Below are 115343 nucleotides of genomic sequence, written 5' to 3'. Positions count from 1 at the left end.
ACGGACGGAATCGTGGCGTCAGTCTCTCCAGTGAGCATCCCCGTGAGGTCATCAAGTTGGGACCTGAGCGCCCGAAGCCCTAACTCGCTGGATGCAAACTCGATTCGGTCAAGCAAGCCGATTGCTGAATCGCGATTCAACTGTAGCCAACGCAGCAACTTCCCTGGATAGGAATTCTCAGCGAAATGCCGGCCTTCCATGATCTTCGTAAATGCATTCGTAACAGTAGGGCTGATCGGACGATTCGTTACCACGACGTAGCGGGCTTTCGCTCGCGCAGGAACGCTGAAAGCCTCGGAAGCCCGAGAATCTATCTGCGCAAACTTGCGAAGCGTTGGTCCCAAGTCGCTCAGGCCCAGGTTTCGGGCCGCCCGCGTTGTCGAATACTTCAACTGCCGGACGACGACCTCGTCGAATTCGTCGGGTCCCGGACCGTAATACTCCGCCACGTCGATAATCTCATCGCCAGCAACCGATCCGCCTCCGGCTCCTTCGATCCAGAGAGCTTGGAGCCGCGACCTCGCGTCCAGCAGCCTGAGAGACTGAGCAGCCGCCCAGACGTGATGAAATCGTTCACCAGCGCGGCTGTACTCGACCAGTGCGGAGTAGTTCGCGGAAGCTTCAAGCTCGACAGGCTCATTGTTCTTGTCCTGCATAGGAATCTTAGTCATTGCCCCACTTGTCACTCGTCAGGCCCCGCACCCGACTAAGCGATAATTTACCCTCTTTGGTACGGGCATGTTACGTCGACCGCAACGATTCTTGCTCTTGCCAGCCTTCGAGATCTAGTCAGTGGCCCCTTGTCAGCGGATACCGCCACTCGGCTGCAAGGTCACAACGCTGCGTCACGAAATGACAAACCCCATGCCTTCTTCGTCTTCGACCTGGAAACTCCAGAAAACATACGGAATCCAGGCCGGTGCGGTCGATATACAGCCCAGTCCGCCGCCGAGTCTGTTGAAGTTGTCAACACGCCTTTCCTGGAAAATTCTGAACAAACAGAGCGCCTGCCGCTCCCCATTCCGAGGGGCGCGGCAGTCACTTTATGTTAGGAGTAAGCGGCCTTACGGAGTCCTTAGCAGGGCTCCGTTCGGCGGTGCGCCGGTATGCCTCGGGGATGAAGTCCTCGATGTCGCTGGGCCCATGCGCCGCACACCGCAGCCGTGTTGAGTAGCTGCTAAGCAGTTGGTCCTCCAAGTCGGCCGTCGCCTCTGCCGGCCAGATCGACACCCGTCCAATCCGGCCGCACCCGGCCAGCGGCCGCACCGGTGGTTTCTCCTCGCAGGAGAGCAACAGGTCAGGCCGGACAGTATCCGGCCGCGACCGGAGCACCGGGTTGATTACGCCGTCGATGTCGAGCAGGGTGATCGGCTTCATGGGGGCAACCCTTTCACGACCGCCGGTCATCGCCTACTGCCAGCCGGGTTCCTGCCGCCACGAGCCAGACACTGGGCGTTCGCATGGATTCCCTCGTTGTCGTCCTCGAAAGTTCCGCCGCAGTCACTGCACTGAAACCTGAAGCCGTTGGCGCTGCCGATGTAGCGTGGGTTCTCGCTGATCTCTCGCAGTCGTGCCGCCCTGGCATCTTTGGCCGCCTGGCGTGCGGCGATTTCGGTCGCGTCCCTGACCGCAGACATCCAGAGGGCCCAGGGCCGCGGGGCCAATGAACTCCGGGTGGCCTTCCTCAATGCGCTCCGGCCGATGCACCGTCTGAGGGCTGAAGGTTTGCTCCTTTGGCGGCCCGGGGCGCCCGCCCGGTTCCGGCGGCTTGGAACCTCCACCTCCGCCTGGCTACGTTCTGCAATTGTCGACCACTTCCATTTTGGTATGGACGACACCCACCGCCCCTGGACCAGTTCGTTGCACGTCGGGCATGCAAAGCCCAAAGGCTTACCGGGTCGATTCACTGTAACCAGCTTGCCTCGGACCAGGGAGGCGCCAGCGGCTTGAAGCCACGCCTCGACCGGGACAAGGACACGGTCCAGGCTTTCGGGGCCCGGCCGGTATGGGCGAAGATCAATCCTCGCCGGCGGCTCCAGCAGCCGCCAGATGAGGAAAGGGTGGCCGGAGCCAGAACACTTGACGATGCTCGCCCACACATTCATTCCCGCCTTAACTGCGGGTACAGCCCCGACATCGGGGACCACAGCTTGAACCGCAAACAGCGAGTCCCTTTCCGCCTTACGTTGCACCTCCTCCTGACCCGCAAGCTGTCTCGCTTTGGCTTCCTGAGCAGCCTTCACCCTGGCGGCCTCCACTGCTTCGGCGCGCTCAGCCTCCAGTCGCTGTATAGTGTCCCACTGGTGCCGTGGCGTCCCGTAAGGCCATTTGAACCTCGGGTGTAGGACCGCGTCCACCGCCGCCCCGGACCGGGCCACCTTTCCGATGAGCGGCTGGTGTTCGAGCAGCTCCATCAGTTCAGCAGGATCCCCAGACAGGCCGCTGGTCTTACCGAAGCCCGTTACGATCATCGGCAGCTGCACCCGGAACCAATCGAAGTCTTTGGGGACAACCCACACCGGGCCGATGATCGTCCACGTAGCGCTGGGACCGGCGCACAAACTCTTCCTCGGTCTGCTGCGAGAGCTGGACTTCGAACGTCAGCCGCCGGCCGTCCGTGTTGGTGGCCAAGACATCGGCAGTCCAGGCCCGCTCGGGATGAGCGGCCTCCACCTCCGCGGTCCAACCCGGGACCGCGTTGATCCTGTCCTTCAGCGCCTGCTTCATGGCCAGGTGCTGGGGCGACTCCGACTTGTGCACGACGGGGCACTCAAGGCTCGGGTAATGGGCGAAGTACTGGCGGCCCATGTGGGAGGTTACCCGTTTGGCCCGCAGCCCGCATTCAATCAGCACCAGCTCCGCATAGCGCGGATGTTTCACCAGATCACGCCACGGCCGATGAGCCATCTCAGTCGCATCGACTCGCTCACCATTGACGTACGCCACCAGCTGCAACGAAGATCCCCCCAACACCACGCCCACTCTCGCCTGGCGGTCAATCTACCTGCCGTTCGCCGACGGCGCCATCAAGAACTGTTGAAAAGTCGAGCCCGCTGGACAAAGCAGGGCAGGGCCGGTTGGGGCAAACCCTTTGCAGGATCCTCAGGCGCCCTTGCGCTTTCCGGTATGAATAATTTATGGCCATACGAAATGGTCCAGGCAGACCTCTTACATGTTCTGTCGTCCCTTTCGGATGTCCTTTACGACGGTGGGATTTGAACCCATGTGACCGTGTCCGAAACGGATGGTGAGGTGTTGGAGTTCAGCCAGTCGGGGGAGAAGTCGTAATTCAGGCCGTCCCGGTGACGACGGTCGTGACAAGACTTCCGGGAACTGCCCGGCTCTGAAGGCGACGATGCCTGGCGCCTGAGCGGCATGTTGCCGGCGTCAGTCGTCACACCGTGTCCGCCGGGCCTCTTGCTCGCACCTTCGTCACTGCGGCCGGGCCGGAGAGGCGTTCAGCGAAAAGTCTGGGCCGGCGTTCAGTAAACGTCGAGTCGTCCCCATTCATGCACCTGCTCCACGAGGTATCCGGCCATCTCCTCTTCCGCGAGACGCGGGTGCTCCTCCATCATCGCGTCCACGACCGCTACTGAGTCATCGGCCAGGTACTGGTAGCAGATCACCAAACGGAGTGCCGCCTGCAGCTGGCCGGCCGCCACGCAGATACCTATAGCGCCCGGCAGCTTCTGGCAAAGGTCCGGGTCCACCACCATGATCGACCAGAGGCTCTGACCGACGCCGCCGCGCCTCCACTCAGAGCCGCCGTCGTCCATCGTCTCCACGGCGTTCACGAGCGTCGCCAGCTCGCCAGCCGACCATTGCAGGGTGGCGCGCACCTCGTTCTTGATGAGCGGGGTAATCCAGTTGCGCTCGCTCCAGAAGATGTCGGGGTGATGGGTGACATGGGCGAGCACCGTAATTCCCACGAGAAGGCTCTCTCCGCTCATCGACGGGAGCAGACGTCGCAGGAGGATCAGCGGCCGAGGGTCGCGCCGCCCGAGCGTCCAGCAGTTGAAGACCCCGCGGCGGCGCAGCTTGTCGTCGTCCTCGACAAGCAGCAGGTACGCCGACTCGGCCGTCGCCGCGAGGTAGGCCTCCACCTCATCGAGGAACCGGTCCAGGTGGTCGTCGTCCACAACCTCGGTGACGACCACCTCCGCCAACTCATCGGACTGTGGAGAAGCATCATAGCCGTCGATCTGGACCCTGCTGCGGGCCAGCTGCGACAGGTTGATCCATCTGATGGCCCCGGTCTCGGGATCGTGCACCATGCCGATGATGGGGACGGTGGACGAACGCCAGTAGATCCAGTCCTTCGGCGTTGCGGGGATGAACCATCGGCCCTTCCGGAAGAAGGTCTTTCCGCCTTTGACCTGCACACCAATGATGCCGCCGGTGATCTCGGATCCCCGGGTCACGTCGACATTAAGATCGCGGCCGTAGTCGCTGCGGCCGTCGACCTCGTCGACGACCAGGTCATGGCGCTCCAGAAGTGCGCGCACCGCATTGATGCCGCTCCTCTCGGATCGGTGCCCCACTCGCAGTCGCTTCCGCGCAGGATTCGTCATTTCCACTGGGTCAGGATATGCCGCGGCAGATGCTTCGCTGGCAGCCGAAAGCGTGTCACGCAGCCCTGTGCGACAATCTTGCCCTTCTGCATCGTGCCCGTACCTCCAGGCCTCATGGCTCGGAGTAGGTCACCCGTTCGACACCTTTCAAGATGGCGTGAGCCGGCTCGTGCCTGATCCAGCCGAGTCCGTCCCAGAACTTCCTCGATTCGACGCCATCGTTCAAAGCAGTCAGGCGCGGCAGCGGGTTCTGGTTCCTGATGGCTTGAACGGCCGCGCGGCCAACGCCCTTGCGGCGCATAGGGACCGCGACTTCAAACGCGAGGATGTCGAGCTGCCCGTGCGGGAGGTCGCCGAGGACAAGGTCCACACGCGCGCCTGTCATGACGTACTTGCAGCGCGCAACTTCTCGATCGCCAAGCACGAACGACACCCAATGGTCTTCGATTGGCGGTTCGCTCTCGTACTTGTCCCGCCACCACAGCATCTGGAAGTCGGAAGAGCTCTCGTAGGTGGGGGTCCAGTACCGGCGCTTGCGCACGGGCGTCCTGCTGACCATCTGGAGACTCGCGATACCACTCATTGAGCGACTGTACTCGATCCCGTGCCAGCACCTCGGACTGGCTGCCGCCTCTTCCTCGCGACCCTACGATCATGCGGCCGACGGCTGGGCCTCTTCCTTGTCGTGGAGCTCTATGCTGGTCACGACTGGGTCGCCGCCGCTAACGTCCAGCTCGACAACGGCTCGAACCCTAATCAAGGCATCGGCCTCGAAGTAGTGACGGTTGAGCTCAGGACCGACGTGAAACGGCTCGTCCTCGCTGCCGAGCCAGTCTCCCTTGTAGATGGCCCCACCGAGATAGAGGTCAACGTCTGCCGCAGCGGTGACTTTGGAGCCGTCCTCCTCCAGGTCGAAATCGGTCACGAGCTCGAGCTCGGAGAGCTCAGGGCTCTCGAAGCCGGGCACGGTGAACTTGACGAAGTCGGGGTAGTCGTAGTCTCCCCCGTGCACCAGCTGAATGCCGACTTCTTCGCCGGCCAGAGCGTAGACCGCCTCGGTCGCGACGTTCACCCGTGAAACTTCATCATGGGTCTTGATTACGGCCAGAACATGATTGAGGGCCTTGGCGTTCGCGATGCGCCCGTGGTCGATGCCGCGCGCATCGAGGTCCCTAAGGAGGTCCGGGTGGATCTTGACCGTCTCGCCTCTCTCGACGAAGCCGTTGTCAGCGGTGACGAACAAGACGGTGTCGCCGGAGTCCGCGCCGTCGAGAACCGCGAGCACCGTTTCCCAGATCACCACGTCCCTGAAACCGAAACTCTTCTTCTTCCGCTCCTGTTCGGTTTCGAGGAATGGACGTCGGCGAGCCAGATCGCGTTCCACAAGCTTCTTGACGTCGATGTCGGGCGTGGGTTCCATCGAGACGCCGTCTCGGCCGAAGAGTTCGGCGAATGCCCCGTCGAATTCGCTGTCGATCCTCCCGAAGGTCGCCTTCAAACGGGCCTTGGACTCACTGACGTCCAGGCCGGCCTTCTGCATCTCGTCCAAGGCCTCGACGGCCGTTTTCCACGCCTTCTCGGCTGCTTCACGGCGCTGGCGGAGGATCTCGTCGCGCACTACCTCCGGAACAACGAGTCGAATACGGCCTTCTGAGGCGAGGTCCACGAGTGCTCGGCCATGCTGGCCCGTCAGCCATGCGTCCGAGTGGAGGGCATTAGTATCAAGCACGACGATAAGCATGAGGTCATCTTGCCCGGACATGTACAGTTCATGCGAGTTCCGGTCGCAGACGTTCATACGACGGACTGGAGGACTCCCCGCCCAACGATGCCCGAAAGCTATGGGTCGTCGTGCCGGAACGTTCCGGTCAGATCGTCGAAGGAGCACAGCTAGGCAGGTCCGCGTCCGGTCGCCCGCCGTTTGACTGCCGGACGTGGGTGCCGGCGGGATTATTGAAAGGACTTTCACCACCTCTGAGGTGTGCCGGGCTGCGGAACGCACTCGCTGCATAAGCACACTCCCAGATACCCTTCGAAGATGAGCGAAGAGCCTGACGACACGAATGAGCCGGCCGACGAGGTAGAGCTGATGCGAGACGGGGAGAACCTCCTCGTCGTCGGAAGCAGCAAACGTGCTGTAGAGGGCTTCATGCGCTCGGCTGGGCTGCTGGAACGTGCCAGGGTGATCACCTCCCAGCAGCTCGTGCCGATGCTCCGCACTGCCTCGGAAGTGACCCAAACAATCGCGGACGACGTCGCGAAATCGGGGTTGTGGGTCAAACTCACTGAAGAGTCGGCCCAAGCGATCAAGGAGTTTGGGCTCACTGAGACCGATGTCCCCGGCGTGGCCTACGCAATGGCGGGCCGGCCCGGCGACATCAAGCAGTGGCTGAAGATCAGCACCTCGACAGGTGCGAGGCTCACGAACCCCGGCATGCTCTCCGGCGTCGCCGGCGGGCTTGCGCAGGCCGCTAGCCAAGCCGAGGCCGAGCAGCTGCGGGCTCTGCTGGAGTCCTTGGACGCAAAGATCGATAAAGTGCTCCGCGGCCAGCGCGACGAGGTTCTTGGTTCCCTGAGGGGCGTTGAGCGGCATCTCCGCTCCGCTCAGACGTTCCTGCGGATTCAGGGCGAAGTCGATACACAGGAGTGGGACAAGATCGCCGGCGCTGCGCAGAGGATCCGAGAGATCCAGTCCACGGCGGTCGAGAAGCTGCGCGGCGTCGCTGCAGACATGGAGCAGCACAAGCGCGTCGGAGACCTCGACGCCCACCTGCCGGAGCTGAAAAAGCAGGTCGAGCTGTGGGTTGGAGTGATCGCGCGCTGCTTCACCGCCCTGGACGAGTTCTCTGCGCTCGAATTGGAGCACACGGCGATGATCGCTCCGAGCAAACTCGACGCCAAGCGCCGGGCGATCCAAGAGGATCGGCAAGAGGCGATCATCGAGCTGTCCGACGGTGTCGCCGATCTGATGGACCAGATGACGGCAAGCGCAGAGAGCGCCGTTAAGAATGTGGTAGGGCACCCCAAGAAGTCGCCTAGGGTGCTCGGCACGATCAAAGAATCTCGAGGCTCGGTTAAGAATCTCTATGACGCGCTCGGTCTCGAGATCGACTGGGACGACATCACGGCAAAGCAGTGGCGGGCAGCGTTGCTGGAGGTCGAGCAGGTGAAGAACGCCCTCGCAGAAGGCGGGTCGGCCACCTGGGAGAAGGGCAAGCCGGTGCTCAGGGGGCTCGCCATCGCAGGAGCAACAGCTATTGCAGGCGCTTTGATCACCGGCAAGGGATCGCTAGGCGGCGACAAGACGCCCGAGGCCTGACGCGACTGGGGGCGCTGATCGTGGTCGATCAGCGATGCGGCAACCCCCGAAAAGTCAAGCTTTGTCAACACAAAAGAATGGAAAAGCCCCTGACCTGCGGAAACACTGTGCCCGAGGTGGGACTCGAACCCACACACCTTTCGATACCGCATTTTGAGTGCGGCGCGTCTGCCAATTCCGCCACTCGGGCGCGGAATACATGAAGCAAATGGGTACGCCCACAGCTGATTGTGAGCAACGCGATCGCTTCACGTACGCGGAATTACTCTACATGCAGATAGGCTGAATTCCAGAATCGCGCCGCCGTCGCCGCAACTGACCATGCAGATCAAGTACAGGACCGGGCGCACCTAAGATAGTGATGTTCCCGCCGTACCTTTCCAAGGAGATCCCGTGACTGAACAGACGGAGTCAAAACCCACGTCCCAGCCGGCGCGCCGCGTCATTGTGGCCGAGGATGAAACCCTCATCCGCCTCGACATCATCGAAATCCTGCGCGGCGAAGGCTATGACGTCATCGGCGAAGCGGACAACGGCGAGAAGGCCGTGCAACTGGCTGAAGAACTGAAGCCGGACCTGGTCCTGATGGACGTCAAGATGCCCGTTATGGACGGCATCTCAGCAGCAGAAAAGATCGTCAAAGCCCGCATCGCCCCCGTGGTGTTGCTGACCGCGTTCAGCCAGAAGGAACTCGTGGAGCGCGCCCGCGACGCCGGCGCCATGGCCTACGTGGTGAAGCCCTTCACCCCCGCCGACCTCATCCCGGCACTGGAAATCGCCCTCTCCCGCCACGAGGAGATCAAGGCTCTCGAAAGCGAAGTTTCCGACCTTCAGGAGCAGTTCGCCACCCGCAAGCTCGTCGAGCGTGCCAAGAGCCTCCTCACCACCAAGATGGGCCTCACGGAGCCGGAAGCTTTCCGCTGGATCCAGAAAACCTCCATGGACCGCCGCCTCAGCATGCGCGAAGTCGCGGAAACCATCATCAACCAGGTCAACTAGTGCCTGCCGATTGGGCCGGCTGACTACAAGAAGCTCAATCACCAGTACACAGCGAAAAGGACCCCTGCCAATCGGCAGGGGTCCTTTTCGCTACTCGAAAGCCTAGGCTTTCTTCTTCTTTTCCGGCCAGGGGCCGAGCTTTTCCTTGTTGCTGGTGGCTTCGCCAACACGGGCGGTATCGGCGAGGTCGCCTACCTTGTGCACCTTCAGCGAGTTGGTGGAGCCGGCCTTTCCGGGAGGCGAACCGGCGGCGATAACCACCAGGTCGCCGTCGTTCACGAGCCCCATCTCCAGGAGGCTGCGGTCAACCTGGGCGGTCATCTCGTCGGTGTGGTCCACCATCTGGACCAGCACCGGCTGGATGCCCCAGGTCAGCGCCAGCTGGTTCCAGACCTGCTCCACCGGAGTAAACGCGAAGACCGGCTTGATGGGGCGCAGGCGCGAAAGACGGCGTGCGGAGTCGCCGGACTGGGTGAAAGCACAGATGTACTTGGCGTCCAGCTGGTCGGCGATTTCGACGGCGGCACGGGTGATGGCGCCGCCACGGGTCTTGGGCTTGGTGCCCAGCGGGGGGACGCGCTCGAGGCCGTGGACCTCCGTGGACTCGATGATCCGGCCCATAACCTTGACGGTCTCGATCGGGTACTTACCCACGCTGGTCTCGCCGGAGAGCATCACCGCGTCGGCACCGTCGAGGACCGCGTTGGCGCAGTCCGAAGCCTCGGCGCGGGTGGGGCGCGGGTTGTCGATCATGGATTCCAGGACCTGGGTTGCCACGATGACCGGCTTGGCCCAACGGCGGGCCAGTTCGATGGCACGCTTCTGGACGATCGGCACTTCCTCCAGCGGAAGCTCCACGCCGAGGTCGCCACGGGCCACCATGATGGCATCGAACGCGTCGATGATCTCGGGGAGCTGCTCCACTGCCTGCGGCTTCTCGATCTTGGCGATGACCGGCACACGGCGGCCTTCCTCGTCCATGATCTCGTGCACGCGGACGATGTCGGACGCATCGCGAACGAACGAGAGGGCAACCAGGTCCACGCCGCGGCGCATGGCCCAGCGGAGGTCGTCCTCATCCTTTTCGCTCAGGGCAGGGACGTTGACGGCAACGCCGGGCAGGTTGATGCCCTTGTTGTTGGACACCATGCCGCCCACGGTTACCTCGGTGACAACCTTGACGTCGTCGACCGCCGTGGCACGCAGGGCCACCTTGCCGTCGTCGATCAGCAGGGCGTCGCCCACGTTGACGTCCTCGGTGAGGCTCTTCAGCGTGGTCGAGCAGATGTCCTTCGTGCCGGGAACGTCCTCGGTGGTGATGGTGAAGGTGTCACCAACGGCGAGGGCGTGCGGGCCGTCAACGAAACGGCCCAGGCGGATCTTTGGTCCCTGCAGGTCAGCCATGATGGCAACCGGCTTGCTCAGGTCGGCCGCTGCCTTGCGGACGTTCTCATACGTGTTGTCATGCACGGTGTAGTCACCGTGGCTCATGTTCATGCGGGCGACGTCAACACCGGCCTCCAGCACCGCGAGGGTGTTTTCATAGCTGGCAATTGCCGGACCGAATGTAGCCACAATTTTTGCGCGTCTCATATACCTACCCTATTGGTCTCTTGCATTGGTTAAGTTGTCGTGGAGGTGAACCCTCGATGCTGTCCTAGAGGACTGCGATGGCCCGGTCGGTGGGCGCCACAGGGGCGGGCAGGATGGTGCTGCCCATCAGGTACTTGTCCACTGCGGCTGCCGCGGCGCGCCCTTCGGCGATGGCCCAGACTATAAGGGACTGGCCGCGCCCGGCGTCGCCGGCAACAAAAACGCCCTCGGTGTTGGTCATGTAGTAGCCGTCGCGGGACACGTTGCCGCGGCCGTCGAATTCAGCGTTTACCTGTTCGGTGATGCCCGCCGGCTCGGGGCCGGTGAAGCCGAGGGACAGGAAGACCAGGTCCGCGGGGATGATCCGCTCGGTGCCGGCTTTGGGTAGGCGCTTGCCGTCGACGAATTCCGTCTCGGCAACCTTGACGCCGGTGAGCTGGCCGTTCTCGCCAACAAACTCAACGGTGGAGGCCAGGTAGGTCCGCTCGCCGCCTTCTTCGTGAGCACTGGCCACCTCGAACAGCGTGGGGAACGTCGGCCACGGCTGGTGGCCGGCACGCTCGGCCGGGGGCTGCTTGCCGATGGCAAGGGTGGTGACGGACGCAGCTCCGTGGCGGTGGGCGGTGCCGAGGCAGTCGGCTCCGGTGTCGCCGCCGCCGAGGATCACCACGTGCTTGCCTTGGGCGTGGATCTGGTTCTCCACGGTCTCCCCCGCAACCACCCGGTTTGCCGGCACCAGGTAATCCATGGCGTAGTGCACGCCTTCGAGGTCGCGGCCGGGGATGGGCAGGTCTCGCGGAACGGTGGCGCCAGTGCAGACCACGACGGCGTCGTAGCGCCTGCGCAGCTGCTCCCAGGTCACGTCCGTGCCCACTGCTACACCGGTGCGGAAGCGGGTTCCCTCCGCCTTCATCTGCTCGACGCGGCGGTCAACCTGCTCTTTTTCCATTTTGAAGTCGGGGATGCCGTACCGCAGCAGGCCGCCGATCTTCTCATCCCGCTCGTACACGGCCACGGTGTGGCCCACGCGCGTCAGCTGCTGCGCGACGGCCAGGCCCGCAGGCCCGGAGCCGACGACGGCAACGGTCTTTCCGGTCAGGCGTGCGGGGGGCAGCGGGCTGACCCAGCCGTTGTCCCAGGCTTCGTCGATGATGGAGACTTCCACCTGCTTGATGGTCACTGCAGGCTGGTTGATCCCCAGTACGCAGGACGCCTCGCACGGTGCCGGGCACAGGCGGCCGGTGAATTCCGGGAAGTTGTTGGTGGCGTGGAGGCGCTCGATGGCTTCCTCGCCCTTGTCCCGCCACATGAGGTCGTTCCACTCGGGAATGAGGTTGCCCAGCGGGCAGCCCTGGTGGCAGAACGGCACACCGCAGTCCATGCAGCGGCCAGCCTGGGCCTTCAGCGTGCCCTTTTCCTGCGCCTCGTACACTTCCTTCCAGTCCATGATGCGGACGGGAACGGGACGCCGCGGCTGGGTTTCACGCTGACGTACTTTCAAAAATCCGCGTGGATCAGCCACCGGTTACCTCCAGGATTCGGGACCACACTTCTTCGCCGTCAGGGTCCAGGCCCTCTTCGATGGCGTCGAGACGGGTTTGCAGCACCGCCGCGTAATCGCGCGGCAGCACCTTGGTGATGCGGGCAGCGGTGTCATCGAAGTTCTCGAGGAGCCGCGCGGCCAGCTGGGAGTCAGTTTCTTCAACATGCTTGACCAGGAGGCCGTGCACGATGTCGCGGTCTTCGGCGTCCAGCTCGCGGAGCTGGAGTTCGCCGGACTGCAGCGCGTCCTTGTTGACCTTGGCAGCGTCCAATTCAAGGACATAGGCGGTACCGCCGGACATGCCGGCACCGAAGTTGCGCCCGGTGCGGCCGATGATCAACGTCTGGCCGCCGGTCATGTACTCGCAGCCATGGTCGCCGATGCCTTCGACGACGGCGGTGGCACCTGAGTTGCGGACCAGGAAGCGTTCGCCCACCTGGCCGCGCAGGAACATTTCGCCGCTCGTGGCCCCGTAGCCAATCACGTTGCCGGCGATGACGTTGGTTTCCGCCGTGAACACGTTGGTGCGGTCCGGCCGGACGATGATGCGCCCGCCCGACAGGCCCTTGCCCACGTAGTCGTTGGAGTCGCCGAACAGCCGCAGGGTGATGCCTGCGGGCAGGAAGGCGCCCAAAGACTGGCCGGCGGTGCCGCTGAGGGTGACGTCGATGGTGTCCGTGGCCAGGACGTCCGTGCTGAACGTCTTGGTGACCACGTGGCCCAGCATGGTGCCCACGGAGCGGTCCGTGTTGATCACGTCAACAGAGATCTTCACCGGGCTGCGGTCCGTCAAGGCCTCCGTGGCCATGGTGATCAGCCGCTGGTCGAAGTGCTTGTCCAGCTCGTGGTTCTGGCCAGTCATGTTCCGCAGCGGGGCGTCGTCGTCGAACTCCAGCCCGTGCAGGATCGGATCCAGGTCCAGGCCCTCGGCCTTCCAATGGTTGACGGCTTCGCGGGTGTCCAGGACCTCGGCGTGGCCGATGGCCTCTTCCAGGCTCCGGAAGCCCAGCTCTGCCAGGATTTCGCGGACTTCCTCGGCGAGGAACGCGAAGAAGTTCACCACGAACTCGGGCTTGCCGGTGAAGCGTGCCCGCAGCTCCGGGTTCTGCGTGGCCACGCCCACCGGGCAGGTGTCCAGGTGGCAGACACGCATCATGATGCAGCCTTCCACCACCAGCGGGGCGGTGGCGAAGCCGAACTCCTCGCCGCCCAGCAGTGCAGCGATCACAACGTCGCGGCCGGTCTTGAGCTGGCCGTCCACCTGCACCACCACGCGGTCGCGGAGGCCGTTGAGCATCAGCGTCTGCTGAGTCTCGGCGAGACCGAGCTCCCACGGGACACCGGCGTGCTTGAGCGAGTTCAGCGGCGAGGCGCCGGTTCCGCCGTCGTGGCCGGAAACAAGCACGACGTCGGCCTTCGCCTTGGTCACACCGGAGGCAACAGTGCCGATGCCCACCTCGGAGACAAGCTTGACGTGCACCCGGGCAGAGGGGTTGGCGCGCTTGGCATCGTAGATGAGCTGCGCGAGGTCCTCGATGGAGTAGATGTCGTGGTGCGGGGGCGGGGAGATGAGCCCGACGCCGGGGGTCGAGTGGCGCGTGCGGGCCACCCACGGGTAGACCTTCTGCGCCATGAGCTGGCCGCCCTCGCCGGGCTTTGCGCCCTGCGCCATCTTGATTTGGATGTCGTCCGCGTTCGTCAGGTAGAGGCTGGTGACGCCAAAGCGTCCCGAGGCGATCTGCTTGACGGCGGACCGGCGCTTCGGATCGAGCAGGCGGTCCACGTCCTCGCCGCCTTCACCGGTGTTGGACTTGCCGCCCAGCTGGTTCATGGCGATGGCCAGCGTCTCGTGGGCTTCCTGCGAGATGGAGCCGTAGCTCATGGCCCCGGTGGAGAACCGCTTGACGATGCTGGAGACGGGCTCCACTTCCTCGAGCGGAACCGGGGGGCGCTCGTTCTTGAACTGAAGGAGGCCGCGGAGCGTCATCAGGTTCTGGGACTGGTCGTCCACTCCCCTGGTGTAGGCCTTGAAGATGTCATAGCGGCGCTCACGCGTGGCGTGCTGCAGGCGGAAGACGGTCTCCGGGTTGAACAGGTGGGGCTCGCCGTCGCGGCGCCACTGGTACTCGCCGCCGCCAAGGAGCGGGCGGTGGGGCTGCTCGATGCCGCCCTCGGGGTACGCCATCTGGTGGCGCGCCGAGACCTCGGCAGCGATAACGTCCAGGCCCACGCCGCCAAGCTGTGAGTGGGTGCCGGCAAAGAATTCGTCCACCAGCTCCTGGCCAAGGCCCAGCGCTTCGAACGTCTGGGCGCCGGTGTAGGACGCAACCGTGGAGATGCCCATCTTGGACATGATCTTCAGGACGCCCTTGCCGAGGCCCTTGATCAGGTTGTAGACGCCGTCCTGCGGGGTGACCCCGGTGACGTCGCCGGCAGCAATCAGCTGCTCCACCGATTCCATGGCAAGGTACGGATTCACGGCGGAGGCGCCGTAGCCGATCAGGACCGCCACGTGGTGCGTCTCGCGAACGTCGCCGGCCTCGACTATCAGTGCCGTTTTGGTTCGGTTGGCGCTGCGGAGCAGGTGGTGGTGCACGGCGCTGACCAGCAGCAGGGACGGGATGGGCGCCCACTGTGCGTTGGAGTCGCGGTCGGACAGCACGATGTACTGGACGCCGCGGTTGATGGCGCCGGATACCTGCTCGCAGATTTCCGTCAGCCGGGCGCGGAGCGCGTTCTCGCCGCCTTCAGGGCGGTAGAGCCCGCGGACCTTCATCGCCACGCGGAAGCCTTCGGCGTCCTCGATGTTGGCGATCTTGGCAAGCTGGTCGTTATTGATCACCGGGAACGGCAGCTGGACCTGGGGCTGGCGGACCTGCTTGGTGTCCAGGAGATTGCCGTTGGGGCCGATGGCACACGTCAGCGACGTGACCAACTCTTCACGGATGGCATCCAGCGGCGGGTTGGTGACCTGGGCGAAGGACTGCACGAAGTAGTCGAAGAGCAGGCGGGGGCGCTTGGACAGGACGGCCACCGGGGTGTCCGAGCCCATGGCGCCCAGCGGTTCGGCACCGGTGCGGGCCATCGGGCCCAGGAGGATCTTCAGTTCCTCGGTGGTGTAGCCGAACGTGCGCTGGCGGATGTTCACTGATGCGGCCGTGTGGACCACGTGCTCGCGCTCCGGGAGGTTCTTGAGGTCGATCAGGTTGTCTTTGACCCACTCCGCCCACGGGTTGGCGGCGGCCACTTCAGCCTTGACCTCTTCGTCGTCGATGATGCGGCCGGATTCGGTGTCCACCAGGAACATCTTGCCCGGGGACACGCGGCCCTTTTTGACCACCTTGGAGGGTTCGACGTCGATGACGCCCACCTCGGACGCGAAGACGATCAGGCCGTCTTCGGTGATCCAGTAGCGGCCCGGGCGCAGGCCGTTGCGGTCCAGGGTTGCGCCCACGAGGTTGCCGTCGGTGAAGGAAACAGCTGCGGGTCCGTCCCAGGGCTCCATGAGGAGGGAGTGGTACTCGTAGAACGCGCGCCGGGCCGGGTCCATGGTGGCGTGGTTTTCCCAGGCCTCGGGGATCATCATCATGATCGAGTGCGTGATGGGGCGGCCGGAGAGCCACAGCAGTTCGGCTACCTCATCAAAGGACGCGGAGTCGGAGGCCCCGGGGGTGCAAATGGGGTACAGCTCTTCCGGCGAGTCACCCAGCAGCGGGTTGGCAAGTTGGGACTGGCGGGCACGCATCCAGTTCCGGTTGCCCTTGACGGTGTTGATTTCACCGTTGTGCGCGATGGTCCGGAACGGCTGGGCCAGCGGCCAGGACGGGAAGGTGTTGGTGGAGAAGCGCGAGTGGACGATTGCGAGCTTGGTCTTGAAGCGCTTGTCCGAAAGGTCCGGGTAGAACGGCTCGAGCTGGGCCGTGGTGAGCATGCCCTTGTAGACAATGGTCCGCGAGGACAGCGACGGGAAGTAGACGCCGAACTTGTTCTGGGCGCGCTTGCGGATCCGCCAGGCGCGGGAATCCAGTTCGTTGCGGTCCAGTTCCTCGCCGGTGGCGGAGGCCAGGAAGGGCTGGGAGAAGTAGGGCATGCAGGCGCGTGCCATGGCACCGACGAGGTCGGCAACTATGGGCACCTCACGCCAGCCGAGGACCGTCAGGCCCTCGTCAGCCGCAAGGCCCTCGATACCTGCCTTGGCGGCGTCGGCCTCCCGCTGTTCGGCGGGGAGGAACGCGGTACCGGCCACGTACTGGCCGGGGGCGGGAAGTTCGAACTCGGTGACGGCGCGGAAGAACTCATCCGGGATCTGCATGAGGAGGCCGGCACCGTCACCGGTGCCTTCGTCCGCGCCCACGGCACCGCGGTGCTCGAGGTTGCGCAGGGCGGTGAGGGCGGCGTCCACAATGTCGTAGCCGGGTTCGCCGCGGAGGGTGGCGATGATCGCAAGACCGCAGGCGTCCTTCTCCTGCTCCGGGTTGTACAGCCCGCGTGCCTCCGGAAGAGCTGCGAAGCGCTTGAACGGCGACATGGCAGTCTCAGGCTGATCCGGTTCGGACCAGCTGGGAGAGTGAAGAGTTTGGGTCATGGGAGACGTCCTTCCTCCTGATCGTGCGTATGGAAGGGACACCGTTGGCCCCACTCGTGCGGCGCCGTGGTTATGGGCACAACAAAGTGTTGATTACTGGAAATTGTAGGTCAGCGTGGCCTGCTGAACTAACAGTTACGCAGGCCCCTGCCCCGGGCAACACCGGACAGCAGCTCTATGCTGTCCAGGGTGGCCCCGATTCCACGACACTGTGGTGATTGGGCGCTTTGAGCGGTGGCTCTGCTGCCCTGCCTGGCCCGCGCACTACTTGGTAGCGCCGGCTTCCGGCGCGGTTCCTGTGGCTGTGCTGCCGGAACTTCCGGCAGCGGTTGCGTCCGGTCCGGGCTTGGGGCCCGCCGGCGCAGCCTCGGCTTGTTCCGTGGGGACGGAGGCATGCCGGGAACCGCTTTGGTTATCAGGGAGATTATCACGCGATTCACTATCTGAGACAACGGGGTCCGTATCACGGACTGGATGACCGGCTGCTGCCACCGCGTTTCCATCCGGTTTTGCCTCCTGCTTTTCCGCCGGTTCCCGGCCCGGCAGGTACACAGTGTCCGGCTCCGTCCGCTTCTTTCTTCCCAGCAGGATGAAGGCCACAAGGGCGGCCAGGAAAACGAAGATGCTGGTCCAGACGTTCAGCCGGGTGGTGATGCCGAACAGGGAGATCTGTTCCGCGTCGTCAATGCGCATGGCTTCGATCCAGACCCGGCCCAGGGTGTAGTACATGGCGTAGAGCCAGAACAGCCTGCTGCGGCGGAAGTTGAACTTCCGGTCCAGGGCGAGCAGGATCACGACGCCGGCCAGGTTCCACAGCGATTCATAGAGGAACGTGGGGTGGAACAGGGTGTCCGCTGGTACTCCCGCGGGGAAGTTGGCGTTGTCGGCGTCGATCTGCAGCCCCCACGGCAGGGTAGTGGGGCCGCCGAACAGCTCCTGGTTGAAGTAGTTGCCCCAGCGCCCCACGGCCTGGGCCAGCAACAGCCCGGGTGCGGCTGCGTCCAGGAATGAACTGAGCTTGACGCCGCTTCGTCGGCAGCCGATCCACGCGCCTACGACGCCCAGGACCACGGCGCCCCAAATGCCCAGGCCGCCCCGCTGGATCTGCGGGATTAGGGAGAGGTCCCCGGTGCCGTCAAAGCCGGGACCGAAGTACGCGTCGGGTGAGGAAACCACGTGGTAGAGGCGGCCGCCAATGATGCCGAAGGGAATCGCCCAGACGACGATGTCCCAGACGCTGCCTTCAGGTGCTCCGCGCTTGGCCCAGCGGGCGGAGGTCAGCCACAGGCCCACCACGATGCCGGCCAGGATGCACAGGGCGTAGGCGTGGATGCGCAGCGTTCCCCAAGGCAGGGGAATGTCGAAGCCGGACCAGTCCGGGCTGGGGATGCTGGCCGGCACCATTGCGGCTGCCTGAAGGAGCGTCTGCATTGATTTAGGCTTCTTCCCTGGTCAGACCGGTACTGAGGTCCTTGGTGAGGGCAGCGACGGCGTCCACGCCGCCGTCGCGGATGGCTGCCACCAGGGCGGTGCCCACAATGACGCCTTCGGCGTATGCCGCGATCTCACGGACCTGCCCGGCGTTGGAAACACCCAGGCCGACGCAGACGCGTTCGGCACCCGCCGCGTGGGCCGCGGCAACGACGTCCTTGGCTGCGGTGCTGACGGAGGTCCGGGCGCCAGTGACACCCATGATCGACACGGCGTAGACGAAGCCCCGGCTCGCGTCCACTGTCCGCTGCATGCGCTCGGTGGTGGAGGAGGGAGCCACCAAAAACACCCGGTCCAACCCGTATTTGTCCGAGGCTTCCATCCATTCGGCGGCCTCGTCAGGAATGAGGTCGGGGGTGATGAGCCCGGCTCCCCCGGCCTCGGACAGGCGCCGCGAGAACTCTTCCACGCCCATCCGGACCACCGGGTTCCAGTAGGTCATCACCAGGACGGCAGCGTCGGTTTTGCTGGTAATGCCTGCCACCACGTCAAAGACCTGTCGCACGGAGAAGCCGTTGGCCAAGGCCTCGGTGGTGGCAGCTTGGATGACTTGGCCGTCCATGACGGGGTCCGAGTAAGGGATGCCGACTTCGATGAGGTCGGCGCCGTTTTCCGCCAGGGCGATGCCGGCGGCGATGGTCTGCTCCACGCTGGGGTAACCGGCGGGGAGGTAGCCGATGAGGGCGGCCCGGCCTTCGGCGCGGGCCTTGTCGATGGCCGCCGCCGACTTGCTGATGGTCTGTGCAGTGGTCACAGCTGCTCCCCCTCTTTGCCGATTTCCGCCTCGGCGGAGTCCTTGTCCAACAGATCGAACCATTCGGCTGCGGTGGCCACATCCTTGTCGCCGCGGCCGGAAAGGTTCACGATCACGATCTTGTCCTCCGCCGTCCCGCCACTGGCTGCGGCTTCGGCAGCAAGCCGCTGCCCCACCTTGATGGCGCCGGCCAGTGCATGGGAGGACTCGATGGCGGGGATGATGCCTTCGGTGCGGCACAGGAGCTTGAAGGCGTCCATGGCCTCGCTGTCCGTGATGGGCTCGTAGCTGACCCGTCCGATGTCGGCAAGGTAGGAGTGCTCGGGGCCGACGCCCGGGTAGTCGAGGCCGGCGGAGATCGAGTGGGACTCGATGGTCTGGCCGTCGTCGTCCTGCATGAGGTACGAGCGGGCGCCGTGCAGTACGCCGGGCTTGCCGAGCGTGATGGTGGCTGCGTGGCGGCCCGTGTCCACGCCGTCGCCGCCTGCTTCGAAACCGAAAATTTTGACCGACGGATCGTCAAGGAAGCCGTGGAAGATGCCGATGGCATTGGAACCGCCGCCGATGCAGGCGCAGACGGCGTCCGGGAGCCGGCCAACCTGGTCCAGGATCTGGGCGCGGGCTTCCTCGCCGATCACCTCGTGGAAGTAGCGGACCATGGCCGGGAACGGGTGCGCGCCGGCAGCCGTGCCCAGGAGGTAGTGGGTGTTGTCCACATTGGCCACCCAGTCCCGGAGAGCCTCGTTGATGGCGTCCTTGAGGGTCTGGGAACCGCTGGTTACGGGGATGACGGTGGCGCCGAGGAGCTCCATGCGGGCAACGTTCAGCGCCTGGCGCCGGCAGTCCTCCGCGCCCATGTACACCACGCACTCCAGCCCCATCAGGGCGGCGGCGGTGGCGCTGGCCACACCGTGCTGGCCTGCACCGGTTTCGGCGATGACACGGGTCTTGCCCATGCGCTTGGCAAGCAGGGCCTGGCCCAGGACGTTGTTGATCTTGTGCGAACCGGTGTGGTTCAGGTCCTCGCGCTTGAGGAAGATCCGGACTCCCCCGGCGTGCTCGGAAAAGCGCTTGGCTTCGGTGAGCAGCGAGGGACGCCCTGAATAGTTTTTGTTCAGGTCCGCGATCTGGGCCCGGAATTCGGGATCTTCCTTGGCCTTGTCGAAGGTCTCCTCGAGTTCGTCCAAGGCGGCGATCAGGGACTCCGGCATCCAGCGTCCCCCGTAACTGCCAAAGTAAGGTCCCGGAGCGTGCTTGAGGGAGCCGCCCTGCAGGAATGCTTCTGCGGCGTTGTTGTCAGCGTTCGCTGAGGGTGCGTCGGCCATCAGTCCCGTCCTGTTCCAGTTGATCGTTCAGTAAGTGTGGCGTTCCGGCAGCGGTGCCGGCACAGAATCCGCGGGGCGGCAAACAGCCCCTGTCCACAGCGTGTGCAGGGGCGTTCCGGTCAGCCGCGGGCAGCGATGGCGGCGGCGCCTGCCGCCGTAAATTCGGCAATCCGCTCACGCGGGGTGGAGTGGCTGACCAATGCTTCGCCCACCAGGACTGCGTTGGCACCGCTGGCGGCATAGTGCGTGACGTCCTCCGCGTCGCGGACGCCGGATTCCGCAACCACGAGGGCTTCAGCCGGAATCAGGCCCGCCAGGGACGCGAAAACGGAACGGTCGACGTCGAGCGTCTTCAGGTTCCGCACGTTGACGCCAATGATGCGCGCCCGGGCAGCGACTGCCCGCTCAACTTCCTCTTCGGTGTGCGTTTCCACGAGGACGTTCATGCCGAGTTCCTGGCTGAGCGCCGAGAACTCGGTGAGCTGTGCATCGGACAGCGCCGCCACGATCAGCAGGATCAGGTCGGCCCCATGCGCACGCGCTTCCCAAATCTGGTACTCGTCGAGCGTGAAATCCTTGCGCAGCAGCGGAACGTCCACCGCGGCACGCACAGCGTCCAGGTCCAAGAGCGAACCGTTGAAGCGCCGCTGCTCAGTGAGGACACTGATGACGGAGGCACCGCCGTCGGCATACTGCCGTGCGAGCGAAGCCGGATCGCCAATGGGGGCGAGGTCACCCTTGGAGGGGCTCCGGCGTTTGATCTCCGCGATGACTTTCAGCTGCTCCCGGAACGGGGAGGGGCCGCCGAGCGCAGCCCAGGCGTCGCGGGCAGGTGCCGTGGCCTGGGCCAGGTCCTTCAGTTCAGCGAGGGAAACAAGGCGTTTCCGCGCGTCCATATCCTCCCTGACACCGGCGTTGATGTCATCGAGAACAGTTGCCATCAGTGGCCGGAGTTCTTCAGCTTGCTGCCTTCGACGCCGTAGCCTGCCTTGCGCATGATCCAGCCGAGGATCAGGCCGATCACCATCACGACGCCGCCGGCAATGAAGATGGGAGTGCTGGCAATGACGAAGGCGATTGACGCGATGAGAGCGCCCACCAGCATCACGATGACGCAGGTCCAGGCCGCGGGGCTGTTGCCGTGGCCGAGTTCCTGGCTGTGGTCAATGGTGCCGGGGGCTACCGTGCGGGTGCCTGACTTGGAAACGGACGCAGGTGCTTTGCTCATGGAAAATCTCCTCAGGGTGGATACTGCTTACATTCTGCCATTTATTGGCCGGTGGCTGCGTATCGGCGGCCGGCCCGTGTGGACCGGCGCAGGGCCGGGACGGCTCAGGTGGGGTCGTCCCCGCGGGAAAGCCGGTCCCAGCTGTCGATCTCGTCCACTGGACCAGCCGTTGCGGCGGCGCTTCCGGCTGCCGGCGTGTCATATTTGGTCCTGCTTTTCCAGTGCTGGCCGGCGGGGACGATGAGCAGGGCTGCGAGGGCCAGCAAACAGCCGGCTACGACGGCGAGCACCGGGAAGGCGGTGACGGCCACTTGCGCCTGGCTGCCGGTGATCCCGGTGGCGGCCGCGATGGCACCTTGGGCGGCGCCCAGCGGATTGGCCAGGACGGTGGCAGCGGCGGCGACAATGCCAACCGACGCCAGGACGATGATTGCCGTGATGATCCACCGCGCGATCCTGCCTGCGATCGCGGCAGCCAGTCCGCCGGCGAGAGCCACCAGGGCCAGCGCGGTGACGGCGGTGGCGGCCTTGCTGCCCTGGACCTCGAGTGCCGTCTGCGCGGCACCGGCCTGGCCCACCTGGTTCGGATCCAGGATGACAGTCACCCACGTTTGGGTGGTGGTGCCGAATACCGCCAGCGCCAGGACGGCGACGAGCAGCACCAGCGTGGATTTGCGGGCCCAGGCAGGGGTGCCGGAGGTCTTTGTAGTAACCGCCGCCTGCCCTGCTGCCGGACGTTCTTCCGACCCGTGGCCGGGCATCAGGAACCCGTCCCGCCCGGCAATGTCTCCGCCGAGATGTTCTGCAGCGATCCTGCCGTGTGTACGGCGCGGAGCGGGGCTGCGGCCTTGTTCACGGTTTCGAGCGCTTCTGTCGGGTTGACCGAGTCGGCCACGATGCCGCCGCCCGCCTGGACATACGCCCTGCCTTCGCGCAGCAGCGCCGACCGGATGGCGATCGCCATGTCCATGTCCCCGGCGAAATCGAGGTAACCCACAACGCCGCCGTAGATGCCGCGGCGGTGCGGTTCCAGCTCGTCGAGGAGCCGCAGCGCGCGGGGTTTCGGTGCCCCGGAGAGCGTCCCGGCCGGGAACGTGGCCTTCAGGACGTCGTAGGCCTTGGCCTTCGGCGAGAGCCGGCCCACCACAGTGGACACGAGGTGCATGATGTGGCTGAAACGCTCCACCTCCATAAACTGCGTGACATCCACGGTCCCGGCCACGCACACCTTGGAGAGGTCGTTGCGGGAAAGGTCCACGAGCATCAGGTGTTCGGCGCGTTCCTTCTGGTCCGCGAGCAGTTCCTCGGCCAGAGCCTTGTCCGCCTCGACCGTTTTGCCGCGCGGGCGGGATCCGGCGATGGGGTGCGTGATGACTTCTTCACCGGTGACCGTCACAAGGGCCTCCGGCGAGGACCCCACGATGGAGTACTCCCGGCCTTCTGCGTCCTCCAGGCTGAAGATGTACATGTACGGGCTGGGGTTGGTGTTCCGCAGGACCCGGTAGACGTCCAGGGCCGATGCCTTGCACTCCATTTCAAAGCGGCGGGAAATCACCACCTGGAAGACTTCGCCGTCCACGATGGCTTCCTTGCCGCGGTCCAGGGCAGCCAAGTACTCAGGTTCGTCCCAGCGCTCCTGGACGCTGGAGGCGAAGTCCAGCGCGGCCGGTGCCAGGACCGAGACGGGCTGCGCCACCGGCGTGCTGACCTTGGCCAGGAGCGCCTTGACCCGCGCGACGGCGTCGTGCCAGGCCTCGTCAACGCGCTCGGAGCTGTCGTCGAAGTTAATGGCGTTGGCGATCAGCAGCACTGTGCCGTCAACGTTGTCGTGCACGGCCATGTCGGTGACGAGGTTCAACGCCATCTCCGGCAGCTGCAGGTCATCCTCCGGCGGGCTCACCAGGCGTTCCCAGTGCCGCACTGTTTCCCAGCCGAGGAACCCCACCAGGCCAGACGTGAAGGGCGGCAGGCCATCAAACCTGTCCGTGCGGAGGGCCTCGATGGTGTCGCGGACGGCATCCACGGGGCTGCCGTCCACCGGAACGCCTGCGGGCGGCTCACCCAGCCAGTACGCGCTTCCGTCTTTGGTGGTCAGCGTTGCCCGGGACCTGGCGCCGATAAAGGAGTAGCGGGACCATGCCCCGCCCACCGCAGCGGACTCCATGAGGAACGTTCCGGGCTGCCCCTGCGCGAGCTTCCGGTACAAGCCAATGGGCGTCTCGGCGTCGGCAAGTACCTTGAGCCGGACGGGGATGACGCGGCTGTGGCCGGCCAGTTCCCGGAACTCCTCAAGGCCCGGGCTGATGATTCCAAGGTCCTGCATGGCTATGCTGTTCCGCCTGTTCTAGTAGGGGCCGGCTGTGCCGGCGCCTGTTGGTGTGCTTGCAGGGTTGGGCAGCCCACCCCTGCGTCCCGCAGCAGCCTGCGGATGAAAGTCAGTCTGCCTGGCCGCTGGTGACTTCGAGGTCCCTGCCGTCGAAGCAGGTGCGGGTGCCGGTGTGGCACGCGGCGCCTACCTGGTCCACGCGCACAAGCAAGGCATCGCCGTCGCAATCCATGGCCACGGACTTGACCCACTGGACGTGCCCGGACGTGTCTCCCTTGCGCCAGTACTCCTGGCGGGAGCGGGAGTAGAACGTGACGCGGCCGCTGGTCAGGGTGCGGTGCAGCGCCTCGTCATCCATCCAACCCAGCATCAGCACCTCATTGGTGTCATATTGCTGCACGACGGCGGCCACGAGGCCGGCGCTGTCACGCTTGAGGGCCGCTGCCAGCTCCGATGGAAGCGGGCTCCCCGGCGATGCAGCGGAGGGCGTTCCGGCCGACGGCGCTGCGGGCAGGGCGGAACCAGGGGTCGCGGTGGGGGCGGGCTGCTCAGACATCAGGTCAAGTCTAGTGCCTTGGCCATGCCCCGATTCCTGTGTGAACAACGGCACGCCTGCGCCGGTGGACGCGCTGCCCAACTGCGCGGCTGTCGTGCTAGTTTCACAAGTGATGCATTTCGTCGATCCGTCCCGAGAAGTCCTGGCCGAAACCCTCCTTGCGGCCGGTCCTGATGCGCCCACGCTCTGCAAGGGCTGGCGCACGAGGGACCTTGCCGCGCACCTTTACCTGCGCGAACGCAAAGCTGCCGTGGGACTGGGACTGATCATCAAGCAGCTGGCCAAGGCGTCGGACCAGGCCACCGCAAAGCTGGCAGCGAAGCTGACCACGGCTGATGCCTACGCCCGGCTGGTGAACACTTTCCGCAGTGGACCGCCGGCTCTCTCCCCCATGAAGATCAAGGGGCTTGACGAAAGCGCCAACCTTATTGAGTACTTTGTCCACACCGAAGACGTGCGGCGCGCAGTGGACCGTTGGGCGCCAAGGGCACTGGATGAAGCCTATTCAGACGCCCTCTGGGATGAACTCGTCAAGCGTGCCGCGATCCTGTACCGGGGAGTCGACCTGGGCATCGTGCTGGTGCGGCCTTCCGGACCGCGGCATGTTGCCAAGCGCGCCCCCGTGTCGGTGGCCATCGTGGGCGAGCCGGGCGAGCTGCTGATGCACGCCCACGGCCGCACGCGCCACGCCCTGGTCACGTTCGAAGGCCAGCCGGACGCCGTCGCACTATTGCAGTCAGCCGAAGTCGGGCTCTAGCCTCAGCGGACCTCGAAGCCCGCATCCCTGATGGCGGTCTTGACCTGGGACATCATGTCGTCCGGTCCCCAGTGGAAGATGGAGGCGGCCAGTACAGCGTCTGCGCCGGCCGCGACGGCGGGCGGAAAGTGCGCCGGCTCCCCTGCGCCGCCGGAAGCGATGATGGGCACCTTGACGGCGGCCCGGACCAGGCTGATGAGTTCCAGGTCGAAGCCGTCCTTGGTGCCGTCGGCGTCGATAGAGTTAAGCAGGATCTCCCCCACGCCGCGGTCGGCGGCTTCCTTGGCCCACGCGATGGCATCAATGCCCGTGCCGGTGCGCCCGCCGTGGGTGGTAACTTCAAATCCCGACGACGTGGGCTGGGAGCCCGGGCGGGTCCTGCGGGCGTCGACGGACAGGACAAGGACCTGGGAGCCGAAGTGCCGGGTGATCTCGTCGATCACGTCGGGCCGGGCCACGGCTGCGGTGTTGATGGAGGCCTTGTCCGCGCCGAAGCGGAGCAGCTTGTCCACCTCGGCCACGCCGCGGACGCCGCCGCCGACGCACAACGGGATAAAAACTTCCTCGGCGGTCCGGCGGACCACGTCGAATGTGGTTTCGCGGTTGCCCGAGGACGCGGTGACGTCAAGGAAGGTCAGTTCGTCGGCGCCGGCGTTGTCGTAGCGGTGCGCCAGTTCCACGGGGTCTCCGGCGTCCCGGAGGCCCTCGAAGTTAACGCCCTTGACGACGCGCCCGGCGTCGACGTCGAGGCAGGGAATGACGCGTACGGCTACTGCCATGGGAACTCCTGGAATTCTGTGGTGCGGGGGTAATGCGGTGCGGGCGGAATCAGATGCGGCAGGCGTGGATGCTGCTGACCAGGATGGCGCGGGCGCCGAGGTCGTACAGCTCATCCATGATCCGGTTGGTTTCCCGCTTGGGCACCATGGAGCGGACGGCAACCCAGTCCGAGTCCCGCAGCGGCGAGACCGTGGGTGATTCCAGGCCGGGCGTCAGCGCCGCGGCCTGTTCCACGAGTTCCTTGCGGATGTCGTAGTCCATCAGCACGTACTGGCGCGCCACGAGGACACCCTGCAGCCGGCGGATCAGGACCTCGATTTCCTTGGCCGTGCCGTTCGCGGCGCCGCCATTGCCGCTCCGCCGAATCAGGACGGCCTCGGACTTGAGGATCGGTTCGCCGAAAATCTCCATTCCGGCGGCCTTCAGGGTGTTCCCGGTTTCCACGACGTCAGCAATGGCGTCGGCGACGCCCAGCCGGACCGAGGATTCCACGGCGCCGTCCAGGCGGACCACCTTGGCGTTGATGCCGCGTTCGGCAAGGTAGCCGCGCAGCAGGCCGTCATAGCTGGTAGCCAGCCGCTTGCCCTCCAGCTCTTCAACCTTGGCGTAATCCCCTACCGGCCCGGCAAAGCGGAACGTGGAGGCGGCGAATCCCAATGGAAGCAGCTCCTCCGCTTCCACCTCCGCATCCAGCAGCAGGTCGCGTCCGGTGATGCCGACGTCGAGCGTTCCCTGGCCCACATAAACGGCGATGTCGCGGGGGCGAAGGAAGAAGAATTCGATGTCGTTGTCCGGGTCCACCATCACCAGCTCGCGGGTGTCGCGGCGCTGGCGGTAACCGGCCTCGGACAGCATCGCGGAGGCGGCTTCGGACAGGGAGCCCTTATTGGGGACGGCAACTCGCAGCATGGGAGATCTTTCTGAATTCGAAAATGTCTAGGTGTTCAGGCAATGCAGGCCACAGCGGGCACCGGCGGCAAAGGCGCGCCGGACCGGTGGCTACAGATGCTTGTAGACGTCTTCCAGGGTCAGGCCTTTGGCGAGCATCAGAACCTGCAGGTGGTACAGCAGCTGGGAAATTTCCTCGGCCGCCGCTTCATCGGATTCATATTCGGCGGCCATCCATACTTCGGCTGCTTCCTCAACGACCTTCTTGCCGATGCCATGGACACCGGAGTCCAATTCAGCGACGGTGCGGGAGCCTTCCGGGCGGGTGGCTGCCTTCTCGCTCAGTTCAGCGAACAGCGTCTCGAAATTCTTCACACCCTCCAGCCTACTTGCTGCGGCACAAAGGGCGCCTGTCCGGCCCTTGCATGACGGGCGCGATGTGAGTGAACACACACCACGCCCGCCATCCCGCGATTACTAGCTGTTGTACTGCTTCAGGACGACGGCGGTGGCCAGCGCCGCGGTGACGGCTTCATGGCCCTTGTCTTCCTTTGAGCCGGGGAGGCCGGCGCGGTCCAGGCCCTGCTGTTCGGTGTCGCAGGTCAAAACGCCGAAGCCCACCGGAACGCCGGTGCGAACGCTTACGTCGGTGAGGCCTGACGTCGCCGCCTGGCAGACGTACTCAAAGTGCGGCGTCCCGCCGCGAATCACGACGCCGAGGGCAACGACGGCGTCGAAGTGCGGTGCCAGCCGCGCGGCTGCGACAGGCAGCTCGAAGCTTCCCGGGACGCGCAGGACGGTGGGCTCGGCGATGCCGGCGTCCTTGGCTGCGCGAAGGGCGCCGTCCAGGAGCCCGTCCATAATCTGGGTGTGCCAGCTGGCCGCGACGATGGCCAGGCGCAGCTGGGACGTCTCGGCCGGGTTAAGGGTGGTGAGGTCGATATCGGGGGCGCCGTGTCCGCTCATAAGTCAGTGCTGTTCCGTTCAGTCTTGGGGGTTAGGCAGTCGTTTTGGTTAGTCAGTCTTGCGCGCTGGTCAGTCTTGTTCGTGGCCAAAGGAGGTATCGGGGGTGGTGACGGGCACCGCACCGCCCACGTGGGTGTCCAGCACCAGGCGGTGCTCCATACGGTCTTTTTTGGTCTGCAGGTACCGGATGTTCTGGTCGCGGGACGGAACCTCGGTGGGGACCATCTCCACAACCTTGACGCCGGCGTTGGCCAGCCTGTTCTGCTTGTCCGGGTTGTTGCTCAAGAGCCGCACTTCATGCAGTCCCATCTCAGCCAATACCTGGGCGGCCGCCTTGTAGCAGCGGGCGTCCACCGGCAGGCCCAGCTGTTCGTTGGCCTCCACAGTGTCGAAGCCGGCCTCCTGCAGCGCGTAGGCCTTGATCTTGTTGGCGAGCCCGATGCCCCGGCCTTCCTGGCCGCGCAGGTACAGCAGGGTGCCGCCTTCCTCGCGGATCATTCCCAGCGCATAAGCCAACTGCTCCCCGCAGTCGCAGCGGTAGGAACCGAAGACGTCTCCGGTGAGGCACTCGGAGTGCAGCCGGACCAAGGGGGCTTTGCCGTCCTTGGGCGGGTTGGGCGAACTGACGGCCAAGTGCTCGGCACCGGTGACCAGGTCGATCCAGGCCTGCGCGATGAAGTCACCAAAAGCCGTGGGCAGCTGCACGATCGGACCGCCGCTGACGGGATGGGGCACCCGGCCGTTGCTCGATTCTGGCTGGTGGCGGCCATTTGCAGGCGCTGTTGCATGGTGGCCGTTCCCCGAATCGGGCAGGTGGTGGCCGTTCCCCGAAGCTCCGGAAGCCGTCATCGTATCTCCTCTTGTCCGCCCTGGCGTCCTGCCCGGGCGTTGCCGTCAGCCGATGTGCCCGCTGCCTCGAGGTGGGCCACCAGGTCTGCAATGGAGATTAGGGGGCATCCGTGTTCAGCAGCGAAGGCACGGAGCCCGTCCAGCCGCATCATTTCACCGTCATCGTAGACGACTTCGGCAATGACAGCCGCAGCTTCCAGGCCGGCCAGGCGGCACAGGTCAACAGCGGCCTCAGTGTGGCCAGGACGTTCCCGCACACCACCGTCAACCGCACGAAGCGGAAAAATATGCCCGGGGCGGGTGACGGAGGACGGTCCGGACTGCGGATCCGCGAGGACCCTGGCCGTGAGGGCCCGGTCGGTCGCGGAGATTCCGGTGCTGACGCCGGTGGCGGCGTCGCAGGACACCGTATAGGCCGTGCCCTTGGCATCCTCGTTGACTTCAACCATGGGTGGAAGCGCCAGCGCGTCGGCGCGGTCGCCGGACAGCGGGACGCAGATGACACCCGAGCTGTACCGGATGGTCCAGCCCATCAGCGCCGGGGTGGCGTGCTGGGCGGCGAAGATGATGTCCCCCTCATTCTCCCGGTCCTCGTTGTCCACCACCAGGACCGGCCGGCCGGCTGCCATGGCCCGGACTGCCTCTTCGATGGAGTCCAGTGGCGTGGCGGCGTCCTCCTGGGTACCGGAGACGGCAGCGGAAACCACCTCAGGCTCGAACCGGACTGCCGCGTTCATCGTGTTCCTCCGTCAACAGTTGCGGGCGCCATGGTGTTGAACGCCAGCAGGCGTTCGGTGTACTTGGCCAGGACGTCCACTTCCAGGTTCACCCGGCTGCCGGTGCTTTTGGCGCCAAGGCCCGTTTCGGCCAGGGTGGTGGGGATGAGTCCCACCTCGAACCAGGGGCTTTGTTCAGCGGCGGCGCTGACGGCCGTGACGGTGAGGGAGACACCGTCGATGGCGATGGATCCCTTTTCCGCGATGTAGCGGGCCAGGTTGGCCGGGACGCCAAAGCGGAGCCTTTCCCAGTTGCCCTGGGGCTCGCGTTCAAGCAGTACGCCCACGCCGTCCACGTGGCCCTGGACCACGTGCCCGTCCAGCCTTCCGCCGGCCGGGACGCAACGCTCAAGGTTGACGGCATCTCCGGGAACCAACTCTCCGATGGTGCTGCGGACCAGGGTCTCCCCCATCACGTCCACGCTGAATTCCTTGCCGTTTATTTCGGTGGCGGTGAGGCACACGCCGTTGACGGCGATGGACCCGCCCAGGGCGAGGCCTTCAGTGGTGCCCGGCGCGTGCAGCCGTACGGTGGCGCTGGCATCCCCGTCCCTCTCGACGGACAGAACGTGCCCCTGCTCGGCAATAATTCCGGTAAACATCAGTAGCCTCCCTGGGCTTGCTCCGCGGTGGCGCGGGACGGTTGTGGGTCTGGGGCAACGGTGCGTTGCGGTCGGAGGTGGAGTCGAAGGTCCCGGCCCAATGTCCGGACGGAGCCGCCGTCGGACGGGTCCCATTCCCAGTGCTGCGCATCGGCGAGGGTGGTGATTCCCAGGCCGGTAAGGGCGGGGGTTCCGGAGCCAAGCAGAGTGGGGGCCAGGTAAACGATGAGTTCGTCAACGAGCCCGGCCGCAAGGAACGCGCTGAGAATGCTGGATCCGCCCTCGACCATCAGGTGGCGGACGCCGGAACCGTAAAGGGTGGACAGCGCTTCGTGGGGGTCGCGGGTGGGAAGGTGCGTTGCCAGGCCGTCCCTCCCGTGGACAGCGGCGTCTGCCGGGATGTCCCGCAGCCCCATCACGGCCCGCAGGGGCTGCTTCGGGGCCGGCGCTCCTGCGGCGTCGCGGGCCGTGAGGCGGGGGTTGTCCACCAGCACGGTCTGCGTGCCGACGAGGATGGCGTCGATGCGGCCGCGGATGGCGTGGTTGTCGGCCAGTGATTCGGGGCTGGAGATCCATTGGCTGGTACCGTCTTCCGCGGCGATCCGGCTGTCCAGCGTCTGCGCGATGTGAAGGGTGACGAAGGGGCGCTTTGCAGCCACTGCTTCAAACCACTGGCGGTTCAGGTCCAGCGCTTCACCGGCACCGAGTCCGCTGCGGACGCGCACTCCAGCTTCGCGCAAGGTGGCCGCACCGCCCGCGGCCGGGCCATGGGGATCGTCCACTGCGTAAATCACGTCCGTTATTCCGGCGGCGATGATCGCCTGGGCGCAGGGGCCGGTGCGGCCCACATGGTTGCAGGGCTCCAAAGTCACCAGCATGGTGCATCCGGAGAGATCGAGCCCCGCGGCGGCGGCCTGCGCAATTGCGTCTGCCTCGGCGTGGGCGGTTCCTGCGCCGCGGTGGAAACCAGTAACGAGCTCGCGGCCTTCGGAATCGACGACGACGGCCCCCACCAGGGGATTCGCGCCGCGGGGACCGTTGAGGGCGGCCTCGAGGGCGGTGCCCATCGCGGCGGTCTCGGCGGCGGTAAAGGCCGTGACGACTCCGGCCGTCATGCTGGAGCCTCGATGGTTGTGCTGCCGGACGTGGCGGCAGCAGGACTTATGGCGTTTAAGAGCCATCGCAGCAGGTTCATAGTGCTTGTGTCGTTCCTTCCCTCTAGAACCGCGATGGCTCCGGGGATATACGACAGCAGAAGGCCGCGGCATCCCGTGACGCCGCAGAAACAGCTGTACGTGCTTCTCTCATCCAGACTTTAACTGTCGGTACCGGAATTTCACCGGTTCAACCGTCCGCCGGGATTCTCCCAAAGGAAAACCACCGGCTCGCGGGTCGCGGACTGTCACCGCCGGTTCGGACTTACACCGACCCCGGAGCACGTATGTGTGTTGCTATTGTGCCATAACGGCGTACGGCTCCCGGCTATTCCGCCGAGGAGCGTGACTTTTGACTGCCTGCCTCGCGGAGCCGGTCAATGGCCGAAGCCGGATCCTCTGCACCATACACGGCCGAGCCTGCGACGAAGACGTTGGCGCCCGCCTCCGCAGCACGGGTGATGGTGTCCTCGGTGATGCCGCCGTCAACCTGGATGGCAACGCCGATCCCCGAGCCGTCGATGGCCTTTCTGGCGCGGCGGATTTTTGGCAGGGTCACGTCCAGGAACGCCTGGCCGCCAAATCCTGGCTCCACCGTCATGATGAGCAGCATGTCCAGCTCGGAGAGCATGTCCAGGTACGGCTCCACGGGAGTTCCGGGGCGGAGGGCCATTCCGGCCTTTGCCCCCCTGGCGCGCAGTTCGCGGGCCAGCTTGATGGGCGCAATGGCAGCCTCGGCGTGGAAGGTGACTGATGCCAGGCCCGCGTCTGCAAAACCGGGTGCCCACCGGTCAGCGTCGGCAATCATCAGATGCGCGTCGAGGGGAACCGGGCTCACGGCCTGGATCCGCTGTACCACCGGCAGCCCGAGGGTGAGGTTGGGCACGAAGTGGTTGTCCATCACGTCCACGTGCACTGCGTCCGCATTGCTGATGCGCTGCAGTTCCGCCTCAAGGTTGACGAAATCGGCAGACAGGATGCTCGGGTTGATGCAGCATTGCGTCACAGGGGGAACCTTTCACGGGTCACGTCTTTGCCGGACACGGCCCTATTCGGATCAGGGCTACTTTCGGATCAAGACTATTGGGGATCAGGGCTGTTTACAGGTCAGGGCTTCTTGCGGATCAGAGCAAGGAACATGGCGTCCGTGCCGTGGATGTGGGGCCAGAGTTGGGCGGTTGACTCATGCCCGGCACCAAGGTTGCCGGTAAGGCTCACGCTGTCCAATGCCTGGCCTGCCTCGAGCAGCTCAAGGTCGTCCCGTTTGCGGAGCGCGTCGGTGACTACGGCCGTGGTTTCAGCCGGATGGGGTGAGCAGGTCACGTAGGCAACCACTCCGCCCGGCCGCACTGCTGCCAGAGCCGATTTGAGGAGGTCACGCTGAAGCTGCCCAAGGTCTGCGAGGTCCTTGGGCGTGCGGCGCCATCGGGATTCCGGGCGCCGCCGGAGCGCGCCCAGCCCGCTGCAGGGAACGTCTACAAGAACACGGTCGAAAAATTCAGGTTTCTCCGTGCCCACCTCGCGGCCGTCGCCAGTGCGGACCTGCCAGGTTTCCCGCGGCACAGCCGAAAGAGCCTGGCTCACCAGTTTGGCGCGGTGCGGCGCAGGTTCATTGGCCAGCAGCGTCGCGCCCCTCTGGCTGGCCAACGCACCGAGCAGTGCCGCCTTTCCGCCGGGCCCCGCGCACAGGTCCAGCCAGGCCTCGGCGGGGCTTCCTGCAGCGTCTGCCCTCTCAGCGCCTTCGGCTCCCCTTTCGGCCCGATGTCCGCCAAGGTCGACCTCAGCCATGGCGCGTGCCACCAGCTGCGAGCCGACGTCCTGCACCCTGGTGCTGCCCTCCCGTACCGAGGCAAGCCGGCCCAGGTCCCCGCCGCTGGAGAGCGCCGAGCCTTCCACGAGCTCGCCGGGGGTGGCCCCGTTTTCCAGGGCCTCGTTGAGGCTTCCAATGCCGGGCAGGGCTACCAGGTTGACCACCGGCGCAGCGTTATCCGCTTCCAAAAGATCGTTGATTTCCGACGCTGAGCGACCATGTGCCACGAGGGACTGGCGCATAGCGCGGACGATCCACTCGGGATGGGCATAGCGGACGGAGGCCACCTTGGTCTCGTCCGTTTCTCCGGCGACCAACTGCTCCAGCCACTCCTCGAGGGTGTGCGCCGCGACCTTCCGGAGGACAGCGTTGATGAGGGCAGACGGTCCCGCTCCGATCACTGCACGCGCCAGGCCAACGGTCTGGTCCAGTGCCGCATGCGCCGGGACCCGCATGGCCAGCAGCTGATGCGCTCCGATCCGAAGGGCGTCGAGGAGGGCCGGGTCCAGTTGGTCCAGCGGCCGGTCGACGCAACGGGCCAGGATGGCGTCGTAGGTGCCCTGGCCGCGGAGGGCCCCGTAGCTCAGTTCTGTGGCAAAACCGGCGTCCCGCTTGTCCAGGCCGTGGTGCCGGATCCGTGCCGGCAGCACCAGGTTCGCGTAGGCGTCCTCGGCAGCCACGGCACGAAGGACTTCGAACGCCACCAGCCGGGCGGGATCCGCCCTGCGCGTGCGCTGCGAAGGGGCGTTGTCGGTGAAGCTGCGCTCGGCGCTGCGGTTCCGTTCCCTGCCTTTGGCGTTTCGGATGCTGGAATCGCGGGGTCCGCCGTTGCCGCGGCCCCCGCCGCCTCTTCCGCGCTGCCCGCCTCCTGAGCTTCCGCTCCCGCTCCCGGCGTTGCCGCGACCGCTCTGATTGCCGCCGGAACCGCTCATTCGAACACCACGCTTTCAAGGGAAGCCATGCCGCGTGCCCAATCAGCAGCGGCCATCATTTTTTTGCCCGCTGGCTGCATCCGGGTCAGCTCCACGCCGTGCGAGCCTGTTCCCACGAAAACACTTTTGCCTTGCGCGGAGAGGGACCCGGGCGCCAAACCGGAAACATCGGGCCGCAGTCGGACGGGCTCCAGCTTGATGCGCTGGCCATCCAGTACTGTCCACGCTCCCGGTTCGGGGGTGACGCCCCGTGCCTGCCGGTCAATGGCCAGGGCCGGGTGTTTCCAGTCGAGCCGGCCGTCGTCGAGGGCCAGCTTGGGGGCGAGGGAGATTTCACCAGTTTGCGGAAGAGCGGCCGCTTTGCCGGCGTCAATGGCCGAAAGCGTCTGGGCCAGAAGCACCGCTCCGCTGCGGGACAGCCGATCCAGCAGTTCGCCCGCCGTATCTTCCGGCCCCACCGTTTCCGTCAGGGTTCCGAAGACGGGCCCGGTGTCCAGGCCTTCCTCAAGCTGGAAGGTCACGGCACCGGTGACGTCGTCGCCGGCCATAACGGCACGCTGCACCGGCGCGGCGCCGCGCCAGGAAGGAAGCAGCGAGAAGTGCAGGTTGATCCAGCCGTGCCGCGGGATGCCCAGTGCGGCCGGGGGAACCAGCCCACCGTAGGCGACAATTGCGGCCACATCCGGGCTCACCGCCGAGATCCTGCCGATGGCCTCCGCATCGATCCGGGCCGCATGGATGACGTCGATCCCCAGCTCGGCTGCCCGGGCGGCAACCGGCGAGGGCGTGAGCACACGCTTCCGGCCGATAGGCGCGTCAGGCCTTGTCAGCACCGCAACTACATCGAAGCCTGCCTCCACGAGCGCATTGAGTGACGGGACGGCGACGGCGGGAGTGCCCGCGAACAGGACCCTCACCCGTTGGCACCAGCAGCGCCGGCACCAAAACTCGCGCCTGAAGTGGCGCCGCCAAAACTTGAGCCGACTGTCTTGGCGCGCTTCGCCGCGGTCCGTTCCGTGACGGAGTCATAGTTGGCGTTGCGGATGGAGCGCAGGGCAGCCTTACGGTCCTCCCCCTCCAGCCGGTCCGTGTAGAGGATTCCGTCCAGGTGGTCATTCTCGTGCTGGAAGCAGCGCGCCAGCATCCCCTCGCCTTCGACGGTGACCGGGTTGCCGTGCATGTCTACGCCGGAGACGCGGGTGGCACGGAAACGCCGCACCGGAAAACCGAGACCGGGGATGGACAGGCAGCCTTCCACGTGGTCGGGCTGGAAATCCTCGCTGTTCTCCAGCACGGGGTTGATGATGTGCCCTTCCACTCCGTCAATGCGGTAGGTAAAGACACGCTTGCTCACACCGATCTGGGGCGCGGCGAGGCCGGCACCGTCCACGTCTTCCATGGTCTCGGTCATGTCCGCCACCAGCTTGGCCAGCTCAGGCCCGAATTCCGTCACAGGATCGGCAACTGTGCGGAGCACAGGATCGCCGATGATGCGGATATTCAGAATAGCCATGCGCTGTTTTTCCTTACGGTAGGCGTCAAAGGGAACCAATCCAGTTTAGGCGCAGACGAAACTCCGGGCGGTTTCGTTCCTCCGCACTCAGGCGGGCTGTACCTGCGCGAGCGGCGGCGGGGCTATGGGCAACAGTGCGGTCCCCGCGGAAATGGTGTCCGCTGACAGCTCCCACACGCGCCGCAACGCACAAAACTTCCACCAGTGGTGCTTGAGGACGTCAGGGTTGGCACGGACCGGACGGACCTCGGTTTCCCCAATGGCCACAGCCAGCAGGACAGGGTTTTCGCCGTATTTCCACGGCTCCCAAGTCCCCGCCTCCGGGTCCACCAGGCTCTCTTCCGCCTTCATACCGGCCACCAGCTGCATCACCACTTTGTCGTCCAGCGGCTTGACCAGGCCGTCGCGGGTGGTGCCCTTGGTCTTGTAGTCGATGAGGCAAACCCGCCCGTTGATCCGGGCCACCAGGTCAAGGGTGCCCGCGTAACCCACCGCGTTGTTCCAGACGGTGATCTCAGGGGCAATGGGTTCCACCCGGAAGAGCTCCCACCATTCATCAAAGCGGACGGCAAAGGCTTCCTCGCCGTTGGAAGCGAGGGCCTCGCGCGCTTCCTTCATGGCGTGCGGCCGGCCGAGGGCCCGCAAGGCCACCTGCTCGCAGTAGTAGTGGACGCGGTCCCCCCGCCTGGCGGCCTCGTCCCGGTACGTCTCTGCAGCCTTGGCCGCGCGGTTGACGGCCTGCTTGATTTTGGCAGGGCTGCCCAGGCAGTCTGCGAGCAGCGGATCCTTCGCCAGGCTGCTGGCCCCCATATATCCGAACCAGCCGTCCAGCCCGTGCGGCTGCTGGCCGATCACCGTGGTGATGGACGGCACGGAGAAATGCTCAGAGGTGGACCGGGCGTACATCCGCCCGTATTCCGTGGCGTGGGCAAGAAGTGGAGCAGTCATAACAAAGACTCTTTCACAAGGGGCTGACAGAATGTCCGGGCGCACAAAAAAGGTCCGTTTCCGCTGCAGATGAGCGGAAACGGACCAATATGCGGTGGGCGATACTGGGTTCGAACCAGTGACCTCTTCGGTGTGAACGAAGCGCGCTACCACTGCGCCAATCGCCCTGATGCACTTGAATGCTAGCGGACCTTGCCGCCTTTTCGGAAATCGGCATGAACCGACAGTCAAAGGGGCATCAGCCCATGCATCCGGACAGGGCAAAGGGAGCAGACGCGGGCAGGGTGGCCCCTGGCCGACCCCACGCAAACCGGCCCCATCTGACCAGAACCCAGCTGACGCCGTCAGGAATTACACGCATGTAACTTTGCAAAATCTGCGCCATTGCAGGGAAGCAGCGCCGTTGCACATTCACAATCGATGGCCGATTTGGAGAATCCCGGAACCTCCTATATTGTTTTTACTCGTTGGAAAGCGAGGAAATGCCGGGAACGGCAGCGAATCGGCCCTCCAAAATGCGGACGTAGCTCAGCTGGTAGAGCACCACCTTGCCAAGGTGGATGTCGCGAGTTCGAATCTCGTCGTCCGCTCGCAGGACACTGTCACGGCAAAGGTTCTTTTTGAATCGGCGCTTACACGGTGGGTTGGCCGAGAGGCGAGGCAGCGGCCTGCAAAGCCGTTTACACGGGTTCGAATCCCGTACCCACCTCGGTGAAAACCATGGTTTCCGGTTTGTTCCGGAAAAGCACGGGCGATTGGCGCAGCGGTAGCGCGCTTCCCTGACACGGAAGAGGTCACTGGTTCGATCCCAGTATCGCCCACCAAGCAAGGCAACTTGCTTCATGCAGTTCGTCTGGCCCAGGCCGGAACGTGCTTCATATGCGGACGTAGCTCAGCTGGTAGAGCACCACCTTGCCAAGGTGGATGTCGCGAGTTCGAATCTCGTCGTCCGCTCTCTTACTTCTTACAATCCCATAAGCCGGGCTTCCGGTTCCGGGCGATTGGCGCAGCGGTAGCGCGCTTCCCTGACACGGAAGAGGTCACTGGTTCGATCCCAGTATCGCCCACATACTGCAGCTCCCCGGAGCTGCTTTTTTCTTGCCCCGCCTCAGCTGCCCGGCCCTCGTTGCGCTGTCACTTACAGCTCCCAAAACCGGGGCGGATTCAAGTGGTGGTTGCAACACGTTCTATGCGGCCGATTCTTCCAGTATTTGCTGGAGGGCTTGTGCGGGGGTTCTCCAGCCAAGGGTTTTGCGTAGGCGGCCGTTGAGTCCTGCGGCGGCGTAGTCGAGGTCCTCGGGGGTGACTTTGGTCAGGTCCATGCCTTTGGGGAAGTACTGGCGCAGGAATCCGTTAGTGTTCTCGTTCGTGCCGCGTTGCCAGGGTGAGTGGGGGTCGCAGAAGTAGACGTCCGCTCCGGTGGCGATCTTGACGCGGTCGTGAATGCCGACCATCTCCGCGCCCTGGTCCCAGGTCAGGGTTCTGCGCAGCTGAACCGGGAGCGTGGGCAGGGTTTCCTGGATGGCGGCCAGTACCTGCTCGCCGGTGTGTCCGTTGGGCAGGTGCAGGAGCATCACGAAGCGGCTGCTGCGTTCCACGAGTGTTCCGATCGCCCCGGTGCCGGGGGTACCGATGATCAGATCGCCCTCCCAGTGTCCGGGCACCGCCCGGTCATCGGCCTCCGCGGGGCGTTCGCTGATCAGCAGTTCCTTCGGGACCCGGGGCTTTCGGTTCCCGGCCCGCCGGTTTGGCTGCCGCACGGCCCGGCCGGTGCGCAGGGCAGCGGTGAGCTCGGCCTTCAGCCCGCCGCGGCCCTGGATATAGATGCACTGATAAATCGTCTCGGGGCTGATGCGCATGCTCTCATCATCGGGGAAATCGATCCGCAGCCGGGCACTGATCTGCTCCGGGGACAGCCGCTCCCGGGCCGTCAGCATCCCGGCGACGTAGAGTGCCAGGGCCTCGTTATCGGCCAGTTTCCGGGTCTTGGGGCGGCGTGCCAGCTTCTGCGCCCGGTTCTGCGCCGAGGACGCCAGATAAGGGCGTTGGCCCCTGTTCCGAATGTTCCGGCCCAGTTCCCTGCTGATCGTGGACGGGCTCCGGCCCAAACGCCGGCCGATCTCACGCACCCCGTACCCGGCGGCACGCCAGACCGCAATCAGCTCGCGTTCACGGAAGGACAGGAACCGTCGGCAGTCGGGCCTAATTGCAGGATTCACCCCACCATGCTGACGGACGATCACCCGGGCCGCTGACGGGGACAGCCCGGCAGCTTCCGCCGCCAACTCATCAGATGCTCCAGAAGACCTCGCCTCCCAGAAAACCCGAACCACCTCACGCAAGATCTCAGGCCGACCAAAGCCCATAACAACACCCCAATCACTCAGGTGTTGCAATGACCCCTTGAACCCGCCCGGGTTATAACGACCAAATCTGATAGGACAACCGGTGGGACCAGGCGGTACATCCGCTGCGGGCGAACGCCCAAAGCCCCTAATTTCCTTGGCACGCCTCCCCAGCAGGGCTAGGATCTTATGCGGAGGAGCGACCTGGCTCCGCGATTGAAGGGAGGTGCTCGTGGGACTGATTGGCGACCTAAAGGGCAAGGCTCAGGGTCTTATCCGCGGCAACGAGCAGGCCATCAAGAACGGCATCAGCAAGGCCGGCGATCTAGTCGACACCAAGACCGGAGGCAAGTACTCCGGTCACGTCAACAAGATCCAGCATGGCGCTTCCAAGCTCATTGACAAGAACGGAACTCCGGGCCAGGCGCCTGCCCCCGGGCAGGTTCCCCCGGTCAACCCGGTTCCGCCGGTTGACAAGGCTCCGTAAAAAGGATTTGGCCAGGGCTTTGCCCTAGTACGTCAACGGGGTGCGGGTCCCGCCGGGAGGCGGCGCCCGCACCTTTGGCGTTTAAGACGCCGCTCCCCGCCCCTTCAGGAACGGACGACGGCGGGCGTCGGCTTCGAGGGCGGGCTAAGACGGCTCGTGGTTCTGTCCCTCGCGGGCCAGGGCGGTGAGGCGGGAGACAGCGCGGAAGTACTTTTTCATGTAGCCGCCCGTCATCATTTCCTCGGTGAACAACTTGTCAAAGGGAACTCCGCTGGCAAGGATCGGCACGTCCTTGTCGTAGAGCCGGTCAGCCAGCACCACGAACCGAAGTGCCACCGCCTGTTCGGTGATGGTACCCACATTGCGCCACACCACGCCGTCGATGCCGTCGATGAGTTGGCGGTAGCGGCTCGGGTGTACGCCGGCCAGGTGTGCGATGAGGGTGCTGAACTCGTCCTGCGCGACAGTTTTGCCGTCGAACTCCGCCTTCATGTGGGCCGGCAGTTCGCTGTTCTTCAAGGGCGACGGTGCGGCCGGAAGTCCGCGGTGGCGGAAGTCCTCGCCGTCGATGCGGATAACGTCGAACTGGTCAGCGAGGACCTGAATTTCGCGCTGGAAGTCCACTGCGGCGAACCTGCCGTCACCCAGCGAGCCCGGCAGCGTGTTGGAGGTGGCCGCCAGCTTCACGCCGGCGTCCGCGAGTTCGCGCATCAGGCGCGACATCAGCACGGTGTCGCCGGGATCATCGAGTTCAAATTCGTCAATGCAGACGAGCTTGTAACCGCTCAGTGCGTCCACGGTCTTGCGGAAGGACAGGGCGCCCACCAGGTTGGTGTACTCCACAAAGGTGCCGAAAGCCTTGGGACCGGGAGCCGCGTGCCAAAGAGAAGCCAGCAGGTGTGTCTTACCGACGCCGAACCCGCCGTCCAGGTAGATGCCCGCGCGGGACGTGTCCTTTTTGGCGAACAGCTTCTTGAACAGCCCGCCCCCGTCTCCGGCCCCGACGCCGGCGGCAAATCCCTCAAGTGCCCGGACGGCGTGAGCCTGGCTGGGCTGCTTGGGATCCGGGCGGTAACTCGCAAAAGAGACCTTGCCAAAGCGCGACGAGGGAAAGAAGCCCTTGAGGAGCTCATCCACCGATACTGACGGAGTTCGGGCGGCAAGCTGTTCGATCTGTACCAAGGTGGTCCGTTCTGCTGGTGGTTGGTCCCCAGAAAGGATACCGGCAACTAACCCCCGCCCCGGGTGGCGCAGTTCCCGGGACCCGGGGTGATGAAGGCAACATTTCGTCCTGTTAACGGAAAACGGACATCACCGGAGGCGGTGGCTAGGGTGGAAGGAGGTCCCCATGCCGGTCCCGCGGATCAGCCGTGTTCTCGATGAAAGGCAAAGATATGTCCTACCCAGTTGAACAAAACGAGAAGTTTGCCGCCTACGCCCACCCCGAGCGCCTGGTTTTCACCGGATGGCTTGCTGCCGCCATTGACAACGGCGCAGTGGCCAGCGGCCAGCTGGTGGTGGTGGAGTCTGACGAAGACGTCCTCCTGTACGAAACCGGGCATATCCCCGGCGCCGTAAAAATCGACTGGCACACCGACCTGAATGACGAAGTCACCCGCGACTACGTGGATGGTGCCGCGTTTGCCGAACTGGCGGCGTCGAAGGGTATTTCGCGGGACAGCACGGTGGTCATTTACGGGGATAAGTCCAACTGGTGGGCTGCCTACGCGCTGTGGGTCTTCACCCTCTTCGGCCACCAGGACGTGCGGCTGCTCGACGGCGGCCGGGACAAATGGATTGCCGAGGGCAGGGACCTCACCACGGAAAAGCCGGCACCCGCCAGGGGTGACTACCCCGTTGTCGAGCGCGACGATGCTCCGATCCGAGCTTTCAAGGACGACGTCCTGGCCCACCTGGGCAAGCCGCTCATCGACGTCCGCTCCCCCGAGGAATACACCGGCCAGCGCACCCACATGCCCGCCTACCCCGAGGAAGGTGCGTTGCGCGGCGGACACATCCCCACTGCTGCATCCATCCCCTGGGCACGGGCAGCCGCGCCCGATGGAACCTACCGGAGCCGCGAGGAACTCGAAGCCCTCTACCTCGGCGAGGCGGGCCTGAGCGAAGGCGACGACGTGGTGGCCTACTGCCGCATCGGTGAGCGCTCCAGCCACACCTGGTTCGCCCTGAAGTACCTCCTCGGCTTCGATTCCGTCCGCAACTACGACGGTTCGTGGACCGAATGGGGCAACGCAGTGCGCGTGCCCATCGCGAAGGGTGCTGAACGGGGTTCCTTTCCCGTTGCCCTCGGAGTCTGACGAGGCCTGACCAGCTGTACCTGCGTAGACTTGGAATGATGACTACTCAAGCATTGCCTTCGGCCCTTGCGGCCATCGTGGACGACTTCCAGGCCTTGACAGAGCCCGAGCGGCTGCAGCTGCTGCTCGAGTTCTCTCAGGGGCTGCCTGAACTGCCCGAACGGCTCAAGGACCACCCCGAGTTGCTCGAACAGGTAGTGGAGTGCCAGTCGCCGCTGTTCCTGACCATCGAGACGGAGAAGGCCGGCAGCCCGGCCGGCGCAGTCCGGCTCTTCTTCAAGGCTCCCCCGGAGGCCCCCACCACGCGCGGTTTCGCCGGCGTGCTGCATGAGGGCCTGGACGGGCTGTCCGCTGAAGAGATCCTCTCGGTGCCGGACGACATGCCTGAGCTGCTGGGCCTTACCCGTGCCATCACGCCACTGCGGATGAGGGGAATGACGGCAATGCTGGGGAGGATCAAGCGCAAGGTTGCGGCCTCGTCCGCCGTGCGCTCCTAGCCCCCGCACAGGATCAATGGGACGCAAACACGCATCACAGGGAACTCCGGCCACCGCCGTGCTGGCGGCAGCCGGAGTTCCCTTTATGTTGCACCCCTACGCCCACGATCCCTCGGCGTCCAGTTACGGGACGGAGGCCGCCGAGGTCCTCGGTATCGATCCTTCGAAGGTCTTCAAGACGCTGATCGTCGAGGTGGAGGGCAGGCTGGCGGTGGGCATCGTACCCGTCAGCGGCACGCTGGACCTTAAGTCCTTTGCGGCAGCCTTGGGAAGCAAAAAAGCGACGATGGCGGATCCTGCCGCAGCCCAGCGACGCACCGGGTATGTACTGGGCGGCATCTCCCCGCTGGGCCAGCGGCTCCCCTCCCCCACCGTGCTGGACCGCAGCGCACTGGCGCTGGAGACGCTGTTGGTTTCGGGAGGCAAGCGCGGTTTGGACATCGAGCTTGCCCCCGCCGACCTCATCCGCCTCACCGGCGCCCTCACCGCACCCATCAGCTCGACGTCCGCATCGTAGGACGGCACCAATAGTCACGGACAATCCTCCTGCAGCAGGCCTATGATCGTTGCACCGGCGGTTCACTGGAGAAGCAGCGACGGCACTGGAAGGTCGCGGTCACCGTGGTCAAAAATCCGTTCAGGCACTCCCCGCGTGAACCCGGCGGGGACACCAAAAACAGCCACCACTCTTCGCGGCTCCGGCGCGAAGTTGCCGCCATAGCCAAGCCCTGCATGAGGGCGCTGTCCAGATGGACAACCCCATGCTGAAGACCCTGCTTTGCAAGACAAATCTGGGTCACCATTGGGTGGCCGAAGCGGACAGCGACGGCAACTTCAAGCGCCATTGCGTGAACTGCGGAAAAGTGGACCGGCACGGTGCCCGGTGGTCGGAACGCCTAACCGACCGCGACCGTTCGACCCATTCCAGCTACACGGACCCCTTCACTCCCCCGGACGGTCCTGGGAACTACTGAGCTGATCCTCCGGCGCTGCAGCGTCGGTTCCCTGCCTGATCCCGCCGGGGTTCAGCCTGGGCGCCAGTTGTTGCCGCAACCACGCCTTCACCACGCTCTCCCACCGTTCGGGATCAGCGTTCCATTCCTTGGTGTGCCGGGCGTGGTTGAAGGCCTCAAAGGTGACTATTTCCGGGTTGCGTTCCGCCAGGAGCGCCGAGGGCTTGTATGGCACGTACTCGTCGTCCACGCTGTGGATGATCAGGGTGGGCGTCCGCAGTTCCACTGCACGGGACACCCAGTCCATCGCCTTGAGGTCCACCGGAGCGGACAGGCCCGTGAGCCGCCGGCCCAGCGGGTGCCCCAGCATAAGCTGCCCGTATCGGCCCACCAGAGACGGGATCCTGTTCAGCTGTGCATGGTGGGCGAGGACAGTCACCCAGTCGATGACCGGCGCATCCAGCACCATGGCCCGGATCAGGTTCCGGTAGCGCGACAGGTCGGCAGCCTGCAGGCAAATGGCGCCGCCCATTGACCAGCCGAACAGCACGATCTCCTCGGCTCCGTTGGCCAGGGCGTATTCAATGGCCGCTTCGATGTCGCGCCACTCCGTAGAGCCCAGGCCGTACCGCCCGTCGTCCGCCGACGGCGCAAGTCCGTCGTTGCGGTAGGACACCAGGAGACTGGTCAGTCCAAGCTCAAGGGCGGGTCCGACGGCGCGCAGCGCCTCCTGCCTGCTGGCGCCGCGTCCGTGCACCATCACCGCCCACGTCCGTGCCGTGCCGCCGGCGCGGACCAGCCATGCGGGCGCCTGTCCCCGGTCTACGTCGATCAACACATCCTCTGCAGGGATTCCGACGGCGGCCGGGTCCGGGTAGACGGCGCCGCTCCACCAGCCCCAGCGCGCCTGGCTGAGGTCCCCCGAGTAGACAGCTTCGACCTCCCGTGCCACCGTCCGTTCAGCTGGAGAATACGAGACAATGCGGCCGATCCGCGCGTGCCCCTTTCCGCCGTCGAAAAAGAACCCATACACCCCGTCCACCGTGGTGTCGTCATTGGCCGCAAGGATCACCTGTTGTTGGTGGCCGTCCCGGATCACGGCCAGGACTTCCTGGTCTGCCGTGCGTTGCCGGGCGGGGGTGATAACGCGGCGGGCAAAATAGACAGCCAGCGCCGACGACCCCGTGGCCAGCAGCCCGGTCAGGGCGCCGCCGCCGATGGCCCCGCCGATGGCCCATTTCGCGCGGAGGGACAAACCGGCACCCGAATCTGGAGTGGGCGGGACCGAAGCAGGGCGGGTGCGTTGGAAAAGTGCCATGGAACTATTCTTACCGCCCTGGCACCGCGAGTCCGTATTTCCCGCGGCCCGTTGGGGAATGCCCTCTGACTCAAGGAGTGCAGCGCACCCACCGCCGGACTAGGCTAAGGCCATGAGTGATCCCATCGTCATCCTGACCGAAGAACCTTTGGGGGCGGACGACCGCCTGAACATCGAGCGCCTGGTGGACGGAGCAGATACCCGGCTCGTGGTGCTGGTCCCGGCTAACACCGAGCGGCATCTGCTGGTGGACTTCCTGGAGAACCTTTCCTTGCTGGACATCGCGAAAGCATTCCGGGAGCTGACCGCCCATGCTCCGGATCCGGCTACGGAGCGGGCAGAGGCGGCGGAAACCCTTGCGGTCTCGCTGGCGGCGCTGGCCGGACTCGGTGCGGGCGTCACCGGAGAGGTGGTGGACGGCGGGGCCGTGCAAGGCTTGGTGTCAAAGGTCAAGGAGACTGGCGCTTCGCAGGCCGTGGTGATCACCAGGCCTCACGCAGTGGCAGACACCTTCCACACTGACTGGGCCAACAAGGCCCAGGACCAACTTGGCCTCCCCGTCCTTCACCTGTACGCAGGTTCGGGATTTATCGGCGACTCCTGAGCGTTGACAAGGCTATGAGCATCTTCGGAAACAACATCCTGGGTAACAACAGCATCTTCGGAAACAAGGCTGCGGATCCTGCTCCTGAGGCTCCCGAGGCCGAACCGAGCGTTCACAAGAGCGACGCCGAGTGGCGGCAGGAGCTGACACCGGAGGAATACCATGTGCTCCGGCAGTCCGGGACCGAGCGCCCCTACACGGGCGAATACTGGGACACCCATACAGCCGGCGTCTATCAGTGCCGGGCGTGCGGGGCGGAACTGTTCACCAGCAATGAGAAGTTCGATTCGCACTGCGGCTGGCCCTCTTTCTTTGCCCCACTGGCTGACGGCACAGTGCGGTACATTCACGACCGGACCCTGGGCATGGAGCGGGTGGAGGTCCGGTGCGCCACCTGTGATTCCCACCTGGGACACGTGTTCGACGGCGAGGGGTACGGAACGCCCACTGACCAGCGCTACTGCATCAACTCCGTCTCACTGAAACTCGTTCCGCGCGAGGACCCGCAGGTCAGTGCGCCGGAGACAGAGGCCTGAGGGTCCGGGAACGCTGGAGCTACACCCAGTCCAAAGCGCCCCGAGCACAAGGTCTTCTTATGCTAAGGGACTTTTCACATTAGTCCTACTGATTGCTTGCTACGCTCGCCGTAGATGGCAAGCAACCAGAAAGGCAGCCGACGATGACCGAAACACTGATCACCGCTTCGACCGGAATAACCTCGGAGAACCAGGACTGGCTCCGGCTCAAAGCTGCGGCCTCGTCCCTGCAGTCCTTGCAGGTGAAGGACGGTTCCATTCCCGACCCCGGCGCCCACGAAGAAGCATCCCGGTACGTGGCCGAAATCGTGGAAGCCGTCCGCGCCCTCGTCCCGGCCTTTCCGCATGACGTCCCCTACCTGGACGCCGTCTGCGCAGACTTTTCCGCCTGGGCAACCAACGGCTTCATCGTCCCCGATTTCCTGTCGTCGCTCCTGGCCTTCCAGCCGCAGGAACAGCGCAGGGACGGCCTCCAGCACCTGGTGGTCTTCCCGATGTACACGCAGAACGGCAGCAGCAGCCGGCTGGTTGAGGCAGTCCTGATCGAGGTGATCTGGCCGGAGTTCATCGCCGGACTGGAGGCCGGGGAATACTCAAACAAGCTGTTTGTCCCCATCCGCTTCCTCGACTTCACAGCCGGCTACGACACCAACTCCGCAGTGTTGTTCCCCGAAACGGTCGCCGTCAGGGAGACCCCCACCTTCACATGGGGAGCGATCTTTGCAGACCGCGAGGCTGCCCGCTTCCGCCGCGTGCTGAAGGCAGCCGCCGAGACCACCCGCCTGGAACTTCCCGAAGGCGCAGCAGAACTCCTGGCGGACCAGGACCTGACGGAGGCCACCTTCGTGATGTGGGACCTCATCCACGACCGGACGCACATGCGCGGCGACCTGCCGTTCGATCCGTTTATGATCAAGCAGCGGATGCCCTTTTTCCTGTACTCCCTCGAAGAGCTGCGCTGCGACCTGACGGCCTTCCGCGAGTCCGTCCGGATCGAGAAGGACGAAGACGCCGATCCGGAAACCCGGCGCCACGCCAAGCTGGTGCAGTACGCCATCATCTTCGACCGGATTTTCCGCTTTTCCATCACGGGCAGCCGGGTCCGCAACTACGACGGACTGGGTGGCCAGCTCCTGTTCGCTTGGCTGCACCAGCAGCACGTCCTGCACTGGACCGACACGCGGCTCACCATTGACTGGGACGAAGTAGCCGACGCCGTTATCGCGCTGGGTGCAAGCATCGACGAGTTGTACTGGCGGTCCATCGACCGGCCGAAAACTGCGCACTGGCTGGCCGCTTACCAGCTGATCTCCGCTACCGTTACTCCCAACCCGGCTTCCGCCTGGGCGAAGGGCCCCGATGCGCTGGCGCTGGCTGGTCCGCCGCGCGGCCTGACGGACCAGGTGCTGGATGATGAATTCCCGCTGTCCATGTTCTATGAAGCACTGGAGAAAAAGATGCGCCCTGTTATTGAGTCGACTGCAGGAATCACCGGAGCTTCTGCCCTGTGACCGAAGAACCGGTGGCAGAGGAATCAGCGCCTGGGGCAGCGGGGATTTCGGCGCCGAGGCTAAACATCCTGGTGACCGGCGGCAGCGGAGCATCCGGAATCGCTGTCGCCCGGGCCCTTCGTGGGGTCGGCCATCGGGTGTTCACCGTCGGTTCGGACCAGGCACGGATCGACGCCGCGGCCAAAGAAGCGGGCGACGGCGTGACGGGCCTTGTGTGCGACCTGGCCCAACTGGAGGACGTGCGGCAGTTGCGGGCGGACGTGTCCGCATCCGGCGGGACCGTTGACGGCGTCATCCACCTGGTGGGCGGCTGGCGCGGTGCCAAAGGCATCGCAGACCAGACCGACGAGGACTGGGATTTCCTGGAACGCGGCGCCATCACCACGCTCAGGAACGTGTCGCGCACCTTCTTTGACGATATTGCCGGATCGCCCTGCGGCCGGTTTTCGATGGTGTCCTCCACCGCCGTCGACAAGCCGACCGCGGCCTCGGCCAGCTATGTCGCCGCCAAGGCCGCGGCCGAGGCCTGGACCATGGCAATGGCGGACGGCTTCCGCCGGGCCGCGGCGGCAAACGGGGCAGCCTCAAACGAGGCTGGCGACGCGAGTGACGGCGCCGGGAACAGAAGTGCCGGCAACAACGACGGCGGGACCAAGAGCGCCGGGGAGGCGGCCGCCGTCGTCCTGGTGGTGAAAGCCCTCGTGGACGATGCGATGCGACGGAACCACCCGGACCGAAAATTCCCCGGCGCAACTGACGTCGAAGACCTGGCACGCGCCGTCGTCGGACTTTTTGATACAGAGGCCATCGGGCTGAACGGCAGCCGGCTCCTGCTGGCGCCCTGACTGTCCCGTTCGTGACTGTTCGGTGCCCGGACAGTATCTAGACTGAAAGCGTGAGCAAAGCCATGACAACAACAGCAGAAGCTGCCGCCGGAACCCGGCAACTGCACGATCCGAACATCAGGGGATTCGCCTCGGACAACTACTCGGGGGTACATCCGGAGGTCCTCGCGGCCCTGGCTGCGGCCAACGACGGCCACCAGGTCTCCTACGGCGAGGATGATTACACTGCCAGGCTGCAGGAACTGATGGAGGAACACTTCGGGCCCGGCATAGAGTGCTTTCCCGTCTTCAACGGAACCGGCGCCAACGTTCTGTCGCTGCAGTCGTTGCTCCCCCGCTGGGGCGCCGTGGTGTGTGCCTCCACTGCCCACATCAACATGGACGAGAACGGTGCGCCTGAACGCATTGGCGGCATCAAGCTCCTGCACGTCCCCACTCCGGACGGCAAGCTCACGCCCGAACTGATCGACCGGGAGGCCTGGGGCTGGGGCGACGAGCACCGCGCCCAGCCGCTCGCGGTTTCCATCACCCAGACCACCGAGCTCGGAACCTGCTACACGCCGGAAGAAGTGCGGGCCATCGCGGACCACGCACATTCCAAGGGCATGAAGCTCCACATGGACGGCGCCCGGCTGGCCAACGCGGCAGCCCACCTTCAGGTCCCACTGCGGGCGTTTACCCGCGACGCCGGCGTGGACATCCTTTCCTTCGGCGGCACCAAGAACGGGCTGCTGTTCGGTGAAGTGGTGGTGGCACTGAACCCGGAGGCGGCGCACGGGCTGGTGTACCTGCGGAAGATGAACATGCAGCTCGCGTCGAAGATGCGATTTATGTCGGCGCAGTTCATCGCCCTCCTCGAAGGCGACCTCTGGCTGCGGTCCGCCTCCCACGCCAACGCCATGGCCACCAGGCTCCGCACCGCCGTCGACACCATTGACGGTGTGCAGCCGACGCAGAAAACCGAGTCCAACGGCGTCTTTGCCATCCTGCCCGCAGGCGTGGCGGACAGGCTTCGGAAATCCTTCCGCTTCTACGACTGGAACGAGGCCGCCGGGGAAGTCCGGTGGATGTGTTCCTTCGACACCACCGAGGAGGACATCGATGCCTTTGTGGCAGCAATCCGCCATGAGCTTCGCGCTTACGGCAGCGGGCAGTCCAGCTAGACGGCGCGTGGTGACGGCGAGCCTTCCCGCCGTCCCCGGCCCGGTTGCGTAACCTGCGAAGGTGAACGCACTTGACAAGGTTCCCCCGGAATTTCTCCACGCCTTGGGAACACTCAGGAAAGCCCGGTGCCGCGGGGAACTCCACCTGGCGGAGATCCCCGCGCCGGCACGCCTGGCGCCCTTCGCCGTCGCGCTGGGCGCGGAGGTACTGGCACCGGGGCCCGGCACGGCCGCCACTCCCCTGCACGGCCCGGCAGCGATGGCGCTGGCAGCCGCGTCAGGAACACCGGACGACGACGAAACAGAGTTGGCAACGGGCCGCTTCATCCTGCTCCACGACCCCGAAGGCTCCGCAGTGTGGGACGGGGAGTTCCGCATCGTCACCTACATCCGGGCCCAGCTGGAGCCGGAGATGGGCAACGACGAGATGCTGGGAACCGTGGCATGGACCTGGCTCGTTGAGGCGCTCGAGAACCACAAAGCCCCCTACCGTGCGGCCGGCGGCACGGCCACCAGGGTCCTGTCCGAAAGCTTTGGAACACTTGCGGAACGGCCAGGGTCCATCGACATCGAACTTCGCGCGTCCTGGACTCCGGCCACCTCGGACGTGACAGCCCACCTCGAAGCCTGGTCTGACATGGTGTGCACCTTTGCAGGCCTGCCGCCCCTCCCGGACGGCGTCACCCCGCTCCCGAACCGGCGCCGGAACTAGCGGCGTGGCACGCAGCATGGCTCGTGGCCGTCCCGGCGCGGCCCGGACGGCAGTCCGTTACCGGCCGGCCGGTAAACTAAGGGCATCATGACCCCTAACATTCCGGAAAACACCACGGCCGGCGTTCCGGCTGCTGATACCGCACCCCACATCACGGTGGAAGGCTTTGACAGCCCTATCCCCGAAATCATTGAGCTCGATTCGCCCCGCGACGGCGTTCCATTGGTCATCGAAACGCAAGCCGGGCTGGAGCGGTGCGCAGCTGCGATCGCTGCAGGCACCGGACCTGCGGGCGTGGACGCAGAACGCGCCTCCGGCTTCCGCTACGGACAGCGTGCCTTCCTCGTCCAGATCCGCCGCGAGGGGGCAGGGACGTGGCTGATCGATCCCGAGCCCTTCGACAATCTGGACATCATCAACGACGCCCTGCGCGGCGTTGAGTGGATCCTGCATGCGGCCAGCCAGGACCTGCCTTGCCTGTCCGAACTCGGCATGTGGCCGGACAAGCTCTTTGACACCGAACTGGCAGCCCGCCTGGCGGGCCTCCCGAGGGTTGGCCTCGCCGCCGTTATTGAGCAATTGCTGGGGTTTGGGCTCGCCAAGGAACACTCGGCCGCTGACTGGTCCACGCGGCCCCTTCCCGAGCCGTGGCTGCGGTACGCCGCATTGGACGTTGAAGTCCTGACGGAGCTGCGGGAAGAACTTATTGAACTCCTGGAAGCCGACGGCAAGCTGGAGTACGCCGAGCAGGAATTTGCCGCGATCCTGGGCGCGGGACTCGCTCCGCCGCGGGTTGATCCTTGGCGGAAAACGTCCGGCCTCCACCAGATCCGCGACCGGCGGCAGCTGGCTGCTGTCCGGGAGCTCTGGCTGGAACGCGACTCCCTGGCCCAGAAGCGGGACGTGGCCCCGGGAAGGCTGATCCCGGATTCGGCTTTGGTGGCTGCGGCGAAGGCAATGCCGTCCACCGTGCCCCAACTGCTCGGTACCAAGGGCTTCCATGGGCGGGCGGCGCAGCGGGAGGCCCCCCGGTGGCTGCGCTGCGTCGCGGCGGCCCGGGACCTGGAGGAGCTTCCGCCGCTGCACCTGGCCACCAATGCCCCGCCTCCGCCGCGGGTCTGGGCCGACCGTGACCCGGAGGCTGCCGCCCGGCTGGCCACCGCCCGGCCACTGCTGCAGGAAAGGGCCGATCAGCTGAACCTCCCCCTCGAGAACCTGCTGACTCCCGACTACCTGCGCAGGGTGGCATGGCGGCCCCCTGCCGAGATCAGCGAAGCATCGGTGGGTGCGGAACTTCGTGCGCTCGGCGCACGGCAGTGGCAGGTGGAACTGGCGGCGCCCCTCATCACGGACGCGTTCCTTAACCCGCAGCCGCTGCCGCCCAAGGAACCCAAGGCTGACGTGGCTGTTGCCGGACAGTAGGCACTGAAACAAACAAGTACGTGAGTGCTGACGCCTGCCGGGATCCACGTCTCGGCTCAATAATCCACCTCTTGCAGCTTAAGTTACTCGCGAGTAACATCGGAAGTATTGCCGTTCAGCTGCCTGCCGCCCTGCGGCATGCACTGACGCCTACGTCTCGATGAGGAGTTACACGTGAGCCACAACGGAAGCAGCGCGTCCAACCGCACTGTCCGGGACGTCGTTTTTGTCGACGGCCTCCGCACGCCCTTCGGCCGGGCAGGAGAAAAGGGCATCTATGCCGGCACCCGGGCCGATGACCTGATAGTGAAGTGCCTTCGCGAGCTGCTGCGCCGGAATCCGTCGCTGCCGCCCGCGCGCATTGACGAGGTGGCCATTGCGGCCACCACCCAAAGCGGTGACCAGGGCCTGACGCTCGGCCGGACGGCAGCCCTCCTGGCCGGGCTCCCCAGGACTGTTCCAGGCTTCGCGATTGACCGCATGTGCGCCGGGGCCATGACCGCCGTCACCTCCACCGCCGGGGGCATCGGTTTTGGCGCCTACGACGTGGTGATAGCCGGCGGCGTTGAGCACATGGGCAACCACCCGATGGGCTCGGGAGCGGACCCCAACCCGCGGTTTATGTCTGAACGGCTGGTCGATCCTGCAGCGCTCAACATGGGGAACACCGCCGAGAACCTGCACGACCGTTTTCCCTCCATCACGAAGAAACGGACTGATGCCTACGCGGTGGCGTCGCAGCGGAAATTTGATGAAGCCCGCAGCAAGGGCCGGATCCAGCAGGACCTGGTGCCCGTAGCGACCCTGAAGCCCGGCCAGGGCTGGACCCTCAATACCGTGGACGAGCCGCCCCGGCCGGGCACCACCATGGCGGACCTTGCCACCCTCCGCACACCGTTCCGGTCCCACGGCCGTGTCACAGCAGGAAACGCCGCAGGTTTGAACGACGGCGCCACCGCAGCCATCCTGGCATCGGCCGAAACCGCAATCGAGCTCGGGCTGCCCGTCCGCATGCGCCTGGTCAGCTACGCCTACGCCGGAGTCGAGCCCGAGGTAATGGGCATCGGCCCCGTTCCCGCCACGGAGAAGGCCCTGAAAAACGCAGGGCTCTCCATCGAGGACATCGGCCTGTTCGAAATTAACGAAGCCTTTGCCGTCCAGGTACTGAGCTTCCTGGAACACTTCGGCATCGCCGACGACGATCCCCGGGTCAACCGCTACGGCGGAGCCATTGCCGTGGGCCACCCGCTCGCCTCCTCGGGAGTGCGGCTGATGAACCAGCTCGCCCGGCAGTTCGAGGAGGACCCTTCCGTGCGGTATGGCATCACCACCATGTGCGTGGGACTGGGAATGGGTGCCACCGTCATTTGGGAGAACCCGTACCACGCCGACTACAGCGGGGCCCGGCAAGGGGAATCCGCCGCAACCACCGCAACCGTTTCCGAAGGAGCAGCATGAGCGCCGTAGATTTCACCCAGCTTGCCGTCCTCTTCCCCAACGAAACCGTGACTCATTCCTACGTCCAGGACATAGAACTCCCGGCTCCAGCCGGACAGGGAAGTCCCGGCACGTTCGCCCTCATCACGCTGGACAACGGCCTGGACCACTCCAAACCCACCACTTTGGGGCCCAACACCCTGGTGGAACTTGGCACCGTGCTCGAGGAACTCCGGGAGCGGGCCCAGCGCGGCGAAATCGTAGGAGTGGGCGTCACTGGTAAGCCGTACTACCTGGTGGCCGGCGCTGACCTTTCCACGGTCAAGACCCTGGACAAACGCGAGCATGGATTGTGGATGGCCCAGCTGGGCCACGATGTCTACAGCACTTTGGCCAACCTGGGCGTGCCAAGTTTCGCCTTTATCAACGGTGCAGCGCTCGGCGGCGGCCTGGAGATTGCCCTGCAGTCCACCTATCGAACAGTGTCCACAGGAGCCGGCGCGCTGGCGTTGCCGGAGGCGTTCATCGGCCTGGTGCCGGGCTGGGGCGGAGTGTATATCCTGCCGCGCCTTATCGGTCCGGAAAATGCCGTGAAGGTCATGATCGAAAACCCCTTGAGCAACAACCGGACGCTGACCGGCCCCCAGGCCTTCGAACTCGGCATCGCCGACGCCATGTTCGAGCCGGCGGACTTCCTGGAGCAGTCCCTTGCCTGGGCCGCGAAAGTCATCACGGGCGAAACGACGGCGGAACGTGCCAACGCCGTCGCCCCCGCCGATCCGGACACAGCAACACGGTGGGCCGCCGCCGTATCTGCCGGGCGGGCGCTGGTGGAAGCCAAAACGTCCAACGCGGCACCCGCCCCGGCCAAGGTCCTGGACATCCTCGAGGGCAACCGCACCATGACCCAGGCCGAGTCCGCTGCGCTCGAATGCGAAACCCTCGCAGAACTGATGCAGACCGACGAATTCCGTGCCACCGTGTACGCCTTCCTGGATCTGGTCCAAAAGCGGTCCAAGCGTCCGGCAGGCGCTCCGGACCGCAAGCTGGCGCGTCCGGTCACCAAGGTGGGCGTTGTGGGCGCCGGCCTGATGGCGAGCCAGCTGGCGCTGCTCTTCGCCCGCCAGCTCAAGGTGCCCGTGGTGATGACAGACATCGACCAGGCCCGGGTGGACAAAGGCGTGGGCTACGTCCACGCCGAAGTGGACAAGCTGCTGGGCAAAAAACGGATCAGCCAGGACGCCGCCAACCGCACGAAGGCGCTGGTGACGGGTTCGGTATCCAAGGACGTGTTCGCCGACGCCGACTTCGTGATCGAAGCCGTCTTCGAGGAGCTGAACGTCAAGAAGCAGGTGTTTGCCGAGCTGGAGGCGATCGTTACCCCGGAATGCATCCTGGCCACCAACACGTCCTCGCTGTCCGTGACGGCCATGGCCGAGGACCTGAAGCACCCGGAACGGCTGGTGGGCTTCCACTTCTTCAACCCGGTGGCTGTGATGCCGCTGCTGGAGATTGTCCGCGCCCCAAGGACCGACGACGCGGTGCTGGCCACGGCCTTTGAGCTCGCAAAGGCCCTGAAAAAGACAGGCGTGCTGGTCAAGGATGCCGCTGCGTTCGTGGTCAACCGGATCCTGCTGCGGCTCATGGGCGAAGTCACAGCCGCCTTTGATGAAGGCACCCCCGCTGAAGTGGCGGACGACGCCCTGCGCCCGATGGGCCTGCCGATGACCCCCTTCACCCTCGGCGCCATGGTGGGACTCCCCGTGGCCCAGCATGTCCAGGAGTCGCTGCATGCCGCCTTCGGTGAACGGTTTACGGTATCCGCCAACCTGCAGAAACTGATCGATAACGGCGTGAAGAGCCTGTGGGCTCGCGGCGGGGACGGCCAGCAGGAGATCCCGCAGTCCACGTTGTCGCTGATGTCCTTCGGGACCAATCCCTCCAGCTCGGAGGAAGTTCTGCGGCGCACCCAGGATGCCCTCGCAGAGGAAATTGGCCTGATGCTGGAAGAAGGGGTGGTGGCCGGACCGGAAGACATCGACCTCTGCATGATCCTTGGTGCCGGCTGGCCGATGTTCCTGGGCGGCATCACCCCGTACCTGGATCGGGTTGGCGCCTCGGAGCGGGTCAACGGCAAGCGGTTCCTCCCGCCCGGGGTTGCCTCCCGCCCGGCAGGCCAGCCCGCCGGCGTCTAACTGCGTGCCCTCCACGGGCAAACGCAGAAGGGCTTCGTCCATACTTCCGGACGGAGCCCTTTTGCACGCAGGCGCCGATGTCAGTTGCCCAGCAGCCGCCCGCCGTCGAGCGCTAACAGGCGGTCCGCCACCGAACGCGCGTAGGGCACGTCATGGGTGACCAGGACGACGGCGGCGCCGGCCGCTGCTGCGGAACGGACCGCGGTGTCCAGCACAGCAAGGCCATTTCCGTCCAGGGCAACCGTGGGCTCGTCCAGAGCCAGGACGGCCGGCCGTCGGGCAAGGACCGTGGCCAGCGCCAGTAGCCGCTGGCCGGAGGCGGGCAACTCGGCCGGGTGGCCGTGCGCGGCTTCAGCCAAGCCCACGGCCGCCAAGGCGGCGGCGGTTCTGTCGGCCGCCTCGTCGGCGCCGAACCTCCGGTCCAAACCGAACCGGACCTCCCGGGCAGCAGTCCGTTCGAAGAGCTGGTCGCGCGGGTTCTGGAAAAGCAGTCCCACGGAAGCAGCCACCTCGCCGACGGGCACGCGGGCAATGTCCTTCCCGTTGAGGAGAACGCTGCCCGATGTGGGCCGCAGCAATCCGTTGAGATGGCGCAGGAGCGTGGATTTACCCGCGCCGTTGGCTCCGGTGACGGCGACGATCTCCCCCGGCAAGAGCACCAGGTCAATCCCCAACAGCACCGTGTTGAGCTCATGCCCGCTGGCACCGCGGGTGGCCGCCTTGGCCTTCCTGCCGCGGCCCGGGTTGCCGTGGTATCCGAAGGCCACACCCCGGAGCTCCAAGATGGGCTCGGCAGCAGCCTGAGCACCCCATGTTGCGCTGCCCCGTGCCGGCATTCTCGACTTCGGCTCAGGGCCGGGCCGCCGGATCGCGGCCGGCAAACATTCGGGCGCCGCGTGCAGGTCCTCCGGCGTGCCGCTGGCCGTCACCGTGCCGCCGTCGAGGACTATCCACCAGTCGGCCTCAAGCAGCGCCCCGTCGATCGCCTGGCTGAGGACGACGACGGCGGTGCCGCCGGCCAAGAGCCTGCGCAGCAGGAACGCCAGTTCATCCGTCCCGGCTGCGTCAAGGGAGGCAAGAGGCTCGTCCAGGACCAGGACGGCCGGCTCCGCGATGACCGCACAGCCAATGGCCAGGCGCCGCAGTTGCCCGCCGGAAAGGGTGCCAGGGTGGCGGTCCAGCAGCCGGTTCAGTCCGAGCAGGTCCGCGGTGCGCTTCACGGCTGCCTTCATGGCGGCCCGGTCCACGCCAGCGTTTTCGAGGCCGAAAGCCAGTTCTTCGGCCACGGTGGCCCTGACCGTGGACAAGGCGCTTGAGGCGTCCTGCGGGACGAACCCCACCTGTACACCCCATTGGGCAGGGTTGATTCGGGGATCGTCGGCGCTTCCGTTGAAGTGGAGCCTGGTCCCCGCAAGTTCGAGGTGCCCGTGCAGGCTTCCTCTTGTCCCGGGTGACAGCCAGCCCGCGAGGAGCCGGCCCAGCGTGGACTTGCCGCTTCCGGACCCGCCAAGGATCACTGTGAGGGTTCCGGGCGCAAAGGAGAGGTCTACGTCGCGAAGGACGGGCGAGTCCTCCTCGTGGAACGTAAAGCTCCTGATTCCTGCGCTGAGGGCAGTGGAGGGATGCACCTAGCCGCCCGCCTGCCACAGCCGGGCCGCCACCGCAACCACCGCGGCCAGTAGCAGGAAAGTGCGCAGCAACCGCTCAAGGGGCCGGTCCGGCACTTCCCGGTAGCTGGTGCGGGGGCCAGTGCTGCCGAAGCCGCGGGCATCGAGCGCGGAGCCGCGGGTTCCGGCTTCCTCCACCAGCGCCGACACCAGGGGAACGGCCTGCAGCCGGAAAGCTGCCATCCGGTGCAGCAGGCCACGGCGGATGACGAGCCCGCGCGCTTCCTGGGCCTGCCTGATGCGTTGCAGCCGGGACGCGGCGGCAGGCATCAGGGTCAGGGTGGACGCCAGCACGAAGGCGACCCGGCCCTGGATGCCTTTCGCGGGCAACGCTGCCACCAGGTCGGGAACGTTGACGCTGAAGGAGAACACCAGGAGGGCCAGGACGGCTGCCGAGAGCTGCGCTGCCCGCTGGAGTGCAAAGGAAAGCCCTTCAGTGGTGACGCGCGCGGGGCCCCACTGGGCCAGCACGGAAACCCCTTCCGGGAAAAACAGGCCGTGCAGGACCAGCAGCGACAAACACAGCGGCACCAGGACGGCAGCGGCCGCGGGCAGCAGCGGGCGGAGCGTGCCGCCCAAAGCCGAGAGACCCACCGCGGCCGCGATCACTGCGAGGGACAGCGGCCAGCTCGCGGCCGCCGTCGTAATGACCGCCGTACTGCCGGCAACGGCGAGGGAGGTCAGTGGATGCAGTCGCATGGGCAGGTGGTCAGGAGCCCTGTTCAGGCGCCTTGCCCGCCAGCACGCGGTGCCGCCGGACGAACGGGAACTGCAGGCTGGCGCGGCGGGGCAGGGCGTAGACCAGCACGGCAACGGCAGCGAACACGATGGCCTTGTCCATGGGGTCGGAGATGAGGGCCTGCTTGGTGATGGCGGCCAGGAGGGTGTCCCCCATGGAACGGAAGGCGCTGACGATGGCTCCGGTGGCCACGCCGGACGTGCCGCCGAAGACGAAGGCCGCCACCGGGGCCGATACCACTCCGCCGATGATGCCGGTAAGGAATCCGGCGACGGGGGCCAGGTAGAAACGGCGGAAGAGTCCGTAACGGGCAGCCAGGCCTGCGAGGCAGCCGATCAGTGCCGCGCCGGCGGCGAATGGCAGAACGGTGGGGTTGAAGAAGGACCAGACGATGCTGCTCAACGCGCCGGTTGCTGCGCCGGCCGCCGGGCCGGCGAGGACAGCAATCAGTACCGTACCGATGGCGTCGAGGTAGAACGGGACCAGGGTGCTGCCTACGAACTGGCCGAGCACGATGTTCAGCACCAGGGCAACAGGGATCAGCACCATGGTTGATGTCGGCAGGGTAGGAAGGACAGCGACGACGAGCAGGATGGCGCCTACAAGGAAACCGGACAGGGCAATCAGGGCCGAGGCGCTTCCGGGGCCGCCGGTGATGTCTGCAGGCTGGTTGAGGACGAGGTAGATGTAAGTGCCGGCGATGGCCAGGGCACCGAGGATTTCCAGTACGCGGCGTTTACGGGCGGCGGCCGGTGCCGGGGACGGCAGCGTCAGGGAGGGCGATGACATGGAGTTCCTTCGGGGTGCGCACGGCCGGCCCGGGAATCCGGGGCCGGAATGGAACGCTGCTTATGTCACCTCGGCAGCTGCCGCCAGGCAGCTGCGCCTGTCCGGTCCGCCGACTATTCTACCGCGGCTGCCCGGGCGGCCCGCGAAGGGTTCGGGGAGCGCTCAGCCGACGCGTCGGGCCAGGCTCCCGACGGCGTCCACCAGCTCGCGGAAGGCAGCTTCCGGATAGTTGGCGGACACCACCCGGGCGTTCGGCGGCTGGCCCCAGAGGCCGCGGAAGTCCGCAACGGTGGTGCCAATCAGCATCTTTGAGCCGGTTTCGACGTCAACTGTGGCGGGACGCGAATCGAAGCCGAGGGTGCCGGCTGCGACGCCGGCGGCGAAGTAGTCGTGGACGTGGGCCAGGTAGCCCTGGTCGTAGCGGCGGTGGAACTCGAAGTAGAACCGCAGCGCATCGGACAGGTGCCGGACCAGGGTGTTGTCGGACGTGCTGCGCTGGCCCTCCGGCTGTTCGGACAGCACCAGTTCGGGAACCTTCGCCCCGGACGCCTCTGCCAGCTGCCGGACATGTACGGGGTGCAGCTCCATCCGCTCTGTGGTATCCAGGGAGCAGACGATGGGGAGCTTCTCCAGCGGCATGCCCTGGAAAGCGGCATAGACTTCCTTGGCCGCGTGCGGGTCCACGTGCGTGTTCCACTCTGCGGTGGGCGTTGTATTGCCCTGGTGATAGAAGCTGCCGCCCATAATCACCACCTTGGCCAGTAGCTCCGGCAGTTGCGGCTCCTGCCGCAGTGCCAGCGCAAAGTTGGTCAGGGGTGCGGTGATGAGGGCGGTCAGCTCCCCCGGCCGGGCCCGGGCGTGTTCCACCCACAGGTCGACGGCGTTGCGCGCCGACACACTGCCGGCCGGTTCCGGCAGGACCGCGTAACCGAGGCCTTGGGGGCCGTGCGTTTCGGGGGTGGTCAGCAGTGGTATGGCCAGCGGTTCGCGGGCACCGATGGCCACTTCCACCCCATGGCGGCCACACAGTTCCAGCAGTGCCAGGGTGTTGCGCGCCACCTGGTCAACATCAACGTTTCCCGGAGTGGAGGTGACGGAGACGAACTCCGTGTCCGGCAGGGCGGCGAGGTAGGCGAGGGCCAGGGCGTCGTCAATGCCCGTGTCCACGTCCAGCAGGAAGGCGGTCATGGCGCTCCTAAAACAGGGCCACCTTGGGAACGGCCGGGAAGATGCTGTCCAGCTCTGCGAGATCCTTGTCCGAGGGCAGCCAGTCCGCTGATTCCGCGTTTTGGCGGACCTGTTCCGGCCTGGTGGCGCCGGCAATGACGCTCGCCACGGACGGCTGGGCTGCCAGCCAGGAGAAAGCCACCTGGCTTTCGTTCAGTCCGCGTTCCCCTGCAAAGCTGCTGAACCTGTCCAGCTGGTCCCAGTCGGCGTCGTGGACCAGGTGCTTGCGGGTGTGGCTGAGCCTGGAACCTTCCGGGGCGTGGCCGGGCGAGTACTTCCCGGTCAGCAGCCCGTTGGCGAGGGGGAAGTACGGCAGGACGCCCAGCCCGAACTCCTCTGCGGCCGGCGTCACCTCAAGCTCGGCGCGGCGGTCCAGGAGGTTGTAGTGGTTCTGGGTGGAGATGAAGCGGGCACTGCCGAGTTCGCGGGCCACGTACTCGGCCTGGGCGATCTGCCAGCCGGCCCGGTTGGAATGCCCGATGTACCGGACCTTGCCGCTCGTGACGAGGGTATCCAGTGCGGACAGTGTTTCGTCGATGGGGGTCAGCGGATCCGGGGTGTGGAACTGGTAAAGGTCGATCCAGTCGGTGCCCAGCCTCCGCAGCGAGGCCTCCACGGCCTGCATGATGTAGCGTCGCGAGCCGCGGGCGCCGAAGTCCGGTCCATTGGCGCCCTTCATGTCCATACCGAACTTGGTGGCCACAACGACGTCGGCCCGCCTGTTGCCAAGGGCCTTGCCGAGCATCGTTTCGCTCAGTCCGGGTTCCCGGCCGTAGGTGTCCGCAACATCGAACAGGGTGATTCCGGCGTTGACCGCTGCATGGACGACGGCGTCGGTGGCCTCCTGCGACTCGGTGACGGTATTGGCACGACCCAGGTTATTGCAGCCCAGGCCGACCGTGGAGACGGTGAGGCCGGACTTTCCGACGCGGCGGTAGGTGGTCACGGACGCTCCTAAAGGCTGAAGGTGTTGGCGGGCTTGGCGGAATGCTTGAGCTTGAAGTTCTGCGGATCGCCGTGGGGCGCTGCGCCGATGCTGAGCTTGGTGAAGTCCAGGTCCTCGCCCCGGCTGCAGACCTTGATGGCGTTGACTGCCTTGTTGATGTCGGGGCAGAGGCAAAAGATGTTGAGCTTGTAGTCCGTGAATTCGGAACGTTCCACCGTCCCGAGTCCGCGCCAGGCGAGGTGGCTAATGAGTGCGTCCGTGGCCTTTTCCTCCAGGTAGCGGTCCCTGTCGGTGCCTTCCCTGGTTTTAAGCGCGAACTGCGCCACGACCCAGAACTGTTCCTCTTCCGGGATCTCGGCGTAGCCGTCCTCGGCGCATTGAACCGCAAATGCGTCCAGGAGGCCCTCGGCTGCCTGACCGTCCGGTACGTCGGTTTCCTCGGTCTTGCTCTGGTGCCCCACCGCTCCGTAATTCATCACGAACTGGTTGTAGTCCTCGTCGAACCAGGCCTCCCTGAAGTGGAGGGTGCCCTCTTCGTCCCGTTTGTACACCCTGACAATTCCGCTCATGACGACCGTCCCTTGGTAAACCATTCGGCGTCGGTGCCGTCGAATGGTGCGTGCTGCGCCTTGACGGCCTGGTAAAGCTGGTCAGCAGCGGCCTGGATGTCTTCCACGAGCCGCTCCGAATAGTTCATGGTGATGCTGTGATCGGCGAACTCGTCCTGGTCGTCGATGAAAACGCCCCGGTCCGCGGTTCGGATGACGTCCAGGTCCATGTCGATCACATGGAACTCGGTGACGGCGGGCCGGATGGCCGTCCACTCGTGCCCCACGGCGAGGTCCACGTAGACGCGTACGCCGCCGGGATGAGCAGCATCGTAAAAGGTGGCAACCCAGTCACCGGAACGCGGAACCAGCAAGACAGCATCGGACCGGGTATAAAAGGCGGCGCCGGGACGGGAACAGAACTCGTTGGTCCCCTGGAAAATCCACCAGCCGTGCCGGTCTTCGCCCAGGTAACGCCCCGGGACCACCCAGTGCGCCTTGCCGTTCCATTTCCTGTTCCGGGCCACTACCAGCTGGCCCGGCTGCAGACCGTCGGGAACCCGTGTGGTGGTCGTGTGCGTCGCCGGTCCGGACTCCCCTACGCCGCCCGGGTATTTCAGCCCGTCTTCCTCCCTCACAGGATCGGAAGGCTGCCGGTGGTGGGATGCTGCTGGCCCGGCAAGGGACGTGCGAACGGGACCTTTGTCCCAAGAACCTGGGCGACGACGTCGTGCGTTATCTGCTGGGCCGTCAGGCCGACACGTTCCAGGACCTGCTTGCGCGTTCCGTGGTCCAGGAATTCGACCGGCAGGCCCACCTCGTTCAGGGCGGTGTCCACGCCGGCGGCGCGCATTTCCTGGCGGATCCGGGAGCCCACGCCGCCGGCACGGACGCCGTCCTCGATGCAGATCACCAAGCGATGGTGCGAAGCCAGGGCGATAATGGAACGCGGGACGGGAAGCACCCAACGCGGGTCCACTACGGTGGTGCTGATGCCCTGCGCGCCGAGCCGGTTGGACACGTCCAGGGCGAGTTCGGACATGGCCCCCACGGAGATGATCAGGACGTCGTTCTCGGTGGAACCGCTGGGCCGGCGGGACAGGACGTCCACGCCGTCGCTGAGGCGTTCCAGCGCTTCAACTTCGGCGCCGACAGATCCCTTGGAGAAACGCACTACGGTGGGTGCGTCGCTGATGGCCACGGCTTCGCGGAGTTCCTCGCGCAGCCTGCTGGCATCACGGGGCGCGGCCAGATGGAGGCCCGGAACGATCTGGACCATGGACATGTCCCACATCCCGTGGTGGCTGGCGCCGTCCGGCCCGGTGACGCCTGCGCGGTCCAGGACGATCGTGACGCCGGCCTTGTGCAGGGCAACGTCCATCAGGAGCTGGTCGAAGGCCCGGTTCAGGAAGGTGGCGTAGACGGCAACCACGGGGTGCAGGCCGCCGAAGGCCATGCCGGCCGCGGAGGTCAGGGCGTGCTGTTCGGCGATTCCGACGTCGATCACCCGGTCCGGGTGCCGGGCCGCGAACTTGTGCAGGCCCACCGGGATGAGCATGGCGCCGGTGATGCCCACGACGTCCTTCCGCTCATCGGCGATGACCGCGATCTCGTCCGCGAAGACGGACGTCCAGGACTGTGCGCCGGCGGTGCCGGTAGGCTCGCCGGTTTCCGGGTCGATGATGCCCACGGCGTGGAACTGGTCTGCTTCGTGCGCACGTGCCGGAGCGTAGCCGTGGCCCTTTTCGGTCATGGCATGGACGATCACGGGGCCGGCGTAATGCTTGGCGGTGGACAAAGCGTGCTCCATGGCCTGGAGGTTGTGGCCGTCCACCGGGCCGATGTACTTCATGCCGAGGTCTTCGAACATGCCCTGTGGCGCCCACCAGTCCTTGATGCCCTTCTTCATGGCATGCAGGCTCTTGTAGGTGAACTGGCCCACCGGTCCGCCGCTTTGCAGTTTCTTCTTCCACCAATCCAGCGCCACCTCGTAGGCGGGAGCTGTGCGGAAAGAGTCGATGGTGGGACGCAGGGAGGCGAGGTAGTCTGCAAACCCGCCCACGGTGGGGGCATAGGACCGGCCATTGTCATTGACCACAATGACCACCCGGCGCCGCTTGTCCGCGGCAATGTTGTTGATGGCTTCCCAGGCCATGCCGCCGGTGAGGGCACCGTCCCCTACGACCGCGACGACGTGCCGGTCGCCTTCACCGGTGAGCTGCCGGGCGCGGGAGATACCATCGGCCCAGGACAGCGACGAAGAAGCGTGAGAGCTTTCCACAATGTCGTGCTCGGATTCGGCGCGGGACGGGTAGCCGGACATGCCGCCCTCCTGGCGCAGGGTGCTGAAGTCCTGGCGGCCGGTCAGCAGTTTGTGCACGTATGACTGGTGGCCGGTGTCAAAAACGATGCTGTCGCGGGGCGAATCGAAGATGCGGTGCACGGCGAGCGTCAGCTCCACCACGCCGAGGTTGGGTCCGAGGTGTCCGCCCGTCTGGGAGACGTTCGTGATCAGGAAATTCCTGACCTCCGAAGCCAGCTGCTTCAGCTGTTCTTCGGACAACTCGTTCAGGTCCTGCGGATTCCGGATGGTGTCCAAGATTCCCAATGACCCCTCCTTTGGGTGGTAGACGTGCCGTTTAACTCTAACGCCTTGGTCCGCAGGACCAGACTCACCAGAAAAGCCGAAGCCCCGGCTGGTCGGTGACCGGCCGGGGCTTCGCTAGGTGGTGCTGAGTGCAGAAACCGCTAGTTCGCGGAGATCTGGCGCAGAACGTACTGCAGGATGCCGCCGTTGCGGTAGTAATCCGCTTCGCCCGGGGTATCGATGCGCAGGACGGCGTCGAACGATACCGAGCTGCCGTCCTCGGCGTTTGCCGTGATCTTGAGGGTCTTCGGCGTGGTGCCCTCGTTCAGGGCGGTGACGCCCTCGACCGAGAACGTTTCCGTGCCGGACAGGCCCAGGGTGGCAGCGGTTTCGCCTGCCGGGAACTGCAGCGGCAGGACGCCCATGCCGATGAGGTTGGAGCGGTGGATCCGCTCGTAGCTCTCGGCGATGACAGCCTTGACGCCCAGCAGCGCGGTACCCTTGGCAGCCCAGTCACGGGAGGAACCGGAACCGTATTCCTTGCCGGCCAGGACAACCAGCGGAGTGCCGGCGGCCTGGTAGTTTTGCGCAGCGTCGTAGACGTAGGCCTGCGGGCCGCCTTCCTGGGTGAAGTCGCGGGTGAAGCCACCTTCGACGCCGTCCAGGATCTGGTTCTTGATGCGGATGTTCGCGAACGTTCCGCGGATCATCACCTCGTGGTTGCCGCGGCGGGAACCGTAGGAGTTGAAGTCCTTGCGCTCCACGCCGTTGGCCAGCAAGTACTGGCCGGCCGGGGTGTCGGACTTGAAGGAACCGGCCGGTGAGATGTGGTCGGTGGTGACCGAATCGCCCAGCTTCAGGAGCACGCGGGCGTCCGAGATGTCCTGGACCGGCTCAGGCTGTGCCTTCATGCCCTCGAAGTACGGGGGCTTCCGGACATAGGTTGAGTTCGGATCCCAGGCGAAGGTGTCACCGGCGGGCGTGTCGAGCGCCTTCCAGCGGTCGTCGCCCTCGAAGACGCCTTCGTAGCCCCTGGCGAACATTTCCTTGTCGATCGAGGAGTCGATGACCTGCTGGACCTCAACCGGGTTGGGCCAGATGTCCTTCAGGAAGACGTCGTTGCCGGCCTGGTCCTGGCCCAGGGCGTCGGTTTCGAAGTCGAAGTCCATGGAACCGGCCAGGGCATAGGCGATGACCAGCGGCGGGGAGGCCAGGTAGTTCATCTTTATGTCCGGGTTGATACGGCCTTCGAAGTTGCGGTTGCCCGAGAGGACGGCCGCGACGGCAAGGTCGTTGGCCTGGATGGCTTCCGAGACTTCGGTTTCCAGCGGCCCGGAGTTACCGATGCAGGTGGCGCAGCCGTAGCCCACGATGTAGAAGCCGAGCTTCTCCAGGTAGGGGGTCAGGCCGGACTTCTCGTAGTAGTCGGTGACAACCTTCGAGCCGGGTGCAACCGAGGTCTTGACCCACGGCTTGGACGTGAGGCCCTTGTCCACGGCATTGCGGGCCAGGACCGCGGCGGCCAGCATGACCGACGGGTTGGACGTGTTGGTGCAGGACGTGATGGATGCGATGGTGACCGCACCGTGGTCCAGTTCGAACTCGCGTCCATCAGCCATCTTGACCGGAACGGGATTGGTGATGCGTCCCGCTCCCCCGTGGCCTGCCGCGTACTTCTCAGGCTCGCGGTCGGTGTCGGAGATGTTGGTGGCTCCGGCAGTGAAGGAGGGCGAATCGGAAGCCGGGAAGGTCTCTTCGAGTGACTCGTCCAGGGTGCCGGCGTCTGCGTCGTGGGAGACGTAGTTCTTCAGGTCGTGCCGGAACTCGTCCTTGGCCTCGGTCAGTTCGATCCGATCCTGCGGGCGCTTGGGGCCGGCGATGGACGGAACAACCGTGGACAGGTCCAGTTCCAGGTACTCGGAGAACTTGATCTCGCGGGAAGGATCGTGCCAGAGGCCCTGTTCCTTCGCGTAGGCCTCCACGAGGGCCACGTTCTGGTCCGCACGCCCGGTGAGGCGCAGGTAATCCAGGGTGACGTCGTCGATCGGGAACATGGCGGCCGTGGAACCGAATTCCGGGCTCATGTTGCCGATGGTGGCGCGGTTGGCGAGCGGCACAGCGGCCACGCCTTCGCCGTAGAACTCCACGAACTTGCCCACAACACCGTGCTTGCGGAGCTGCTCGGTGATGGTGAGCACCACGTCGGTTGCGGTGGCGCCCGCCGGAATGGACCCGGTCAGCTTGAAGCCCACAACGCGCGGAATCAGCATGGAGACCGGTTGACCCAGCATCGCGGCCTCGGCTTCGATGCCACCGACGCCCCAGCCCAGCACGCCCATGCCATTAACCATGGTGGTGTGCGAGTCGGTGCCCACGCAGGTGTCCGGGTAGGCGCGCAGGGTGCCGTCAACTTCACGGGTCATGACAGTGCGTGCCAGGTACTCGATGTTGACCTGGTGCACGATGCCGGTCCCCGGGGGAACCACCTTGAAGTCGTCAAACGCGGTCTGGCCCCAGCGCAGGAACTGGTAACGCTCCCCGTTGCGCTGGTACTCGATCTCCATGTTGCGCTCCAGTGCGCCGGAGTTGCCGAAGGCGTCAATCTGGACCGAGTGGTCGATGACCATCTCGGCAGGTGCCAGGGGGTTGACCCGCTTGGGGTCACCGCCCAGTTCCTTGACCGCTTCACGCATCGTCGCCAGGTCAACCACGCAGGGAACACCGGTGAAGTCCTGCATGATCACGCGTGCAGGCGTGAACTGGATTTCTGTATTGGGCTGGGCATTGGGATCCCAGCCTGCCAAGGCGCGGACGTGATCGGCAGTGATGTTCGCGCCGTCCTCGGTCCTCAACAGGTTTTCAAGCAATACCTTGAGGCTGAACGGAAGGTTTTCTGCACCTTCAACGGAGTTCAACCGGAAAATTTCGTAATCGGTTCCGGCTACATTAAGTTTGCCTTTTGAACCGAAGCTGTCCACAGTGCTCATCGCAGGACTCCTCTCGCAACAGTTTCATCTTTGTCGCGCGGGTGACCGCCTGCTAGTTAGGAAGCCCTAATTAGTCCAGGGCCCGAAAATTGCACACGGCCGGCCGTGATTACGGAGCGCGACGTGGGACTACTACCGCCATAGTAGTCGAAACATGTTCCGGCATCAGGGACGCGGAGTTAGCAGCGCCACCGTCTCCAGGTGGTGGGTGTGGGGGTAGAGGTCGAAAGCCCGGAGGCCTGCAAGCTCCCAACCGGCCTGCCGGAAGTACCCTACGTCACGTGCGAACGACGCCGGATCGCAGGACACGTAGGCAATGGCGCGGGGGCTCGCTGCAACCAGCTGATTCACCACTGCCTTCCCGGCGCCGGCCCGCGGCGGATCAAGGACCAGGGCGTCGAAGTCCCGGGGTTTATGGCGGAGGACGCGCTCAACGCGGCCCTGGACGATCTCAACCTGTGGCGCTGCGTGGAGGTTCTTGCGTGCGTCCCGGCTGGTTCCGGGAGCACCTTCCACCGAAAGGACGGACCCCGTCTCCCCCACCGCGTCGGCGAGGACGGCGGTGAAGAGCCCGGCTCCCGCATAGAGGTCAGCCACTACCGCGCCGGGGTGGAGGAAGCCTCCGCCTTGAAGGAATTCTGTGACGGCCCCCACAAGCGTCCCGGGCGCGTCGCGGTGGATCTGCCAGAACCCTGCGCCGGTGACCCGGTACTCGTGCCCGGCGGCAGACTCCTGCACCCACAGCCTGCCCCGCAACTGTTGCACCTCCTCGGTGGTGGGGTCGAAGGCGGCAACGGAAACGTCGGCGGGAAGGCCCGCCGCGATGGAGGCAAGGCGCTTGGGCTTGGTTCCCTCGGCCGGGGCCAGCAGCACCAAGGGCCGTGAGCCGTTGGCCGGGGCGGCGACCTCAACCCGTTCAACGCCCTGCAGGTCGATGTCCCACAGGCGCAGGTTGTTGATGGCGTCGATGGCCAGCGGCATCTCATGGATGGGGATGATGTGTCCTGAGCGGTGCGCATGCATACCGAGCTTGCCGCCGGCGGTGACCGAGAAACTTGCCCGCGTCCGCCAGCGGAGGCCGTCGCCGCCGTCGTGCGTTGCCTCCGCTCCTGCATCCGACGCCGGTGCGGTGCCCCCCGCCGCTTCCACGGTGCCGGCCCAGCCGTCCGGGAGCTGCTCCACGCCGGCGAGCCGGTTGAGCTGTTCCGCTAGCACGTCTGCCTTGAGGCTGCGCTGGCGGGCAAGGGTGATGTGGCCAAACTCCGCGCCGCCCACGGGCGGGTGCCCGTGGCGCCAGGCGCGGCGTGAATCTGCGGGGTGCCAAAAGTGGTCCACCCGGTCCGGCGACGCTTCGAGCACCTCGACGACGTCGGCACGCCAGAATTTGGCCTTGTCGTCGGCGTCGGTCAGCCGCGCCCGCACCTTCTCACCCGGGATGGCGTGCCGGACAAAGATGACGCGCCCTTCATGCCTCGCGACGCAATGACCGCCGTGGGCGACGGGCCCGACGTCGAGCACTGCTTCGGTGCCGGCTTCTCCGGTCAGTGCCGGCTGGGTTTGTGTCTTCGGGGTCATTGGATGTCCTGCAGGTTCTTTGCTTCTTCGGATGATTTGAGCTGCCAGGGAACACTGGCCACCATAACGCCTGGTTCAAAATGGAGCCGGGTCTTGATGCGCAGTGCCGTCTGGTTGTGGACCAGTTGCTCCCACCACTTGCCCACCACGTATTCGGGGATGTACACCACAATCAGGTCCCGCGGCGAGTCGCGCCGCATCTGTTTGACGTACTCCATGATGGGGGTGACGGTCTCACGGTAGGGGCTCGCCAGCACCGTCAGCGGCACGGGAATGTCCAGCTTTTCCCAGTCGGCCACCGTGCCTGCGGTTTCTTCGGGGTCGATGTCCACCGTAACCGCATCCAGCCTCGATGGCCGGGAGGCCCTGGCGTACGCAAGGGCCCGAAGGACGGGCTTGCGAACATGGGACACCAGCAGCACGGCGTGCACCCGGGTGGGCAGGGCCCGTGGAGAGGAGTCCTCGTCCACTGCCAGTTCCCTGGCCACGTTGTCGTAGTGCGCCCTGATGCTCCACATAATCAGGAAGAGGACGAACATGGCGAGCAGGGCAATCCAGGCGCCCTGCTCGAACTTGGTGACCAGCACAATGACCAGCACCAGGGCGGTCATGCCGAAGCCGATGCTGTTGATGGCACGCGACTTTGCCATCCGGCGTCGGACGACTTTGTCCTTGGCCAGCTTCAGCTGGCGGCCCCAGTGCCGGATCATCCCCAGCTGGCTGGCCGTGAAGGAGATAAAGACGCCCACGATGTACAGCTGGATGAGCTTGGTGACGTCGGCGTTGAAGGCGAGGATGAGCACCAGCGCTCCGGCGGCCAGGGCAAGGACGCCATTGCTGAAGGCCAGCCGGTCGCCCCTGGTGCGCAGCTGGCGCGGCAGGTAGCCGTCCTGGGCAAGGATGGAGCCAAGCACCGGAAAGCCGTTGAAGGCGGTGTTGGCGGCAAACACCAGGATGATGCCGGTGGCAGCCACCACAATGTAGAACGGTATGGATCCCGGGCCGAAGATGGTCTGGGCAATCTGGCTGATGGCGGGGGTTTGGATGTAGCCCGCCGGTAGCGGGCTGCCGTTCAGAAGGAATTCCGTGGCGGGGTCCAGGACGATGTGGACTTTGGTGGCATTGGCCAGGTAGATGATCCCCGCGAGCATGGACGCACCGATTACGCCCAGGAGCAGCAGCGTGGTTGCCGCGTTTTTGCTCTTCGGCGGCTTGAAGTTGGGGACTCCGTTGCTGATGGCTTCAACACCGGTGAGTGCCGCGGCACCGGAAGAGAAAGCACGGAGCAGGAGGAAGGCGCCGGCGAGTCCCACCAGCCCTTCGTCGAAACCGGGCGCCGGCACGATGGTAAAGGCGGCGGAGGGCGCTTCGCCCAGCTGGCCGGTGGCCGCCTGGAAGATGCCCACCGCTGTCATTCCCAGGATCGAGGCCATAAAGATGTAGGTAGGGACGGCGAACACGTTGCCGGCCTCTTTAACGCCGCGCAGGTTCACCAGCGCAAGGACCACCACGCCGATGGTGGCAATCATGGCCTGCTGCCCGTGGAGTGCCGGGATGGCGGTGGTGACATAGGCGGCGGCCGAGGACATCGACACTGCAACAGTCAGGACATAGTCCACCAGGAGGGCCGATGCCACGGTGAGGCCGGCGTACTTCCCCAGGTTCTCCCCTGCAATCTCATAGTCCCCGCCCCCGGAAGGGTACGCGTGGACGTTCTGCCGGTAGGAGGCTACGACGGTCAGCAGGACCACCATGACGGCCAAGCCCACCCAGGGTGAAAACGCCACCGCGCTGACTCCGGCCAAAGCGAGGGTGAGCAGGATCTCATCGGGGGCGTAGGCAACGGATGAGAGGGCGTCGGAAGCGAACACCGGAAGTGCGATCCGCTTGGGAAGCAGCGTATGGGCCATCCGGTCGTTCCGGAACGGCCTGCCCACGAGCACGCGCTTCGCGGCGTTCAATATTGTCAGCACCCCACAAAGCTAGTCTGATTCCCGGGCTGTGTCATGACAGCCCATGGACAGCCGGATCGGGGACCCTGACGGTAGAGTTCTAGCGGCAGGACCGTGGGGAAATATACAGAGGAGATACTGGTGGCGCATTTCGTGATCATGGGATGTGGCCGGGTGGGGGCGACGCTGGCGCATACGCTCGAAGACGCCGGGCACTCCGTAGCCATCATCGACCAGGACGACCGCGCTTTCCGTAGGCTCCGCCAGGGTTTCACCGGACGCAAGGTCACCGGCGTCGGCTTCGACCGCGACACCCTGAAGCAGGCCGGGGTCGCCGACGCGTACGCCTTCGCCGCAGTCTCCAGCGGCGACAATTCCAACATCCTGGCCACCCGCGTGGCGAGGGAGACCTTCCATGTGCCCCATGTAGTGGCCCGGATCTACGATCCCGGCCGCGCCGAGATCTACCAGCGCCTTGGAATCCCCACGGTGGCGGCGGTCCGCTGGAGCGCGGACCAGGTGCTGCGGCGCATCCTTCCGGAACAACACCTGGCCGGTGACTTCCGGGAGCCTTCCGGGCGCCTGGTGCTCGCCGAGCTGGATCTCAACGCCGGCTGGATCGGCCATCGGATCAGCAGCATCGAAAAAGCGGCGAACGTCCGCATTGCCTACCTCACCCGGTTCGGTGAAGGCTTACTGCCCGACGCCGGAACCGCATACCAGGACGGCGACACCGTGCACGCCATGCTGCAGGTGGACCGCAGCGCCCAAGTGGCCCAGATCCTGGCCAAAGCCCCCGCCAAGGAGTTTCAGTGAAAGTCGTGATCGTGGGGGCCGGCAGCGTCGGTTCGTCCATCGCCAGGGAATTGCTGGCGCACAAGCATGAGATCCTGCTGATCGACCTCAAGCCGGAGGTCATTGGGCGGAGCGGACTCCGCGGCGCCCATTGGCTGGTAGGCGACGCGTGCGAGCTGAGCACGCTGCAGGGCGCCAAGGTGGAGGACGCGGACGTGGTGGTATCCGCCACAGGCGACGACAAAGTGAACCTTGTAGTCTCGTTGCTGGCCAAGACCGAGTTTGGCGTCGGCCGCACCGTGGGCCGCGTCAACAATCCCAAGAACGACTGGATGTTCAACGATTCCTGGGGAGTGGACGTCGCAGTCAACACCCCGCAGCTGATGACGGCGCTGGTGGAGGAGGCTGTGGAGATCGGCGACCTTGTCCGGCTCCTCACCCTTCAGACGGGTGTGTCCGCGTTGGTGGAGTTCACTGTTCCGCATGATTCGCATGTGATCGGCAGTACTATAGGGGAAATCCGCTGGCCGGAGGATTCCACGCTGGTTGCCATCCTGCGGGACCACGCCCCGATCACACCCAGCCGGGACGACGTCATCGACGGTGGCGACGAACTCTTCTTTGTCACCACCATCGCGGCGGAGGACGATTTGCGGGCGCTGCTCTCCCCCGACACGGAGACGCCGCAGCCCCGGCCCGAAGAAGACGCGGGACACCTGGAGCAGCAAGGTCCTGAGGACGACGGGTTCGACGGCTAGGCGGCTAGCCTTTGGTGGGGGCGCCGTCCGCCGTCTCGTCGTCAACCGGAGCCGGCTTGGTGACGAGCCAGGCGATCCAGACTCCCAGGATATATAGCGGGGTACTCATGATGAGCCTGGTGGTTGCCAGCGCGGCGAGCCCGTCCGGCCCCAACAGGTAGAGGGGTACCTGCACCACAAGCCTGAGCACCAATACGGCGACGATGATCCAGGTGCCGATCCGGTAGGCCTTGACCCTGGCAGGGTCCTTGCGCCAGTCGAGGCCTTCGTTGCGGATGAACCCGAAGAGCAGCCCTGCCACCGGCCATTTGACGGCGATCGAAATAACCATGGCCACGATGTAGGCGGCGTTGGTGAAGAAGCCCGGCAGGTAGAAGTCCTCGGCTTTACCGGTGGTGTTGGCGACCCAGGCGGAGATGCCGACACCCACCACCCCCGCAAGTGCCTGCGTCAGCGGACGCCGCTGCACCAGCCGGACCACGGTGAACACCGCTGCAGATGCCAGTGCGGCTACAAGGGAAACCGTAAGGTCCCGGGTGATGGTGTAGGTCACGAGGAACAACAGTCCCGGCAGGATGCTCTCGGCAATGCCCTGGACACCGCCGGCGCTGCGCAGCACATCCACCCGGCCGTCATGGGTTCGGTGCAGCCCGGCCTTGGCGGCGTAGTCCGCCGCGAGACCCGCTGCCGGGGACGTGTCCCGGCCGGCGGCCTCCTGTGCCGCGCCGCCCGGCAGCCCGGCTTTGTTGCCACCGTCCGGGCCGGCGCCGTTCTGGAGCCCACCCTGGCCGGCGCCGTTCGGGCTGGCCGCCCTGTTCGGGTTGGCGCCGGAGGAAGGGTTGGGCGTGGGCGCAGTCATTCGTTCTCCTGGCGGGACAGTATTTCGTAGCGTGGGTTAAACATGGTGGGCAGGCCGTCCACACGGGACAGCATTCCTTTGAGCCGCACCTCGGTGCCGGCCTCGATGCCAGATACGCGCCGCCGTCCGAGCCACACCACACGAAGCCGCCCTCGGGGTCCGGCTGCGGCTCCGGCACCTGGTTCCCGGGGATCAGCGTCCGAGACCATGGCACTGAAGGCCGCGGTCTGGTCCGCCGGAACATAAGTTACGGATTCAATGCGGCCGCGGCAGACTACCCGGCCTTTGACCGGCAACCGGCTGAGGGGAACATCGTCGCTTTCGTTCAGCGGAGCTTCCCCCGGCATTTCACTAGCCAATCTGGGTAATTTCAGGACCACGTTCAGGTTCCTGAAGTTCGGATGCAGCAGGCGGCGGTGTGGCGGTGGCATCCTTGGGCAGCCGGAGTTGCAGCAGGTCACGAGGCGGCATGGGGCTGTCGCCGCGGACCACAACTACCTGGCGGAACAGGGCCTCGAGGGGTTCAGCCGCCGTTCGTTCCATTGCGGCGGCTCCGCCCAGTACACCGCGCAGGAACCAGCGGGGGCCGTCCACTCCAATAAAGCGTGCCACCCGGTAGCCCTGGCTGTCGTCCGGCAGTCCAGCAGGCAGCTTCGCGACGAGTTCGTTCCCGAAGATGCCTTCGATCTCCTCGACCTGGCCGCCCTGGGCTCCGACGGACTGGCCGATCTGCTCGCGGATCTCGTCCCAGAGTCCCTCGCTTTTCGGCGCTGCGAAAGCCTGGAGTTGAAGGCTGGAGCCGTTGAGGTCCAAGGTGACCGCAACCACCCGCTGTGTGGCCTCTTCCACCTCGAGCCGGAGCTGGAGTCCCTCGCTCGGGGTGATCAGGAGCGCACCCAAATCAACATAGCCATCGCGGCTGGTGATTTCGGATTCGTCGAAAGGGCCATTCGAGCGGCGTCCGGCACTGTCGGCTGTCTCTTCCGCGGCCTCAGCGGCAGTCGACGGTTCGTCCGGTTCGGCTGCTTGTTCCTTCTTGGCTTTCCTGCCGAGCCCAAAGACCATGGGGGTGTCTCCTTAGTTGGTTGCCGGGCTGGCCCGTGGGGGTCCCGCCGTCGTGCGCTGTTGCCGTCCGGGATGCCTGTGCCGGCACGGAGGAACGGGTGAGGGAAGAGCTAAAGGTCAAGCTTCCGGCACGTTGAAGCCGCCGGTGGAGCCAAAACCTCCTGTGCCACGTACGGATCCGCTCAATTCGTTGACGGAGATAAACTGCGCGTACTCCACGCGCTGAATGACCATCTGGGCAATTCTATCGCCGCGGCGCAGTTCGATGCTTTGCTTCGCATCGGTGTTCAGGAGGGTGACGGCGATCTCGCCGCGATAGCCCGCATCCACTGTCCCCGGCGCGTTCACGATGGTCAGCCCGTGCTTGGTGGCCAGGCCCGAGCGGGGATGGATCAGTGCCACGAAGCCTTCAGGAAGGGCAATAGCCACTCCCGTTGGGACCAGCTTCCGCTCCCCCGGCTGCAGCACAATGTCAACGCGGGCCCGAAGGTCGGCGCCGGCGTCTCCCGGGTGGGCATAGGACGGGGCCTCAAGGTCGGGATCCAGCATCTTCATCTGGACCTGGAGGGTGGGAGCACCTGGAACCGCGGCGGGAGCGGCAAAGCCGGCTGCAGCTGCTTCGTCCGGGAAAGTATCTACTGTGGCGGGATGATCAGTCACAGTCACTCACTCTAACCCGCGCCCCCAAATCAATCCTAGGACGGGGCTCCTGGCGGCGGCTGCGCCTGGCAACGAAACACCGGTCCGGGACGGTTCCACCCAAGATGAAATAGCAGGGCAAAGATGGAAAGCTTGGCACATGCCCGAATCAAGCTCCTCTGCGCCCGTTCCCCAGAAACCATCCACCGGGGCTGCGGTGATCTACAGGGAGAAGCTCTGGCCCAATGTCTGGATCTGGATCATCGCCGCGGGCGTGGCCGGAGCCGGCATCCTGGTGTTCGCACCTATCAGCGCAGCAGCGGGTTTCACGGCGGCAGCAGTGCTCTTTGTCATTATGGCCGTTCTCCTGATCCTGTCCACCCCGGCCATCGTGGTTACCGACGAGTCCCTGACCGTTGGACGGGCAAGCATCGAGCGCCGGTTCGTGGGTGCGGTTGAGGGTTTCCGGGGTGCGGACGCAACAGCCGAACGAGGCACCCGGCTCAACCTGCTGGCCTACCTCTGCATCCGCGGCTGGATCGACCCTGTGGTTAAGATCGTGATCACGGATCCGTCGGATCAGACGCCGTACTGGCTTACCTCCACCCGGCACCCGGATCAGCTGACTGCGGCCCTGTCGCGCAGGTGACCCGCCCCGGCCGGCCGTACCCCCGCCGTCGTAATGCCTGGACCCCGGCCTGCCTTCTCACTCGGCTTTCCAGCTCCATTGGCCCCGACTGTTCGGCGCCGCCTGGGAATCAGCCTTCGCACTCCTTGCAGTAGAACCGGCCGTCCTTCTCGCGTGCAATTTGGGAGCGGTGCCGGACCAGGAAGCACGACGAACAGGTGAACTCATTTGCCTGGGCGGGAACCACCTGAACTGTCAGTTCTTCGCCGGAAAGGTCCGCGCCGGGCAGTTCGTAGCCGGCGGCCAGATCGCTTTCGTCCTCGTCCATCACCGCAACCGGCTTATCCGAGCGCCGGAACTTCAGCTCTGCGATGGAATCCTCTCCGAGCCCTTCGTCAGACTTGTGCGGCGCATCGTAGTCGGTGGCCATTGTCGCCATATCCCTCTTCCTGTTGAAGGCCGGTGAACATCACCCTTCATAACGCAGGACGCTACGGGTTTGTGCCCGGCTACAGCAGCCTTCCGCCGCCCCTTGGGTTTCCCCCTATACCCCGGCTCGGGCCGGAATATCGCGGCGCGCCCTGCCACTTGAGCCAAAACGGGTTCGGCGGGTGGCAGAGTTTCGATTGATAGTAATGCCAGGGTGGAGGATTTGTATGCAGGATCTACGGCTTGTAGGCGTGCACGACGACGGAGCACATCTCCTGTTGAGCGGTGCCGGCGGCGAGATGTTCCAGCTGCCGATCGACGAAGCGCTGAGGACCGCGAGCAGGTCGGCGGTGAGGCCACCGGCCGAGCGGCCCGCCATTCCCATGTCCCCGAGGGACATCCAGGCCCGGATTCGGGCGGGAGTGACCGCTGCTGATGTGGCTGAACTGTCCGGCCTGCCGCTGGCGAAGGTCGAACGCTACGAGGGACCCGTCCTGGCTGAGCGCGAGTACGTAGCCCAGCAGGCACGCAAGGTGGAAGTCGCCTCGCCTTCGCCGGGCCACGACATCTACCGGTCAGCTTTCGGCGACAACCCCGCCACGCTGGCTGACATGGTGGCGCACCGGCTCTCAGCCCATGGCATTGATCCATCCACCGTGGAGTGGGATTCCTGGCGGCGCCAGGACGGAACGTGGACGGTGCAGGCAAACTTCGAAACCAATACCGGCGGAAAAGCCGGCATTGGCGAAGAGCCCCCGGCATTGTGGACTTTCAGCCCAGCCAGGAAGTCGCTGCAGAACGCCAACCGGTGGGCGCAGCAGCTCAGCGAACTCGAGCCCCTGGACGGACCTGTCCCCGCGCGCAGGCTCTCGGCAGTTTCCGACCGCCCCTTCGACTTCGAGGCCGACGCGCATTCGGCCCGCCCTACGCCCGGTTCCGGGCCTGATGCTGGCCAGGGGGACGGCAAGGAATCGGACGGACTCCTGGACATGCTTCGCTCCCGCCGCGGGCAACGCCTGGGTGTGGACGAGGATTCCGACGACGCCTTGGCGCTGCTCCTGACCCACGGCGTCCCGGCCGCCCACCCGAGACCGTCGGAGGTGGCCCCCGAAGCAGAAGAGCCCGACGACGAGCCCCAGGATGACATCCCGGACGCTCCGGCTGCACAGGGTTCGGCAGCACAGGGCAGCTCCTTCGTTCGCCGGCGGGACGCCCGGCCCTCCATGCTGTCCCGCCTGAGCCTCATTCCTCCGCACCGGGATGCAATCGATGACACCTTGAAGCTTCACGACGGCGTGAGCACCGATACCCGTGAAATCACGATCGTTGCCTCCCCCCAGCGCCCCTCCGGCAGCACCGGTGAAGCCGCGAACGGGGACGCCAGCGGCAGCGGCGCTAACGGCGGCCCTGCCAGTGGCGGAGGCTTAGATGAGTTGTTGGGCGGGAACCCCCGGCGGCAAGCACCACGGAATGACGACAGCTCCCCTACTACAGGACAGTTGCCGGAGACCGGCGCCCCTGAGCGCCAGCCGGGCAGGCCCAAGCGTTCCAGCGTCCCTTCGTGGGACGAAATCGTCTTCGGTACGCGCGGCGACTAGCGCCAACAGCGAGCCACCAGCGCAAGCAAGCTCCTGGAACTAGGTCCCCGCCACGGCCCCGGCGCCACCTGAGCCACGCCAAAGGCACGCGTCCACGTCGAATGGCAGCAGCGGGTCCTGCTGGCCCATCAGGGCCGCGCCGTGCGCGGTGACGCGCCGCATGTAGTGGCGGCGGCAGAGGGTCTCATAGCCCACAACGGGGACGTGGTCCCCCAACGGCTCAACGGCGGCGGGATCTCCCACCATATCCACGTCGCCGACCACCACCTGCGCTCCTTCGGTGACCATCACGCCGTCGACCGTTCGAGCATTGTGGGTGGCACGGCGGCCGCACCAGCACAGCGCCTCCACCTGCAGCACCTGCACCCGGTCGGCGAGTTCGACAAGACGCTGGGAACCGGGAAACAGCCTGGTGCGGAAATCGGCGGTGATCCCGAACGCGAAGACGTCCACGTCAATCTCGTCCACGACCTTCGCCAGCTGTTCCACCTGCTCGGGCGTATAGAACTGGGCCTCGTCACAGATCAGGTAGTCCACCCGCTGCCCCTGCGTGCGCCGGAGCATGACTTCCTCCCAGAAGTCGGTGCCGTCCACGACTTCCATCGCATCAGTTTCCAGGCCCAGGCGGCTGGAAATGCGTGATTCGCCGGCACGGTCGTTGCGGCTGAAGCGCACTCCGCCGCGTCCCCTTGCCCGGTGGTTGTAGTCCATTTGCAGGGCGAGGGTGGACTTTCCGCAGTCCATCGTGCCGGAGAAAAAGATGAGCTCAGCCACGGCGGGAACTCCTGCCGCCGGCCGTGAAGCAGAGCAGGGGAACCTCCCGCTCGGCTTTGGTGAGCGAGCCGTGCTGGCCCACGACCTCCATGGCTGTGGGACGGACGCGACGGGTGTCGTAAAGGGCGACGGCGTCCCGTGCCGCGATCATGACGTCGCCGATCCTGCCCTCGACGGCTGTCCGAACCTCGCCGAACAGGCCCGCGGCCAGTGCGTCCTCCCGGGTGAAGGCCCAAACCTGCTCACCGAAGCGTGCCCGCCAGGCCGCGAGCAGCCGGTCTCGGACATCTTTCCCCGCCCCGTTTTCCAGGTAAAGGTGAACCATCCGAGGCTCCCCGGCCGTGTGCCGGACCCCTTCCACCAGCGCGGGATCAGCGGAAAAATCGATGCGTTGCTGTTCGGGAACGTCCAGCATGCCGTGGTCGGCCGTAAGCAGGATGGTAGTGCCGGCCGGAAGGGAAGCATTGAGCCGCTTCATGGTGGCGTCAAGCTCTTCGAGCTGGTGCTCCCACTGCTCGGACTGGCAGCCGTACCGGTGCCCGGCCTTGTCCAGTTCGTTGAGATAGAAGTACATCAGTGACGGACCGGCGGTGGACATGGCCTCGGCCGCCGCTTCCGTCCGGGCGTGCGCGGTGGTGGCTGAGATAAAGTTGCCGCCCCGCAAGGCTGCGCGGGTCATGGGCGAGCCGCCGAACTGCGGCAGGCTGACCGTGGTGACGTCCACGTGTTCCGCCGCGCGTTCCAGCACGGTGGGAAAAGGCTGCCACACCGCGGGGTCGACGCCGGCATCCCAGTTGCCGAGCAGGTTGACTACCTTGTCCTGCTCCGGGTCGAGCACGTCATAGCCCACCATGCCGTGCTGGCCCGGGGCCAGACCGGTGCCGAAACTCGCCAGGGCGGCCGCGGTGGTGGAAGGAAACGCCGAATCCAGCCAGACAGGCACCTCGCCCTGCCCCGCCTGGATAACGGAGCGCAGGAAGGGCGTGTGGGCTGATTTCTGCTTCAGCAGGTTCCGGCCGAGCCCGTCGGCCAGCACAACGCATACGCGCGAGGCGGCAGGCAGGCCAAGGGTGTTCGCGAACCCGTCAACGCCCAGGCTTGCCGCGGCGCTGGTGAGCACCTCGGCGATGGAGCGCTGACCGTAGGCAGGAGCGGCGGGCAGGACAACCGGACGGTGGGGCCGGGCGGAAACGTCAACGTTCGGGTGGCGGTCTTCGGGCATCAGCGCTGCTGGTGCCCGCGGCTGAGGCGGTTGCCGAACACTCCGGAACGCGGCCGCGGCGCCATCGACTGCACGTGTGGCTGCGGCGCGGGGGAACCGGTGTTCACTGCACGAAGCGCACGGGCGAACAGCTTGGCGTCCTGGACTGCCTGCAGGCCGTCCGCCTCCGCGCTGATGCGGAGGACGATGTCCTCCTGGGCTATGGTCCCGCTGTAGCCGTGGTCCGCTTCGCACTGCGGGTCACCGCAGCTGGCAGGACCCATGTCCAGCCGCTGGCCACCGGACCAGGCGATGGAGAGCGTTACTTCGCGGACAGGGTCGGAGGGCTTGTAGTTCTGCGGCTGGGAGTACATGTAGCTGAGGACCACGGACCGGATCTGGGCCACGGGGACTGACTCGGTGGAGATCTGGGCGACGATCTGCTCGCCTGCCTCGTCCAGCTGCTGGTCATCCACGTGTGTAATCACCAGCATGTCCGAGGTGAGCACCAGCACCGTGATGTGGCGGCGGACCTCGGCGCGGTCAAAGTGTGTTTCCAGGTGCACAAGGTGGGCAACGCAGTCGCGGCCGTCCAGGGCATCGTCGACTACATCGGCCACGAGGCGGGGGTAGAAGCCGGCCTTCTGGAGCGCACCATCCAGGCTCTGGCCCTGTGCGCTGTGGCTGTGTGAGCTGTGGTGGCGGACTGCCTGGGTTTCATTGCCGGGCGTTTCTGGCGCCGACGCGGGAGGCTGAGAGCTCATTCCCCCATTTTCACAGATCGGCCGTTCACTTGCTAACCGCGTCAGCCCAGCATGGCCCTGCGCGCGCTGTCCGTCCGCTTGGCGGCGTTTCCGATTCGGACATCCGCGGCAAGGGTGGTGGCTCCCGAGGTGCCGCAAAGGACCGGGTTGAGCTCCACCAGGGCGATCTCGGGGTGGTTGTCCTTGAGCCAGGCGAGGCGGCCGGCCAGATCCTCCAGGGCCTTAACGTCCACCGCGGGCAGGCCCTGGTAACCAAACAGCTTTTGCGCCGCCCGCGGCCCCCGGATGAAATCGTCCACGTCCGCCGCGGACAGCGGCGGCACCCGGTGCGCCCAGTCATCCAACAGGTTCACGGCGTCCCCGGCGAGCCCGAAGGAGATGACCGGCCCCAGCAGCGGGTCCTCGATGGCCCGGAAAGTGCAGGCCTGGCCCACCGGGGCCATGCTCTGCACTTCCAGCGCGGGGTCGCCGTAGTTCGAGAGCACGCGCCGCATCTGCAGCACGTTCAGGCGGAGCGATTCGGCATCCTGGATGTCCAGCCGCACTCCGCCGAGGTCCAGCCGGTGCCGCAGGGCGGGGTCGGTGGTCTTCAGCACCACGGGCCAGCCCAGGGCATCGGCGGCGTCAACTGCCTGGTCTGGATTATCAAAGCCCACGGAAGGCAGCACCTTGATCCCGTAGTGGCCGAGCAAAGCCGCTGCAGCGGCCGGGTCCAGCTTCTTCAGCTGTTCGCCTTTGACATCCTGGAGCAGGGCTTCAAGTTCCGCCCGTGCCAGCTCGGGGTTGCAGCCTTCGGGTTCGACGAAGTGCCCCTGGTCGCGGGACGCCCATTCGGAGTACCGGACCACCGCTGCGAGCGCAGCTACAGCGGCGCCTGGATTCGAGAAGCAGGGAACGGCGCGTTCCGAAGAGCCCAGCATTCCCTCCACGGAAATGGAAGGGTCCAGGATGCCGGTGAAGGCGGCCACCACAGGTTTGCCGGCGGTTGCCGAACATTCGGCCAGTACTTCCGCGATGCTGTCCACCGTCAGCCCGCGTGCGGGAAGCAGCGCCGCGACAGCCGAATGGATGGCGTCGGACTCGAGTGTTTTGAGCAGGCTTGCCCGCAGGGCGGGAAGGGCGATTGACTGTCCGGCGTCGAGGTCCACGCCAGTGACCAGCTGCTCGACGGCGAGTCCCTGGGACGAAGCGCTGTCCGCCACCACCTTGCCCAGCGCCTGGGAGTTGCTGAAGATGGCAAGCCCCGGGCCGGCCGGCAGCGGCTGGCCGGAAACCACCTGGGCGACGTCCACCAGCTGTTCGATGGTTTCCACCCGGATGACGCCGGACTGCCGCAACATCGCGTCCAGCGCCCCGGCGGGCGCCTGGGTGGTCCGGACCGCGTGCCCGGGCGGCAGCCGCAGCCCCATGGCGTCGGACTTGGCGACGATCACCGGTTTGGTGCGGGCGAGCCGGCGGGCCAGGCGGGAGAACTTCCGCGGGTTGCCGATGGATTCAAGGTAAAGGCCTACGGCGGTTGTCTCGGGATCGTCCTCCCAGTACTGCATCATGTCGTTGCCCGAGACGTCGGCCCGGTTGCCGGCCGACAGGAAGGTGGACAGGCCGAGCCGGCGCCGGTTCGAGGCAGCGTAAAGGGAAACGCCGATGGCAGCGGACTGGCTGAACAGGCCCAGTTCCCCCCGCAGCGGCAGGGTGGGCGCCATTGAAGCATTCAGCGACACCTCGGGGTTGGTGTTCACGACCCCCAGGGATGCCGGCCCTATGACGCGCATGCCGCTTGCCCGGGCCTGACGCACGAGGTCCCTCTGGCGCAGCAGGCCGCGTTCGCCGTCGTCCGCGAAGCCAGCCGATGCGACCACCAGCCCCCTGACGCCGGCTGCGGCGCAGTCCGCCACCACGGCGGGGACTTCTTCGTAGGGGACGGCGACGACGGCGAGCTGGACGGGATCCGGGACCTCGGACAGCTTGCCGAAGGACAGCATGCCGGCAAGCTCCAGCGCTTCAGGGTTGATGGCGTAGATGGGGCCGCGGAAGCCGCCTTCAATAATGTGCTCCAGCAACTGGTAGCCAACGGTCCCCCATTTGCGGCTGGCACCGATCACGGCAATGGACGACGGCGTCAGCAGGTCCCGCACACTCCTCGCCTCCGCGCGGTGTTCCCGGGACTCCATCACGGCACGGGATTTCTCCGTGGGATCGATGTTGAACTCGAGGCTGATGACGCCGTCGTCAAAATGCCGCCGGACGTCATAGCCCGCCTCGGAAAAGACCGTCAGCATTTTCCGGTTTTCCGGAAGCACCTCGGCGCTGAAGCGACGGATCCCGTTTTCGTGGGCAGCTGCCGCGAGGTGCTCCAGCAGGATGGAGCCGATGCCCCTGCCTTGGTGGGAGTCGGCAATGTTGAATGCCACTTCCGCTTCCGTGGGATCATTGAGCCGGTCGTAACGGCCGATGCCCACGATTTCGCCGCGGATGGTGATGACGAAGGCCACCCGGTCCTTGTAGTCCACTTCGGTGAAGCGCTTGAGCTCCTTGCTGGACAGCCTGGCCTTGAACGCGAAGAAGCGCATGTAAATCGAATCCTGCGACTGCCCGATGTGGAAGGCCTGGACAGCGTCCGCGTCAGAGGGATGGATCGGCCTCAAGTGCGCTGTTCCGCCGTCGCGCAGTACGACATCGGCTTCCCAATGTTCCGGATATTCGCCGTCCCCGGGCTGATCCACCATAGGCTTAGCCTAGCCAAAAACTTCCGCAGCACCGCAGCTCGCGCACAATAAACCGATTGCACAGTACCCAGAAGGATTTACCAACCCCCATGGCCCGCCGCCAAAGTTCCGCCCCCGCTGTGGATGACAGCTCCCCCTACACGGAGAACATCGTGGACATCGATGTCACCTCCGAAATGGAAGGCTCCTTCCTGGAGTACGCGTACTCGGTGATCTACTCCCGCGCGCTTCCGGATGCCAGGGACGGCCTCAAGCCCGTGCAGCGGCGCATCCTCTACATGATGAGCGACATGGGTCTGCGGCCGGACCGCGGCCACGTCAAAAGCGCCCGTGTGGTGGGAGAGGTGATGGGCAAGCTGCACCCCCACGGCGACACCGCCATCTATGACGCCATGGTGCGCATGGCCCAGGACTTTTCGCTGCGGCTGCCGCTTATTGACGGGCACGGAAACTTCGGCTCGCTCGACGACGGCCCTGCAGCCCCGCGGTACACCGAGGCGCGCCTCGCGGCTGCTGCCCTCACCCTTACCAACCACCTCGATGAAGACGTGGTGGACTTTGTCCCCAACTACGACAACCAGCTGACCCAGCCGGACGTCCTGCCGGCGGCGTTCCCCAACCTGCTGGTCAACGGGGCCACGGGCATCGCCGTCGGCATGGCCACCAATATGGCCCCGCACAACCTGGTGGAGGTCATTTCCGCCGCGCGGCACCTGATCGCCAACCCGGATGCAACGCTGGATGACATCATGCGCTTCGTTCCGGGTCCGGACCTGCCCAGCGGCGGCCGGATTGTAGGGCTGGACGGCATCCGTGATGCCTATGCCACCGGGCGCGGGTCCTTCAAGACGCGGGCCAAGGTGGAGGTCGAACAGCTTTCCGCGCGCCGGACCGGCCTGGTGGTCACCGAGCTCCCCTACATGGTGGGCCCGGAAAAGGTCATCGAGAAAATCAAGGACGCCGTCAACGCCAAGAAGTTGACGGGCATCAGCGACATCGTGGACCTGACCGACCGGAAGCACGGCCTGCGCCTGGTCATCGAATTGAAGAACGGCTTTAACCCCACCGCGGTGCTCCAGCAGCTCTACCGCTACTCGCCGATGAAGGACTCCTTCGGCATCAATAACGTCACCCTGGTGGACGGCCAGCCGCAGACACTGGGCCTGGTGCAGCTGCTGACCGTGTACGTGAACCACCGGATCGACGTGGTGCGCCGCCGCACCGTGTTCCGGCTCGGTAAGAAAAAGGAACGCCTGCACCTGGTGGAGGGCCTCCTCATCGCCATCGTGGACATCGACGAGGTCATCCAGATCATCCGGTCCTCCGACGAGGCCGCCGCCGCCCGCGCACGGCTGATGTCCATCTACGACCTCACCGAAATCCAGGCGAACTACATCCTGGAGCTGCGGCTCCGCCAGCTGACCAAGTACTCGCGGATTGAGCTGGAGAAGGAACAGGACGAGCTCCGCCGCGAAATCGCGGAGCTGGAGGCCATCCTCGGCTCCGAGGAACGGCTGCGCACCCTGGTGTCCGACGAACTGGGCGCGATCGCCGATGAGCACGGCACCCCGCGGCGGACCGTATTGCTCGAATCCGAGGCCGTGTCCCCCACCGTCGCCGCCGACCTCGCCTTGACTGCCGGGAAGAAGGGCAAGGCTGCCCCGCTGGCTCTCGAAATCGCCGACGACCCCTGCTGGGCCATCCTCACCACATCAGGCCAGATAGCACGGACCAGCAACCGTGAACCGCTCGCAGAGGCGGGGCCGAGGACCAAGCATGACGTCTACACCTCCGTGGTCAAGACGTCCGCGAGGGGCGAGATTGCCGCTGTCACCTCCCAGGGGCGCATGCTCCGCCTGCAGGTGATGGACATGCCGGTCCTGCCGCCGGTCTCGGGCCTGCCAAACCTTGCCGGCGGCGTTCCGGCCAAGGACTTCATCACCCTGCTGAAGGGGGAAACCCTGGTGGCGTTCGCTCCGCTCGACGAGGTGCTGGCCATCGGCACTGCCCAGGGAGTGGTGAAGCGGGTCCAGCCGGACTACCCCCTGAACCGCGAGGACTGGGAAGTCATCGCACTCAAGGACAAGGACTTTGTAGTAGGCGTTGCACCCGCGGGAGAGGACGATGCCGAACTGGTGTTCCTCACCAGCCAGGCCCAGCTGCTGAAGTTCAGCGCTGCCGTGGTGCGTCCGCAGGGGCGCACTGCCGGCGGCATGGCAGGGATCAAGCTTGCTGCCGGTGACCGCGTGCTGTTCTTCGGTGCCGTCCAGCCCAAGGATGAGGCCGCAGTGGTGGTGACCATCGCCGGCACCACCGGCGCCCTGCCCGGCACGGCGCCGGGTACCGCCAAGGTGACGGCGTTCTCCGAGTACCCGGCGAAGGGACGCGCAACGGCGGGAGTCAGGGCACACCGGTTCCTGAAGGGCGAAGACACCCTGCTGCTGGCATGGGCCGGCCACGGTCCGGCGAAGGCGTCATCTGCGGCCGGGGTGGCGCGGTCCCTCCCCCAGGAGCACGGCCGGCGTGACGGTTCGGGTGTCCCGCTGTCCCAGCCGGTCGAAGTGGTGGGCGCTGCCATGGCGTGGCCCGATCCCGCTTAGACTGCTTCCATGCCTATCGTTCCTGATGAAAAGGACTGGACCTGGGTTCTGACCCGTCCATGCCCGGAGTGCTCCTTCGACGCCTCCACCGTGACGCCGTCAACAGTCCCCGGCAGTATCGGCAGCATGCTCCCCCGCTGGCGCGCAGTGCTCCGGCGGCCCAACGCGGCCGAGCGCCCGGACGAGCACACCTGGTCCGCCCTCGAGTACGCCTGCCACGTCCGGGATGTGTTCAGCCTCTTCGACCAGCGGCTGAACCTCATGCTGGATTCAGACGAAGCCCGGTTCGACAACTGGGACCAGGATCAGACCGCCGTGGACAAGGACTACGCCAATGCGGACACCGCGGTGGTCAGCGCCGAACTGACGGCTGAAGGGAAGCAGGCGGCGGAGTCCTTTGCCGCCGTCCGCGAATCGGAATGGGGACGCAGGGGGCTGCGCAGCAACGGCTCAGAATTTACCGTACTGACGCTATCCCAGTACTTCCTGCACGACGTGACCCATCACCTTCACGACGTGGACGGCTGATCCCCCGTAAACGAACCCACAAGATGGTCCTCCCCGCGCTCTGGGGCGGCGTGCTCTGAACCATTGCGCTCTGAACAGGGGGCCAGCACCAGGCGGGCGTCCTCTGGCTGGATGTCGGCCGGGTTGTGCGTCACGAGCACCACAGCCCGGTCACGCAGGCCCTGCCGCAGGACCGCCAGCATGGCCCGGGCGGACTCCGCGTCCAGGTGGGCCGTCGGCTCGTCCAGCAGGATCACCTCGGCCCCGGTCATGAGGGTGCGGGCTACCGCCAGGCGCTGACGTTCCCCGCCGCTGAGGAACGCGCCGCCGGGGCCGATTCGGGTGTCCAGGCCCGCCGGCAGCCGCTCCACCAGGCCGGTGAGGCCCACCGACGCAAGCGCGGCGAGCATGTCGTCGTTGCTGGTTGTCCGGTCGCCGGTGGAAGGCTTGCCGAGCAGCAGGTTTCCGCGGATGGTCGAATCAAAAAGGTGCGCTTCCTGCGGACACCAGGCGGCCCGGCCGGTCACGCAGATGCGCCCCGCAGCAACCGGCAGGAAGCCGAGCAGGACCGACAGGAGGGTCGACTTCCCCGAACCCGAGGGACCCGTGACGGCGAGCCACCGCCCAGGCTCCGCCACGGCGTCCACCCCGGAAAACACCGGAGCACCCCCGGGCCAGGCGGCTGAAAGTCCGGCCAGTTCGACGCCGGGAAGGCCGCCCGCACGGGCAGGAACGGTTTGGAGACCATCACCATCGGCCGCGCCGCAAGCATCCTGCCTGCTCCCGTCCCGCTTGCTCGCCTCCAAGGCCCCGGACGCAGCGACGCGCTGCATGACTGTCCGCAGCGCCGAAAACTGCCGTACCGCCGTCGTCAGCGCTGCGAACGGTTCAACCAACGCCAGGAGCAGCAGGACCACTACGGCAGCCGTCGCCGGGGCGAGCTGGCCCGCCAGCACGGCTGGACCCGCAAGCGAGGCGGCTCCCAAGGCCGCGGTGCCGCAGGCTGCGGTGGTGAGCGCCTGGCCCAACCCGTCGGCCCAGGCCGAGCGCTGGGAAGCTTTGGTGGCCTGGCGGTCCTGGGCGCGCAGCTCCTCCAGAACGCGGGGAGCGGCGCCGTTGGCATGCAATTCTGCCCGGGCGTCAAGGGCCGCCGAAACGCGGCGCAGGACCCCGGAGCGGAGCAGTTGCTCCGCTGTCGTGGACCTGCGGTCGCCCCAAAGGGCCACTGCCGGGGCGAGCAGGAGGCTCGCAACGCTGGCTGCGATCACGGCAGGAAGCGCCGCCGGCACCAGCAGTGTCGTGGTCACCAAAGCCAGTACGGAAACCGCGAGTGCTGTGACCGGCGGCAGGACAACGCGCGGGAGGAGGTCGCGGACGGTATCGACATCGTCAATCACCGTTCCGAGGACGTTGCCGCCCTGCAACAGGCGCCGGAGCGGCAGCGCGCGCCGGCTCAACGCCTCCCACAGCCTGCCGCGCAGGCGGGTCAGTGCCGCGAACACGGCGTCGTGCAGGAGGAGGCGCTCACAGTACCGGAGCACAGCCCTGCCGATCCCGAAGAACCGGACTCCAACAATTGCGGTCAGCAGGTACAGGATGGGGGGCTGCTCGCTGGCGCGGATGATTAGCCACCCGGACAATCCGGACAGGGCGCCAGCGAAGACCGCCGCCAGCGTGCCCACCAGGGCTGCGGCGGCGAACTTGCCCTTCACGGGCGCCAGGAGTGCCGACAGCAGCCGCGCGGCGCTGTGCTTGCTGACGCCAGCCGTGCCGCCGCCACCCCCGGAAGCCTTTGCACTGACGGACGTCCCCGGCTTCCCGGCGGTAGTTGGATTGCTGGAGGCGGCGGCACCAGCAATCGAGGCAGCCGCCAGGTGTGGCTGAAGAATATCCGCAGGGTGTGCAGCCGTGGCCGTCAGGCCGTGTCCACCGACGGGAACCAAATGTTCCGCGAGGGCGCGGGTGCGTTCCTCATGGGCCACCAGGATGACCGTCACCTGTCCCCGGAGCCTCGCGATGGCGTCTTCGACCAGTACTGCCGATTCATCGTCCAGGTGGGCGGTGGGTTCATCCAGCAGCAGGACGGTGGCGCCGGCCTCGATCCTCGCCAAGCCGCGGGCAAGGGCCACACGGCGCAGCTCGCCCGGGCTCAGCTCCGCGGCGTGCTTGCCGGCAAGGTGTCCTGCTGCCGCGCGGACCAGACAGGCCCGGGCAGCAGCTTCCAGTCCCTGGTGCCTGTGGTCACTGGCTTCCCGGGCGGAGTCGCCACGCAGGTAGAGCACGATCTCGTCGAGCACCGTCTCTGCCAGCATGACCGGGTGCTGCGGAACCCACGCAATGCTGCTGCGGTCCAAACCCTGGATGGTGCCGCTGACCGTGGTGCCGGCCCCGTGGCCTATGGTTCCGGCCAGGACCCCGAGCACCGTGCTTTTGCCGGCGCCGCTGGGCCCGTCCAATGCGGTGATTCTGCCCTGTGGTGCGGTGAAGCTGAGCAGCCCGACGGCGGGCTGGGACCGTCCGTCGTAGCTCACCGTGAGACCGCTGACATTGATGGGCGCGCCCGGCCGGCCGGCCGGGGCTGCCGGAAGCGGCTTCGGCTCCGGCGCATCAGTGACAGCCGTGGTTTCGGCGAGCGCGACCCGGCCGTCGTCGCTGGCGTGATGGGCGGTTCCCAGTTCGCGCAGCGGCAGGTAGCAGTCCGGTGCAAGGATCAGGGCCAGCAGGCCGGCCTCCAGCGGCATCTCGCCATGCACCAGGCGGACACCGATGAAAACAGCCACCACGGCCACGGAGATGGTGGCGATGAGCTCGAGGGCCAGTGCTGAGAGGAAAGCGGTCCGCAACGTTCCCATGGTGCGGGACCGGTACTCCTCAGAAATTTCTTCGAGTGCCTTCCGCTGGGCGGTGGCACGCCCCAGGCCCACCAGGACCGGCAATCCCTTGGCGAGTTCCAGCATGTGGGTGGAGAGCCTGGCGAGGGAGGACTGTGCCTCGCGGACATTCTCCTCGGTGTACCGGCCGATAAGCACCATAAACAGCGGCACCAGCGGAACGGTCAGGACGACGACGACTACGCTGACCCAGTCCGCAAAGAGAATGCGCGCCCCCACCAGGAGCGGGATGGCCGCGCAGTTCACCAGGGCGGGCAGGAACTGGGTGTAGTAGCTGTCCAGCGCATCCAGTCCACGGGTGGCCAGTACCGCCAGTCCGCCGTCGGCCGGTCCCGTGCCGCGGACGCCGTTGCGCAGTGCCCTTTCCAGCAGCCCGGAGCGCAGTTCCTCCTTGATGCCGAGCGCGGCCCGGCGGGCTGCAACTGCCTGCCCCCAGACCGTGAGCGACCTCAGCAACACACCGGCCGTGCCAACAGCCACCTGGTCCGCCCAAGCTGGGTTCCCTGCCGTGAGTCCGGCCAGTGCCGAGGCCACAGCCTGGCCGATCAGGACCAGCGACAACGCCTTGAGGGCGGCGAGGAATCCCAGCCAGTAGATTGCTGAACGGGTTGCCCGGCCGGCCGGGAATGTTGGACGCATATCAGCCCTTGGTGGTGAAGGCCCTGGCGGCGATGGCCGGCAGGAAGCTGTGGGCTTCCGGGATGTGCGCGGCACTGACGCGCCTCCGGAATACCCAGTAGGTCCATGCCTGGTAGGCGATAACCAGGGGCAGTCCGAAAGCGGCCACGACACTCATAAGGCCCAGAGTGTAGTCCGAGGACGAGGCATTGGAAACGGTGAGGTCGAAGGCCTCATTCAGCGTGGAGGGCAGCACCACCGGGAACACGGCGCCGAAGATGGATGCCGTACCCAAAGCCAGGAAGGCTCCCAGCGCAATGAAGGCCTTGCCCTCCGCTCCCTTTCGCCCCATGGTCCAGGCGGCAGCTGCCGCGGCAACCGCCAGCAGGACCAGCGCCCAGGTCCAGGGCTTGCCTTCGAGGAACTGGATGCTGAGCGCCCAGCCGGCAATCGGCAGGAGAAGGGCGGGGAGCAGGCGGACGAACCACTTGCGCGCGCGGTGCCTCACATCGCCGTCGGTCTTCAACGCCAGGAAGGCGAGGGCGTGCACCAGCGAGAACCCCACCACGGCCAGCCCGCCCAGCACGGCGTAGCCGCTGAACCAGGCGAGCGGCCCGCCTTCGCGGTCTCCATTGGCGTTCAGCGGGAGGCCGGTGGTGGTCAGGGCCAGTGCCGCGCCCACGCCGAAGGCCGCGAAGAAGGACCCCAGGGCAATGGCCCAGTCCCAACGGGTCCGCCACTGGTCCGTGTCCACCTTGCCGCGGTATTCGAAGGCCACGGCCCGGAAGATCAGGGCAACCAGGACCACCAGCAGCGGCAGGTAGAGGGCGGAGAACAGCGAGGCGTACCAGAGCGGGAAAGCGGCAAAGGTTGCTCCGGCGGCCGTCAGGAGCCACACCTCGTTGCCGTCCCACACCGGGCCCACGGTGTTGAGCAGGACGCGGCGTTCGGTATTGTCCCGGGCGAACAGCTTCATCAGCATCCCGACGCCCAGGTCAAAGCCCTCAAGGAAGAGGTAGCCGGTCCACAGCACTGCTATGGCGATGAACCAGATGGTTGGCAGCAGTTCCATTCTTCGTTTCCTCTGCTCTTTTTGCGCGCGGACTAGTAGGCGAAGGCCAGGACGTCGTCGGCAGGTTTTCCGCCGCCAGGGCCGCCCGGGCCGGGGGTGGCGTCCTCGTTTTCATCAATGGGTGCGTGAACCAGTTCCGGCATGGCGGACACGACGCCGCCCCGGATGTACTTGACCAGCAGTTTCACTTCCACCACGAGCAGCACCCCGTAGATGGATGCCAGGGTGACAAGTGATGCCAGGAGCTCCCCCGCCGTGACGCCCGGCGACACCGCGGCCGCGGTGAACATAAAGACCTGGTCGATGCCGTTGGGATCAGGGTTGGGCGCCACCACAAAGGGCTGGCGGCCCATCTCGGTGAAAATCCAGCCCGCGGCGTTTGCTCCGAACGGGGCCAGGATTCCGAAGACGGCGAGCCGCATCAGCCACCGGGATTCGGGCACCGTTCCGTTCCGGGTAAGCCAGAGTGCCACCAGGGCCGCCAGAGCGGCGATCCCGCCGAAGCCGATCATCATGCGGAAGCCCCAGTAGGTGACCTCCATAACGGGGAGGTAGTCGATTTCCTGGCCGGCGCGTTCGCCGTAAATGGGGTTGTCCGGCAGGTGGGTGCCGTAGGCCTCCTTGTACTGGGGCAGGAGGCTGTTGACTCCCTGGACTTCAGTGGTGAAGTCGCCCTTGGCCAGGTAGGACAGAATTCCGGGGACCTCGATCAGGGCCACGATGTCGTCGCAGTTCTGCGAGCCCAGGTTGCCGATGCTCAGGACGGAAAAGCCGGTGCCGTCGTGGCAGGCAGCTTCTGCCGCCGCCATCTTCATGGGCTGCTGCTCGAACATCAGCTTGCCCTGGAGGTCACCGGTAAGGGCGGTTCCGGCGAAGGAGATCATGGCCACCACGGCGCCGATGCGCAGGGACCGGATCCAGACTTTGTGGTCGTCCCTGTCACGGCCGGGGATGTCCGCTGCATCGCCGGGGATGACCTTGCCGTCGACACCCACGGTGTCGACACCGTCGCGCCGCCGGCGCCACAGGTGGTACCAGGCGATGCCGAGCAGGAAACCGCCTGCAACGGCGAGGGCGCCGAACAGTGTGTGCGGGACTGCGACGAGTGCGGTGTTGTTGGTGAAGACTGCCCAGGCGTCCGTCATCACGGGCCGGCCGTCGATCATCTCCACGCCTACCGGGTGCTGCATCCAGCTGTTGGCCACGATGATGAAGTACGCGGAGAACACCGAGCCTATGACGGCGATCCAGAGGCACGCGAGGTGGATGCCCGGCTTCAGCTGCTTCCAGCCGAAGATCCACAGGCCCAGGAAGGTGGACTCCACAAAGAAGGCCAGGAGCGCCTCGAGTGCGAGCGGGGCCCCGAAGACATCCCCAACGAAGCGGCTGTATTCGCTCCAGGCCATACCGAACTGGAACTCCTGCACGATGCCGGTGGCCACGCCCATGATGAAGTTGATCAGGAAGAGCTTCCCCCAGAACTTGGTCATCCGGAGGTATTCAGGTTTTCCGGTGCGGTGCCAGACAGTCTGGATTACTGCCACTACCAGCCCCAGGCCAATGGTCAGCGGGACCATCATGAAGTGGTAGACGGTGGTGATGCCAAATTGCCAGCGTGCGATTTCCAGAGCGTCCAAAGCGTCCAAGGCGGTCCCTACTGTCAGCCGATGCAGGTTTTCTACGTTCTGTAGAAACTCTAACTTCTACAAAGTGTAGAACAACGCTGTGGGCAGTGTAAAACCTGTCGCTTCACCTGCAGAGGATGTTTTCCGGGACGCGGCGGCCCCTGTTCTACCCTATGTAGAAAGTGACGCGGAATCGAGGTAAATTGGTTCCTGCAGGACACACGAAGGAGTCACCGCCGCCTTTGCGGCTGCGGTGCGGGGAAACAAAGGAAAAGTGCAATGGCTAGTCTTGGTGAACTGGAACGGGCAGTGATGGATCTGCTCTGGGCGGGCCATGAAGCAGCCACCGCAAACACCTTGCGGGACCGGCTCGCTCAAACGTCGGTCGGGCGGGATGGGGCGGCCGGGCACGAGGGCAAGGAGCTCGCCGTCACCACGGTGCTCACCGTGCTGTCCCGGCTGGAGAAGAAGGGCCTGGTGGAACGCGAACGCGGCACCCGTCCGCACCGCTACCAGGCAGTGTCCAGCCGCGAGGACCACACCGCCGAGCTGATGCACGAGGTACTCGGCTCGGCTCCGGACCGCGAGGCCGTACTGGCACGTTTCATCGGATCCGTTTCCGAAGGTGAAGCCGAGACTCTTCGCAAACTGCTTGGCCACCTCTAACGGACCATGTTCTGGGCCTCGTACCTGCTGGCGGTCCTTGCGATAGTCCTGGCGTGGCCGGTACCTATCCTCCTGTCGAGGGCGCAGTGGCCCGCGCGCTCCCCTTTCACAGCCATGGTGCTTTGGCAGGCCATCGCACTGGCCGGCGGGCTGTCCATGATCGGCGCCATGCTGGTGTACGGCCTGGAACCCATCGGCGACAACCTCCTTGCAGGCCTCCGGTCCCTTGCGGGAATGGTGCTTTATAACGCGCCCACTACTGCGCTGGGCTTCTGGCACATCTTCGCGCTGTCCGCAGCGGCCCTGCTGACGGCCCACCTGGTCTTCACTCTTTTGCTGACGTACTACAAGATCGAACGCCAGCGGCAGCGCCACCGCGAGCTTCTCGCGCTCCTGGCTTCACCATCCGCCGAAGGTACCGGGACACTGGTCATCAACCACGATTCGCCCGTGGCTTACTGCCTTCCCGGCGGCGCGCGGTCAGTGACGGTGCTGTCCGACGGTCTGATGGCAGCGCTTGAGCCGGCCGAACTGCGGGCTGTCCTGATCCATGAGAATGCACACCTGAGCCAGCGGCATCACCTGCTGCTGTGGGCCTTCGCTGCCTGGCGCCAGGCACTCCCCTGGCTCCCCACCACCCGCCTCGCCCAGGAGTCCGTCAACTCCCTGATTGAGATGCTCGCGGACGACGTCGCCCTCAGGACCGAAAGCAAGGCCACGCTTATCAAGGCCATCGCGATTGTGGCCAGCGGATCGCCCGGTGCTGCCCGTGACGCCGAGCTTCAGTCCGGCGGCCCAAGCCTGGCACTTGCCGGCATTGATTCCGCGGCAGGAACATCCGGCTCGGACTCCGCCCGCACCACGGCCTCGCGCGTCAGCCGGCTGCTCTCCCCCCAGCCGCAGCTGCCCTCCCCGGTCCGCAGCCTGGTGCTGGCCGGCTGCGTCCTCCTGCTGGCGCTGCCCACAGCCCTGCTGGTGGTGCCGGGCCTGCTGGGCTGACACCCGGCGTCGTCCGCCAGGCTCTCCTCTTTCCGCCCGGCTTTCCGTCGGCCGCTTCCCTTTGGGCTGCAGCCAGCGTAGTTCCGCCGTCAGGCGTCGATGCGTTCCCGGTCCAGGCTTGAGGCGCCGGCGATGATGAAATCCTTGCGCGGCGAAACATCCGAGCCCATCAGCAGATCAAAGATCTCCTCCGCCTGCTTGGCGTTCTCGATCCCCACCTTCCGCAGGGTGCGGTGCCGCGGATCCATGGTGGTTTCGGCCAGCTGTTCGGCGTCCATCTCACCAAGCCCCTTGTAGCGCTGGATGGGTTCTTTATACCGCTTGCCTTCCTTCGCCAGCCGGGCCAGCAGCACGTGAAGCTCCGCCTCGGAGTAGGTGTAGATCATTTCGTTGGCCTTCTGGCCGGCGTTGATCACTTCCACCCGGTGCAGCGGCGGGACGGCGGCAAACACCCGGCCCTCCTCGATCATGGGGCGCATGTAGCGGAAGAAGAGGGTGAGGAGCAGCGTGCGGATATGTGCCCCGTCCACGTCGGCGTCCGTCATCAGGATGACCTTGCCGTAGCGGGCTGCGGCGATGTCGAAACTGCGGCCTGACCCGGCGCCCACCACCTGGATGAGGGCCGCGCATTCCGCGTTCGAGAGCATGTCCCCCACCGATGCCTTCTGGACGTTGAGGATCTTGCCGCGGATGGGCAGCAGGGCCTGAAAGTCCGAGGACCGCGCCAGCTTGGCGGTTCCCAGCGCCGAGTCGCCTTCCACGATGAAGAGTTCGGAACGTGCGACGTCGTCCGTGCGGCAGTCAGCGAGCTTAGTGGGCATCGAAGAGGTTTCCAGGGCGTTCTTGCGCCGTTGGGTCTCCTTGTGCACCCGGGCCGAGATACGGGATTTCATCTCGCTGACGATTTTTTCCAGGAGCAGCGCGGAGTGTGCCTTGTCGTTCCGGTTGGCGGAGGTGAGTTTCGCGTTTACCTCCCGTTCCACCACCCTGGACACAATGGCGCGCACGGCGGAGGTGCCGAGGATTTCCTTGGTCTGGCCTTCAAACTGCGGCTCGGCCAGGCGTACGGTCAGGACAGCGGTGAGGCCCGCGAAGATATCGTCCTTTTCGATTTTGTCGTTGCCGGCCTTGAGCTTGCGGGCATTGCTCTCTACCGCTTTGCGGAAAGTCTTCACTAGCGCCTGCTCAAAACCCGACTGGTGGGTTCCGCCCTTGGGCGTGGAGATGATATTGACGAAGCTGCGGACCGTGCTGTCGTAGCCGATCCCCCAGCGCAGCGCCACATCAACTTCGCAGTCGCGCTCCACCTCGGCGAGCTGGCTGTGCCCCCGTTCGTCCAGCACGGGAACCGTCTCCTTGAACTTTCCAGAGCCGTGCAGCCGCCACACATCGGTGACAGCGGGATCGGCCGCAAGAAACTCCACAAACTCGGAGATGCCGCCGTCGTGGTGGAAGACCTCCTCGTGGGGGCCGGCCTCGCCCGGCGTTCCCGGGACCTTGCGCTCATCGCAGACGGTCAGCTTGAGGCCGGGCACCAGGAAGGACGTTTGGCGTGCCCGGGCGGCGAGTTCCTCGTAGGAGAACTTGGCATCCGGGGTAAAGATCTGCCGGTCTGCCCAGTAGCGGATCCTGGTTCCCGTGACGCCCCGCTTGGCTTTGCCCACCACGTCCAGCACCGAGTCGTCCACAAACGGGGTGAAGGGCGCGGCCGGGTCAGTCTTCGACCCCGTGTCCTTGAAGCGGCCGGGCTCGCCGCGGCGGAAGGACATCTTGTACGTCTTGCCGCCACGGTCCACCTCGACGTCGAGCCGGGCGGACAGCGCGTTGACCACAGAAGCGCCCACGCCGTGCAGGCCGCCTGATGCGGTGTAGGAGCCGCCGCCGAACTTGCCCCCGGCATGGAGCTTGGTGAAGACCACCTCGACGCCGGTAAGGCCCGTCTTCGGTTCCTTGTCGATCGGGATGCCGCGGCCGTCGTCGTGGATCTCCACAGAGTTGTCGGCGTGGAGGATGATCTTGATGTCGTGGCCAAATCCGGCCAGTGCCTCGTCCACCGAGTTGTCGATGATTTCCCACAGGCAGTGCATCAGGCCGCGGGAGTCAGTGGAACCGATGTACATGCCGGGGCGCTTGCGGACGGCTTCGAGGCCCTCCAGCACAGACAGGTGCCGGGCAGTGTAATCAGAGCTTGGTGCCACTGGTGATGAACTCCTTCAGGGACGAAAAAAGCGGGCTGGGGTCGCTCCTTCTAGGGTAGTCGGCCCGGCATGGCAGCTCCGACTGCCACACCATGGGCAGGCGTGTGCACCGCGCCACCCCGCGCTTTCCGCGGGGGCGTGTGGCGATCTTGATTCATTCTTGCGGCTACGCGCACAGCGAACTTGCCCCATCCTTGCGATGGTTTTGTTACGAATGCTGGTTATATAGACGTACTGATCTACTAAGGAGGCCGACATGACAACAGCAGTGGCAGACCGCACACTCAACGCACTGGACCGGTGCGATCGTTGCGGAGCCCAGGCATATGTCCGGGTTGTACTGGAGTCCTCCGGCGGTGAGCTGCTTTTCTGCGGCCACCACGCCCGTGCGGTTGAGGCAACGCTCAAGCCTTTGAGCTCCGACTGGCACGATGAGACGGGGAAGCTTCACGAGAAGGCTGCCGTAGAGATCGACTAGCTTTAGTGAAGTTGTTGGGACCCTGCCGAAAGGCGGGGTCCCAATCTCTTTAAGGGCTCTTCACAATCCGGGCTGTAGCAGCGGCCTGAAGCCGCCGGTCTCGGGTAGCGACCCACCCGATCAGGTTCTGCTTCAGGTCCCCGCCCCTTCGTTCGATCCGGGGGACGGCAGGCGGCGATCATCCGCTGGTAGTTGCCGCCCAAGTCGCCTCGACGGTGAACCCGGTGAACGCAACCACCTCGACCCCGTCGCGCCACCCCTCGGGCCATCCGCACAGCCACTGCTTGAAGAGGTGCTTGCTATTATGGGGCACCCCAAAGCAAAGAAGAGTCCTGTGGCCACGGTGGTCATGTACAGCTCGGTGTCGGTGGACGGCCACGTCTTCGACATGACGGACGGCTGGGACGGGAAGCCTCCGGGCGGGGTCGACCATGTGGTCGTCGTGACGCACCGGCCGAAGCCCGAGGGCTGGGACCCCGAGGCGCCGTTTCACTTCGTCGACGGCGTCGAGGCAGCCGTGGCCAAGGCGCAGGAGCTCGCGGGTGACCGCATCGTCGAGGTCGCCGCTGGCGACGTCGGTGGCCAGGTGCTTGCCGCCGGCCTGGTCGACGAGGTGCGCATGGACGTCGTACCCGTCGTGTTTGGGTCCGGCAAGCGCTACTTCGGGTCGGTTCAAGCACAGCACCTGTTGGAGGACCCTGACGTGGTGATCCAGGGCAATCGGGTGCTTCACCTGCGCTACCGGGTGCGCCGTTGACCGATGTGAGCGGGTACGCGAAGAAGTCCACTGCAAACGGTGACACAAGATCGGGGCTCCGGCTGCGTTTGCGCATGGCTCATTAAGCAGACCGGACAATAGCGGACCCAGCAAAAAAGCGGCCCGCCGGTTACCGCGCCCGTCCGGGGCACGGCAGCCGGCAAGCCGCTTTTGTTGCGTCCTGCTTCTAGTCCAGGTAATCCCGCAGCACCTGTGACCGCGAGGGGTGGCGGAGCTTGGACATGGTCTTGGATTCGATCTGGCGGATACGCTCGCGCGTGACTCCGTAGACCTTGCCGATTTCGTCTAAAGTCTTCGGCTGTCCGTCAGTCAGGCCGAACCGCATGGCCACAACTCCGGCCTCGCGCTCCGAGAGCGTATCCAGCACGGAGTGGAGCTGCTCCTGGAGGAGCGTAAAGCTCACGGCGTCGGCCGGGACCACAGCCTCGGAGTCCTCGATGAGGTCGCCGAACTCGGAGTCGCCGTCCTCGCCCAGGGGCGTGTGGAGCGAGATGGGCTCGCGGCCGTACTTCTGGACTTCCACGACCTTCTCGGGGGTCATGTCCAGTTCGAGCGCCAGCTCTTCGGGCGTAGGTTCACGGCCGAGGTCCTGCAGCATCTGGCGCTGGACGCGGGCCAGCTTGTTGATGACTTCAACCATGTGCACCGGAATGCGGATGGTGCGTGCCTGGTCAGCCATGGCACGGGTGATTGCCTGGCGGATCCACCAGGTGGCGTACGTGGAGAACTTGAAGCCCTTGGTGTAGTCGAACTTCTCCACAGCACGGATGAGGCCGAGGTTGCCTTCCTGAATCAGGTCCAGGAACAGCATGCCGCGGCCGGTGTAGCGCTTGGCCAGGGAGACCACCAGGCGGAGGTTGGCCTCCAGCAGGTGGTTCTTGGCGCGCTTGCCGTCATGGATGATGAACTCAAGCTCGCGCTTGTACTTCGGATCCATGGACCCGTCGTCGGCGTTGATCTTCTCTTCGGCAAACAACCCGGCTTCGATCCGGAGCGCAAGGTCCACTTCCTGCTCGGCGTTGAGCAGCGCGACCTTACCGATCTGCTTCAGGTAGTCCTTAACGGGGTCGGCCGTAGCTCCGGCGGACATGACCTGCTGGACCGGCGCGTCGTCGTCGTCGGCGTCCGAGTAGACGAAGCCTTTGCCCGAACCGGCAGCTCCCTTTACAGGACCAGCCTCGGCGTCCTCTCCAACAACATCGGGCCCTTCGAGGACGATGTCGTCGAGGTCCTCCTCAACTTCTTCTACTTCGTCGGCGTCCGATTTCCCGGCCGCCTCAGCGGCAGCCTTGGCGCCGGGCTTTGGTCCGCGCTTCTTGGGCGTGGGCTTGCCGTCCGCACCAGCTTCACCGGCAGAAGCCTTGTTGGCTGCCCGCGTGGCGGCCCGCTTGGCGTTTGTTGCCGCCTGCTTCTCCTCGGCGGACAGTTCGTCCTGGGCGGCGGGGTCCTTCTTCGTGGAAGACGGGGTCACAGAAAACCTTTCTAGCGGTGGTCTGTGGAATCGCCATACGGGCAACACCACTATGACCCTGTCAAGTCCGTGATGAAAACCAAGCGCCACCACGGCCGGCAGAGTCTATAAATAGAACTGCCGGAGCGGCCACAATGTTCCCAAAAAGGGTGCATTACCAGCACTTGATACACGGACCCAACCGGGTCTCGGCAACCATTGTCTCACGGTTTCCCCAAATACGGCCTAACCCGCCGTTCCTGCTGCCCTCACTTCAGGCCGCGTCCGGTCCGAACTTCTGCCAGGCAGCCTCCTTCCGCGCCGCCCAGCCGCACAGCGTACCCCGGCGGACCAACTCGAGCAGCAGCTCTGCAAGCCGGTAGCCGGGCTCTGTTTCGAGCGCCTCGCCCAGATACGCGGCCGAATACGAGCCTCGCCCGCGGCACCACGCGATCCAACCCCTCCCCGTTAGCGCAGCCGCTGCCGACGGTCCACCAAGCTGGGCGAGGTGCTCCAGGACGAGATCGAGGGCATCAAGGCCGCGCCATTGGGGAACTGCAGGATCATGCCCCATCAAGATGTCGCCGTAGGCAGGATTTCCGGCCTGATGGCCAGACATCAGCAGGCCTTCGGTGCAGAAATCAGCTGGAGCGAAGGACAGGGCATCAGGCACATCCGCTGCCGATGGCACTTCATCCGGCGCGCCATGTTCCGCCGCAGGTGCCATTGCCCCCAGCCGCGCGTCATCATTGAAGATCCCGAACTCTTCGGCCCCGGCTGCTGCCGCTGCACTCCCGGCGGCCGCCATGACCAGGACAGCGTCGCGCCAGGCCGGCACCAGGAGCGTTGCCCGCAGGAAGGCGTCACGTTGAACCGAGGGCCGCTGCAGGTGCTCGGCCGGCCGCGCGAGCATCGCCTCCCACTGGCCGAGCACAGCGGCAAACTGCGCCCGGCTCTGCCGCCGAAGGTCCAGCTGGGCCGACCACACGGCTTCCGCCTCCAGCACAGCGGCGCGATGGAGCCCCGGAACCGGGCCGGCCGGCTGCCGCTGCTCGGGGGCTGGCCCCACGCTGCTTCCCCGGAACACCATCTCGGTGTTGAGCAGGCTGTCCCGGATCTCCTGCACGGGACGCCCCGGCAGCGGGCAGCAGTCGGGGCCGATGCAACGGGCGTCCCGCCAGTACTGGTCCCCCACATACCAGGCATCCCTGACCGGCATCCCGGCCTCATCCAGGGCCAATTCCAGTCCGTCGAGCAGTGTGTCGTAGCAGCCTGGCCCCGCCAGCCAGCCATTGTTCGTAAAAAGGGCCAGCAGGGTGCCGTCGGCGTTTTCGTCTGCCTCCAGGTACCCGCACACCGTCCGGGCGAAGACGGTGGGATCAGCAAGGACATCCCGTCCGGGAAGATCCAGCCGCAGCGTAGCCCCAAGCCTTTTGCCCTGCAGCGTCATGGCCACGAGGCTCTGCGCCGGCCAGTATCCCAGCGAGTGGGGAATGAAACTTAGGATGTCTTCCGGGCCGCGGACCGTGAGGCGTTCTGGAGGTGTCATGGCTCCAGCATTCGCCGAAGGCCGGCGCCTCGACAGCGCTGGATGCGCTAAGTGGACAAGCTGCAGCTATGTGGATAAAGCCGGCCCGTGGAGCACCAGTCAGTCGTCCGAAGCCGCCGCACGGCTCCGCCGGGCAAGGTTCTCCCGGCGCTGGCGGGCCAGTGCGCTGCGGAGGGGCGGGACAACAACGCCCTGGGCGGCCATCTGCCGGCGGACCTTGCGGCGGCAGACCAGCATGGCTGCGGTTCCGAGGCCGAGCAGCAGGAACTGGACGCTCAGTGCAATCCGGAACGGGTCCAGCCCATACAGGACTCCGTTGGAGAAGCCGCTGGCATACAGCACGTCCAGCACCAGGCCAATCAGGAAGATCGCGATCAGCGCGGCGATGAATCCGCCCACGTTGACGATGCCCGTCGCGGTGCCGATCCGGTGCGCGGGGTTGAAGGTGCGGGCGAAGTCGAAGCCGATCATTGAGCCGGGCCCGCCGATGGCCAGCACCACCACCAGTCCCGCCAGCAGCCACAACGGCGAACGCCCCGGAGTCAGCAGGACAGCGGCCCAGGCTCCGGCGGTGGCAGCGGCGATCAGCAGGACCATGGTTGAACGCCGCAGCGGGTGGCGGGAAACGAAGCGGCCAATGAACGGTCCCACTGCCATGGCGGTGGCGACATAGAGTGCCATGAGGGCGGCCACCGTTCCGGCGTCGAGGCCCTGCCCTGAAAGAAGGAACGGGTAACCCCACGTCATCGCGAAGACTGTGCCGCTGAACTGGATGGTGAAGTGGCTCCACAACCCCAGCCGGGTCCCCGGCTGGCGCCAGGCACGGGCGAGGGAAGCTCCGGTGGCCTTCAGCCCCTGCTGGGCCTGCGGCCGCGCGGTGCCGGGCGGCACGTCCTGGAGGAGCAGCAGGACCAGGACGACGGCGAGTCCCGACATCCCGGCCAGCATCAGGAACGCGGAGGTCCAGCCGGAAGCGTGAAGGACGAAGGCGAACGGGATAACGCTGAACAGCTGCCCCAGCTGGCCGGACATCCCCGTCAGCTGGGTCACCAGCGGTACCCGGGCGGGCGCAAACCAGAGCGGGATCAGGCGGATCACCGAGATGAAAGTCATGGCGTCCCCGGCACCCACCAGGACCCGGCCGGCGACGCCTCCGGGAATGCTGTCTGCAAAGGCCAGCTGGAGCTGGCCCAGGCCCATCAGGACGGCACCGCCGGCGATCATGGCGCGTGAGCCAAACCGGTCCACCAGCAGGCCCACGGGGATCTGGAGTCCGGCGTAGACAAGCAACTGGAGGACGGTGAAGAACGATATTGCGGATGCACTGGCGTGGAAGCGTTCGGTGGCCTCCAGGCCCACCACCCCAAATGACGTGCGCTGCGAAACGGCCACGAGGTACCCGAAGATGCCAACGGTCCAGATCAGCCAGGCGCGGGGTGCAGTCACCCCTTCATTATGCCCGGACAGCCGTGCCGGGCCGGCAGCAGCCCGCTCCGCCTCCCAGCCCGCTGGCCGGGGTTCAAGAAACCCAGCCCTTACTGGCCGGGGTTCTCGCGCGCGAGGTAGGCCTCTACGGCAGCGCCGAGGGCGTCCGCGTTGGGCAGCTCGTCATTTTCGTCCGCAAGGAGCGAGCGGCGGACCGTGCCTTCGGCCTTTTCGTCATACCGGGTCTCGAGGCGGGAAACCACCTGCTGGACATCCTCGGAGGCATCAATCTGCTCGGCAATCTGGCGGCTGACTTCCCGGCCGGCTTCGCGTAGCCGGTCCGATGGCAGCATCAGCGACGTGGCCGCACCCAGGTACTCAAGGCCAGCGACGGCGGCCGTGGGGTATTCCGCCTCGGCAAGGTAGTGCGGCACATGGATGACGTAGCCCGCTACGTTGCGGCCTGCCTCCACCAGGCGGAGCTCCAGGATGTGGCCCACCGCTGCGGGGACTTCCACGGTTGGCTTCCACACGGAGATGCCCTCGATCAGCTCGGGCCTGTTGCCGTGCACCGTCACACCCACGGGACGGGTGTGGGGCACCGGCATGGGGATGGAGTGGATCCAGGCGACCAGGTTGACGTCCAGCTTCTCCACGATGCCCACCACTGCACGCGCAAACCGTTCCCACTGCAGGTCCGGTTCAAAACCAGCCAGCAGGAGGAAGGGGTTACCCAAGCCGTCTATAAGCCGGTAGAGGGCGAGCCGGGGCTCCTGGTAGTCCTGGAGGTGGTCCTCGACGAACGTCAGGTGCGGCCTGCGCGACCGGTAGTCGATCAGCTGGTCGGCATCAAAGACCGCAACCGGCTCGGCGTCGAGCGTGTCCAGCAGTTCCGCATTAATCTGCTTCACCACGTGCCCGGCGTCGGCGAATCCGGTAAAGCCCATCACCAGGTTCAGCCCACGGAGGGCAGGGCTGTGGAACAGCTCGATGTTGCTTGCATAAAGCGCATCGGGGTCCAGCAGGGAGCCGGAAAACCGTTCAAGCACGGCGTGTTCCTTTCATAGGTGCGGGTGGACATCTTCTACAACGCCGCAGGGCAGCCGCACATTCCTGCCGCTGATGTGGCGCACCTCTCAGGAAATACACCGGCTCGGGCGGGGACGGGCTACGATCGGAACTGGCCTGCCAGACGGGCTTGCAGACACCCGGACTGCGTCCCGAACGATTGCATCCGGGCATCCATGGCAGAGCGCCGAACATGCACCCCTGCCCGAACATCTCTCGAGAATTGAGGACTGATCCCTGTGGTCAAGAATACTGAAATCAACCTTAGTACCCTCTCAAGGGACCTGAAGAAGAGCCCCAGTGACGCAGTGGTCATAGGTGTGGGAAAAGGCACTGACGGACCGGTCCTCCTGGAGAACCCCCTGACAGCCAAATCCGCAGAGGCCCTTGCCGGCTCCCTCAAGTCCCTGGGGGTCACGGGCGCCGCCGACCAGATCGTCCGCCTCCCCGGCCTGCCGGAGACCGGCGCCGGGATCCTGGTCCTCGCGGGCACCGGCAAGGTCTCGGCAGCGGAGCCTCTCACGGGCGAGGCACTCCGCCGGGCGGCAGGTTCCGCGGTCCGCCAGCTTGGTGGCCTCGCAACGGTGGTCCTGGCCCTGCCGACGGCGTCAGTTGCCGACGTGGCGGCCGTCGCCGAGGGTGCCGCCCTGGGCGCCTACTCCTTCAACGAGTTCCGGTCATCAAAGGACGGCCTGAAGGATCCGGTTCGAAACGCGGTCATCTTCACGGAACTCGCCGACCACAACGAAACCGGCGCCGCACTGAAGCGTGCCGCGCTGCTCGGCAAGGCCGTCAACGCCACCCGTTCGCTGGTGAACCAGCCGCCCAGCCACCTCTACCCCGAAACCTTCGCCGAGGCCGCGAAGGACCTGGCCAAGGGACTGCCCGTAAAGGTCACCGTCTGGGACGAGAAGCGGCTCGAGAAGGAAGGCTTCGGCGGCATCATGGGTGTGGGCAAGGGCTCCGCCCGCCAGCCGCGGCTGGTGAAGGTGGAGTACTCCCCTGCCAGGGCGACGTCGAAGATCGCCCTCGTCGGCAAGGGCATCACTTTCGACACCGGCGGCATCTCCATCAAACCTGCCCTCGGCATGGGCGATATGAAGAGTGACATGGCGGGTGCCGCCGTCGTCCTCAACACTGTCCTGGCCCTCGCCGGACTGGGCCTGCCCGTCAAGGCGACCGCCTGGCTCTGCATTGCCGAGAACATGCCCTCCGGCGCTGCCTCACGCCCGGCGGACGTCCTCACCATGTTTGGGGGCAAGACCGTTGAAGTCCTGAACACCGACGCCGAGGGCCGGCTGGTCATGGCGGACGGCATCGTGGCTGCCAGCCGCGAGTACCCGGACGCCATCATCGACGTCGCCACCCTCACCGGTGCGCAGCTGATCGCCCTCGGCAACCGCACCGCCGGCGTTATGGGCTCCGACAGCGTGACCGGCCCGCTCAAGGCCGCAGCCGACCGGGCAGGGGAACTTGTGTGGCCCATGCCGCTTCCTGAGGAACTGCGCCCCAGCATCGACTCCCAGGTAGCGGACCTGGCCAACATCGGCGAACGCCACGGCGGCATGATGACGGCTGCCGTTTTCCTGCGCGAATTCGTGGGTAAGGGCAAGGACGGGGAGCAGATCCCCTGGGCCCACATCGATATCGCCGGGCCTTCCTTCAACAACGGAAGCCCCTATGGCTACACCCACAAGCAGGGCACGGGCTGCACCGTGCGGACCCTGGTGGCCTATGTGGAGGACATCCTGGCCGCAGCGGCCTGACGTTATCGGCCGCGCCCGGGGGCCATGCAGGCCCTGCGGTGTGGGTAATGTTCCCTGCACCGCAGGGCCGCGTGACACTGGACACAAGCGCTCCACAAACGCGGCGCCAAGGTGGAGCATGGATAAGTGGTTCGCTAAGGTGAACCACGGTAGTCACAAATGCAAGAGAACCGGCCTGCTGGCATAATCACGGCAGTGTAAGTTCCAAGACCAGATGATGCGCGGAGATCGCGTCATCGTTCACGCGAGGGAGCGTTTAAGTGGCCGATCAGGCAACTGCGCAAGAATTCGACATCCTGGTACTCGGCGGAGGCAGCGGCGGATACGCCGCCGCACTGCGGGCCGTACAGCTTGGCCTTACCGTCGGCCTCGTGGAGAAGGCAAAGCTGGGCGGCACCTGCCTCCACAACGGCTGCATCCCCACCAAGGCGCTGCTGCACTCTGCAGAGCTCGCCGACCACGCCCGTGACTCCGCCAAATACGGCGTGAACGTCACCCTTGACGGCATCGACATCACCGCCGTCAACGCGTACAAGGACGGCATTATCGCCGGCAAGTTCAAGGGCCTCCAGGGCCTCATCAAGTCCAAGGGCATCACCGTCATCGAGGGTGAGGGCAAGCTCCAGGGCACCGACACCGTTGTGGTGAACGGCACCGCGTACAAGGGCAAGAACATCGTCCTCGCCACCGGCTCGTACTCCCGCACCCTTCCGGGACTGGAACTCGGCGGAAAGGTCATCACCTCCGACCAGGCCCTGACCATGGACTCCATCCCCAAAAGCGTCATCATCCTGGGCGGCGGCGTCATCGGCGTCGAGTTCGCTTCGGTCTGGAAGTCCTTCGGCGTGGACGTCACCATCGTGGAGGGCCTGCCCTCACTGGTACCAAACGAAGACGCCACCATCGTCAAGAACTTCGAGCGCGCCTTCAAAAAGCGCGGCATCAAGTTCTCCACCGGCGTGTTCTTCCAGGGCGTTGAGCAGAACAACGACGGCGTCAAGGTCACCCTGGTGGACGGCAAGACGTTCGAAGCCGACCTGCTTCTCGTCGCCGTCGGCCGTGGCCCCGTCACCGCCAACCTGGGCTACGAGGAAGCCGGCATCACCATCGACCGCGGCTTCGTCATCACCAACGAGCGCCTCCACACCGGCGTCGGCAACATCTACGCCGTCGGCGACATCGTCCCCGGCGTGCAGCTGGCCCACCGCGGCTACCAGCAGGGAATCTTCGTGGCCGAGGAAATCGCCGGCCTGAAGCCGGTGATCGTTGAGGACATCAACATCCCCAAGGTCACATACTCCGATCCCGAAATCGCCACCGTTGGCTACACCGAAAAGGCCGCCAAGGAGAAGTTCGGTGAGGACCAGGTCCAGACCCAGGAATACAACCTTGCCGGCAACGGCAAGAGCTCCATCCTGGGCACCTCAGGACTGGTCAAGCTGGTCCGCCAGAAGGACGGTCCCGTTGTGGGCGTCCACATGATCGGCGCCCGCATGGGCGAGCAGGTGGGCGAGGCCCAGCTGATCGTGAACTGGGAAGCCTACCCCGAGGATGTTGCCCAGCTGGTGCACGCCCACCCCACCCAGAACGAGTCCTTGGGCGAAGCCCACCTGGCGCTCGCCGGCAAGCCGCTTCACGGCTAGTCTCCCCCCAGCACCACAGGGCCTGGTGCACCCGGCAGGAAATGCCGGGTGCACTAGGCTGGCCAACAAGGCAGCAATCATCCGCACTACAGATCAATAAGGAGAACGGGGACGACATGTCTGAATCCGTTAACTTGCCCGCCCTCGGTGAGAGCGTCACCGAAGGAACCGTCACCCGCTGGCTCAAGCAGGTAGGTGACCGGGTAGAGGTGGACGAGCCGCTGCTCGAAGTCTCCACCGACAAAGTAGACACTGAAATCCCCTCTCCTGTCGCTGGTGTGATTGAGGAAATCCTGGTTGCCGAGGACGAGACCGCCGAGGTCGGCGCTCCCCTGGTCCGCATCGGCGACGGCTCCGGCGGCGGCGCACCGGCAGAAGAAGCCCCCGCAGCAGCACCGGCGGAAGAAGCTCCCGCCGCTGCGCCGGCTCCCGCAGAGGAAGCACCGGCTCCTGCCCACGAAGCACCCGCCCAGGCGGCACCGGCAGCCGACGGAGAAGGCCACGAAGTCACCCTCCCGGCGCTGGGCGAAAGCGTCACCGAAGGCACCGTCACCCGCTGGCTGAAGGCCGTGGGCGACTCTGTAGAGGTTGACGAGCCGCTCCTGGAAGTCTCCACCGACAAGGTAGACACCGAAATTCCGTCGCCGGTGGCGGGTACCCTTCAGGAAATCCGCGTCAACGAAGACGAAACAGCAGAGGTCGGTTCCGTCCTCGCTGTTATCGGCTCTGGCGCAGCTGCTGCACCGGCCGAAGCGCCCTCCACCGAGGCGCCGGTCCAGGAAGCACCCAAGGCTGAAGCGCCCGCACCGGCCCCGCAGCCCGCACAGGCCCCGCAGGCCGCTCCGGCCCAGGCTGCACCGGCACAGGAAGCTCCCAAGGCAGCACCCGCTCCGCAGGCTGCTCCCGCTGCAGCACCGGCGGCAACTGAGGCCGCAACGGCGAACGGCGGATCCGAGTCCGGCTACGTCACTCCCCTGGTGCGCAAGCTGGCCAACCAGCACGGCGTGGACATCGCCTCGCTCTCGGGCACCGGTGTGGGCGGACGCATCCGCAAGCAGGACGTCATCGCCGCAGCCGAAGCCAAGGCTGCCCCCGCCGCAGCCCCGGCAGCAGCGCCGGCCGCATCAGCCCCGGCAGCGTCCAACGCCGCTGTTTCCTCGCTGCGCGGCACCACGCAGAAGGCTCCCCGTATCCGCCAGGTCATCGCCCGCCGCATGCGCGAGTCCCTCGAGGTCTCCACGCAGCTGACTCAGGTCCACGAAGTGGACATGACCAAGGTCGCCAAGCTGCGCCTGAAGGCCAAGAACTCGTTCCAGGCCCAGAACGGCGTCAAGCTCACCTTCCTGCCGTTCATAGCCAAGGCAGTTGCCGAAGCCCTCAAGCAGCACCCGAAGCTCAACGCTGCGTACGACGAGGACAAGCAGGAGATCACGTACCACAACGCCGAGCACCTGGCGATCGCCGTCGACACCGACAAGGGCCTGCTGGTCCCGGTCATCTCCGACGCCGGCAACCTGAACCTGGCCGGACTGGCCGGCAAGATCGCCGACGTTGCAGGGCGCACCCGTGACGGAAAGATCGGCCCGGACGAGCTTTCCGGTGGAACCTTCAGCATCACCAATATCGGTTCGGTCGGGGCCCTGTTCGATACCCCGATCATCAACCAGCCGCAGGTGGGCATCCTCGGCACCGGCGCCATCGTGAAGCGCCCAGTGGTTGTTGCTGACGAGAACGGTGACGACTCGATCGCCATCCGCTCCATGATGTACCTGTCCCTGACGTACGACCACCGCCTGGTGGATGGCGCCGACGCCGGCCGGTTCCTCCAGACCTTGAAGGCACGCCTTGAAGAAGGCGCCTTCGAAGCGGACCTGGGGCTGTAACAGGCTAGAACGCGCGACGGCGGTGCAGGCAGCGGTGGGAGACCATCGCAAGGCCTGCACCGCCGTCGGCCGTTAACAGCCCCGGTATCGCGAAGGATCACCTGAGATCCTGACCTACTACGAGCCGTAGAAACTCTGGCTACACTGGTCCCATGAACATCGTCTATAACATCGTGGTTTTCCTGCACATCGTCGGCGCGGCCATGATCGTGGGCATCTGGATCGGCCAGATGAAAAAGCCCACCGTCCACCCCCGCCAGTTCGACGGCGCCATGCTCCAGCTCCTCACCGGCATCGCCCTGATGGGGCTCATTCCGGCCCTTGACATGGACGCCAACTACGTCAAGCTGGGCATCAAATTTGCCATCGCCCTGGCCGTCGGCGTGCTGGCCTTCATCGGGCGCCGGAAGTACAAGAACGGCGAGGACATCAGCAAGGGCCTGGCCCACAGCGTAGGCGGACTCGCACTGCTGAACATCGCCATCGCGACGATCTGGCAGTAACTGCCCTCCGCTAAGGCCATCACGACGGCGGCGCTCCCCTTCTGCGGGGGCGTCGCCATCGTCATGTTTGCCCCTGGTCATAATTCACTGGAAGCGGACAGCTGGTGCATGCCGGGGACTAAATCCCTAGGATGGGAAACGGCGGGGCCGGGCATTGGCCTGCCCCGGTTCGAATCAACATTAGGAGTGGTTATGGCAGCAACACGCACCGCGCACACGGTATGGAACGGCGACCTGATGACGGGTTCCGGAAACACCACCCTGGACAGCTCCGGCCTGGGGACCTACGAGGTCACCTGGAAGGCGCGCACCGAGTCCTCAGGCGGCAAGACCAGCCCTGAAGAACTCATCGCTGCCGCCCACTCGGCCTGCTTCTCCATGGCCTTCAGCCACGCCCTGGCGCAGGCCGGGCACGCGCCGGAGGAAGTCAACACCAAGGCCGACGTAACGTTCGTGCCGGGCACCGGCATCACCGGCAGCCACCTGACCATGTCCGCCAGGATCCCGGGAATTTCCGAAGACGAGTTCCAGAAGATCGCTGCCGAGGCCAAGGTGGGCTGCCCTGTTTCCGGCGCCCTTGCCAGCATCGACATCACCCTCGAGGCCACGCTGCAGTCCTAGTCCCTCAAGGGCAACCAGAGGACTATAAGCAAAAGGCCCTGCCTCACCGGATTGTTCCGGTAGGGCAGGGCCTTTTGCTGTGTCACACCCGCTTAGTTGCCTGCCCGGGGCGGCAGCGGCGCGGGACGGAGCCGGCGGTAGCCTTCGCGTGCCGGCGGCCGGTCGGTTGGAAGCTCCTGGATCATTTCCTTCAGCGCCCCGATGCCGTATTCGAGCTGCGGATCCCGTCCGGCCGCGTAGGCGTGCGGCGGATAGGTGACCTCGATGTCCGGGTCCACGCCGTAGTTCTCGACGCTCCAGCCCACACCGCCGCCAAACCACGTGGCGTACCGCGGCTGGGTTACACCCGTGCCGTCAGCCAGGGCAAACCTGTTGTCGATGCCCACCACCCCGCCCCAGGTGCGTGTTCCGATGACCGGTCCGATGCCGCGCAGCTTGGAAACCTGGGTGATGATGTCGCCGTCGGATCCGGCGAACTCGTCAGCCAGGATGATGACCGGCCCGCGCGGCGCATGGTGCGGATACGTCCGGGGCTTCTCAGCCCGCGGCATGCTCCAGCCGGTGACCTTGCGGCCGATCAGCTCGGCCACCAGCTGCGAGGTGTGGCCGCCGCGGTTGCGCCGCACATCCACGATGAGGCCGTCCAGCGCCGTTTCGGTGTCCAGGTCGCGGTGGAGCTGGGCCCAGCCGTTCGCCATCATGTCCGGGATGTGCAGGTAGCCGAAGGTGCCGCCGGAGGCCTCCCGGACGGTCCGCCGGTTAGAGGCAACCCATTCCTGGTACCGCAGGCGTTCCTCGTCCTTGACCGGTACGACGGCGACACGCCGCTGCATGCCGGCGCTTCCGCCGTGTGCTGCACCGTTGAGGAGAGTCAGCTCCACCGCCCGGCCTGCCGCCCCCACCAGCTGCATCGCAGGGGTAACGGTGCCGGAGAGCGGGACGCCGTCGATGGCAAGCAGGATGTCTCCTGCCTTTGCGCCAACGCCAGGCCGCGTCAGGGGCGACGTTGCCAGGGGATCAGAGGACTCACCGGCAAGGATGCGGGTGATCTCCCAGCCCGCCTGCGTGAGGGCAAGGTCAGCGCCGAGCCGGCCCTGACCGTGGCTTCCGTTCTCCGTGACCGGCGCGGGCCGGACGTAGGCGTGGGAGGTCCCCAGTTCACCGTGCAGTTCCCACAGCAGGTCCACCAGGTCGTCATGGGACCCCAGCCGGTCCACCAGCGGGCGGTAACGCTTGTAGATGGACTCCCAGTCCTGCCCTGCCATGTCTTCGGTCCAGAAGAAGTCGCGCTGCAGCCGCCACGCCTCGTCGAAAGCCTGGCCCCACACGCTGAGCGGGTCCATCATCACCCGGATCCGGCCAAGGTCCACCTTGACCAGCTCGCCTGAGTCCTCGTCAGCCTTTTTATCCGCCGGCACAACGGTTACCTTCTTGTCGGAAATCAGCACCACCTTCGTGAGGTCACCGGAGAGCCGGAAGCTGTCCAGCGATTCCACCAGGGTGGACTGCTTCCGCCGGGCGAGGTCGAAGCGGGCAAGGCTGGGACGGGCATCCTTGTCGTCCTGGCTGGCTTTGCCGTCACCGGTGACGCCGGCGAGTGCCCAGTCGAGCCACAACAGCGCGCCGTCCGCCGCCTTGAGCGACGTGTAGTTGCCCTGTGGCACGGGAACACCAATGACGCGGTGGGCGAGCCCGTCCGCGTCCACCTTGACCTCCGGCACTGCTGCCGCAGCTTCCTGCTTCGATTCCCCGCCGGCGGTGCCTGCCTCGTCCTCCCCTGCGTCCGGATCCGCTGAAGGACCAAAGGGCGACGGCGTGTCAGCGGCGAGTGCCACGAGGTACGGCTTGATGGGGCTCGGGAAGGAGAGGTCGAAGGAGTGCCCGTCGTAGACGGGGTCGAAGCTGCGGTTGGAGAGGAAGGCCAGGAACTTGCCGTCCGGGGTGAAAGCCGGCGAGGTGTCGCAGAAGCGGCCATCGGTGACATCAACCAGGCCGGCTTTGGGGTCCGTTACCTTTGCCAGCCGGAGCCGGCTGCGGGAGCCGAAGGAGGTTACCGGTTCGGACCAGACCAGCCATTGCGAGTCCGCCGACCAGGCCAGATCCGAGACGGTGCCTTCACCGATGCTGGCCACCAGTGTCAGTTCCCCGGTCCGGGTGTTGGCCGCGTACACCTCACCGAAAGACGTGCCAAGTGCTAGCCAGCCGCCGTCCGGGCTCGCTTCCAGGGAGCTGGTGCGGGTCGGGCGGGGAAAGCCGATCCGGGTTGCTGCTGGAGCAATCGCCCCGGCAGCTGGGGATGCGTTCTCCGGGGCGACGTCAGCCTGCTGGTCATCCCGCACGACGGAGGCGGGGCCGGCTCCGGTCAGGACCGCAGCCCCCGCGGCCGGAACGGGCTGCGGCAAGGGTACGGCGGCCTCGTCCTTGCCGGGCGCCGCCGGGGTAGCTTCGCTGCCCGGCTCCCCGGCAGGGGTCCCGGAGGTTCCAAGAGCACCTGCGTCAGCGGTGCCGGGGACCGGGGCGGCGACGTCCTTGATGTACAGCGCCTCGACGCCGTCGTGGTCCGCTACATAGGCCAGCCGCCCGTTGCCGAGGGGCCTGGGCAGGCGGGCACGGACACCCGGCGTTGCTTCGATGATGCGCGACGGGCCGTCCTTGTGCCGCAGCCAGTGGATGGTCCCGTGCGCTTCGACGGCGCTGGCCGCCCCGGTGCCGTCCGGGACAGCAGCGCCAAGATGCTTGGCGGTGTTGAGCAGGGCCGGGCGCCGTGATTGGGAGGCTGATCCCAGACTGATGTCCAGCCGCTCCGGGTCGGAGTCCAGGCCGGAAAGTACCCAGAGCTCACCCGCGGATTCGAAGATGATGCGTTTGCCGTCGGTGCCTGCATGCCGGACGTAGAAGTCCTCGTGGTCCGTGTGCCTGCGCAGGTCCTTGCCATTCGGGAGGACCGAGTACAGGTTGCCGTAACCCTCGTGGTCGGACAGGAATGCGATCCGGCCGTCCACCCACATGGGGTCAGCGAGGTTGCCGTCGAGGTCCGGCAAAAGCCGCTCAAATTCACCGTTGCCGTCAGTGTCGATCCACAGCTTCCCACCGGTGCCTCCGCGGTAGCGCTTCCACCACGCGGGTTCGCGGGAAAGCACACTGCCCACCACTACCGGGCGCTCATCACCCACTTCTGGGCCGAAGGCAACCGACTCCACCGGCCCGAAAGGCAGCTCCTCGGCCCAGCCGCCCTCCAGCGGGACACTGTAGGCGTGTGTATGTCGGCTTTCAGCCTGGCGGAAGGCGCTGGTGACCACCACGGAGCCTTTCGCGGTAAAGCCTTTTACCCTGGTGGTGCCGTGGCCAAAGTACGTGAGCTGCCGGTAGTCGCCGCCGTCGACCGCTGCGGACACAACTTCCGGCGCCGTTCCCTGCACCACCGTCCACACCAGCCGCTGCCCGTCCGGGGTGAAGCGGGGATTGCGGGCGGGCAGCTGGAGGGAGGAGACACGCCAGGCGCGGCCTCCGCCAAGGGGCGCAATCCATACGTCGTCCTCGGCCACAAAAGTGACCAGATCGCCGTGCAGGTGCGGGTAACGGAAGTAGCTGGAAGAAGTCATCATTTGATCATAGTCAACCCCCACTTCGCTCTGGTGGAGGTGCCGCCGCCGCGCCCGCCGTGGTGTGATGGACCCCATGCGCATAGTCATCGCCGGCGCCTCCGGGCTGATCGGGACCCACATGTCGGCAACCTTCCGCAGTGCCGGCCACGAGGTCGTTTCCCTGGTCAGGCGGGAGCCGGCGTCTGCTGCGGAACTACGGTGGGACCCTGCCGCCGGGGACCTGGACCCGATGGCACTAACCGGAGCTGACGCCGTCGTCAATCTATCCGGGGCCGGCATCGGGGACAGACCATGGACGCGCAGGCGCGTTGAGGAGCTCTTCAGCTCGCGGGTGGACTCCACGCGGACGCTCACGCGCGCCATGCAGCAGCTCGATTCCCCGCCCCCTGTTTTCATCAGCCAGTCCGGCTCCGGATATTACGGCGATGCCGGCAACACGGTGCTTAGGGAAAATGCGCCGCAGGGAGCGGGAACACTCGCCCGTATCTGTGGGGAGTGGGAGGCGGCAGCTGCGACAGCTCCCCCCGGTGTACGTGTGGTCGTTGCGCGCACGGGAGTGGTCCTCAGCCGTTCCGGCGGCGCCCTGGGCAGGCTGCTCCCCCTGATCCGGCTGGGCGTTGGCGGTCCCTTTGGCAACGGCCGCCAGTACTGGCCGTGGGTGACCCTGCCGGATGTATCGGCAGCCTTCCTCTTCCTGCTGGAGTCCCCGCTGAGCGGGCCGGTCAACCTCTGCGCTCCCGAGGACGCCGACGTGAACGCCCTGGTGGGTGCGTTGGCCCAGGCCCTGCACCGCCCTGCCGTGCTGCGGGTTCCGGCCCCGGTGCTGCGACTGGTGATGCGCGATTTGGCCGAGGAACTGCTCCTCGCCAGCCAGCGTCTGGAGCCCGCCCGCCTGTCCTCTGCCGGTTTCACATGGCAGCATCCAACACTCGCCCAGGCCGCAGAGTGGGTGGCCGCCAAGGGGTAGGAGCCACTCCTTTCCTGGAGCGGCCGGCGTCAGGTGCCGGGAAGGATCTCGCTGACCCGCCACTTGCCGTCGACCGAGACCAGCACCAGACGAAGCCGCTGCCCGCCGGCAGCTGCTCCGGTTGCAACCACAGCGCCCTGGTCATCCTTCTCCTCGTAAGCGGACGAGGCTGCGGTAACAGCAACCACGGCGCGGGCCCCGGTCCAGCCCTCCTCCGTCATCACCTGTGACAGCGTGGCGGAGAATCCGGAGAGGATGTGGCCGGATTCCCGCAGCCGCCCGCTAATCCCGAGATCAGCTGCCGCCGCACCAGACCCATGCTTGTTCACCTCATCAAGGAGTTCCAGCTTTCCAGTGCTGAAGGCCAGCGATCTCAGCAACGCGATGCCGTGGACGGCCACGGCAGGATCGAGGGATGCCGCCTGTTGCCTCGCGGCCATCACCGCATCAGCCTGCCGGGCAGTTCCGGCAGGCGGGGCTTTGGTGACTGTGGCGGTATTTGGGCCGTCAGCTGAAGCCCCTGACGGCAAAACCGGTCCGGCGGCCGTGACCCCCGCGCCGGACAACCACCAGGCGGCCGCAACTGCAGCTGCCGCTGCGCAGGCAAGAACGCCTTTGCCCAGCTGCCGGCCACCCCGCGGCCGGGCGTGCCGCCCTCTCCCATGGCCCTCATGGCGGGCAGGAGCCATGACCGCTTTCGACCCAGGAAAAGGCAGCTTTTCCTGGGATATAAACGGCCCCGACCATTTCGACGTCGACAGCCGGCGCCGCAGCCCGCGGACTCTCTCACCGAGCCCGCCGCGTGGAGTTGCCGGTGCGTGCAAACGGGTGACCAGTTCAGGCAGGACTGTGGGATGGACCGCCGGCGCCAGGTCCAGCGGCAGGGGTGACGCGCTCCGGTAGACGGCTGTAGCCAGGGAAGCCGCGGTAGGCCGAAGCCGCCGGTCCTTGTTCAGCCCGGACTCCAGGGCCGCGGCCAGTTCCCGGGGGACCTCGGGAAGCAGGATGGACAGGGGTGGCCGATCCACAGTGCGCTGTGGAGGCACACCGGTGAGGCAAAACCAGCCCAGAGCCGCAACCGAATAGACGTCGCGTTCAGGTTGAAGGCCTGCCCGCACTGCGTCCACCGGCGCCGGATCCATGAACCCGGGCGTGCCTGTATTGGCTCCTGAGGCAGGGTCCCCCAGCATTCGGGCGATGCCGACGTCGGACAACATCGGTTTGCCCTGGCCCGTGAACAGGACGTTGCCCGGCGAGACGTCGGCGTGTGTGAATCCTTTGCCGTGTAAATACGCCAGGACCTGGGAAATGGGCGTCAGCACCGTCACTGTTTCCCCCGCGCTGAGCTTTCCCTTGGCAGCTATCAGGCCGGCAAGGGACCCGCCGGGTGCGTAGTCCATGATCAGCGCGGTGCAGCCTTCCGCGCCGCCGGCCAACGCAACAGTGTTATGGGCCTTGATGAGATGCGGATGATCGTGGACGGACAGGATGCGGATCTCACGACGGATGCCTTCTTCACTCATCGCTGCTCCCCGCGACGACCTGCGCGCGGCCGGACGGAAGCACTTCATGGCAAACTCCCGGCCGCTCCGTTCCTCCTTGACCAGCCATACTGACGAGCTGCCGCCGCGGCCCAGCAACCGTCCAACGGCATACCCGGCGACCGTCAACCCCTGCAAATCTTCCATGACCTATGTCTAGTCGAATCCGGCTCTGCGTGTAGAAGTTATCCACAGGGTCGGAGGCGGTCCGGCCCGGCTCCGGCCCGCACGGTGAGCTTAAGCACTAAACCGGGCGCGTGGCGGCCCAAGGTCTAAGCTGGATGCCATGACTCTTGAGTTTTCACAGCTGGGTCTTGCTCCGGATTTCGTCGAATACACCCGCGGTTGGGCCATCCAGAGTGAACTCCACGACAACGTCGTCGCCGGACAGGCCCCGAGCACAGTCCTCTTCCTCGAACACGCCCCGGTCTATACGGCCGGTAAACGGACCGAGGACCACGAGCGGCCTTTTGATGGCACGCCAGTGGTTCCGGTGGACCGTGGCGGCAAGCTTACCTGGCATGGACCCGGCCAGCTCGTGGGTTACCCCATCATCAAGCTGAAGAACCGGGCAGGGATCCGCGACTACGTCGAACGCCTCGAGTCGGTCATCATCAACGTCCTTGCCGACTACGATATCCAGGCCGTACGGATCACCGGCCGGGCAGGGGTCTGGATCGCAGCGGACGCAAAAGGTCCGGACCGGAAGATTGCCGCCATTGGCATCCGGGTCCACGAAGGCGTCACCATGCACGGGTTCGCCATCAACTGCAACAACGATCTCGCCCCGTACACCCAGATCATTGCCTGTGGGATTTCCGATGCCGGGGTAACAACAATCGCCCAGGAAACCGGTTATGACGTCGCCCCGGCTGACCTCGTTTCCAGAATTACCGAAGAACTGCGCAAGAATGAAGACGCCCTGGTCGCTACCCCCGAAGGAGCTCTACTGTGACATTGGCACCTGAAGGCCGGAAGCTTTTGCGCGTTGAACAGCGCAACTCTGCTGTCCCGGTGGAGCGGAAGCCG

At 65.7% G+C, this 115343-nt stretch carries 95 protein-coding genes, 7 tRNA genes, 1 pseudogene and 1 riboswitch (1 of these 104 running past the window's edge); of the genes and pseudogenes, 38 read left to right on the top strand and 65 right to left on the bottom strand.

Going from position 1 to position 115343, the window contains the following annotated elements; genetic code table 11:
• The 6 genes from CXQ88_RS11665 to CXQ88_RS21780 all read right to left on the bottom strand — a co-directional run.
• A protein-coding gene (locus tag CXQ88_RS11665; RefSeq protein ID WP_146069194.1) for a hypothetical protein crosses the window boundary here: on the bottom strand, window positions 1-671 show its beginning. The gene continues 5545 nt to the left of window position 1, outside the view; the window shows 671 of its 6216 coding nt (coding positions 1-671); its start codon is at window positions 669-671; its stop codon lies off the left edge, out of view.
• Window positions 672-1038: 367 nt separating this feature from the next.
• Window positions 1039-1377, bottom strand: coding sequence for a hypothetical protein (locus CXQ88_RS11660; RefSeq protein ID WP_146069193.1), 339 nt, complete (start codon window positions 1375-1377; stop codon window positions 1039-1041).
• 1071 nt (window positions 1378-2448) lie between these two features.
• Entirely contained in the window at window positions 2449-2880 is a 432-nt protein-coding gene (locus CXQ88_RS11650) for a competence protein CoiA family protein (RefSeq protein ID WP_146069192.1), read from the bottom strand.
• 602 nt (window positions 2881-3482) lie between these two features.
• Window positions 3483-4571, bottom strand: a complete 1089-nt coding sequence (locus CXQ88_RS11645) for a DUF4365 domain-containing protein (protein WP_104044325.1) — start codon at window positions 4569-4571, stop codon at window positions 3483-3485.
• Between the two features lie 112 nt (window positions 4572-4683).
• Window positions 4684-5154: a hypothetical protein gene (locus CXQ88_RS11640; protein WP_104044324.1), complete on the bottom strand. Its 471-nt coding sequence runs from the start codon at window positions 5152-5154 to the stop codon at window positions 4684-4686.
• A gap of 69 nt (window positions 5155-5223) precedes the next feature.
• Window positions 5224-6312 (bottom strand): PIN domain-containing protein, encoded by a 1089-nt coding sequence (locus CXQ88_RS21780; RefSeq protein ID WP_181037481.1) that lies wholly within the window; start codon window positions 6310-6312, stop codon window positions 5224-5226.
• Between the two features lie 297 nt (window positions 6313-6609).
• Between CXQ88_RS21780 and CXQ88_RS21775 the strand changes: the two genes are divergently transcribed.
• Window positions 6610-7890 carry a hypothetical protein gene (locus CXQ88_RS21775; RefSeq protein WP_181037480.1) on the top strand — a complete coding sequence of 427 codons (1281 nt, stop codon included), beginning with the start codon at window positions 6610-6612 and terminating at the stop codon, window positions 7888-7890.
• 108 nt (window positions 7891-7998) lie between these two features.
• Here CXQ88_RS21775 and CXQ88_RS11625 read toward each other — a convergent pair.
• Window positions 7999-8080 (bottom strand) — tRNA-Leu (locus tag CXQ88_RS11625).
• A gap of 203 nt (window positions 8081-8283) precedes the next feature.
• Between CXQ88_RS11625 and CXQ88_RS11620 the strand changes: the two genes are divergently transcribed.
• Window positions 8284-8889: an ANTAR domain-containing response regulator gene (locus CXQ88_RS11620; RefSeq protein WP_013600767.1), complete on the top strand. Its 606-nt coding sequence runs from the start codon at window positions 8284-8286 to the stop codon at window positions 8887-8889.
• Window positions 8890-8991: 102 nt separating this feature from the next.
• On the opposite strand, the gene pyk is transcribed toward CXQ88_RS11620, so the two are convergent.
• The 11 genes from pyk to hisI all read right to left on the bottom strand — a co-directional run bounded on the left by pyk (window position 8992) and on the right by hisI (window position 24290).
• The gene (pyk, locus tag CXQ88_RS11615; protein WP_104044321.1) at window positions 8992-10482 is read right to left on the bottom strand and encodes a pyruvate kinase; all 1491 of its coding nucleotides are present in this window, start codon (window positions 10480-10482) and stop codon (window positions 8992-8994) included.
• Window positions 10483-10546: 64 nt separating this feature from the next.
• Window positions 10547-12004 carry a glutamate synthase subunit beta gene (locus tag CXQ88_RS11610; protein WP_104044320.1) on the bottom strand — a complete coding sequence of 486 codons (1458 nt, stop codon included), beginning with the start codon at window positions 12002-12004 and terminating at the stop codon, window positions 10547-10549.
• Complete coding sequence (gene gltB, locus CXQ88_RS11605; RefSeq protein ID WP_104044319.1) at window positions 11997-16610, bottom strand: glutamate synthase large subunit; 4614 nt, start codon at window positions 16608-16610, stop codon at window positions 11997-11999. The genes CXQ88_RS11610 and gltB overlap by 8 nt, the downstream gene beginning before the upstream one ends.
• Before the next feature lie 264 nt (window positions 16611-16874).
• A complete protein-coding gene (gene lgt / locus CXQ88_RS11600) occupies window positions 16875-18041 on the bottom strand; it encodes a prolipoprotein diacylglyceryl transferase (protein ID WP_104044318.1) in 1167 nt (388 codons plus the stop codon).
• Window positions 18042-18045: 4 nt separating this feature from the next.
• Window positions 18046-18855 (bottom strand): tryptophan synthase subunit alpha, encoded by an 810-nt coding sequence (gene trpA, locus CXQ88_RS11595; protein ID WP_104044317.1) that lies wholly within the window; start codon window positions 18853-18855, stop codon window positions 18046-18048.
• Window positions 18852-20180 (bottom strand): tryptophan synthase subunit beta, encoded by a 1329-nt coding sequence (trpB, locus tag CXQ88_RS11590; RefSeq protein WP_104044316.1) that lies wholly within the window; start codon window positions 20178-20180, stop codon window positions 18852-18854. Before trpB ends, trpA begins: the two co-directional genes overlap by 4 nt.
• A 119-nt stretch (window positions 20181-20299) precedes the next feature.
• The gene (gene trpC, locus CXQ88_RS11585; protein WP_104044315.1) at window positions 20300-21121 is read right to left on the bottom strand and encodes an indole-3-glycerol phosphate synthase TrpC; all 822 of its coding nucleotides are present in this window, start codon (window positions 21119-21121) and stop codon (window positions 20300-20302) included.
• Entirely contained in the window at window positions 21121-21408 is a 288-nt protein-coding gene (locus tag CXQ88_RS11580) for an HGxxPAAW family protein (RefSeq protein WP_104044314.1), read from the bottom strand. Before CXQ88_RS11580 ends, trpC begins: the two co-directional genes overlap by 1 nt.
• 104 nt (window positions 21409-21512) lie before the next feature.
• Window positions 21513-22169, bottom strand: coding sequence for a Trp biosynthesis-associated membrane protein (locus tag CXQ88_RS11575; RefSeq protein WP_104044313.1), 657 nt, complete (start codon window positions 22167-22169; stop codon window positions 21513-21515).
• Window positions 22169-23731: an anthranilate synthase component I gene (locus CXQ88_RS11570; RefSeq protein ID WP_104044312.1), complete on the bottom strand. Its 1563-nt coding sequence runs from the start codon at window positions 23729-23731 to the stop codon at window positions 22169-22171. The genes CXQ88_RS11575 and CXQ88_RS11570 overlap by 1 nt, the downstream gene beginning before the upstream one ends.
• Before the next feature lie 112 nt (window positions 23732-23843).
• Entirely contained in the window at window positions 23844-24290 is a 447-nt protein-coding gene (gene hisI / locus CXQ88_RS11565; RefSeq protein WP_104044311.1) for a phosphoribosyl-AMP cyclohydrolase, read from the bottom strand.
• A gap of 112 nt (window positions 24291-24402) precedes the next feature.
• Here hisI and CXQ88_RS11560 point away from each other — a divergent pair, with 112 nt between their 5' ends.
• Complete coding sequence (locus tag CXQ88_RS11560) at window positions 24403-25047, top strand: TIGR03085 family metal-binding protein (RefSeq protein ID WP_104044372.1); 645 nt, start codon at window positions 24403-24405, stop codon at window positions 25045-25047.
• A gap of 2 nt (window positions 25048-25049) precedes the next feature.
• Here the strand turns inward: CXQ88_RS11560 and hisF are convergent, their stop codons facing one another.
• The 14 genes from hisF to CXQ88_RS11490 form a co-directional block, all read right to left on the bottom strand.
• Window positions 25050-25826, bottom strand: a complete 777-nt coding sequence (gene hisF, locus CXQ88_RS11555; RefSeq protein ID WP_104044310.1) for an imidazole glycerol phosphate synthase subunit HisF — start codon at window positions 25824-25826, stop codon at window positions 25050-25052.
• Window positions 25827-25875: 49 nt separating this feature from the next.
• A complete protein-coding gene (hisG, locus tag CXQ88_RS11550; protein ID WP_104044309.1) occupies window positions 25876-26736 on the bottom strand; it encodes an ATP phosphoribosyltransferase in 861 nt (286 codons plus the stop codon).
• A 90-nt stretch (window positions 26737-26826) separates the two neighbouring features.
• Complete coding sequence (locus CXQ88_RS11545; protein WP_015936881.1) at window positions 26827-27090, bottom strand: phosphoribosyl-ATP diphosphatase; 264 nt, start codon at window positions 27088-27090, stop codon at window positions 26827-26829.
• A 102-nt stretch (window positions 27091-27192) separates the two neighbouring features.
• Entirely contained in the window at window positions 27193-27681 is a 489-nt protein-coding gene (gene ribH / locus CXQ88_RS11540) for a 6,7-dimethyl-8-ribityllumazine synthase (RefSeq protein WP_104044308.1), read from the bottom strand.
• 69 nt (window positions 27682-27750) lie between these two features.
• Window positions 27751-28530, bottom strand: coding sequence for a GTP cyclohydrolase II (gene ribA, locus CXQ88_RS11535; RefSeq protein ID WP_104044307.1), 780 nt, complete (start codon window positions 28528-28530; stop codon window positions 27751-27753).
• A complete protein-coding gene (gene ribB, locus CXQ88_RS11530; protein WP_258061828.1) occupies window positions 28527-29267 on the bottom strand; it encodes a 3,4-dihydroxy-2-butanone-4-phosphate synthase in 741 nt (246 codons plus the stop codon). The genes ribA and ribB overlap by 4 nt, the downstream gene beginning before the upstream one ends.
• On the bottom strand, window positions 29264-29908 hold the full coding sequence (locus CXQ88_RS11525) for a riboflavin synthase (protein WP_104044306.1): 645 nt from the start codon (window positions 29906-29908) through the stop codon (window positions 29264-29266). The genes ribB and CXQ88_RS11525 overlap by 4 nt, the downstream gene beginning before the upstream one ends.
• Complete coding sequence (gene ribD / locus CXQ88_RS11520) at window positions 29908-31023, bottom strand: bifunctional diaminohydroxyphosphoribosylaminopyrimidine deaminase/5-amino-6-(5-phosphoribosylamino)uracil reductase RibD (RefSeq protein WP_258061827.1); 1116 nt, start codon at window positions 31021-31023, stop codon at window positions 29908-29910. The genes CXQ88_RS11525 and ribD overlap by 1 nt, the downstream gene beginning before the upstream one ends.
• Before the next feature lie 176 nt (window positions 31024-31199).
• Window positions 31200-31351, bottom strand: a riboswitch (FMN riboswitch).
• A gap of 39 nt (window positions 31352-31390) precedes the next feature.
• Entirely contained in the window at window positions 31391-32068 is a 678-nt protein-coding gene (rpe, locus tag CXQ88_RS11515) for a ribulose-phosphate 3-epimerase (protein ID WP_104044304.1), read from the bottom strand.
• A 101-nt stretch (window positions 32069-32169) separates the two neighbouring features.
• Complete coding sequence (locus tag CXQ88_RS11510) at window positions 32170-33804, bottom strand: RsmB/NOP family class I SAM-dependent RNA methyltransferase (protein WP_104044303.1); 1635 nt, start codon at window positions 33802-33804, stop codon at window positions 32170-32172.
• Window positions 33801-34721, bottom strand: a complete 921-nt coding sequence (fmt, locus tag CXQ88_RS11505) for a methionyl-tRNA formyltransferase (RefSeq protein WP_104044302.1) — start codon at window positions 34719-34721, stop codon at window positions 33801-33803. The genes CXQ88_RS11510 and fmt overlap by 4 nt, the downstream gene beginning before the upstream one ends.
• The gene (gene def / locus CXQ88_RS11500; protein ID WP_104044301.1) at window positions 34718-35317 is read right to left on the bottom strand and encodes a peptide deformylase; all 600 of its coding nucleotides are present in this window, start codon (window positions 35315-35317) and stop codon (window positions 34718-34720) included. The genes fmt and def overlap by 4 nt, the downstream gene beginning before the upstream one ends.
• Window positions 35318-35404: 87 nt before the next feature.
• The gene (locus tag CXQ88_RS11495; RefSeq protein WP_104044300.1) at window positions 35405-36265 is read right to left on the bottom strand and encodes a cytochrome; all 861 of its coding nucleotides are present in this window, start codon (window positions 36263-36265) and stop codon (window positions 35405-35407) included.
• A 95-nt stretch (window positions 36266-36360) separates the two neighbouring features.
• A tRNA-Val gene (locus CXQ88_RS11490) sits at window positions 36361-36432 on the bottom strand.
• Window positions 36433-36782: 350 nt separating this feature from the next.
• On the opposite strand from CXQ88_RS11490, the gene CXQ88_RS11485 reads away from it, so the two are divergent.
• The 5 genes from CXQ88_RS11485 (at window position 36783) to CXQ88_RS11465 (ending at window position 37332) form a co-directional block, all read left to right on the top strand.
• Window positions 36783-36855: transfer RNA gene (locus tag CXQ88_RS11485), tRNA-Gly, on the top strand.
• Window positions 36856-36903: 48 nt separating this feature from the next.
• Window positions 36904-36974, top strand: a tRNA-Cys gene (locus tag CXQ88_RS11480).
• Window positions 36975-37014: 40 nt separating this feature from the next.
• Window positions 37015-37089, top strand: a tRNA-Val gene (locus CXQ88_RS11475).
• Window positions 37090-37146: 57 nt separating this feature from the next.
• A tRNA-Gly gene (locus CXQ88_RS11470) sits at window positions 37147-37219 on the top strand.
• Window positions 37220-37260: 41 nt separating this feature from the next.
• Window positions 37261-37332, top strand: a tRNA-Val gene (locus CXQ88_RS11465).
• 120 nt (window positions 37333-37452) lie between these two features.
• Here the strand turns inward: CXQ88_RS11465 and CXQ88_RS11460 are convergent.
• On the bottom strand, window positions 37453-38631 hold the full coding sequence (locus CXQ88_RS11460) for an IS30 family transposase (protein WP_219816315.1): 1179 nt from the start codon (window positions 38629-38631) through the stop codon (window positions 37453-37455).
• A gap of 211 nt (window positions 38632-38842) precedes the next feature.
• On the opposite strand from CXQ88_RS11460, the gene CXQ88_RS11455 reads away from it, so the two are divergent.
• The gene (locus CXQ88_RS11455; RefSeq protein WP_104044369.1) at window positions 38843-39097 is read left to right on the top strand and encodes an antitoxin; all 255 of its coding nucleotides are present in this window, start codon (window positions 38843-38845) and stop codon (window positions 39095-39097) included.
• Between the two features lie 144 nt (window positions 39098-39241).
• On the opposite strand, the gene zapE is transcribed toward CXQ88_RS11455, so the two are convergent.
• The gene (zapE, locus tag CXQ88_RS11450; protein ID WP_104044299.1) at window positions 39242-40279 is read right to left on the bottom strand and encodes a cell division protein ZapE; all 1038 of its coding nucleotides are present in this window, start codon (window positions 40277-40279) and stop codon (window positions 39242-39244) included.
• 212 nt (window positions 40280-40491) lie between these two features.
• On the opposite strand from zapE, the gene CXQ88_RS11445 reads away from it, so the two are divergent.
• Genes CXQ88_RS11445 through ybaK form a run of 3 tightly spaced genes read left to right on the top strand, consistent with a single transcriptional unit; the run spans window position 40492 to window position 42429 of the window.
• Window positions 40492-41415 carry a sulfurtransferase gene (locus CXQ88_RS11445; RefSeq protein WP_104044298.1) on the top strand — a complete coding sequence of 308 codons (924 nt, stop codon included), beginning with the start codon at window positions 40492-40494 and terminating at the stop codon, window positions 41413-41415.
• A gap of 38 nt (window positions 41416-41453) precedes the next feature.
• The gene (locus CXQ88_RS11440) at window positions 41454-41912 is read left to right on the top strand and encodes a SufE family protein (protein WP_181037478.1); all 459 of its coding nucleotides are present in this window, start codon (window positions 41454-41456) and stop codon (window positions 41910-41912) included.
• A 16-nt stretch (window positions 41913-41928) separates the two neighbouring features.
• Window positions 41929-42429 (top strand): Cys-tRNA(Pro) deacylase, encoded by a 501-nt coding sequence (gene ybaK, locus CXQ88_RS11435; RefSeq protein WP_104044296.1) that lies wholly within the window; start codon window positions 41929-41931, stop codon window positions 42427-42429.
• Between the two features lie 425 nt (window positions 42430-42854).
• Here ybaK and CXQ88_RS11430 read toward each other — a convergent pair whose 3' ends face one another.
• Window positions 42855-44183, bottom strand: coding sequence for an alpha/beta hydrolase family protein (locus CXQ88_RS11430; RefSeq protein ID WP_104044295.1), 1329 nt, complete (start codon window positions 44181-44183; stop codon window positions 42855-42857).
• Between the two features lie 112 nt (window positions 44184-44295).
• Between CXQ88_RS11430 and CXQ88_RS11425 the strand changes: the two genes are divergently transcribed.
• The 9 genes from CXQ88_RS11425 (at window position 44296) to CXQ88_RS11385 (ending at window position 54608) form a co-directional block, all read left to right on the top strand.
• Window positions 44296-44787, top strand: a complete 492-nt coding sequence (locus tag CXQ88_RS11425) for a hypothetical protein (RefSeq protein ID WP_104044294.1) — start codon at window positions 44296-44298, stop codon at window positions 44785-44787.
• 14 nt (window positions 44788-44801) lie between these two features.
• Window positions 44802-45323, top strand: coding sequence for a peptide-methionine (R)-S-oxide reductase MsrB (msrB, locus tag CXQ88_RS11420; protein ID WP_104044293.1), 522 nt, complete (start codon window positions 44802-44804; stop codon window positions 45321-45323).
• A 143-nt stretch (window positions 45324-45466) separates the two neighbouring features.
• Complete coding sequence (locus CXQ88_RS11415; RefSeq protein WP_104044292.1) at window positions 45467-46834, top strand: DUF6421 family protein; 1368 nt, start codon at window positions 45467-45469, stop codon at window positions 46832-46834.
• 44 nt (window positions 46835-46878) lie between these two features.
• Window positions 46879-47679, top strand: a complete 801-nt coding sequence (locus CXQ88_RS11410; protein ID WP_104044368.1) for an SDR family oxidoreductase — start codon at window positions 46879-46881, stop codon at window positions 47677-47679.
• Between the two features lie 62 nt (window positions 47680-47741).
• Window positions 47742-48842, top strand: coding sequence for a threonine aldolase family protein (locus CXQ88_RS11405; protein ID WP_104044367.1), 1101 nt, complete (start codon window positions 47742-47744; stop codon window positions 48840-48842).
• Between the two features lie 61 nt (window positions 48843-48903).
• Window positions 48904-49554, top strand: a complete 651-nt coding sequence (locus tag CXQ88_RS11400; RefSeq protein WP_104044291.1) for a DUF3000 domain-containing protein — start codon at window positions 48904-48906, stop codon at window positions 49552-49554.
• Between the two features lie 87 nt (window positions 49555-49641).
• Window positions 49642-50976 (top strand): HRDC domain-containing protein, encoded by a 1335-nt coding sequence (locus tag CXQ88_RS11395; protein WP_104044290.1) that lies wholly within the window; start codon window positions 49642-49644, stop codon window positions 50974-50976.
• 174 nt (window positions 50977-51150) lie between these two features.
• Window positions 51151-52434 carry a thiolase family protein gene (locus CXQ88_RS11390; protein WP_104044289.1) on the top strand — a complete coding sequence of 428 codons (1284 nt, stop codon included), beginning with the start codon at window positions 51151-51153 and terminating at the stop codon, window positions 52432-52434.
• Window positions 52431-54608: a 3-hydroxyacyl-CoA dehydrogenase NAD-binding domain-containing protein gene (locus CXQ88_RS11385; protein ID WP_104044288.1), complete on the top strand. Its 2178-nt coding sequence runs from the start codon at window positions 52431-52433 to the stop codon at window positions 54606-54608. The genes CXQ88_RS11390 and CXQ88_RS11385 overlap by 4 nt, the downstream gene beginning before the upstream one ends.
• Window positions 54609-54688: 80 nt before the next feature.
• Here CXQ88_RS11385 and CXQ88_RS11380 read toward each other — a convergent pair whose 3' ends face one another.
• The 11 genes from CXQ88_RS11380 to CXQ88_RS11330 form a co-directional block, all read right to left on the bottom strand.
• Window positions 54689-56236: an ABC transporter ATP-binding protein gene (locus CXQ88_RS11380; RefSeq protein WP_104044287.1), complete on the bottom strand. Its 1548-nt coding sequence runs from the start codon at window positions 56234-56236 to the stop codon at window positions 54689-54691.
• Complete coding sequence (locus CXQ88_RS11375) at window positions 56237-56974, bottom strand: energy-coupling factor transporter transmembrane component T (protein ID WP_104044286.1); 738 nt, start codon at window positions 56972-56974, stop codon at window positions 56237-56239.
• Window positions 56975-56984: 10 nt separating this feature from the next.
• The gene (locus CXQ88_RS11370) at window positions 56985-57803 is read right to left on the bottom strand and encodes a glycosyl transferase family 9 (RefSeq protein WP_104044285.1); all 819 of its coding nucleotides are present in this window, start codon (window positions 57801-57803) and stop codon (window positions 56985-56987) included.
• A 162-nt stretch (window positions 57804-57965) separates the two neighbouring features.
• Complete coding sequence (locus tag CXQ88_RS11365) at window positions 57966-58991, bottom strand: nucleoside hydrolase (protein ID WP_104044284.1); 1026 nt, start codon at window positions 58989-58991, stop codon at window positions 57966-57968.
• 7 nt (window positions 58992-58998) lie between these two features.
• The gene (locus tag CXQ88_RS11360) at window positions 58999-59976 is read right to left on the bottom strand and encodes an aldo/keto reductase (RefSeq protein ID WP_104044283.1); all 978 of its coding nucleotides are present in this window, start codon (window positions 59974-59976) and stop codon (window positions 58999-59001) included.
• An 8-nt stretch (window positions 59977-59984) separates the two neighbouring features.
• Window positions 59985-60545 carry a hypothetical protein gene (locus CXQ88_RS11355; RefSeq protein ID WP_104044282.1) on the bottom strand — a complete coding sequence of 187 codons (561 nt, stop codon included), beginning with the start codon at window positions 60543-60545 and terminating at the stop codon, window positions 59985-59987.
• Window positions 60542-61162, bottom strand: coding sequence for a DUF402 domain-containing protein (locus CXQ88_RS11350; protein ID WP_104044281.1), 621 nt, complete (start codon window positions 61160-61162; stop codon window positions 60542-60544). Before CXQ88_RS11350 ends, CXQ88_RS11355 begins: the two co-directional genes overlap by 4 nt.
• On the bottom strand, window positions 61159-63132 hold the full coding sequence (gene dxs, locus CXQ88_RS11345) for a 1-deoxy-D-xylulose-5-phosphate synthase (protein WP_104044280.1): 1974 nt from the start codon (window positions 63130-63132) through the stop codon (window positions 61159-61161). Before dxs ends, CXQ88_RS11350 begins: the two co-directional genes overlap by 4 nt.
• Window positions 63133-63272: 140 nt before the next feature.
• Window positions 63273-66098, bottom strand: coding sequence for an aconitate hydratase (locus tag CXQ88_RS11340; RefSeq protein WP_104044279.1), 2826 nt, complete (start codon window positions 66096-66098; stop codon window positions 63273-63275).
• A 165-nt stretch (window positions 66099-66263) separates the two neighbouring features.
• Complete coding sequence (locus CXQ88_RS11335; protein ID WP_104044278.1) at window positions 66264-67673, bottom strand: class I SAM-dependent RNA methyltransferase; 1410 nt, start codon at window positions 67671-67673, stop codon at window positions 66264-66266.
• Entirely contained in the window at window positions 67670-69646 is a 1977-nt protein-coding gene (locus CXQ88_RS11330) for an APC family permease (protein ID WP_104044277.1), read from the bottom strand. Before CXQ88_RS11330 ends, CXQ88_RS11335 begins: the two co-directional genes overlap by 4 nt.
• A gap of 120 nt (window positions 69647-69766) precedes the next feature.
• Here CXQ88_RS11330 and CXQ88_RS11325 point away from each other — a divergent pair, with 120 nt between their 5' ends.
• Both CXQ88_RS11325 and CXQ88_RS11320 read left to right on the top strand, forming a co-directional pair.
• A complete protein-coding gene (locus CXQ88_RS11325; RefSeq protein ID WP_104044276.1) occupies window positions 69767-70441 on the top strand; it encodes a potassium channel family protein in 675 nt (224 codons plus the stop codon).
• Window positions 70438-71178, top strand: a complete 741-nt coding sequence (locus CXQ88_RS11320) for a potassium channel family protein (protein ID WP_104044275.1) — start codon at window positions 70438-70440, stop codon at window positions 71176-71178. Before CXQ88_RS11325 ends, CXQ88_RS11320 begins: the two co-directional genes overlap by 4 nt.
• Window positions 71179-71182: 4 nt before the next feature.
• Here CXQ88_RS11320 and CXQ88_RS11315 read toward each other — a convergent pair whose 3' ends face one another.
• The 4 genes from CXQ88_RS11315 to dut all read right to left on the bottom strand — a co-directional run bounded on the left by CXQ88_RS11315 (window position 71183) and on the right by dut (window position 73762).
• A complete protein-coding gene (locus tag CXQ88_RS11315; RefSeq protein ID WP_104044274.1) occupies window positions 71183-72037 on the bottom strand; it encodes a DUF3159 domain-containing protein in 855 nt (284 codons plus the stop codon).
• Window positions 72034-72384, bottom strand: a complete 351-nt coding sequence (locus CXQ88_RS11310) for an OB-fold nucleic acid binding domain-containing protein (RefSeq protein ID WP_104044273.1) — start codon at window positions 72382-72384, stop codon at window positions 72034-72036. Before CXQ88_RS11310 ends, CXQ88_RS11315 begins: the two co-directional genes overlap by 4 nt.
• A gap of 4 nt (window positions 72385-72388) precedes the next feature.
• A complete protein-coding gene (locus CXQ88_RS11305; RefSeq protein WP_104044272.1) occupies window positions 72389-73102 on the bottom strand; it encodes a DUF3710 domain-containing protein in 714 nt (237 codons plus the stop codon).
• A gap of 117 nt (window positions 73103-73219) precedes the next feature.
• On the bottom strand, window positions 73220-73762 hold the full coding sequence (dut, locus tag CXQ88_RS11300; RefSeq protein WP_104044366.1) for a dUTP diphosphatase: 543 nt from the start codon (window positions 73760-73762) through the stop codon (window positions 73220-73222).
• Between the two features lie 139 nt (window positions 73763-73901).
• Between dut and CXQ88_RS11295 the strand changes: the two genes are divergently transcribed.
• Window positions 73902-74390: a DUF3093 domain-containing protein gene (locus CXQ88_RS11295; protein ID WP_104044271.1), complete on the top strand. Its 489-nt coding sequence runs from the start codon at window positions 73902-73904 to the stop codon at window positions 74388-74390.
• A 109-nt stretch (window positions 74391-74499) separates the two neighbouring features.
• Here the strand turns inward: CXQ88_RS11295 and CXQ88_RS11290 are convergent, their stop codons facing one another.
• Window positions 74500-74799: a DUF4193 domain-containing protein gene (locus tag CXQ88_RS11290; RefSeq protein ID WP_104044365.1), complete on the bottom strand. Its 300-nt coding sequence runs from the start codon at window positions 74797-74799 to the stop codon at window positions 74500-74502.
• A 226-nt stretch (window positions 74800-75025) separates the two neighbouring features.
• Between CXQ88_RS11290 and sepH the strand changes: the two genes are divergently transcribed.
• Complete coding sequence (gene sepH / locus CXQ88_RS11285; RefSeq protein ID WP_104044270.1) at window positions 75026-76396, top strand: septation protein SepH; 1371 nt, start codon at window positions 75026-75028, stop codon at window positions 76394-76396.
• A 39-nt stretch (window positions 76397-76435) separates the two neighbouring features.
• Here sepH and CXQ88_RS11280 read toward each other — a convergent pair whose 3' ends face one another.
• From CXQ88_RS11280 to CXQ88_RS11265, 4 genes are read right to left on the bottom strand one after another with little or no spacing between them, the layout of a single operon-like run.
• Window positions 76436-77170, bottom strand: a complete 735-nt coding sequence (locus tag CXQ88_RS11280) for a thymidine kinase (protein ID WP_104044269.1) — start codon at window positions 77168-77170, stop codon at window positions 76436-76438.
• Window positions 77163-78392, bottom strand: coding sequence for an alkaline phosphatase family protein (locus CXQ88_RS11275; RefSeq protein ID WP_104044268.1), 1230 nt, complete (start codon window positions 78390-78392; stop codon window positions 77163-77165). The genes CXQ88_RS11280 and CXQ88_RS11275 overlap by 8 nt, the downstream gene beginning before the upstream one ends.
• Complete coding sequence (locus tag CXQ88_RS11270; protein ID WP_104044267.1) at window positions 78392-79135, bottom strand: DUF5998 family protein; 744 nt, start codon at window positions 79133-79135, stop codon at window positions 78392-78394. The genes CXQ88_RS11275 and CXQ88_RS11270 overlap by 1 nt, the downstream gene beginning before the upstream one ends.
• Before the next feature lie 41 nt (window positions 79136-79176).
• Window positions 79177-81861: a bifunctional acetate--CoA ligase family protein/GNAT family N-acetyltransferase gene (locus CXQ88_RS11265; RefSeq protein WP_104044266.1), complete on the bottom strand. Its 2685-nt coding sequence runs from the start codon at window positions 81859-81861 to the stop codon at window positions 79177-79179.
• A gap of 89 nt (window positions 81862-81950) precedes the next feature.
• Here CXQ88_RS11265 and CXQ88_RS11260 point away from each other — a divergent pair, with 89 nt between their 5' ends.
• Together CXQ88_RS11260 and CXQ88_RS11255 are read left to right on the top strand one after the other, a co-directional pair.
• A complete protein-coding gene (locus CXQ88_RS11260; protein WP_104044265.1) occupies window positions 81951-84461 on the top strand; it encodes a DNA gyrase/topoisomerase IV subunit A in 2511 nt (836 codons plus the stop codon).
• Between the two features lie 9 nt (window positions 84462-84470).
• Complete coding sequence (locus tag CXQ88_RS11255) at window positions 84471-84989, top strand: DinB family protein (RefSeq protein WP_104044264.1); 519 nt, start codon at window positions 84471-84473, stop codon at window positions 84987-84989.
• Here CXQ88_RS11255 and cydD read toward each other — a convergent pair.
• Genes cydD through CXQ88_RS11240 form a run of 3 tightly spaced genes read right to left on the bottom strand, consistent with a single transcriptional unit; the run spans window position 84971 to window position 91186 of the window.
• Entirely contained in the window at window positions 84971-88498 is a 3528-nt protein-coding gene (gene cydD / locus CXQ88_RS11250; RefSeq protein ID WP_104044263.1) for a thiol reductant ABC exporter subunit CydD, read from the bottom strand. The two genes, CXQ88_RS11255 and cydD, sit on opposite strands and share 19 nt — an antisense overlap.
• A gap of 1 nt (window position 88499) precedes the next feature.
• Window positions 88500-89549, bottom strand: coding sequence for a cytochrome d ubiquinol oxidase subunit II (cydB, locus tag CXQ88_RS11245; RefSeq protein WP_104044262.1), 1050 nt, complete (start codon window positions 89547-89549; stop codon window positions 88500-88502).
• Between the two features lie 32 nt (window positions 89550-89581).
• Window positions 89582-91186 (bottom strand): cytochrome ubiquinol oxidase subunit I, encoded by a 1605-nt coding sequence (locus CXQ88_RS11240; protein WP_104044364.1) that lies wholly within the window; start codon window positions 91184-91186, stop codon window positions 89582-89584.
• A gap of 267 nt (window positions 91187-91453) precedes the next feature.
• On the opposite strand from CXQ88_RS11240, the gene CXQ88_RS11235 reads away from it, so the two are divergent.
• On the top strand, window positions 91454-91840 hold the full coding sequence (locus CXQ88_RS11235) for a BlaI/MecI/CopY family transcriptional regulator (RefSeq protein WP_104044261.1): 387 nt from the start codon (window positions 91454-91456) through the stop codon (window positions 91838-91840).
• A 6-nt stretch (window positions 91841-91846) separates the two neighbouring features.
• The gene (locus CXQ88_RS11230) at window positions 91847-92839 is read left to right on the top strand and encodes a M56 family metallopeptidase (RefSeq protein WP_104044260.1); all 993 of its coding nucleotides are present in this window, start codon (window positions 91847-91849) and stop codon (window positions 92837-92839) included.
• Between the two features lie 89 nt (window positions 92840-92928).
• Here the strand turns inward: CXQ88_RS11230 and CXQ88_RS11225 are convergent, their stop codons facing one another.
• Window positions 92929-95037 carry a DNA gyrase/topoisomerase IV subunit B gene (locus tag CXQ88_RS11225; protein ID WP_104044259.1) on the bottom strand — a complete coding sequence of 703 codons (2109 nt, stop codon included), beginning with the start codon at window positions 95035-95037 and terminating at the stop codon, window positions 92929-92931.
• Window positions 95038-95293: 256 nt separating this feature from the next.
• Between CXQ88_RS11225 and CXQ88_RS11220 the strand changes: the two genes are divergently transcribed.
• Both CXQ88_RS11220 and CXQ88_RS11215 read left to right on the top strand, forming a co-directional pair.
• Complete coding sequence (locus CXQ88_RS11220) at window positions 95294-95515, top strand: DUF7455 domain-containing protein (RefSeq protein WP_013600696.1); 222 nt, start codon at window positions 95294-95296, stop codon at window positions 95513-95515.
• A gap of 376 nt (window positions 95516-95891) precedes the next feature.
• A pseudogene (locus tag CXQ88_RS11215) lies at window positions 95892-96272 on the top strand (dihydrofolate reductase family protein); the annotation flags it as partial.
• 187 nt (window positions 96273-96459) lie between these two features.
• Here CXQ88_RS11215 and CXQ88_RS11210 read toward each other — a convergent pair.
• From CXQ88_RS11210 to CXQ88_RS11195, 4 genes are all read right to left on the bottom strand, one after another.
• A complete protein-coding gene (locus CXQ88_RS11210) occupies window positions 96460-97764 on the bottom strand; it encodes an RNA polymerase sigma factor (protein ID WP_104044257.1) in 1305 nt (434 codons plus the stop codon).
• A 253-nt stretch (window positions 97765-98017) separates the two neighbouring features.
• Window positions 98018-99292, bottom strand: coding sequence for a DUF4192 domain-containing protein (locus CXQ88_RS11205; RefSeq protein ID WP_104044256.1), 1275 nt, complete (start codon window positions 99290-99292; stop codon window positions 98018-98020).
• A 99-nt stretch (window positions 99293-99391) separates the two neighbouring features.
• Window positions 99392-100738, bottom strand: coding sequence for an MFS transporter (locus tag CXQ88_RS11200; protein WP_104044255.1), 1347 nt, complete (start codon window positions 100736-100738; stop codon window positions 99392-99394).
• A gap of 89 nt (window positions 100739-100827) precedes the next feature.
• Window positions 100828-101766, bottom strand: a complete 939-nt coding sequence (locus tag CXQ88_RS11195) for a proteasome assembly chaperone family protein (protein WP_104044254.1) — start codon at window positions 101764-101766, stop codon at window positions 100828-100830.
• Between the two features lie 258 nt (window positions 101767-102024).
• Here CXQ88_RS11195 and CXQ88_RS11190 point away from each other — a divergent pair, with 258 nt between their 5' ends.
• From CXQ88_RS11190 to CXQ88_RS11170, 5 genes are all read left to right on the top strand, one after another.
• The gene (locus CXQ88_RS11190; RefSeq protein ID WP_104044253.1) at window positions 102025-103551 is read left to right on the top strand and encodes a leucyl aminopeptidase; all 1527 of its coding nucleotides are present in this window, start codon (window positions 102025-102027) and stop codon (window positions 103549-103551) included.
• Window positions 103552-103811: 260 nt separating this feature from the next.
• Entirely contained in the window at window positions 103812-105194 is a 1383-nt protein-coding gene (lpdA, locus tag CXQ88_RS11185) for a dihydrolipoyl dehydrogenase (protein WP_104044252.1), read from the top strand.
• 116 nt (window positions 105195-105310) lie between these two features.
• Complete coding sequence (gene sucB, locus CXQ88_RS11180) at window positions 105311-107077, top strand: 2-oxoglutarate dehydrogenase, E2 component, dihydrolipoamide succinyltransferase (protein WP_104044251.1); 1767 nt, start codon at window positions 105311-105313, stop codon at window positions 107075-107077.
• Window positions 107078-107229: 152 nt separating this feature from the next.
• A complete protein-coding gene (locus tag CXQ88_RS11175) occupies window positions 107230-107580 on the top strand; it encodes a hypothetical protein (RefSeq protein ID WP_104044250.1) in 351 nt (116 codons plus the stop codon).
• 192 nt (window positions 107581-107772) lie between these two features.
• On the top strand, window positions 107773-108201 hold the full coding sequence (locus tag CXQ88_RS11170; protein WP_104044249.1) for an OsmC family protein: 429 nt from the start codon (window positions 107773-107775) through the stop codon (window positions 108199-108201).
• Between the two features lie 92 nt (window positions 108202-108293).
• Here the strand turns inward: CXQ88_RS11170 and CXQ88_RS11165 are convergent, their stop codons facing one another.
• Window positions 108294-111803: a S41 family peptidase gene (locus CXQ88_RS11165; RefSeq protein ID WP_104044248.1), complete on the bottom strand. Its 3510-nt coding sequence runs from the start codon at window positions 111801-111803 to the stop codon at window positions 108294-108296.
• Window positions 111804-111879: 76 nt separating this feature from the next.
• Here CXQ88_RS11165 and CXQ88_RS11160 point away from each other — a divergent pair, with 76 nt between their 5' ends.
• Complete coding sequence (locus CXQ88_RS11160) at window positions 111880-112773, top strand: TIGR01777 family oxidoreductase (RefSeq protein ID WP_104044363.1); 894 nt, start codon at window positions 111880-111882, stop codon at window positions 112771-112773.
• Window positions 112774-112802: 29 nt separating this feature from the next.
• On the opposite strand, the gene CXQ88_RS11155 is transcribed toward CXQ88_RS11160, so the two are convergent.
• Window positions 112803-114461, bottom strand: coding sequence for a serine/threonine protein kinase (locus CXQ88_RS11155; RefSeq protein ID WP_104044247.1), 1659 nt, complete (start codon window positions 114459-114461; stop codon window positions 112803-112805).
• A 139-nt stretch (window positions 114462-114600) separates the two neighbouring features.
• On the opposite strand from CXQ88_RS11155, the gene lipB reads away from it, so the two are divergent.
• Window positions 114601-115269: a lipoyl(octanoyl) transferase LipB gene (gene lipB, locus CXQ88_RS11150; RefSeq protein ID WP_104044246.1), complete on the top strand. Its 669-nt coding sequence runs from the start codon at window positions 114601-114603 to the stop codon at window positions 115267-115269.
• Window positions 115270-115343: the final 74 nt, after the last annotated feature.

The organism is Arthrobacter sp. ZGTC412 (assembly GCF_002929215.1).
Classification (GTDB): domain Bacteria; phylum Actinomycetota; class Actinomycetes; order Actinomycetales; family Micrococcaceae; genus Arthrobacter.
Note: the sequence above shows the minus strand (reverse complement) of the source record. Positions and strands in the feature narration are given on the sequence as shown.

Excerpts from the sequence above, each read along its gene's own strand:
- CXQ88_RS11255 (WP_104044264.1), top strand. The coding sequence starts at position 84,471 with ATGCCTATCGTTCCTGATGAAAAGGACTGGACCTGGGTTCTGACCCGT.
- CXQ88_RS11415 (WP_104044292.1), top strand. The coding sequence starts at position 45,467 with ATGACCGAAACACTGATCACCGCTTCGACCGGAATAACCTCGGAGAAC.
- CXQ88_RS11510 (WP_104044303.1), bottom strand. The coding sequence starts at position 33,804 with ATGAGCGGTTCCGGCGGCAATCAGAGCGGTCGCGGCAACGCCGGGAGC.
- ribH (WP_104044308.1), bottom strand. The coding sequence starts at position 27,681 with ATGAGCGGACACGGCGCCCCCGATATCGACCTCACCACCCTTAACCCG.
- CXQ88_RS11375 (WP_104044286.1), bottom strand. The coding sequence starts at position 56,974 with ATGCGACTGCATCCACTGACCTCCCTCGCCGTTGCCGGCAGTACGGCG.
- hisG (WP_104044309.1), bottom strand. The coding sequence starts at position 26,736 with ATGCTGCGAGTTGCCGTCCCCAATAAGGGCTCCCTGTCCGAAGCCGCC.
- sucB (WP_104044251.1), top strand. The coding sequence starts at position 105,311 with ATGTCTGAATCCGTTAACTTGCCCGCCCTCGGTGAGAGCGTCACCGAA.
- CXQ88_RS11235 (WP_104044261.1), top strand. The coding sequence starts at position 91,454 with ATGGCTAGTCTTGGTGAACTGGAACGGGCAGTGATGGATCTGCTCTGG.
- CXQ88_RS11645 (WP_104044325.1), bottom strand. The coding sequence starts at position 4,571 with ATGACGAATCCTGCGCGGAAGCGACTGCGAGTGGGGCACCGATCCGAG.
- hisI (WP_104044311.1), bottom strand. The coding sequence starts at position 24,290 with ATGTCTGAGCAGCCCGCCCCCACCGCGACCCCTGGTTCCGCCCTGCCC.
- CXQ88_RS11220 (WP_013600696.1), top strand. The coding sequence starts at position 95,294 with ATGACAACAGCAGTGGCAGACCGCACACTCAACGCACTGGACCGGTGC.
- CXQ88_RS11290 (WP_104044365.1), bottom strand. The coding sequence starts at position 74,799 with ATGGCCACCGACTACGATGCGCCGCACAAGTCTGACGAAGGGCTCGGA.
- CXQ88_RS21775 (WP_181037480.1), top strand. The coding sequence starts at position 6,610 with ATGAGCGAAGAGCCTGACGACACGAATGAGCCGGCCGACGAGGTAGAG.
- CXQ88_RS11385 (WP_104044288.1), top strand. The coding sequence starts at position 52,431 with ATGAGCGCCGTAGATTTCACCCAGCTTGCCGTCCTCTTCCCCAACGAA.
- CXQ88_RS11460 (WP_219816315.1), bottom strand. The coding sequence starts at position 38,631 with ATGGGCTTTGGTCGGCCTGAGATCTTGCGTGAGGTGGTTCGGGTTTTC.
- CXQ88_RS11305 (WP_104044272.1), bottom strand. The coding sequence starts at position 73,102 with ATGGTCTTTGGGCTCGGCAGGAAAGCCAAGAAGGAACAAGCAGCCGAA.
- CXQ88_RS11365 (WP_104044284.1), bottom strand. The coding sequence starts at position 58,991 with ATGACCGCCTTCCTGCTGGACGTGGACACGGGCATTGACGACGCCCTG.
- CXQ88_RS11640 (WP_104044324.1), bottom strand. The coding sequence starts at position 5,154 with ATGAGTGGTATCGCGAGTCTCCAGATGGTCAGCAGGACGCCCGTGCGC.
- CXQ88_RS11275 (WP_104044268.1), bottom strand. The coding sequence starts at position 78,392 with ATGCCCGAAGACCGCCACCCGAACGTTGACGTTTCCGCCCGGCCCCAC.
- CXQ88_RS11260 (WP_104044265.1), top strand. The coding sequence starts at position 81,951 with ATGGCCCGCCGCCAAAGTTCCGCCCCCGCTGTGGATGACAGCTCCCCC.
- CXQ88_RS11430 (WP_104044295.1), bottom strand. The coding sequence starts at position 44,183 with ATGGCACTTTTCCAACGCACCCGCCCTGCTTCGGTCCCGCCCACTCCA.
- CXQ88_RS11205 (WP_104044256.1), bottom strand. The coding sequence starts at position 99,292 with ATGACACCTCCAGAACGCCTCACGGTCCGCGGCCCGGAAGACATCCTA.
- CXQ88_RS11445 (WP_104044298.1), top strand. The coding sequence starts at position 40,492 with ATGTCCTACCCAGTTGAACAAAACGAGAAGTTTGCCGCCTACGCCCAC.
- msrB (WP_104044293.1), top strand. The coding sequence starts at position 44,802 with ATGAGCATCTTCGGAAACAACATCCTGGGTAACAACAGCATCTTCGGA.
- CXQ88_RS11370 (WP_104044285.1), bottom strand. The coding sequence starts at position 57,803 with ATGTCATCGCCCTCCCTGACGCTGCCGTCCCCGGCACCGGCCGCCGCC.
- CXQ88_RS11355 (WP_104044282.1), bottom strand. The coding sequence starts at position 60,545 with ATGAGCGGAATTGTCAGGGTGTACAAACGGGACGAAGAGGGCACCCTC.
- CXQ88_RS21780 (WP_181037481.1), bottom strand. The coding sequence starts at position 6,312 with ATGCTTATCGTCGTGCTTGATACTAATGCCCTCCACTCGGACGCATGG.
- CXQ88_RS11495 (WP_104044300.1), bottom strand. The coding sequence starts at position 36,265 with ATGACTGCTCCACTTCTTGCCCACGCCACGGAATACGGGCGGATGTAC.
- CXQ88_RS11155 (WP_104044247.1), bottom strand. The coding sequence starts at position 114,461 with ATGGAAGATTTGCAGGGGTTGACGGTCGCCGGGTATGCCGTTGGACGG.
- ybaK (WP_104044296.1), top strand. The coding sequence starts at position 41,929 with ATGGGACGCAAACACGCATCACAGGGAACTCCGGCCACCGCCGTGCTG.
- pyk (WP_104044321.1), bottom strand. The coding sequence starts at position 10,482 with ATGAGACGCGCAAAAATTGTGGCTACATTCGGTCCGGCAATTGCCAGC.
- sepH (WP_104044270.1), top strand. The coding sequence starts at position 75,026 with ATGCAGGATCTACGGCTTGTAGGCGTGCACGACGACGGAGCACATCTC.
- ribA (WP_104044307.1), bottom strand. The coding sequence starts at position 28,530 with ATGACGGCTTCCGGAGCTTCGGGGAACGGCCACCACCTGCCCGATTCG.
- CXQ88_RS11270 (WP_104044267.1), bottom strand. The coding sequence starts at position 79,135 with ATGAGCTCTCAGCCTCCCGCGTCGGCGCCAGAAACGCCCGGCAATGAA.
- CXQ88_RS11160 (WP_104044363.1), top strand. The coding sequence starts at position 111,880 with ATGCGCATAGTCATCGCCGGCGCCTCCGGGCTGATCGGGACCCACATG.
- CXQ88_RS11580 (WP_104044314.1), bottom strand. The coding sequence starts at position 21,408 with ATGAGCAAAGCACCTGCGTCCGTTTCCAAGTCAGGCACCCGCACGGTA.
- CXQ88_RS11310 (WP_104044273.1), bottom strand. The coding sequence starts at position 72,384 with ATGCCGGGGGAAGCTCCGCTGAACGAAAGCGACGATGTTCCCCTCAGC.
- CXQ88_RS11265 (WP_104044266.1), bottom strand. The coding sequence starts at position 81,861 with ATGGTGGATCAGCCCGGGGACGGCGAATATCCGGAACATTGGGAAGCC.
- CXQ88_RS11405 (WP_104044367.1), top strand. The coding sequence starts at position 47,742 with ATGACAACAACAGCAGAAGCTGCCGCCGGAACCCGGCAACTGCACGAT.
- CXQ88_RS11230 (WP_104044260.1), top strand. The coding sequence starts at position 91,847 with ATGTTCTGGGCCTCGTACCTGCTGGCGGTCCTTGCGATAGTCCTGGCG.
- CXQ88_RS11165 (WP_104044248.1), bottom strand. The coding sequence starts at position 111,803 with ATGACTTCTTCCAGCTACTTCCGTTACCCGCACCTGCACGGCGATCTG.
- cydB (WP_104044262.1), bottom strand. The coding sequence starts at position 89,549 with ATGGAACTGCTGCCAACCATCTGGTTCATCGCCATAGCAGTGCTGTGG.
- CXQ88_RS11295 (WP_104044271.1), top strand. The coding sequence starts at position 73,902 with ATGCCCGAATCAAGCTCCTCTGCGCCCGTTCCCCAGAAACCATCCACC.
- CXQ88_RS11315 (WP_104044274.1), bottom strand. The coding sequence starts at position 72,037 with ATGACTGCGCCCACGCCCAACCCTTCCTCCGGCGCCAACCCGAACAGG.
- CXQ88_RS11525 (WP_104044306.1), bottom strand. The coding sequence starts at position 29,908 with ATGTTTACCGGAATTATTGCCGAGCAGGGGCACGTTCTGTCCGTCGAG.
- def (WP_104044301.1), bottom strand. The coding sequence starts at position 35,317 with ATGGCTATTCTGAATATCCGCATCATCGGCGATCCTGTGCTCCGCACA.
- CXQ88_RS11335 (WP_104044278.1), bottom strand. The coding sequence starts at position 67,673 with ATGACCCCGAAGACACAAACCCAGCCGGCACTGACCGGAGAAGCCGGC.
- trpC (WP_104044315.1), bottom strand. The coding sequence starts at position 21,121 with ATGGCAACTGTTCTCGATGACATCAACGCCGGTGTCAGGGAGGATATG.
- cydD (WP_104044263.1), bottom strand. The coding sequence starts at position 88,498 with ATGCGTCCAACATTCCCGGCCGGCCGGGCAACCCGTTCAGCAATCTAC.
- CXQ88_RS11575 (WP_104044313.1), bottom strand. The coding sequence starts at position 22,169 with ATGCCCGGCCACGGGTCGGAAGAACGTCCGGCAGCAGGGCAGGCGGCG.
- CXQ88_RS11170 (WP_104044249.1), top strand. The coding sequence starts at position 107,773 with ATGGCAGCAACACGCACCGCGCACACGGTATGGAACGGCGACCTGATG.
- CXQ88_RS11560 (WP_104044372.1), top strand. The coding sequence starts at position 24,403 with ATGCATTTCGTCGATCCGTCCCGAGAAGTCCTGGCCGAAACCCTCCTT.
- lgt (WP_104044318.1), bottom strand. The coding sequence starts at position 18,041 with ATGCAGACGCTCCTTCAGGCAGCCGCAATGGTGCCGGCCAGCATCCCC.
- CXQ88_RS11175 (WP_104044250.1), top strand. The coding sequence starts at position 107,230 with ATGAACATCGTCTATAACATCGTGGTTTTCCTGCACATCGTCGGCGCG.
- ribB (WP_258061828.1), bottom strand. The coding sequence starts at position 29,267 with ATGAACGCGGCAGTCCGGTTCGAGCCTGAGGTGGTTTCCGCTGCCGTC.
- trpB (WP_104044316.1), bottom strand. The coding sequence starts at position 20,180 with ATGGCCGACGCACCCTCAGCGAACGCTGACAACAACGCCGCAGAAGCA.
- CXQ88_RS11570 (WP_104044312.1), bottom strand. The coding sequence starts at position 23,731 with ATGCAGGACCTTGGAATCATCAGCCCGGGCCTTGAGGAGTTCCGGGAA.
- CXQ88_RS11660 (WP_146069193.1), bottom strand. The coding sequence starts at position 1,377 with ATGAAGCCGATCACCCTGCTCGACATCGACGGCGTAATCAACCCGGTG.
- ribD (WP_258061827.1), bottom strand. The coding sequence starts at position 31,023 with ATGACGGCCGGAGTCGTCACGGCCTTTACCGCCGCCGAGACCGCCGCG.
- gltB (WP_104044319.1), bottom strand. The coding sequence starts at position 16,610 with ATGACCCAAACTCTTCACTCTCCCAGCTGGTCCGAACCGGATCAGCCT.
- hisF (WP_104044310.1), bottom strand. The coding sequence starts at position 25,826 with ATGGCAGTAGCCGTACGCGTCATTCCCTGCCTCGACGTCGACGCCGGG.
- lipB (WP_104044246.1), top strand. The coding sequence starts at position 114,601 with ATGACTCTTGAGTTTTCACAGCTGGGTCTTGCTCCGGATTTCGTCGAA.
- CXQ88_RS11395 (WP_104044290.1), top strand. The coding sequence starts at position 49,642 with ATGACCCCTAACATTCCGGAAAACACCACGGCCGGCGTTCCGGCTGCT.
- CXQ88_RS11425 (WP_104044294.1), top strand. The coding sequence starts at position 44,296 with ATGAGTGATCCCATCGTCATCCTGACCGAAGAACCTTTGGGGGCGGAC.
- CXQ88_RS11440 (WP_181037478.1), top strand. The coding sequence starts at position 41,454 with ATGACTACTCAAGCATTGCCTTCGGCCCTTGCGGCCATCGTGGACGAC.
- CXQ88_RS11340 (WP_104044279.1), bottom strand. The coding sequence starts at position 66,098 with ATGAGCACTGTGGACAGCTTCGGTTCAAAAGGCAAACTTAATGTAGCC.